The sequence below is a fragment of the Pseudolactococcus raffinolactis NBRC 100932 genome (assembly GCF_001591765.1).
Taxonomy (GTDB): domain Bacteria; phylum Bacillota; class Bacilli; order Lactobacillales; family Streptococcaceae; genus Pseudolactococcus; species Pseudolactococcus raffinolactis.
The window spans coordinates 1-115,343 of record NZ_BCVN01000001.1 but is presented as its reverse complement, the minus strand read 5'-3'; the positions used below and the strand labels follow the sequence as shown (position 1 = coordinate 115,343).

Here is a 115,343-nt window from a genome sequence, read left to right as displayed (position 1 = left end):
TAGGCTGCAAAACTTTCACAATACCCTATTATAGCATTTTTCCATCTACTTTTATATACGTAATGCACCACCAACTTGCTCAAATTTTTTTCAATTTTTGACACTTGGGACAAAAATGCGTCCCTCGACCCGACAGCTTAAATTTCTCAATCGCCCCGCCACATCGCGCACACGGCTGCCCTGTTTTCCCATATACTTGCAAGTGATCCTGCATGGTCCCATCAAGACCCAGCGCATTTTTATAGCTACGAATGGTTGACCCCCCGTACTTAACGCCTTCTGCTAAGATATGGATGACAGCACGTCTAAGCTCTGCTACTTTGTGGGGTGATAAGTGTCTTGCGATTTCAGACGGATGAATCTTGGCCAGCCACAATACCTCATCAACATAGATGTTGCCCAGACCGGCCACCAAAGACTGATCCAATAAGTAAGGTTTGATCTTTTTCTGACTGCCTGAGAGCTGATGCTTAAACCTCTTTAAATCAAAATCCGCCTCTATTGGTTCTGGTCCAATTTTTTTGCGGTTAAAGAAACCACTGAGTTCGGATGTTTTGACGAGCTCTAGCGTGCCGAACTTTCGGACGTCTTGATAGACGAGGGTTTGGCCGTTTGATAGGTCGAAAAAGCCGTGGAAATGTTTGTTATCTGGGATGTCGGTGCTGGGATAACTCAGCCATTTCCCTTCCATACGCAGATGACTGACTAGGGTTTGCTCGCCTAGCTCAAACAGCAAATACTTGCCGCGGCGATTGACTTCTTGAATGGTTTGATTGATTAGATCGGTTTTGAAAGTCGTCAAATCAGACTTGATCATTCGAGTATAGTTAATTCGAAGTGCCGTGATTTTTTGACCACGAACAAGTTTATTAAGGCCGCGTCTGACGGTTTCTACTTCTGGTAATTCTGGCATGGTGTTTCCTTTTCTTGTCATTTAGTGATGATTCTGTGCATCATCATTTAATCTGCGCTCTCCTTAACAATTTTACCAAAAAATTAGTTATAATAGAGTCATGATAACTTTAAAGACTGTGATAGCTATTTTAAAACAAGATCAAAATTTCCGAGACATCATCATTGATGGCGCCTATTTTAATGCGCCTCATCAGGACCTGACATTTCATCAACTCTCTTATGATAGTCGTGAGGTGACAGACAGTACCCTCTTTTTTGCCAAGGGACTCAATTTCAAACGTGAATTTCTGGCGGATCTGGCCATTCCTTTTTATGTGTCTGAAACAGATTATGAGGTTGAGATTCCAGCCATCATCGTCAATGACGTGAAGCACGCCATGAGTTTGATTGCCATGGCTTTCTACGACCAACCACAAGATGCCCTCAAAACACTGGCCTTTACCGGAACCAAAGGGAAAACGACTGCTGCTTACTTTGCTAAAAACATCTTGGATACGCATAATGGTGGTAAAACCGCTATGTTTTCAACCATGGAAACAACACTTGATGGCGAGACTTTTTTCAAATCACAACTGACGACACCTGAAAGTCTTGATCTCTTTCGGATGATGCGTGAGGCTGTTAGTAATGGCATGACGCATTTGGTTATGGAAGTCTCGTCACAGGCTTATAAAACAGCACGTGTTTATGGGCTAACTTTTGATGTCGGGGTTTTCCTTAATATTTCGCCTGACCATATCGGCCCTATCGAGCATCCGACTTTTGAGGACTACTTCTACTGTAAGCGTCAGTTGCTAGCTAATTCACGCTATGCAGTGGTTAATGCAGAGATTGCACATTTTGACTTTGTTAAATCTGAGTTAACAGGCGAGACTGCTTTTTATGGGGCGGGTTCTGAGCACCCGATTTCAAACTCTGAAGCTTTCTCTTTTTCTGCCCTTGATACAAATTTTGAGATTCAGTTAATTGGCCGTTTTAATCAAGAAAATGCCCTTGCTGCAAGTCTAGCTACCATTCACCTGGGGGCGAGCTTGGCTGATGCGCAGGCGGGTGTGGCGGCGACGACTGTGCCTGGGCGCATGGAGGTGCTGACGCAAGCCAATGGTGCTAAGGTTTTTGTCGATTATGCGCATAATGCAGATAGTTTAGAGAAGCTCCTTGATGTGGTGATGCCGCATCAGACAGGGCGCGTGGTGCTTGTGATGGGCACGACTGGAAATAAAGGTGAGAGTCGACGTCAAGGTGTGGGCGAGCTTTTGGAGCAGCTACCTAAGATAGAGGTGATTTTGACTGCGGATGATCCGAATTTTGAGGATCCTGCTGAGATTGCGCGTGAGATTGCGAGTTATATGACCCGTGATGTTCAGATTATCATTGATCGGGAGACGGCGATTCGAACGGCAATGGCTAGCACTTCTGGTGCTGATGATACGGTCATTATCGCTGGTAAAGGTGTTGATGCCTACCAAATCGTCAATGGTGTGCGTGAGCCTTATGCAGGTGACCGCAAGATAGCTGAGAAATATTTGTAAAGAGATTACTTCAGTCACTATAAGAAAAGGCAAACTAATCCAATCAATTTTGATTGTGCGAGTTTGCTTTTTCTATTTCAATTTATAGTCGGTTTTTCACCATTATTTTTCTAAGATTGATCACCATCAAGGCTTAACGAGTAGTCAGTCTACTCGATTTGGTCTATTTTTATAATAGTGATAGCGCTTCTGCTAATTTGGCTTTGCTTTGTAGAAACAATTCCAATTTGGTAAAGAATGAGCGAATTTCTTACCGATTTCGTATTGTTTCCCAGAAACAATTCCAATTTGGTAAAGAATCAACGGATTTCTTACCGATTTCGTATTGTTTCTCAGAAACAATTCCAATTTGGTAGTAAATCATGATGGCATTACTCTCAACTTTGGAGATTAGGCCCACAACAGTACAGATTTTATTTTTCAGAAAAGTGACATAATAACTTTAAAGTAGCTGTATCTTTTTCACCAGCATAAAATTTATCCAGTACTTTTTGGTAGATGTCTTCATGAGGCGCTGCATAATTAAATAGTGTCATACTAGACTTTAATTTGAGAGCATCTATTTTGCCCAACACCTTAACACTATCATCTGTTTCCAACTCAAGCAGGGCAGTCGATATTTCTTTTAATCGAGCACCAAGTATCGGGTGGTGATAATAGGCAACTGCTTCATCCAGCCCAGATATACTATAATATCGAGCTTGAGTGCTTCGTCCCAATCCATCAAGTTGGGGGAAAATATACCATATCCAATGGCTAGACTTGCGACCTTGTTTGATCTCGGACAAGGCAATGGCATAGTCATCTTTTTGTGCTTTGATAAAACGCTCAAGGTTAAATTTCTGCTCATCCATATTTTAAATTCCTCATCTTCTATTATTCCTGTTAATAGCAACTGATTTTATGTCTATTATACTAGATTTGGCATGACATTTCGTTAGGAGATGGCGACTTAACTTGGATTTTCAGCTATTTCATCCGAAGCCATCTCTCAAAATCACTTCCTCTGCAGCTCTACCATATTTATGTTAAAATATAGCTTATGGATAAGATAATCAAGACAATCTCAAATAATGGACATTTTAGAGCCTATGCGCTTGAAGCGACACAAACGGTTAGCGAGGCACAAAAGCGGCATCAAACCTGGTCTAGCTCAACGGTTGCGCTTGGGCGGACTTTGATTGCGGCGCAGATTTTAGGTGCCAATCAAAAAGGTGACGATACGATTACCGTGCGCGTTCAAAGTAATGGCGCCATCACGAGTATCATTGCGGTCGCAGACACACGTGGCAATGTCAAAGGTTATATTAAAGAGCCTAATGTGGACTATAAACGTGGCTCGACTGGCGAAGTCTTAGTCGGCGATTTAGTCGGTCAAGGCTGGTTTTCTGTCGTTAAAGACATGGGCTTGAAAACGCCTTATACGGGGCAAACACCTTTGATTTCTGGTGAGATTGGTGAAGACTTGGCTTACTACCTGACAACTTCTGAGCAAACACCTTCTGCTGTTGGCTTGAATGTTTTGCTCAACGAAGATGAGTCTGTCCATGTTGCCGGCGGTTTTTTAGTCCAAGTCATGCCTGATGCACCTGAGGCTGAAATCGCAGCTTTTGAAACGCGCATCCAGAACATGCCTGCTATTTCAAAACTCTTGCGCTCACATGACCACTCTAAAGCCATTTTAGACGCCATTTACGGGAAAGACCAATACAAAATATTGGCAGAATCGCCTCTGGCTTTCCACTGCGATTGCTCTAAAGAACGGTTTGCTGACGGTATCCAAGGCCTTGGCAAAATAGAAGTTGAAAAATTGATTACTGAAAATCACGGGGCTGAAGTCATTTGTCAGTTCTGTGAAACAGTCTACAATTTTTCAGAAAATGATTTGAAAGAACTGATATAACATGACGAATACATACGATATACCCTGGAAAATCGGGGACATTGACATCAAAAACCGCATCGTGCTCGCCCCGATGGCTGGCATCAATAACAAAGCGTTTCTCAGCCTCGCTAAAGAATTTGGTGCAGGCCTTGTGGTCACTGAAATGATTTCTGATAAGGGAATTGAGCATCGCAATGCCAAAACTCTATCAATGCTTGATTTTGATGGCGTACCAAATCCCTTGTCGATTCAGATTTTTGGTGGCGATGCTGAGACTTTGGTGGAAGCTGCGAAATTTGTCCAAGAGCATACAACCGCTGACATTATCGACATTAACATGGGTTGCCCTGTCCCTAAGGTCACTAAAAACGAATCTGGTTCTCGCCTCCTGCTAGACCCTAATAAAGTGTATGACGTGGTATCTGCCGTTTCATCTGCTATCGACTTACCTTTAACGGTTAAGATGCGTCTAGGCTGGGATAATGATCACCTTTTCGCCGTCGAAAACGCGCTAGCTGCTGAAAAAGCGGGTGCTGCTGCCGTTGCCATGCATGGTCGGACGAAAGCACAGATGTATGAAGGCAAGGCTGACTGGGATTGGCTTGCCAAGGTCGCAAGCAAGATGACCATTCCTTTTATCGGGAACGGCGATGTTAAAACGCCTGAAGATGCCAAGCGCATGCTGGATGAGACGGGTGTCGATGCTGTGATGATCGGGCGTGCAGCACTTGGTAACCCCTGGATGCTGAAACGGACTGCCCATTATCTAGCTACTGGTGAGGAGATGCCTGAGCCAAGCGTTGCTGAGAAAATCGAGACGGCCAAGGTTCACTTAACGCGCCTGACTGAACTCAAAGGTGACGAAAATGGTTCACGTGAGTTCCGCCAACACGCGGCTTACTACCTCAAAGGGGCACCTCGTGCTGCCAAGGTTAAGGTTGCCATCAATCAAGCCAATTCTGCTGCTGAAATTTCTGGCATCTTTGATGATTATATGAAACTTTTTTGATATTAAAAGGACATCTGTCGTTGACAAATGTCCTTTTGTTTTAGCTATGCTTACCTGTACTAGATTTTTCTCTAAACTCAATTTTATAAAAGTGTTATTTTAACTCGTGTTTAAAACATAAGATTTTAATTTGATATGCTATACTGGAATGAGTAGAAAAGTTAAGACGGTGGCTATCTTGAAATGGAGGTGATGCTTATGCAAGTAAGTAATCAAATCTACAGAAGGGAGATGCCTGTTTGTCAGCATTTGAAACAATTCAAGTCCTATTTAGCTTTGGTATGTTTACCATTGCTTTGATTGGCTTAGTTGTGAAACTACATAATCATGACGAAAAAAAATAACCGTCCTATAACTTTAGCCAGTTAAACGGTTATTTTTAACTAATTAACAGCTACCGTCTTAAACGGTTCTACTGGGAGCATGTGTAATCAGCACATGCTCTTTTTATACTTTCATTATAGCAATTGTAAAAATATTTGTCAAAACTTATAAATTCAAGTCTTCTGTATAGGTAAAGCCACTACCAATCACTTCATGAACATTGATGATGGAAACAAAAGCATCGGGGTCTATTTCTGCTAGGATACCCTTGACTGCTTGGACTTGGATAGGACTTAAGACAACATAGATAACTTTGGTGTCTTGGCCTGAGTAGACCCCTTCTGCCTTTAGGTAGGTTGCACCACGACCGATTTCATCCGTGATTTTTTGGCTGATTGCTGCGTACTTGCTACTAATAATCAGCATCCCTCGCACGGTGTACCCACCATTTTGCACGACGGCAACGACTTGACTAAAGACGAAGCTCGCAATGACGGTGTACATCATGTGTTGAATGTCGATGTAGGATAGGGATAAAGTGAGGACGAGAATGTCAAAAACGAAGAGGGTTTGACCGAGGGCGAAACCTTTTTTCTGCTCAAAATAACGGCCAATGATATCGCCGCCACCGGTGGTTCCGCCAAATCGAAAGACGATACCACCGCCAATCCCTGCAAAAATACCTGCGAGAAGCGCTGCGATCAAGGTATCATGCGCGAGGTCGATTGACATGCTCATGCGCTGAAAAAGCCAGATGAAAATGGATAGGCAGACGGTGCCATGAATCGTATAGATCATGCCCCGTTTACCAAAAATTTTCACCCCTAGGATAAACAAGGGGATGTTGAGTAAGATTTGTGTATAGGCTGGATTGATTTTAAATAGGGCATGGAAAATCAAGGTGATCCCGCTGACACCGCCTTCTGCTAGATGGTTGACCATGTTAAAATTAACAAAACCGAAGGCATAAGTTGCCGTCCCCAGTGCAATCATCAAGAAATTTAGGGGGTGAAATTTGACTTCTTTATTCATCTATTTTTTCTTTCTTTCTGCGATTTCACTTCGTGAAATCTTGAAACTTGACTTCCGCTTGCGCTCCTGCCAAGCAGGGTCATTCGCGATCTTCGGCCGCTCAAAGGCTTTCTGCGGTTTCTCTTCCTGAAAGCTTGAAACTTGACTTCCGCTTGCGCTCCTGCCAAGCAGGGTCATTCACGATCTTCTGCCGCTCAAAATTTCTTGTTAGGTTTCAAAAAATAAGACTGTGATGGTGTGTCACAATCTTATCAAAGTGCTGAGCCTTATCTTTTATTTTTTAATTGTCGTCTTCAACGAAACGTCCTAGAACTTTGACGTTTTCAGCAATCGAGACAAAAGCCGTTGGATCAGTTTCTTTCATGATGTATTTGAATTCCTGATATTCGGCTTGCGTAATAATCGTGATCAAAAGTGTCATATTAGCACGTGTATACCCACCCTCGGCTGAGTTCACCACTGTTACGCCACGATGTAGTTTTTGGTGTAAGGCCTGGGTAATTTCTACCGGATGCTTAGTGATAATGGTGGCTTGCATCTTACGTTGCTTGGTGTAGATAGCATCGGTCACACGGCTTGACACAAAAATTGTTAGCAGTGAATAGAACATATATTGCCAACCGAAAAGCACACCTGCGATGATGACAATGACACCATTAAACAAAAGGCTAATGTTACCGACTTGGCGGCCTGTTTTCTTTCGGATATAGAGACTGACGATATCTGTCCCGCCACTAGAAATCCCACTGCGCAAGGCGTAGCCAATCCCAGCACCCATCACAGCACCACCGAAGATCGAATTGATAATCGGATCTGTCGTCATGGTGTACTCAGGGATGGCATGAATGAAGATCGAGCTTAAAGTAACCGTGATCACCGTATAAATGGTGAAGCGTTTACCGATTTTTAACCAGGCCAAAACGAGTAAAGGTAGATTCAGCAAGTACAAGGTGATAGAGACGGGGATATCATGGCCCAACAGTTTATAAGATAGGGTCGTGAAAATCTGCGCTAGACCTGTAATCCCGCTGGAATAAACATGACCAGGCTGAAAGAAGAAATTCAGGGCAACTGCAGAAAGAATCGCGTAGACGACTGATGCCGAAAGCTTATACATCAGTTTTTCAATAGATATATTTTTGATCACGTTAATCATAGGAGGTATTATTTTCCGATTTTTAAATTGAGTTCTGTTAATTGTTGGTCAGAAACCAGGCTAGGGGCTTGCGTCATCGGATCCGTTGCTTTATTATTTTTCGGAAAAGCAATGACTTCACGAATATTGTCTTTACCAGCTAGGAGCATAACGAATCGGTCAAGACCAAGGGCTAAACCACCATGTGGTGGGAAACCATAATCCATGGCTTCGAGTAAGAAACCAAACTGGTCATTGGCAGCTTCTGCTGTGAAACCAAGGGCTTTGAGCATGCGCTCTTGTAAATCTTTATGGTTAATCCGCAAGCTACCGCCACCTAACTCATAACCGTTGAGCACGATATCATAAGCGACCGCACGAACCTTGGATAAATCACCCTCAAGTTCATGCGCGCTTTCTGTTGTCGGCAAAGTAAAAGGATGGTGGGCACTTGTGTAGCGGCCTCCTTCTTCACTCCACTCAAACATTGGCCAGTCGATCACCCAGAGGAAGTTAAATTGATTTTGGTCAATCAAGTCTTGTTCTTTGGCGATTCGGCTACGAAGGGCACCGAGTGTCGCATTTGCCACATCCAACTCATCTGCCACAAAGAGAACCAAATCTTTATCCGTCAAAGCAAGTGTATCTGCCAATTCATCGGCGATTTCTGGCAGAAATTTAGCGATCGGACCTGAAAATTCATGGCCCACAAACTTAACCCAAGCAAGCCCCTTAGCACCAAATTGTTTGGCGTAGTCCGTCAGTTTGTCAATGTCTTTACGCGAGTAAGCATCCGCCGCATTTTTGGCAACAATGGCCTTAACGACTGGTGCTTCTGAGAAAACCTTGAAATCTGCCTTTTTAACAATGGTTGAGACGTCTGTCAACAGCATCTCAAAACGGGTGTCTGGTTTATCAGAACCATATTGATTCATGGCGTCATCATAAGTCATGCGTGGGAAAGGCAAGGTCACGTCGATATTTTTCGTCTCTTTCATGACTTTTGCGATCAGGCCTTCTGTCAGGTCTTGAATCTCCTGCTCATCAAGGAAAGATGTTTCCAAATCGACCTGTGTAAATTCAGGCTGGCGATCCCCCCTCAAGTCTTCATCGCGGAAACACTTGACGATTTGATAATATCGGTCAAAGCCAGCGTTCATTAAGAGCTGTTTGGTGATTTGCGGTGACTGAGGCAAGGCATAAAAATACCCTTCCGAAATCCGACTTGGGACCAAATAATCACGCGCCCCTTCCGGTGTTGACTTGGTCAAAATCGGTGTTTCAACATCAATAAAGTCCAAATCATCCAAATAGTGACGGATAGCCTTGGTCACGTTGTGACGCAATTTAAAGTTTGACAACATTTCTGGACGACGCAAGTCCAAGTAACGATAACGCATACGTGTGTCGTCACTGGCTTCAAGGTCATCTTTTATTTCAAACGGTGTTGTCTTCGCAACATTTAAAACAGTCAAGTCAGTGACTTCAAGCTCGACTTGTCCAGTTGCTAATTTATCATTGGCTTGCGCTCTGGCAAGGACTGTACCTGTCACTTCAATAACAAATTCACTACGCAAACTTTCTGCTGTTGCCAAGACTTCTTTTGAGGCCAATTCAGGGTTGACTACCAACTGCATGATCCCTTCACGGTCGCGCAGGTCAATAAAAATCAAGCCACCAAGGTCACGACGGCGTGCCACCCAGCCTTTAAGCGTGATTGTTTGACCAATATGTTCTGAGCGGACGGCGCCCGCATATCTTGTACATTTCATTTTTACTTCCTTTTTTTGTCTTACTAAATTACTTTTGATAACACCAACATCACAACCTGCAACCCAACCGCTAGAAAGACTAAGACAGTCGTCAAGCGACTTTCTTTGAGAAAAGCGTTGATTTTCTTGACTGCCACCACATAGAGAGCGACAAAGAGCAATAGATTGAGACCATTATAATCGCCTTGTAGCAGTTTGAGCGCACCGATCATGATAATCAAAACTGCGATCGTCCTGATGAACAAGTGGACTTTCTTTTCTGTCATGCCTTACCTCGCGAGAAATGATGTCACGAGTAAAAGCACAAGCGTGATAATCACAACAACCCGTGCGATTTTATCTCGTGTAATCGCCTTATCTCGATTAAAAATCACAATCAAAGCGCAGTAAATGATCAGAAAAGTACGATTAAACTGGTGAGACTGTGTCACAATCTCATATAAACTAACAGCCATTGATAAAGCCGACAACCCCATCAATATCTTGAGTTTATCTGTCATGCGTCAGCCGCCACTTCAGTAAAGACGGTGTCAAACTGGCTTTGAATTTCAGACAAGGTCGTCTTGACTTCTGCACGTGTCGCATTATTTTTAACGACGATCTCGCCGGTCTCAACTTCTGATTCCCCAAGGGTGATAATCACCTTGGCCCCAAATTCTTCTGCCGACTTGAATTGTTGCTTAATCTTGCGATTTAAGACATCACGTTCCACGGCATAGCCTTGATCGCGTAGCGACTGTACTAACTTGAGGGCTGCAACATTGGCGCTTGCACCTAAAACAACCACGTAAACATCGAGCGGCTGTGCAGCTGGTAGTGACGCGCCTTGCTCTTCTAAGACAAGCAAAAGCCGGTCCACACCGATACCAAAACCGAAACCAGGCGTTTCAGGGCCACCAAAATAGCTGACCAGCGAATCATAGCGACCGCCACCACAAATCGTCAGCTCCTTGCCCTTGATTTCTGTCATGAACTCGAAAATTGTGTCATTGTAGTAATCCAGACCACGCACCATGTTTTGGTCGACGGTGTAGACGATATTGAGGCTCTCCAACATAGCCTTGACGTCGGTCAAGTGCTGCTGACTAGCGTCAGTCAAGAAATCCAAGATTGAAGGCGCGTCTTTGACGATGGCGATATCCTGTTTATCCTTGGAATCTAAAACACGCAAGGGATTTTCGTGCAAGCGACGCTTAGAATCATCAGATAGACTGTCTAAATGCTGTTCCAAGTAGCCGATCAAGGCCTCACGGTAATGCTCACGTGTCTCGCTATCCCCCAATGAATTGATAACAAGCTTGATATTTTTGACACCGACTTGGTCGAAAAAGGCTTTAGCCATCGCGATGGTCTCAACATCCGTTGCAGGATTTTTTGAGCCAAAATTTTCAACACCAATCTGGTGAAATTCACGTAGACGACCAGCTTGTGGTCGTTCATAACGGAACATAGAACCTGTATAATAAACTTTAAATGGTTTTTGAACTTCTGGCGCAAATTTTTTGTTTTCGACATAAGAGCGGACAACTGGCGCTGTCCCTTCAGGACGCAAGGTCACATGGCGGTCACCCTTATCGTAAAAATCGTACATTTCCTTAGTCACGATATCTGTCGTGTCCCCAACGGAACGCGAGATTACCTCGTAGTGCTCAAAAAGTGGCGTACGAATTTCACTAAAACGATAAGTCGCAAAAACGCGACGCATAGTTGCTTCGACAAATTGCCATTTTTCACTCTCGCCAGGCAGGATATCAACCGTGCCTTTAGGTCTTTGTAATTTCATATTTGCTATTTACCTCTCTCAATTCCTATAAGAAAACGCCCTTGAGCGTAGACACATACTCAATTAACTCAAGAAAGAAAACAAAATTTTTGAGATATTTTCTGTCAATTCAAGGCGATGAGGTGATGACGTACAGGTGTACATCAAGACTTATCAACGATGAAGTGGCGGAAAATAGCCGAAAATATTTGCTTTATTGGGTTAAGTGAGTATATACGCTCAAGGACGACAATATCGTGGTACCACCTTGGGTTTCTAGGCATTCCTAGCTCTGTAGCTATAAAGTCGCTAACTTTTATTTTTAAATCGTCACTGTCTATTATCTGCGGATTTTCAGCTACCTCCGCTCTCTGATTGCTTATCTTAATTATATATTAGTCCTTGCTGTTTTGCAAGATTTTATTGTTGTGATTGGTCAGCATCTTTAAAGACTGACATATTTTGGGCAAAGTAATCATAACCTGAGTAGATGGTTGCGGCCAGGCAGATGTATAAGAAAATCACGCCAAGTAAGTTCCAACCCAGTAACAAGAAGATGATGGATAACATCTGTGTGAAGGTTTTAATCTTGCCTGGTAGGGCTGCTGCCATAACGACGCCACCTTGTTCAACCAAGAGTAGACGCAAGCCTGTAACGGCTAATTCCCGACAGATGATGATGGCAATCACCCAAGCTGGTGCTAATTTTAAGGGCACTAACATGATGAATGCTGACATCACTAACATTTTATCTGCCAAGGGGTCTGCAAATTTACCGAAATTTGAGACGATGTTCCATTTGCGCGCTAAATAACCGTCCAACCAGTCTGTCGCTGAAGCCACTGCAAATAAGATCGCAGCGATCACTTGCCAGACATGAGAGTGTCCGCCCAATGCTAAAATCAGGATAAAAAGCGGAATCGCAAAGATGCGGGCAATGGTTAAATTATTAGGTAAGTTTTCTTTAGTAAGTTTCATGAATTCTCTATTCTACGGTTATCGTCAAGGTTGCTGGACTACCGGGTGCTGCAATACTCGATAAATTGATGGGCGTATCACCGATTTTTACAGTCAAGCCCGTTGTTTTCCCTAGGGTTAAGACTGTCTGATTACCAGTCAAGGTTGCAGTTGTTGGTGCCGCTTCGGTCAGGGTGATTTGACCGCCTGGCAAATCTGAGTTGGTCATCCCAATCCAAACTTCTGTGCCTGCTACTGTGCTGAGGCTAACTTTCACTGGACTTGCGACATTTTTCACCGTTGCTGAAAGCGCTTGACCATTGCCAGTCACTGTAATTTCAGGTTTAGGTGCCTCTGGTGCTTTTGATTCCGAGGAAGAAGATGAGGTGCTCGGTTCGGTACTACTTACAGATGACTTACTTTTTGAGCTAGTCGACAGGCTATAGAGATGGTCCGAAATACCGCTGCTTTTAGGTTTGTTAAGGATGACCGCAGCTGAAATGCTGATAATGATCAAAGCTGCAACAGTCCCTAGCAAAACGATGGGCAAATAATAGCGCCATTTTTTATTGCCCAGTTCATCTTCGTCGGCTTCAAGACGCTCAGATGGCTTGACAAATCGATAATTTTCCGTTAAATCCGGTGTTTCATGTACGTCGATGGGCTCATTTCTTTCATAAGCCGTGACCAATTGGTCATAATCAAGATCCAGACGCTCTGCATACTGTTTGAGATAGGCCTTGACATAAAAGTCCCCTGGCAAGGCATCATAATCATCATGCTCCAAGGCGACGATATACATTTTTTGAATCTGTGTTAAATCTTCCGCTTCGTTGAGTGTCATATCAAGCTTCGCGCGTTGATCACGTAAAACTTGTCCTACTGTTTTTTTTGCCACGAGAACTCCTTTCTGGTCATTTTAAGCTGATGCTTGCCTGATGGGTGTCAGCATCACTTTTGTCTTTACTTTTTCACTTCGGGTTCATGATAAATTCAGTTGAAACCATCTCTTTAATAAATCGGTCCGCATGCTTTTCGATTTTTTCCAGTGTCAGACTTGATAAAATCATTGGGAAATCGAAGAAAGTCACACCTTCAAAAAGATTAGATGAAAATTGGTTGGCAATAAATTCTAAGGAATTTAAAGACTTATAATAATCGCCTAGCATCTCTTTTTTGATGATCATCAAATGGTCTAAATTGAAATCACTTTCTATTTTATAACTTTTTAGCGTATCACGCAAAATTTTAGCGAGTTTTATGGGATAAATCGTGTCAGACGTCATGCTGGCAAAATGATATTGCGGTGCCACTTCAAAATCAAAACCAAAAGAATCGTCAATCAATCCTTGGTTATATAAGCTTTCATAACGACTGCTAGTATTACCTAAAATCATGGTCAACATGAGTTGGATGGCCAACTTATACTCAAACCTGAGCAAAGGATCTGACGGCAAACGATCATAGCCCCGAAAACCAAGGGCAAGTTTCGGGATAGTGACATCAAAAGCCAGATTATTCGTCGGAATCGGTGCGGCAGCTACAAATGGCGCACGCTGAATCGGTACAATCGGCTCAAACCGTTTCTCAGCTTGATTTTTCGCGACTAAATCAGACATCTCTGATACCTCAAATGGCCCCGTCAAAAAGAGGGTCATATTACCTGGATGATAGAAGGTCCGATAATTTTCATATAAATCTTCTGCTGAAATGCGTCTGATACTTTTAGGTGTCCCTGCAATATCAGCAGCTAAAGGTGACTCTGGATAAAGATTTTGCAGGAGACCAAAAAACAATCGAAAATCTGCATCATCTTGGTACATCTGAATTTCCTGTGTGATGATGCCTTGCTCTTTTTCGACAGAGGCTTGTGTGAAATATGGCTCCTGAACAAAATCTAGCAGTAATTCAACATTAGGCTCAACATTTTCCATGGTTGAAAAGAGATATGATGTCCGCGTAAAACTCGTAAAAGCGTTAGAATTAGCACCTAAGGCACCGAAAAAATTCATGGCATCGCCATCTTTTTTCTCAAATAATTTATGCTCTAAAAAATGGGCAATGCCCTCTGGAAAGGTCTGCATATCTGAGCCACCACGCGGCACAAAGCGCGTATCTAAACTGCCAAAATTTGTCGTAAATAGACCATAAGTCTTGTTAAACTCAGGCTTTGGCAAATAATAGACGAGCAAGCCATTATCTAACACTTCTTTATAGAGTGTCTCGCCGACTTGTGGATATTTTTTAATCTCCAAGGCTTTCTCCCTCCATAAAATACAAGGCTTGTAAATTCAATGTTTTAGCAATTCTAACCACGTCTGATTTGGTTACGGCGTCTAATCTCTGCAACCATTCTGCTTGAGAGAGCTGACGATCTGGTAAAAGTTGTTTAATATAAGCCTGCTCGATCAAATTTGACGGTGAATCCAATGATAAGAAATAAGCATTTCTCAGCATATCCTTGGTCTGACGGAGTTCATTTTCTGAGATATCGCCTTGCGCCAATGCCCGAACCTGCGCCCGAATAATGGTCAAAGCCTTGCTGCGTTGCCCTGCGTCAATACCTGCTGCAATTTTTAAAAAGCCTGTGAAGGTATCAAAACGTGAATTAGCATAATAGGCTAGGCTTTCTTTTTCCCGCACATTTGTGAACAGTTTGGAATGTGAAAAGCCACCTAAAAGACCATTTAAGACTTGCATAGTCAGATAATCCGCATCGCCATATTTAACCGGATGGCTATAAGCCAACTGTAAAATCGACTGATTAACCGCTTCTTTTTCTGTCTTTTCACGCACGACATTCGAGGTCGCTTGTTCATAAAAAACAGTAGTCAAGGGTTCCCGATCAGTGAAAGGCATTTCTGAAAAGTAAGTCCTGATACTGGCTTCCTGAGTAGCTGTTAAGTCCCCCAAAATCCAAATATCAATCGTATCTGTCAGTAACATTTTTTTATAATACTCAAAAACACTCTGACGTGTCTCATGCTCCATCAGCTCAACGGTTGAAATACTTGGTGTTGACAGATTTTTATCTTCAAAAAAGAGCTCTGACAAACGTGTTGACGCCACGTAGGATTTATCCTCACGCGTTGAAGCTAAGTAGTGCAAGAGATTTTTCTTCTCACGCGCAAAAGTATCCTCATCAAACCCAATCTCATCTATCAAGGGCATAAACAAAGCCTGATGCAAAAGCTCAACCGCCTCTGTCACTGTATCGCTCTCAACATACTTAGGGTTAACGACACTCATGCCGATATTCAAAAAATGATTATCACCTTTTTTAGACACACCTGTCGCAAAACTGGCGCCATACATCTCTGACAACTTCCGTTGAAATTGTTGGTTGGTCGTTAAGACTGCATTCGACGTCTCCCAGAGATTAGAAATGATCACACGCTTGGCAACACTTTGTCGCGACATCTTTGTTCTAAAACGCACTAAAAACTGTATCGTCTTAAACTTTGTTTCTTTAATAATATGTAAATTTACGCCATTTTTTATTTTCATGTTTATCCTTTATTTATGTACTTTTCCATTATACCAAAATTTAGAGCATCCCTCATCAAATCAAGCAGAAGATTTTGATAAAATTTCAAGTCCATCAACCACTACAACCGCAAGTTTTTACGGAGTCTATGGCATTTTCTATTAAGTTAAACTTGCGCAATGTATGCTAACATCGTGTCATTTAGCGAAAGATTTTCAATGCGCGCCTATAAGTTCTGAAATTATGTTAAAATGAGGTATGAATACTTATACGATATACGATGAATTTATCACCCTAGGAAAGTTGCTCAAAGAAGCAGCGATTATTGAAACTGGTGGCGCAGCCAAACATTTCTTAGCAACTAACGACGTCTTGTACAATGGTGAATTTGAAAATAGACGCGGTAAAAAACTTTTTGATGGCGATGTCTTGGAATTCCCAGGTTTCGGGCTAAAAATTAATATTGTCGCAGCAACAGCAGAAGAAATTGCTGAGCATCAGGCTGAACTTGATGAAGAGGCACGTGTCAAAGCCATTGTCAAAAAAATCAATGCCGCCAACAAGAAAACTGAAACACGTCAAAAATCAGCTGCCAATAATAAAGAACAGTACTTTAAACGTAAAACCAGCAAACCTAAATTTCCTGGTTCTAAATAAACTCTTATGATCATTTCCGAGTTACAACTCACCAACTTTCGAAATTATAATCATCTCAATCTCACCTTTCATCCCAACTTAAATATCTTTGTCGGACAAAATGCGCAAGGCAAGACCAATATTGCTGAAAGCATTTATTTTCTGGCCTTGACCCGCAGTCATCGGACGCATGCTGATCGGGAATTGATTGCTTGGGAGCAAAAAGAGATGTCAGTCTCCGGTACAATCATCAAAAAAAATACGACTGTTCCCCTTGAGATTACTCTAACACCCAAAGGGCGGATTGCCAAAGTCAATCATCTCAAGGAAAATCGACTGGCTGATTATATCGGACATCTTAATGTCATCATGTTCGCACCTGAGGATTTGGCGATTATCAAAGGCGCGCCTAGTGTTCGGAGGCGTTTTATTGATATGGAAATCGGTCAGATTCGGCCTGTTTACCTATATGATTTGATGCGCTATAATAAAACACTCAAAGAACGCAACAGCTATCTCAAGTTCGATGCGTCAAAAATTGATCCTAATTTTCTGGACGTTTTAGATGACCAGTTGGTCGAATATGGCGAGAAGGTCATGGCCCATCGCAGGCAATTTATCACCAGTCTCACTGAGATTTCGGCTGATTTACATGATCACCTCAGTCATGGTCAAGAAAAATTGAGCATCGTTTACGCCCAAAATGTCAAAACTGACTTTGCGACTGAACTCAAACAGACACGTCAGAAAGACCAATTTCGTGCCCAGACTTCTGTGGGACCTCATCGGGATGATTTACAATTTTTGATTAACGACATTAATGTCTCAAATTTTGGCTCCCAAGGTCAGCAACGCACCACTGCGCTGTCTGTCAAATTAGCTGAAATTGAGCTGATTTATCAGGAAACAGGTGAGTATCCGGTTTTACTCTTGGACGATGTCATGAGTGAGCTTGATAATCAAAGACAGCTCGATTTATTGTCCTTGGTGATCGGTAAAACACAGACTTTTATCACAACGACGACGCTTGATCACCTGCAACATTTACCAGATAAAATGACGGTGTTTGAGGTTGATCATGGTCAGATAAAAGAGCGAGACACGCAGTCATAAACAACTTATCAAAAAAACTCAAATTTCAGGACTGAAATTTGAGTTTTTTTTGACTTATAGCGTGATGATCGTACCACTTTCACCGCTAAAGACCAAGGCTGCATTTTCCAGCGAAGCAATGACTGCTTTTCGGCCTGCTTTAGATGAAGCAACCTCGACAGCCGCCTCAATTTTAGGTAACATACTACCTGGAGCAAATTCACCTTGCGCTGCGTAAGCTTTAGCCTGTTCGACCGTTAAGGTATCCAGATCAAGCTGGTCTGGTTGACCAAAATGGATGGCAACGCGATCAACCGCTGTCAGGATAAAGAAGTAATCAGCCTCAACCAATTCGGCTAGCTTAGCAGATGAAATATCTTTATCAATGACTGCAAGCGCCCCATCGTAATCTCCATCACCACTTTTGACAACTGGAATTCCGCCGACGCCACAGGCAATCACGATAAATTCATTGTCTAAGAGATTGAGAATGGATTTACTTTCTACAATATCAATCGGTTTTGGAGAGGCGACCATCTGGCGATAGCCACGACCTGCATCTTCTCGATAAACCAGAGATGGATTTTCTTGAACCATATTTTCTACATCTTCTTTGGTGTAGAAGCTGCCAATTGGTTTGGTTGGATTTTGAAAGGCTGGATCATCAGCTGCAACCTCAACTTGAGTGACGACTGTCGCAACATTCCATGGCATGCCTTGTTTTCTCAATTCCCTTAGAATGGCGTTTTGCAAATGATAGCCAATGTACCCTTGACTCATGGCCGTACACTCAGGTAATTGAACGTGTGGGATTGAGCTGTCCATATTGGCTGACATGTTGATGGCTTTTTCTAACATGCCAACCTGCGGACCATTGCCGTGGCTGATGATGATTTCATAACCGAGTTTAATCAAGTTAACCATTGCGGGTGCTGCTTGATTGACATGATCAAGCTGTTCTCTGGGATTATTGCCGAGGGCATTACCGCCAAGGGCGATGACGATTCTTTTCATTGTTCTTTCCTTTCTGCTCTGACGCCTAGATCAAGCGGGGCATTTGCGGTTTACAGCCGCTCAAAGTCATTTCCATGCTTCAAACTGAGATAAAAAGCAAGCAGAACAAGCGCAAAACTTGTCGTTTTTAGCTTGTTCTGCCCCTTTTTATTTTTGATTGACCAGTCTCTCAAGACCAAATACTTTAGCCTTGTAACAACTGTTGTGAAGCTCCGCTATTCTTTGGTGAGTTTACCGTATTTTTCTCCCATCAAAACATGGTCATAATATTCACCATCAGTTTTTGGAATTGTAATATCTAGCTTGACACCTTTTTCGAAGATCATCATATAGTCGCTGCCACCGAATAAGAAGTAACCAAGTGGATCTCCTTTTTTAACGGTATCACCAACTTTTAGATTCTTTTCAAAGTTGACTGAACTAATTTGTGACATACCGACAGGAACCAAGGCAATTTTACCGAAAGTTGGATTGTCAATGATTATATATTGTCTCGTCTCGATAGACTCCCAGTTAGGGTTGGTACTTGAAAGCATATAACGTTGGATTTTTGAATCCCAGTAGGTTAAACCGCCAATGGCATCTTGCTCCATCACTGTTTTCATCTCCAATATCTTTCCTGAAATTGGGAAGTGATAACGGTGATAATCCTGAACATTTAAGAAGGTATGGGTAACGATGCCATTTGCAAATGTGTTGGCATATTTACTTTCATGCAAGATTTGAGGAATAGAATTGTAGCCTTTAGATTTAACAACCATCTTGTCGCCATTTTCGGAATCAACTTGATCGCCGCTATTCATAATTTCTGACTTGTCATTGATTTGCCATAGCCCTTGCGCTTCACTATCGGCTGGTGCTGTCAAAATCGAGTCATCATCTGGATTGGAAATAGGTCTCACACTTGGGTCTTTTAATTTTCTGGCAAAGAAATCATTGAATGAATGCCAATTTGACGGGTCTTCATACCAATCATTTTGTAAGCCGAAATTCTCATCATTCTTAGCTCTTTGAAGATATTGATCATTCCAAGAAGCTGGTTTGCTTAAATAAGCACCCCAATTTTTGGTGAATTTAACCATCCATTCAGAATAGGGTGGATAATATTCTAAACAAGCTCTATAATAGCCCTTATTTTCTAGCTGAGGTAATTCAATATCAGCTAGAAAATAGAAGTAATTCAAACTTTGGTCAATACTTCTAAATAAACTCGGTTGTTTATCATCGTTATAATTGATGTTCCAAGGTAAAGCCAGGGTTGCCCAGTCGATAAAACTATAGAATTCATCTAAGGTTTGTGCAGGGTTTTTATCTTTATTAGGGTTGATCTTTTTGCCTTGAGCAATGGCATCATTTAGCATTGTTTTAAGTTCTGGATCTTTTTCAACGATAGCAATCAAAGCGTCTGTATCCGGTTGATGGTAGGAAGTACTTTTAGATTTCTCTTTAGAAACACTTGATTGATCCGTTTTAGCAGCATTTTCTTTATTCGTTGTGCCACAAGCACTTACAGAAAAGATGACGGCGAATGTGACAACAATGATTTTTAATTTCTTCATTATAGACATGTTGCTTCTCCTAACGTTTTCACCTTATTTCTAATGCAGAATAGTCTGCATTACTTTTTAGGCTGTTGTTGCGTCACACAATGGATATTCCCACCACCGTAGACAATTTCGAGCGTATCAACACCAACAATTTCCTTATCAGGAAACATTTCTTGCACTTGAGTCAATGCTAGAGCATCATTCTCATCGCCATATTGTGGCACGATGACACCTCCATTTGTGATGAGGAAGTTCATGTATGAGGTAATACAAATATCACCATCTTCCCGTGGGAGAGTACCTTCTACCGTGTCAATAGCAAAGTAACCCTTGATTGTGATAGCATTTTTAGGGCAGCAGAGTTTGTGAACTTTGAGCGCACGTCCCTTGGCATCTGTCAACTCAGTCAAAGTCTTATAAGCAGCTTGAGCTTCAGCATAGAATGGACTGTTGGTATCATCTGTGTAGATACAAGCCACTTCACCTGGTGCAACAAAACATGCCACATCATCCACGTGACCGTTGGTTTCATCGGGATCAATACCATCTTTTATCCAGAGTACTTTTTCACAATTGAGATGGTCACAGAGCATTTGTTCAATTTCAGTCTTGCTCATATGTGGATTTCTGCCCTCACTCAAAAGGCACATCTCTGTTGTCATGACTGTTCCCTGACCATCAACGTGGAATGACCCACCTTCAAGGACAAATCCTTTTGTTTTATAGGTGTCAATGCCTTCAATTTCAGTTACTTTTCTAGCAATCAATTCATCTTGATCCCATGGGAAGTATAGTCCATCAACTAGGCCACCCCAGGCATTGAAGTCCCAGTCATTGGCACGAATCTCACCCTTATCATTAATGATGAAAGTTGGGCCACAATCACGCACCCAGGCATCATTGCTTGACATTTCGATGACACGAATATCATCTGGTAATTGCTCACGACAGTTCGCATACTGGGCTTGTGAGACTAAAACATTCATTTTGGTGAAGCGACTGATGGCTTTCGCCACATTAGCAAATGATTTTTGTGCAGGTTTAGCACCGTCACGCCAATTATCAGGCCGTTCTGGCCAAATCATCCAAACTTGTTCTTGAGCCTCAAACTCTGCTGGCATTCTAAAACCGTCTGCTTTGGGTGTTGTTCCGACTATTCTTTTAGCCATGATATTATTCTCCTTTACTTTAGAGCATCTACATAGATTTGCGAAATTTTTTTAGTTCGTTTACTTTTTAATTTTTTTAAAGATAATGATTAATTCACCTACAATGATACAAACGATCGATCCAATCGTAATGGGTAAGACTTCACTCAAGGTTTCTGAGCTAAAATCAAACGGTACCGCGATAAAGATGAGTGATGTAACGATTAATAGGATTGGCAAGGTGACTAAGAGATAGTGGAAAGCTTTGCCACCTCCAACTTTGAAGGGTCTTTCTGTATCAGGATCGATTTTCCGAAGTTTCAAAAATGCTGGGAAAATTGGAATGTAAGACAACAAGAACATAACCAAATTCAAGGCGAAGAAACTCCAAAATAAATCTTCATTTGGTAAGAGTGGTGCAATGATGACGATAGCTGATGCTACAACCCCATTCATAATTGCTGCGCCAATTGGCATGTCTGTCTTTGCACTTCTCTTAGCAAAAACAGATGGCATATCGCCATTTTCGGCTGCATAGCAAGCTGTGTTATTAACCCCTAGAGACCATGAGACCATATTACCAAACAAGGTTAACAAGAATAGGAAAGCCACGATTGCAACTAAAGGACCTCCAGATTTACCTAGCATGAGTTGGATACTATCAATCAAGCCACTACTTGTACTAATCTCAGAAGTTGGAATAGCAACGCCTATCCCAAATGCTGAGAAGATATAAATCGCTGCAATCACAAGGCCACCTGTAACAATCGCGAGTGGAATTTGTTTTTTAGGATTCTCCATATCTGGTGCGAATGTACACACGACTTCAAAACCTAAGAAGTTGAACAGGATTACCGAGATAAAGGATAGAGACTTCATATCAAAGCTAGGTAACAGGGAAGCCGCTGTGTATTCATTAGCGACACCATGTGTCACCGCTACGTAAATTCCCAGACAGCCAACAAGTAGGGCTAGAAAAACTTTGATAAAAGCTGCACCATTAAGGATCCATATACTATCACTAACAGAGTAGAAGCTAATGAAGACAATCACCCAGATAAAGATGAGTTCTATCAAAATAGAAACGAAAGTATTAGGCGTTTGCCCCGTCACGATGCGGATAAGCTCAGGACAAATAACGGCAAGTGAAGCCATCCACAAAGGAAAGTTTATCCAGTAATACCAGGCTGTACGGGTTCCCATCCGATGACCAAAGGCTTTGGTTACCCAATCATAGATCCCCCCCTCGCCTTCGTAAGTCGTCCCTAATTCTGAAGCAATTAAGCCATAAGGTAGTAGAAAGGTAATCATTAGGAAAATCCACCAGAAGTATTGCGAGTTGCCAATAGCTGCTACAGGTGCTGCTGCTTCAGCGACAAATACCACACAGATCACTGTGAGTATGGCGGAAAATAATTTAAATTTCTTTTTTGGTTTTAAATCACTCATATCTGTTTCCTCCAGTAAGGTGTTGAGATGCGCGTTGATTCATTTGATTCAGCGGATACTCAACTACCTGTCATTTAGAGTGCTAAACCTAAGAATTTTTCCAAATCAGCTTTAGCAGTCGCTTTTTCTTGTTCGCTTACAATTGTTTTGGCAGCATGTTTGTGATAGAAATAAACGAGCAACCCTCGAATAGATGATAATCTGTTTTCTGCTTCATCAAAGACAATTGAATAATCTGAATCAATGACTTCATCCAAAACTTCTTCACCACGACTAGCAGGTAAACAGTGCATGAATTTTGCCCAAGGATTGGCTTTCTTAACCATGCGATCAGAGACTTGATATTTCGGATAGAAGATGCTCATACGTTCTTCTTCTGACAATTCTGCGTCATATAGACCATACCAAACATCTGTATAGACAAAATCTGCATCAGCTAAACCTTCAGTTTCATCTTCTGTAATGAGATAAGAGCCACCAGAAACTTGACAAATCTCGTCTAACTTAGCTTGACGATCTGCGTTTAATTGATAACCTTTAGGGCCAAATTGGGCAAAACGCATACCTAATTTTGTTGTAATAAGTGCTAGTGAAAAACAAACCTGTGTGGCATCACCGACAAAAACAACTTTACAGTCTTCCAGTTTCTTACCTTCTGGTAAATGCTCTAACATGGTACAAACATCACCCATTTCTTGCGTCGGATGATTGTAATCAGACATCCCGTTAATGACAGGAATCGTTGCATATTTTGCCAAATCAGCTACATCATCATGACGGTCAACACGTGCCATGACGATATCAAGCAGTCTTGAAACAACTTTCGCTGTATCTTCTAATGTTTCATGCCCACCGAGTTGAATTTGACCTGGGGCCAAATACTGGGCATGTCCACCAAGTTGTGTCATTGCTGTTTCAAATGAGATACGTGTGCGAGTTGACGATTGTTGAAAAATCATACCAAGCGATTTATTCTTAAGTAATGGTGGATAAAATCCAGCTTTGATACTTTTTTTAATCGCAAGTGATAGCTGTAAGATCTCCCATAATTCTGCTTTAGTGAAATCTTCAGTCGTGATAAAATCTTTCTTTGACATGTGCGTTTCCTCCATTTTTTAATTTTAATCTTTTGTTTTACAAGCTAAGTTTAAGCTTAATTCGTGGAGTTTACTATCATCTTTTGCTCAACTTTTAGACTTGTTTTTATCTAAACTTTTCTATACCTTTTGGGTTGAAATTGTCTAAACCCCTTTATTGACAGCGCTTTCAAACTTGTCATGTAAGCGCTCTTTTGTTATACTTTAATTAGATTAGGGAATAGTAATCGAGAGGAGTTACCATGGATATCCTACTTATCATTTATAATATCGGACTTTTTATCCTCTTTACTGTTGTTACCACTCTTGGCATCATCACCTATCTACAACAAAAACGACCATTTTTTCTAACGATTGCCTTTTTATTTGTTTTTTTAATTATCAACAATATTTTAATCTACTTGACAGAACAAATTCCTTGGTTTTCAGATGGATTTGATCAAATTTTCATGACAACTCCCTCGCCTAAAACAATTCTCCTTGTAGCACATTCCATCTTTTTAGTCCTTATTTTAGACGCTGCCTTACAAGCTAAAATTCAAACGTGGCAATACCTCTTGATTATCGTGCAAACAACTGTCCTTTTATTTGTACCTATGTTACCCAATCATGCGTTTAAAGTTTGGATTTTCTACTTCACCTCAGAAATTGTAAGGTTTGCGCTTGCTACTTATGGCTTGTATGTTTTAAAAAACATTGAACAAGAAGATCAGGCTAAGCCTAGACCTCATATTGATATTCAAATCAGTCAACTCAATTTATTTAAAAAATTGCTGATTATCACGATTATAATGACAGTCGTCATTACTCTTGAAGATACCATTGTCATATTTTTCCATGATAGTTACGCATTAGATCAGGTGCATATGACAAATCGTAGTATCAGTGAAGATATACTAGCCTTCATTTATGCTGGTATTGCTATCATATATCTTGCTAAGGACTTGATTAAACCAACCTTCGTTGGGACGTTGGTAAAAGAAGAATGTGCAGTCGAAAATACGTCAATCTCCCAAAAACAAGAATTTGGTTATACCTACAACATGACCTCGCGTGAAATAGAAGTTTTGATGCTTCTTTTAGAAAATAAAAGCAATCTAGAGATTAGTAACGAACTCTTTATATCAATGGGGACTGTCAAAAGTCATATCCACAATATTTTTATAAAACTTGATGTTACTAGACGACAAGATGTCCAAAAATTATATTCTGAATATCATATCACATCATAAATCCAAATCATTTCACTAAATCTTTAAAAGTCAAATGACAATAAAAAAAGACTGTAACAAAAGTCTTCAAAAATAGACTATGAATCATCTTCAATATTAATTGAAATTGGTCATAGTCTATTTTTATATAGTTTTTTTGATACATTGTAAAACAGCATCATCAAGTTGTAAGAAACAATACGAAATCGGTTTAAAAATCGTTGATATTTTGATAAACTCGTACGATTTCTGTGAAACTGTACGAAAAAAGAGAAAGGCATACTGGCAGTCTTGATTTCATTACCTAGCTTGCTTTTCTCTTTCAGTGATTGTGGACTTTTGTTCCAGTCTCTTTTTACTGTTATTCTATTTTTCAGTTACCTGATTGTTTTTTCTTATCAGCATCATCGTTATTATTACTAGAATTATTACCAGAATTGTTACCAGAATTATTACCTAATATTTTTGTCCAAGTATTGGCATAATCACTATCGCTACCACCAATTGCAAATTTATATTGCGTAGTTGGTGCCCCCTCTGGTTTGGCCCAGTAAGAGGTCGTCGTTGGTCCCGACAATGTAAAATTAGTATAACTACCACCTGTAAATGCTCCTGGTTTTTCACCCGTTGAGACTAAAACGGTTGATTTCGTCACGGACGGATCGAGTGAGAAACGTTGCTCAACACCAAAGACACCTGGATTGGCTTGGTATATACTATTAGCCATTTGAGCGAGATATTGTGAGTTATTGTTATAACCTGTCATCGCAGCCATTGGCGTATTGTTATCATGACCGACCCAAGAACTAAGGGTCACGGTTGGTGTGCCTACCATGAGCCAAACGTCGACAAAGTCATTAGATGTCCCGGTTTTACCAACCCAATCAGCACCTGCAAGGGTTGGATTGAGGTTAGACAATTGACCATAAAAAGTTGTTGTTTTCTGTGACTTAATCGGTCCCTTTAAAAGCTCTGCCATGATTGATGAAGTTGCTTTTGAGAAAACTTGCACAGGTTGACTTTGATGTTTATAAATTTCTTTGCCGTTACTATCTTTGATACTGTCAACAACATAATACTGCTCGTATTGACCGCCGTTCAGCAAAGCTTGATAGCCATTGGTATGTTGCACAACAGATGGATCAATCCCACCACCTAAAGGTAGGGATTCAATCTGATAATTATCAACCTTGTAACCCATCTTACTCATGTAAGGCTTGACACTCTGGCCGTTTTTAAGGATGGTTTGGTAGGTCCAGTAGGCCGGAATATTCCACGACGTGTCTAACGCATCCTGCAAAGTCATCATCTCCTGCGTCCCAGCAGATGTGTCATGCATGATTGGCTCGCCACCAGAGAATTTGGTTGGGTAATTAGAAAGACGACTTGCACTTCCCATCAACCCCATATCAATCGCTGGACCATAAGCTATAATTGGTTTTATCGATGATCCTGGGCTACGGTGCGTATCAAAAGCATGGTTGTTTTGGTTGCTATTATAATCCAGACCACCAACAAAACCAAGAACAGCACCTGTTTTATTGTCCATTAGAACATTACCAGTCTGATTTTCACCTGTCCCATCTTGCAAGAGGTATCCATAATTTGCAACTGCCGACTGCATGGCTTGATAAATCCCCTGGTCAATGGTTGCTGTAATTGTGAAACCGCCTTGCTGCAGTTTTTGCTCTGCCATTTTTTGGTAGGTTTCTTTGATTACATCGTTGCCTTGATCAGCTTCTGAAACCTTATCAGTTTTGATCAAATAGTCATAAACTTTTTCAAAGGCTTCATTATAGACAACATGATAAAGATAGCCATGGGTCGTTGTTTCTGGGGTAGCAGGGGCGATAAACTCTGTCGAAATATCATAGGCGACATAGGCATCATATTCTTTTTTAGAAATATAACCATTGCGGTAGAGATTAAAAAGGACATCTTTTTGTCTCGACAAGCCATACTGCATGTTTTCCTTAGATTTAAGATTACCATCTGCACCATAAGGCGTGTAGACAATCGGACTCTGAGGTAAGCCTGCGATAAAGGCTGCTTCTGGAATGGTCAAATCCTTAGCAGATTTGCCAAAAATACCTTGGGCTGCGGCTTCAACACCAGCAATATTTTGACCTTTATTATTACGACCAAAGGGTGAAACATTTAGATAATCTGTTAAAATTTCATCTTTGGTAGCATGTTTTTCAAGTTCCAAGGCATAAACCATTTCGGTCGCTTTTCGCTTAAAGGTCGGTGAGTCACCAAGGACTTGTTGCTTGATCAGCTGCTGAGTAAGCGTTGAACCGCCTGAAGATGCTCCACCCATTGATTCTCCCAAGATCGCTCTGAAGAAGGCTTTAGGAACGACACCTTTGTGATGTTTAAAATTCTCGTCCTCTGTTGCGATCAAAGCATCTTTGACTGTTTGCGCAATCTGATCAGCTGAAACCTTTGATCTGTTCAAATCACTCGAAATATCAGAAATTGGCTGTCCATTACTGTAATTCATGACAGATGCTTCATGAATTGTATTAATTTTGTCAGTCAATTCTTTGCTTGATGGTACTTTGACATCAGAAATTAGACTTACGAAATAACCTGTTCCTGTCGCAGCACCAAAAATAATCCCAAGACTCAAAATCGTTACAAAAACAACAGATAGACCTCTGGCAACGATAAAAATCGTTTGCAGAATTGTTTTACCATCTGAAGGACTTTTTTTATTTTTCTTATACTTATTTTTTTCATTACGCTTTACCTTCTTCGCTTGGATGCGATCTTGTATGGCTTCACGTTCTTGATCGGAAAATTCTTTACTCATAGGCTTATTATATCATAACTTTTTTCTTTTACCTACTACTATATAGCCTACAAGCCTTTAGATATATGGCTTTTTCTTTTTTGTATCTACCAATAATCTGCACATGCCTATCAACTTGCAAACAAGAAGCCAACACGATTGGTTAACCTCTGAAAGTCTATATCACTGCTAGACTGATTATAAGAAAATCAAAGTGGATAAGAGATACAACACGATAATGTGAAGCGGATAGAAAATATAAAACAACCATTTTTCTTTTCTACCTTCTTCGCCATTGTATAAATAGATCGGCAGGAGTGAAAAGACCATCATCCATTGATCGTTCTGTGGACTTGAAATGAAAATAAAGAGACTGACAAGTACAAGCGTAAGATAAGTGCCAATTTTTTTATTTCTAAAAATATGAAACATCAACGCAAGCAAGATAAAGATTGGACCACCTTCAACAGTAAGCACAATTGGGATAAAAAATATAAAGATTTGTTTGATGATAAGTGGCATATCTTGACTAGCCATCACAAACATGGTCACGAAAGGTGTTACAATAAGAAACAGCAGCCCTAAAACCGCTTTACCGATGTACTTGACTTTCCCGAAAAAGCCATCATACACCCACATGGCACAAAGACCCAAAAACAAAGTACCAAAGATGGTATTAATCAGCTCCACCTTAGAATTTGGCAGGATAGCTGGGACAGCCATAAATAAAATCTGACAAATCCAAAAACCAATCAATAGGTTCAGCATATACTTTTTACGATTGCGTGTGTAGTAAAAGCCTTCCGCACTTAGAAATAAGAAAATCGGCGCAACTAATCTCCCTAGCATTGTAAACCATAATGGAACGCCTTCGAAATAAAACATTTGGTGGATATGGTCAAAAACCATTAAAATAATTCCGATAAGTTTTAAATCAAATTATGTTAAACCTTTTTTGATAATAGACATGTTATTTTCTCCTACTTATATAATTTCAAGACAACAAAACAAGGTTGTACGACTTGACGATATTGAAATTATACACTAGATTCTGGCAGTTTTGTCTTACACTTTCGTAAGCTCAGTGTAAGGTATTTCAGATATTCACTAGACAATATTTAATCGTCAAATTGACTAGCTGTTACGGCGTAATGTCATATCATCAACGCTATCTGACAAACAGGTGTAAAAATATAGATTCACGCCTTAAAATATCTTGATTTTTTTGATATAATAGATTTAATTTATAAAAATTTAGCGAAATAGGGCGAAATGTCTGCTCTGCTTTCAACATGATACTTTTAATGCTTTATCCTCTTTGGCTATGTCACAATTTGTTGATAAAATAACTCGGATAAAGCGTTATCTGCTACCATGTGCCAGCAGCGAGCATGGATAAGCTCTAAAGTAAGGATGATTGAACATGAATATCTTCGAAGAACTCAAAGCACGTGGTTTGATTTTTCAAACAACGGATGAAGCGGCTCTAATCAAAGCCTTGACAGAAACTTCTGTCAACTTTTATACGGGTTATGACCCGACTGCGGACTCTCTGCATTTGGGTCATTTGGTACCTATCTTGAATATGCGTCGCTTGCAACTTGCTGGCCACCATCCTGTGGCGCTTGTTGGGGGGGCGACAGGGATGATTGGTGATCCGTCGTTTAAGGATACCGAGCGTTCACTCCAAACCACGGATACAGTGGCACAATGGTCTGAATCGATCAAACAACAGCTATCACGTTTCCTAAGTTTTGAAGGTGATAACGCTGCAGTCGTGGTCAATAACTACGACTGGTTTGCTAATATGAACGTTCTCGAATTCTTGCGCGATGTCGGTAAATACTACACTATCAACTACATGATGAGCAAGGAATCTGTCAAAAAACGGATCGAAACTGGGATTTCTTATACCGAATTTGCCTACCAAATTCTCCAAGGCTATGATTTCTACCAACTCAATGAAAACCACGGCGTCAACCTCCAAATCGGTGGTTCTGACCAATGGGGGAACATGGTAGCTGGGACTGATTTAATTCGTAAAAAGTCAGGAAACGAAACCCATGTCATTACAGTACCGTTAATCACTGATTCAACTGGTAAAAAATTCGGCAAGTCTGAAGGTAACGCTGTCTGGCTTGATGCCGATAAAACATCACCCTACGAGTTCTACCAATTCTGGCTCAATATCGCTGATGCGGACGGCGTTAAATTCTTGAAAATCTTTACTTTCTTGTCTCTTGATGAAATTGACGAAATTGCCAAGGCTTTTGAAGCAGCACCACACGAACGCTTGGCTCAAAAAACATTAGCTAAAGAAGTCGTGACACTGGTTCATGGTGAAGCTGCCTACCAACAAGCAGTCAATATCTCAGAACAACTTTTCGCAGGTCATATCAAAACCTTGTCAGTCAAAGATATCAAAGCTGGCTTGAAAGATGTACCGAGCTATACGGTTGCCAGTGATTTCGATGGGAACTTAGTTAACTTACTTGTCAATGCTAAAATTTCACCTAGTCGTCGTCAAGCGCGTGAAGATATCACAAACGGTGCTATTTACCTTAACGGTGAACGCCAAACTGACCTTGACTATTTCTTGAGCGATACGGATAAACTTGAAAATGAATTAACCGTAATTCGCCGTGGTAAGAAAAAATATACGATTGTGAATTACTAATTGGTATAACCTATCGCCATTAAATATAAATAATAAAGTAAAGACAAAAAGCCACAAAAGCTCATTTAAACGGGAGCTCTTGCGGCTTTTTAGATTTTTAAACTTTGAAATTAATTAGGATTATTACATCAGCACAAATGTCCAGAAACTCTTTTTGATACATACTGAAGAACTAACATTTTATAATGTGCAATCAAAACGAATTTCATTTGTTTCAAAATTTCCATATGCTAAAACAGTCTCTTTTTCTAACATATAGTCAAGTATCAGTTTTGAAACCATATATGTACCTAAAAATGAGTTTAAAACTGAGCCACTGTTTGCAATAATCCCATCTTTCTTATTAATAATCAGCGATTTAATCCTATCAATAAACTTTATAGCCGTCTGATGATTTTTAATCAAATATGCCGTTTGAGCTAAAACACCATAACCGCACACAAGAATAGGTCCATTAATTTTATTATCAACTTTGGCTTGAGTTAGACTTAACATTAATTCATGATCATCAGAGGCATTTATGAGGATATCTGTGTCCGTAAGCCCATCAACTAAGCTATTTAATTCTTTGTAGTTAGCTATAAATTTTGTGTGGGGCATTATCTGAAATTTTTCGCCATACCTATCATTTAATGCATCAACTTTATATTTTCCTATCTCATTTACTAAATAATTTTGTGCCTCTAAATTTTTTTTTAACACAGTCACCGTCAATTAAAACAAAATGATTGAATTTCAACTTACCCAGAACTTCAACCAAGTAACTGCCAGCTGTACCTAAACCGATAATAATAATTCTTTGTTCCGAAACTTTTATTTCATAGTCTTGATAGAATTTTTGCGGAAAAGTATTAACAAACATTTCAGTTCTTGTTAATGGCTCCACTGTTCCAGAAATCCAGTATCCATAACCTTTGTTTTCTAAAAACAGAAGAATATCATCTTTTTGCGTTTGTGATATTAATGTGTAGTCATTTATTTCTTCACTAGTTTTTGGTGTGCTAATAAACTGCAAAAATGAAAAAAAGGCTTCATTATCATCAGTATTAATTGATGTATTTAAACAATTATTACCATGATATATCTCGATTCCTGATTCTTTTTTCATCCAAATCAATTCTGATTTCAATCTAAATTGTTTCATTTTTTACTCCTTTGATTAGTTGTTAATATTAAGGTAAGTGCCACTAGAGAGAACATAAAGAAAATACACCATGAAATTTTTACATGCCACAAGGTAAGACTTGTAAATATAACTGTCCCAACTGGAATTGATAACATGAACAGGGTATCAAGAAAAGCACCAGTTTGCGCCAATACTTCAGGCGCTAAAGCGTTCAATAATTGTGATGACAATTTAGGATTAATTTTACCTATCACATACCCGATAAAAGCGATAAATATTGTACTCATTAAAGGCGGAAACTGTAAGATATTTATCATTGAAAAAAATATTAAAATAGTCGATACAAGCGAAATTAATGTAGTGAGTGAGAATTTTGAAAAAACATCATTTGGCAATAGACTACTGATAATCACACCTAAAATATAAGAACTTTGCAAGATTAAAACAGAAGTACCAAATTGAAGATTGAAAATTGGCTTATCCAATAAAAAAATATTAAAAATTGGCAAAATGGCACTACCTAATACATTAATCAGAATAATACAACTTAATATCCTAGCAAAACCAGTTGTCCCTTCTTTACCAAATATTTGCTTCGTGTTTGATAAAATTGCTTTCATTTTTGAAATAAGAGAACTTTTATTATCCTTACTAACAGCAGAGATAAATTCAAAAGACATCTCTTTTCGTATGACAATCAATGCAAAAACTGACAATAAAAAAGTTATAGCATTTACAATAGCAACAAGTGAAAAATTTTGATAACTAGCAGTCAGTAGCCAAACCCCCAAAATTTGACCAAGTAAAGAACTGATATAAGTAATAAATTGCTTAAAAGAAAATGCCGACATCATCCCATCTTCTGAAACATTTTTTTGAATGATAGGCATCTTCAAACCACGCTCAAAATTACTAAATATATCAGATATGATATTAATAAAACACACTGCAGAAAAAGCAAGATAGGATCTATTCCTTTGAAGTAAAGCGACTAAAATAAATAAAAATGCCTGAATAAAGCCAAGACTAATCGTCCACTTCACTTTTTTCTCAGTCTTATCAGCCTTTATCCCCACAGAGATTTGAAAAAATATAGGGATAAGCATAATCGCATTGGCAACAAAAACCATAAATTTTGGATTGGGTAGTGTTGCAGCAAAGATAATAAAAACAATATTATAGATTGAGGCACCCGAATTATTTAAGAAATCAGAAATTGTTAGCCACCTAAAAACTCTATTTTTTAAAAAAAGGTTCATGAATTCTCCATAGTAATTTGAAAAAGCGATGAATATAAATCACTTCATATTCATCGCCGTTTAATTTTATGCAATGATAGAAATCATAATATCTCCATTGCTATCCAATACATGTTTTTCTTCAAACTTCATATTTATTTCCTCCTCCCCAACAATAATCTAGCTGTCACTCTTGTTCAGCTCTTGCAAGTCATTTCTAACTAACTTACAAAATAATTATATCACGCCAAACATCCCTATACGAAAAGTTGCTAACTTGCAACACTTTTTGTTATAAACCGTTGCAAGTTAGCAACATTACGTTTTCGCTTTTTAAATTTGATAAAATATGACTATCATAGTAAAGGAAAGGAATTCTAATCATGATTTTTAAACTACTTAATCTGTTTGGTATTTTAGATTTTTAATTTTAAAAAAACACCAGTATTTTAACGAACTACTGGTATTTTTATTTAGGTATAGTTGACTAGAAGAATCTCAATTTTTTTCGCTAATACTGATGCATCTAATTTTTTTAAAAACTGAATATCCCTTTCAATCTCCGTCAAAATCTCTGATTTTTCTTCTTGACGATAGCAAGATATTTTTTTAAAAATAGAAACAGCAATTCTCTCTACTATATCGTTTGGTTTTAATAGTACTTCAAGTTTCTTTTCAAACACATCTGCATAGCTAAACTTTCGATGAAGAATCATATGAACATATAGATTTACAACTGTTCGCTTAACGATATGAGCATTGTAAGGTAACTTTTTATAAAATTTATCTTTTTTCAATAAATCTAAACCAAGTTGGTACACTAAATTAATATCTAAAGTTTCCAAAACCATCGCAAAAATATTAACATCAAATACTGTCCACTCTTCAATATCTGTTAAATGTTTATCAATAAACAGACATTCCTCATCTGTTAGCAAATTTTTTCCCGACAAATCTTTGATTGCACACTTAGCCAAAATATTGAAAATCTTTTTCTCTTTTGTTCTAGGTTTTGGTAGAATCAGGGATTTCAATCCCTCTATATCTTGAGTAACAATATAAGACTGTAATTTTTCACCAAACCTATGTAAATTACCACCCTCAAAATTTCCGATTGTCAAGAAAAATTCGCTCGCAGTCATATTTAAACCATTAATCGCATGCATAAAACCGTCTAACAATAACATTTGTGTCCCATTTTCAAATCTTGAAACCTGTGATTTATTCAGATGATTACTTGTGACATCTCCCATTGAATATCCTCTAGATTCTCTAACTTTTCGATAGTGAGCACCTAAATCTTTTAAATTTAACATGTATCTTTCCCAATTCCTTTACTTAGTAAGTATAGATAAAGTAGCATGATAGAGCAACTAAGAAAAGTTATAAAGTAAGCTCTTTTCTCGAAAGCACCGTCCACTGTTTTCTGGAATTATACATATTTTTAGAATACATGTCAAATATTAAACAAACACATTTGACTTCTTATTTTAATTATTTTATTGACAAAATTAAAAAACGCATGAAACCTACTTTCTCAAAATAGATTTGACAAAGAGCAGTTTTGATTTCATTATCTAAAATCAATCAAAAAAATACTGACATTTCAGGTTAAATCACTCAAACATTTGATCAATTTTATTGTTAGATAACTAGCGTTCGGTCTTCTTGAACCAACGTTTAATCCAGATGGGATTTGTTCACTCATCCTCTATCCCCCTATTTACTTAATACTTGCCATCTCAAGGTTAAATTAACTGAATTTTAATGCATTTGTTTTGCTATTATCTATGTTAGAATAATTTATGGGGTCGCTACCTTAACACGTCACAACGTGGGAAGGAGGTCTTGCATGTGATTCAATATTTGTTTGAATTAATCGTTATTCCGATTACCGATGGTTTAGTGATTGATATCTTATCACAACTATTTGTGTACGTTGGCTTGACGCGCAAGATGACGATTAAAGCGTATCCTGAACAAGCCCCACGCTAGAAATTTTCACTAGTGAAAAAAAACCACCGAGATCACACTCTCGGTGGTTTTTGGTCTTGCAGTGAAATTTGTTTGAATTTTACTACTTTTATTCTACCACATTAACATACTATGTCAAGAATTTAACCTAAAATAATTTTGAAGGGTTAGGCAGATTTTTTTCGTGTGAGTAAACGATAGCTTGATAATCCCCAGGCAAAGATAACTAGGGCTAGAGCAACGTAGAAAGCCACGTGCATGCCATGCAAGAAGACTTCTGGTTGTGACTTAACGTAACCAGACACGCGGTGTCCGATCTGTCCTGACATGGCGACAAATAAAACCGTTGTCGCTAGAGTTGTCCCTAATACAAAGCCGAGGTTTCGTCCCAAGGCGTTAACTGATCCAGCAATCCCCAGATATTTCGTCTCCACCGTGGACATGACTAAAGCGTTGTTAGGACTTTGGAAAAATCCGACGCTGCCCCCGTGGATGAAGAGAATCAACATCACAACTGGCAATGCTGTAACTGAACCAACCATGAGGTAGCCGAGCTGTACGATCAAAACACCTGAGATGGCAAAAAATGTAATGATTTCCTTGTCAAATTTATCCGATAAGATCCCTGCGATTGGGCTGAAAATGAACATGCCGACTGGATAGGCCATCATGACCATCCCTGCAAAACCTGCAGCAGCTCCACGGTAATCTTGGAGATAGAAAGGCATAAGGATGTTGACAAAGCTACCTGCTGTAAACATGGTCATGCTGGTCAAAACACTCATGCTAAAGAGCTTGCTGCTGAAAATATTGAGGTTGAGCAAAGGTTTTCCAACCGTTTTTTCTGTGTGAATAAACCAGATAAAGAGGGCGACCATGGCCACAAAACTTAAGATAACTGGTACGGTCATGAAACCTTGAGCTTGTCCCAGACTGACTGCGATGAAAAAGGCCACGATTGTCAGAAACATCTGCGTTGCGCCTAACAAATCCGCATCTTTCACACTACCTGAGCCCTCGTCTTCCGGTAGGGCTTTACGACCGACCAAATAAGCAATGATGCCCAGTGGCACATTAATCCAAAAAATATAAGACCAACTTGCAATTTGCAGAATAAAACCACCAATCGCTGGTCCAGCAATTGAGCCCAAGCTGACGAACATTGACATAATACTCATGGCTCTCGCTCGAAGCGCTGGTTCAAAGAGCTGGCTTGTGATTCCAAAACTATTGGACATGGTCATCGACGCACCAATCGCCTGGATAATTCTTGCAAATAGTAGAAAATGCAAGCCCAAATTAATCCCCGCAAGTAGCGAACCAAATGTGAAGAGCAGGCTACCATAATTGAAGATTTTCGTCTTCCCAATCAAATCACCAAGCCGGCCAAACAGCAAAATCAAGCCTGAGATGACGACCAGATAAATGGTTACTGACCAGGTCACTTGCCCCATATCAAGGTGCATTTCTCTTGCCATACTTGGCAGTGCAATGTTAACAATCGACCCATCTAAGGTGGACATAAACGTGAAAATACCAAGCGCTAATAGCCCTGGAAATTTTTCTTTACTAAACATGACTAACTTCCCTTTTTTCTATAACAAATCTTGAATGGCTGCTTCGAGTGCATCCACTTGCATTTCCCCAGTAATTTGACTAACCATGATCCCATCAACTGCTCGTTTTACTAGGTTGTTAATATCCATACGTGCTTCAAATTTTTCAGCATTTTCAAGTTTTGGTTTCGTTTTAGGTTGTGGCGGTGCAAAAATCGTACAACAATCTTCAAAGGGTTGAATAGAAATATTGAAGGTATCAATCTTCTCAGCCAATTCGATAATTTCAAGTTTATCCATGGTTACAACTGGTCGAATGACGGGTGTCGTTGTAACTGCATTGATAGCTGTCATTGAGCCCAGTGTTTGACTAGCTACTTGCCCTAGGCTCTCACCGTTGATGATAACCTGCCCATGACGACGCGCGCGAATTTCATCGACGACACGCATCATGAAACGACGCGTTACCGTCATCAAATATGGCATGGGTACTTTTTCTTTGATTTCTTCTTGAATTTCAGTAAATGGCACTTCGATAAATTGAATATCGCCACCAAAAACAGTTAATTTACTGGCAAGGTCCTTGGCTTTTTGAAGCGCACCAGGACTAGTATAAGGTGGGCTGGCAAAATGGACCGCTTCGATTTCAACGCCACGTTTTAACGCAAGATAACCCGCAACAGGCGAATCAATCCCGCCAGACAGCATCAGCATGCCTTTACCAGCAGTCCCAACAGGCAAGCCACCAGCACCTTTAATCATTTCATAGCTCAGGTAAGCAAAGTCAGGTCGGATTTCAACACGTAGATCAATATCAGGCTTTTTCATCTGTACTTTGGCGTGTGGTACCGCCATAATCACAGTGTGCCCCAACTCACGATTTAACTCTGTACTATCTAACTCGAAGTCATGGTCAGAGCGCTTGGTTGTGATTTTAAAAGTCATGCCTTCTTGATAAACATTTTTCATCAAGGTTGCGACTGCTGCCTCAATCGCTGGCATATTTTTGTCTACTTTAATGGCAGGTGAAAAGTTTTGAATCCCAAAAACCTTGACCAACTTCTCAGCCAAGGGCCCATATTCTGCTCCGTTTAAGAAAATATGTGCCCGATCTCGCTCAGCCTTAACTGAAATCGTCGGAAATTCTGTCAAAACTTCTCGAATATTTTTAGCCAAACGGCCGATAAAGCGCATCCGATTCTTGCCCTTGGTTGATAGCTCGCCATAGCGAACCATAATTTCTGAATAATTTAAATTTGTCATGATCACTTTCTATCTAAAACTCTCTCGCCTGAATGTAGGCGAAAAATATCTCTCATTTTATTGTATTTTTTGAAACTTAGCATGGAGTTGCTTAAAAATCGTCAAAAATTGCTCGATTTCCGCCATATTATTCGACTCGTCTAGGGAAATGCGGACAGCAGATGTCGCAAGTTTAGGTGACACATGCATTGCCGTAAGGGTACTTGATGCTAGTCCCGCCTTAGACGAGCAGGCGCTTGTCGTTGAGATGTAAATCTCATGCGCTTCAAACCCATGCACCAAGACCTCACCACGGACACCTTTGAGTCCGAAGGTGATAATATTAGGGACGGAATCATCGCGTTGACTAAAGACGACAACATCCGAATAATCAGCGAGTGCTGTCAGCAAGACTTCTTTCATGGCTGCTAATTTGACAAGTTTAGCTTCTGAATCACTCAGTACCATCCGCAATGCCTTGGCTGTCGCCGCAATACCTGCGACATTCTCAGTCGTGGAGCGCTGATTTGTTTCCTGACCGCCACCTGTTAACAAAGGTTGCAGTTTCTTGCCTTTTTTGATGTAGACAAAGCCAACACCGCGTGGCCCATGAAACTTGTGAGCTGAAAAGGTCGCAAAGTCGACCCTTTCTGGTAAAAATTCACGGATGTCTAGTTTACCAACAGCTTGAACTGCGTCCACATGAAATGAAATCGTTGGTTTGTCTGCTAGCAACTCACCAATCTGGCGGATTGGCTCAATGGTACCAATCTCATTATTGACAGCCATAACTGAGACCAAAATCGTTTCTTTTTTGATTAAAGCTGCGAGCGCATCTAGTTTGACAAAGCCATTGTGATCAACAGGGGCGAAGTCTACCTCAAAGCCTTGTGTCGCTAACCACTCAGCTGATGCTTTGACCGCAGGATGCTCGACGCTTGAGACAATAATGTGGTTCCCATAGATGCGCTTTTCAAATGCCACGCCTTTTAAAATCCAGTTATCTCCCTCTGTACCACCTGAGGTAAAGTAAATTTCCGATGTTGCTTTGCCGAGTAAGTCGGCGATTTGCTTGCGAGAAGCCTCTAGCATTCGCCCAGCGACTGTTCCCAGATTATGTAGACTAGACGGATTGCCCATGATTTTAGTGGCAACGTCTGTATAGGTTTTCAGGACTGCGGGATCGATTGCCGTTGTCGCTGAATTATCGAAATAGATCATGTTTCTTCCTTTTATTTTGAACTTGAAAATAACTGCGAGTTCGCAGTTTTTATTTAGGTCTATACTCTAGGAAATCATAGAGTAAGTTGGAGTGATTGTCGTTCATGGAATAGTTTTCCAGAGCATTCACATTTTTTCGCATGACTTGGGCTTCTCGTGCTGTAAGTAGGCCCTGTGCTTCATATTCAAAGATGAATTTGCGCTCTAAATAATAGCCTCGCATCATTTCATCCAAATTATTAGGTCGTGCTTTGGTGATGATTCGGGTGATGAAGCCACCACTTGCCACCTGCTCTGACGCGCGCAGGCGTTCTGACTGTAGATAATTAATCAAGTCAGCATTATAGACCCCTTCGAGACTCTCTAAGGCATCCAAAATGAGACTTGTATTATTGAAATAGAGGTCACGAATTTCAGTTTTTGAATCGCCAACCAATTTTTGGATATTTTTTCGATTTCGATTAAAATGAATATTAGTATGTAAAATATTACTCAAGACCAAGCGAATCGCTCGTAGGAAAATAGCGATGGCAAAGGCTAAACTGGAAACAAATCTATGAACAATCGAGCGTTCTAGCTCTTTCAAATACCGTTGGTAAATCCGATACGTTTTAATCGTGATCTCATTATTTCGAAAAGCATTTTCCAAGCCTTCATTTTCAAGTCGAAGAATCAGGAGCTGAAGATCATTAAATTCAGCGGTCATTGTTGCTGATTCTTGATTAATAATCAATTTTCTAATTCTTGCTTGGTAATTATCAATCGTTGCGATATAGCCAAGTTTATTGCGTCCTTTTTCTGATTCTTGCTCAAGCTTTTCAACGACACTTGTCAAAATAGCAATCTTAGCAACATTATCAACTTTTTCTTCTTTTTTAGGTGCAATGATCGGTAAGACCAAAATCCCCGTTAAGAAACTAGTAACTGTTACAGACGCCGCAAGAAAAATCAGCAAAGAATACTTCTGAGCAACTGCTTCTGGCAAGAGTAAAATCGTCGCAACGGAAACAGTTCCTTTAACACCTGAAAAAGTCAGGAGCAAAATATCATCAACATAACGCGAAAACTTCTGACGACGTTTTTTAGCAATGACCGCATAGTAGACACTCAAAATGACATAGCGTAAAATAAACAGGGTTGCCGTTAAAACTAAAACCGTGAATAATAGACGGAAATTATCATAGTAAGCATTGCTGATGATGGGGGTCACGATTTGTTGCAATTCTATCCCCAAGAATAAGAAGACGATGGAATTCAAGATAAAAGTCACAGCATCCCAAACCGTTTTTGAAACACTTTCAACCTGAGCATCAAACAGAGTAATTTTCTTGAAGCCACTCGCCTGCATGACACCTGCGACAACAACAGCAATAATCCCTGAAACATGAAATTCTTCTGCCAGGAAAAAAGCCAGTAAGGGCAGCATAATCTCTAACATGAGATAGCCTGTGACATCCTGTGCAGCAACGTCTTCCATCAGAGTTAGAACAGTTCGATTCAACCAAGCTACTAGAAAACCGACTAGCGCACCACCAATGGCAGACAAAGCCAAACTGCCAACGGCTTTCCCAAGAGAAAACTCCCCTGTGGTCAACGCTAATATGGCAAATTGAAAAGCGATGATACCAGAAGCGTCATTGAAAAGCCCTTCTCCTTTTAAGACGGCAATAATGCGCTTGGGAAAATCGAACCGCTCAGATAAGGAACTAACCGCCACAGCATCCGTAGGTCCCAAACTGGCACCAAGGGCAAAACAGGCTGTCAGAGGAATTGCTGCGTAAAAGTTATGACTGATTATCCCGACGATAAAAGTCGTCAAAAAGACAACCGGAAAGACTAGCAAGGTCACCGTGCGACCGTGTTTAATAATCCCTTTGACATCTGCTTCTTCCCCTTCCCGAAATAAAAGGGGACCAATGATAAAAGCCAGAAAAAGCTCCGAATTAAGTCGCAGGACATCTCCCGCCCCTAGCATACCTAGAATTAAGCCAAAGACAACTTGAATTAAGGGAAGCGGAAGTTTAGGAAAGACCTTATTGATGACATTGGAAACAATTAAAGCCACAAAAAATATGATGACATAAAATACCGTATGAATCACCCGTGTATGCTCTCCTTTCATTCTCTATCTTCACATGAGCGCTCTTGCTCATTTGCTGACCTAAACATCTTATCAATGTTTATAACGACTATAACTCATCTTAATGTATGGCTTTAGCAACACTTTAAAAGATCGCCTTAGTCATCATCTCTCTCGTCCAATAATTTTTTGAACAAGGCCTTTTTCATGGCTAACTTTTGATCAAATTTTTGGGCGGATTTTTTATCCAAAGTCGCCCGACATCGTTTAATTTCTAATTCTGATAATTGTCGCCGCAACCGTGCTTTTTGATTATCCCGACTGCGAAAGCGATCTAAAAATGATAGTTTGGCTGCCATAGCAGTCTTTAATTCACTTTTATCATGATTTTCTAGATAAAGCTCGCGCATATGTTGAATTCTTTGTTCGAATTCATCATCAGACAACTTTTTCATTTCTTCTCTCCATATGATTGATTGATATGGCTTATTATAGCATAAAAGGGAGACACACGCCAACGACAGGACCAGTAGCTAATCAGTTTTCAACGACTAGTTATTCTTTTACTTTTCTATCAAATGAGCATATAATAAAAGTAGAGGGTATGACTAGTCTCTACCCTATTATTAATCTAAAGGGTTAGCACGAACACATTCTCAACTGTGTCCGCACACCTCAGAGCAGAAAAAGTGGAGGAAAAAGTTATGCTACAAGAATATACGAAAATTATGGTGGGGATTGATGGCTCCGTTGAATCTGCTAATGCTTTTGACCGAGCAGTAGCTGTCGCACGACGAAATGACGCAGAACTTCTACTCGTCAACATCATCGACTTACGTGCCTTTCAAAGCATCTCAACCTATGATACTATGGTTGCTGAAGATACTAAAAAAGGGGCTGAACAACTCATCTCCGACTTCGCTGAAGAAGCCAAAAAAGCAGGTATCACTAAAGTTAAAACACGGGTCGAATTTGGCTCTCCTAAAGTCATGATGGCAACGACAGTTCCTAAAGAAGAAAATGTTGATTTGATCATGATCGGTGCGACAGGTCTGAGCTATATCGAACGCCTCTTCATTGGTTCAGTCGCTCAATACATCGTTACCCACGCCAAATGCGACATCCTCGTTGTCCGTTAAAAATGAAATCAGAACTCAAGAAAGAGTTCTGATTTTTTGATATCTTGGCTTAAATGCTCAGGCTTAAGCTTGTGAGCTGTTTAATTTCGCAATCTCAATGATGGTAGCAACAGCTGCTTCCATTGTCTGCACGCTCACGAACTCAAACCGACCGTGCATATTTTCACCACCCGCAAAAATATTCGGCGTTGGAATACCCATGAATGAAATTTTAGAGCCATCTGTCCCACCACGAACAGGTTCGATTTTCGGTGTAATCCCTAGGTTTGTCATCGCTGTTTCAGCAAGTGTCACGATAGACATATCTTTTTCGATCACTTCAGCCATGTTGTAATATTGATTTTTCAAGACAACATTGACACGGTCTTCATCATAAGTCGCATTCATTTTTTCAGCAATTGCTAGAAGGTCTGATTTCATTTGCTCGAAAGTCGTCCGATCATGGTCGCGAATGATGTAAGTCAGCGTCGCAGTTTCTGGCGAACCAGTCAAACTTGCCAAGTGATAGAAACCTTGACGGCCATCAGTCAACTCAGGACGTGCTGATTCTGGCAATTGATTGTGGTAGTCATTGGCCAGTTGAAGGGCGTTAATCATTTGATTTTTCGCTGTTCCTGGGTGAACATTACGACCAGCGATTGTAATCACGGCTGAAGCAGCATTGAAGGTTTCGTATTCTAGTTCGCCTAACGGGCCACCATCAATCGTGTAGGCAAAGTCAACATCGAAATCAGCGACGTCAAATAAATCAGCACCTGTTCCGATTTCTTCATCTGGTCCAAAGCCAACTCTGATTTCACCATGTTCAATCTCAGGATGTTGAATCAAGAAATCAGCCGCTGTCATGATCTCAGCAATACCTGCCTTATCATCAGCCCCAAGCAAGGTTGTACCGTCTGTTGTGATCAAGGTTTGACCTTTGTAGTTAGCTAGATTAGGGAAGTCTTTGGCGTCCAGTGCATAACCGCTTGTCCCAAGTTGGATTGGGTTACCATCATAGTTTTCGATGATTTGTGGATTAATCCCATCTGCGTTAAAGTCAGCTGTGTCCACGTGCGCAATCAAACCCATTTTACGGACTGGCTTAGCCGTCGTCGCTGGAATTGTCCCGATAACATAGCCATTGCTTTCTAAATAGTGGACATTTTCTAAACCGATTTCACGCATTTCATCCGCCAACATGGCTGTAAACGCAACTTGTGATTGTGTCGTTGGAACTGTTGTACTTGTTTCATCAGAGCGCGTATTAATTTTGACGTAACGCAAAAAGCGTGCTACCATCTTATTTTCTGTCATCATTTTCCTCATTTCTTGGGCATTCACACCCTGGTCACATGAAAAAACTTTCAACCCTAAAGTCGAAAGTTTTCATTTTTAAGCTAGATTAAGCTTTTTTAGCAACTGGGTAAACAGATACTTTTTTCTTGTCGCGACCGAAACGTTCGAATTTTACAACGCCTTCGATTTTAGCGAAAAGTGTATCGTCACCACCACGGCCAACGTTTTCGCCTGGATGGATTTTAGTACCGCGTTGACGGTAAAGGATTGATCCGCCAGTCACAGTTTGTCCATCAGCAGCTTTAGAGCCAAGACGTTTAGATTGTGAATCACGACCATTGGAAGTTGAACCACCACCTTTTTTGTGGGCGAACAACGATAGATTCATTTTCAACATAGGGTTTTTCCTCCTTGATTTAATGTAGGATATTGTTTTGATTCGCTTAGATTTTGAACCATAAGCTAGGAAATCGTTTATTAAGTCGTTCGTTTTTTGAACGACCGATTTTCGTACTTATGGTTTCAAAATCTAACCAAAACAATTCACTTGATAGATACCTTTAGGTAACTTTGATGAAACTGCTATATTCTGCTTCTTGGGCAATGGCGTTAACACCATTTTCAAAGTTGCGTAATAATATTTGAGCAATTTCAGCTTGTTTGTCGGATAAATCTGACAAGATTTCACAATCGAGAAAACCACCTTCGACTTCATCCACTTCAACCAAGGGTTGAAAGTGAGCGATTGTCTCTAGGGAATTCACCGTTGTAATCGCAAGACTTGAAACGCCAGCACAAACTATGTCGTGCGCCATTTTGCCATTAAAGGCATGTCCTGTGATCACAAAACGTGTAATCTGGTCATCTTTTCGACTAAACTTGATGTTAATCATCTGATCAAATATCGCGATTAAGCGTTGATTTCTTTGATGATAACTTTTGTATACGGTTGACGGTGACCTTGTTTACGGTGTGAGTGTTTTTTAGGTTTGTATTTGAAAGTAACAACTTTCTTTTGTTTACCTTGTTTCTCAACTTCTGCGACAACAGTTGCACCAGATACGAATGGTGCCCCAATCACAGTTTTTTCACCGCCAACAAGTACAACTTCGTCAAAAGTTACAGTAGCGCCAGCTTCAACGTCCAATTTCTCAACGTAGATTGCTTGTCCCACTTCAACTTTGACTTGTTTCCCGCCAGTTTTTACGATTGCATAAGTCATTTGCGTGTTTCCTCCTTATATAATATGTTAGACTCGCCTTGGTAGGTGGAATGACTTCACTTAAGTATAGCTCTGAAAATTGCTTTTGTTCAGTTTTAGATAAAATTTTCTTAGACAAGGAAATCCGCCAAAGGCTTGCTGGTGCAGGTCAAGAAGGATTGACGACGGCTAAGAAGATTTTAACAAAAGTGGGCAAAACTGAATTTTCAGGGCTATACTTTAACCTAACTTCGTGCGGTTGTACTCTTGAAAGCTATGAAACTCACAAAGACAACGTTATTATTATACCAAAAACAAATGAGTTTGGCAAGTATTTTAATAAAAAAAACAAACAAGGTGAAGACCTCGTTTGTTTGATGTTCCTTGGTAAAGCAATTCGACTTGCTAAAGTGCCGATAGTCACACTGACAAATCGTCTGTTTGCTCATCAGAAACGATACTAACATGTTCTGCAACTTTAGCTAGTTTACCAGTTTCTTGCACTGTCAATGTACCCGCAGCGCGCTGTTCCATCATGTTAGCCAAATCCATACCTGTTGATGATTTGATGAAATCAAATAATCCCGGCAGTTGGCTAGCAGAAGCGCCTGAGATACTTTCAACACCGTCGTAAACTGTCATATTTTGAATTTGTGACAAAGGTTCTGCAAGTTTCGCTGCAATATCTGGCAAGACTTTGACAAGTTCTTGCATGATAATCATTTGACCATTAGATTCAAAAGCCTTGGCTAATTTTTCTTGGCTTTCTGCTTTTGCTAGACCAATTTGGCGAATACTTTCAGCTTCAGCTTCACCACTCTTGCGAATACGATCCGCTTCCGCCTGTGCCTCAGCTGTCACAGCATAGGCTTTGGCATCAGCTTCTTTTTGTTCAGCAATCAGCTTCACTTGCGCAACTGTTTCAGCTTCCACTTTTTTCTGTGCCTGCTCAACCTTAGCGGTTTCAACATTACGCTCAGCGACTAGCTTATCCGCATCAGCTTTCGCCAATTCTTGTTGCCGTCTGGCTTCGATATTTTGAAGCTCTTGTTCGCGTTGTGCTTCGATAATTGCGATTTGTTTTTCACGATCATACTGAGCTGTTTTAATTTGCGTATCTTTCTCAACTTCTGCAATCTTTTGCTCAGATTCTTTCTCTGCCTTAATCGCGATTTGTTGAGACTCCGCTTCCTTACTCCGTGCATTTTTATCAGCTTCTGCTTTTTGAATACGTGAACGGCTTTCATTGTTTTTAATTTCAATGATGGCCAAGTTATTGTAATAGCCCGAATCATCCGAAACACTCTCAACCGACAAAGTGATCAGTTCCAGACCAAACTCTGCGAGTAATGGTTCAACCAAATTCACAACATTTTCTTGGAACTTAGTTCGGTCAGTATTGGCTTCCTCAGGCGTTAATTGCCCGATGATCGAACGTACTTGGTTGCCCAATACATCGGATAGGTCAATCACCAAGGCTTCTAAATCAGTCCCCAAAATACGTTGTGCCGCAGTTCTACGCATGGCGTCAGACTGCCCAATGCGGATTGTTGCAAGAGTTTTAACATTGATTGGGACTTGGTTGACTGTTGGCACCTTTGTAACGGTACTTGCCACTGTAAATGGTTTTTGAGAAATATACGTATACTCTTGAAGTACAGGAATGACGAAAGTCCCACCACCACTTACAATTTTTGTTTTTGATCCCGTTACCGGGTCCGGCTGAATACCACCACCTGAGATGACCATAATTTCATTGGGCGCAACACGTTTGTATTGTGCTAAGAAAATAATCAGCAACAAAAGAACAACTGCTGCAATTGCGATCGCAATAATCATCCCGCCTGTCAAGACAAACCCTTCCGAAAGTAAAAATAAATGATTTTTCATAAAAACTCCTCTGTAACAACGTTCTAGTACTCAAGAGTTTGTTAAATTTTTTCAACAGAATAGGTATTATTGGCAATCAATAGACCAACTTTAACAAAGTCACCAACGCGCAACTCACCATCACGGGATTTCCCATTGATTGTGAAAATACCTTCTAGGGTACTAACTTGGACTTTGACAGTTTGACCAAATACATCAATAACTTTACCTGTCTCATTTAACAATACAAAATCTTGAAGATCCAAAACATCATCTCCTTCTAATTATTTGACATAGATGCCATGCCTTATTTTATCATTTTTTCGTAATATTCTCAATGTAACAAAAGCAACATTTAAAAGGTTTGAACTAATTCCATACCTTATCTTTTCAGTTACAAAAAAAGAGGCTCACTGAGCGCTCTTTTCAGGATGTTAAGGCTTAAATCGTTTCAAACAAAGCCACAACTTTTGCTTTTTGATCGGCTAACAAGGCGATTTTAGCAGCAATTTGTGTTTTAGCCATCTCGATAATGCGTTTGAAGGCTGGTTCATTTTTGAATGGTTCTGTGAAGTCGATAAAGGCTTGCAGTTTTGCTTCTGTGTCAAAGCTATTGCCAATGACTTTGATAAAGTCACCAGAAGCCATATCTCCGCCTAGCTTTTCTTGCACCCAGTCCCAATTTTCTACCAACCAGTCAAAGGCAGCAGCTTGAGAAAACTCACGGCTGACTAGTGATGAGAACCAGAAACGTAAATCTTGTGGTTTTACCAAATCAGTGTTGCGATATTGTGAGATGATAGTTTCAACTGTCGTCATTTTCTTCGTGCTAGACACGGCAACATTCAACTCACGTTGGAAGGTTTGGTCAGTCGTTTTAGCATAAGCATCGAAATAGCTTTGGACTAAAGCGTCTGTTTCATTTTCAGTGATTTCGTTTTTCAAAACAACTTGTCTGATATCAGCAGGAATGCCGTGGATATCAGCAGTATGTTGGGCAAAAACTTCTGAGGACTGTGCAACAGCATCGGCGTTTTCTGCGTAGACTTCCCATGAAATTGGTAAAGCACGTAATTGCTCATCATTGAATGATTCACCGGCAATTTTAGTCCAACCTAAACGGCTGTACTGTTTGTCAAACAAACGGGCAACAAATTTCTTGAAGTTGACTTCTGAATCAGTTGACTCGTCAATGAAGATTTTCAAAGCATTAAGCGCTTGTGACATAGCCAAGTTGACAACGTTTGATGGTTCATTATCAAATGTCGCAAGCAAGTTGACCAAGTCAGCGTAGTCAGACAAGCCACCTTCTGCCAATTTCAAGGCAGATTGGATGAGTTGAACTTTTGTAATCGTATCAAAAGTTGGGACTGCTGCAGTAACTTTTTCAGTCAATTCAGCATCGTATTTGACCAAGTAGTGTGCGGCATTTTGCGCGTTAAAGAGGAGTGGTTTGTCGCCGTTTTCAGCTGATAAGGCCGCAAAACCAGGGATTCTAACTTCTGCTTCTGACAAGACATCAGGCAGACCAGTCCAGTTCGTGTTAAGCGGGATTTGCCATAAACGACCTTGGTCCACGCCCTCACCTGTGAAGAATTGTTGTTGGCGTAAAACGAGCTCATCGTTTTCTACAGACACGCTTAAGACAGGATAACCAGGCTGCTCGATCCACGATGTCATAAAGGCTGAGACATCACGTCCTGATGCTGCTGACAAAGCATCCCATAAATCGCGACCAACGGTATTGCCATACTGATGCACGTCAAAATAGACATGAAGGCCGGCTGAAAAGTCAGTATCGCCGAGCCATTTGCGGAGCATGACCATGAGGCGGGCACCTTTGGCATAGACGATGGCACCGTCAAAGAGCGTGTTGATTTCGTCAGGATGGTTGACAGCAACATGGACTGATTGTACGCCGTAGATGGCATCACGATTGAGGGCCATAGGGGCTTCAGATACTGAGAACTGCTCCCAGATATGCCAGTCAGGCTCGATCGCATCAATGGCAACGTATTCCATCATGTTAGCGAATGATTCATTCAACCAGAGGTCATCCCACCACTCCATCGTTACAAGATCACCAAACCATTGGTGGGCAAGTTCATGCGCGATGACAAGCGCCACGTATTGACGACTAGCAAGGGTAGAATTATCTGGATCAGCAAGCAAGGCAACTTCACGATAAGTGATTGCACCCCAGTTTTCCATCGCGCCGGCTGAAAAGTCAGGTAGACCGATATGCCATGAATGTGGCAATGGATAGGCGACTTTGAAGTAGTCTTCGTAAAATTCAATGACACGAATCGCGATGTCTAAAGGAAAATCAAGTGCTTGGGCTTTATGGGCTTTAGTTGCAAAGACACCAACTTGTGTCCCATTTTTCGTTTTGCCAAGTTTTGACTGCATATCACCAAAGACAAAGGCCAAGAGGTAAGATGACATCTTAACTGTTGTGTCAAAGGTATGCACGCCATTTTCATTTGAAATTTCTGGCATATTTGAAACGATTTCTTCGCCATCTTTTTCGTCATATTTGACTGATAAATCAAAGGTTGCTTTAGCTGCTGGCTCGTCAATAGATGGAAAGGCTTGACGCGCAAAATGTGTTTCAAATTGTGTACCAACCAATTGTTTTTTCTCACCGTCAGCATCGTAGTATGATGGGTAAATACCAGTCATATTATCTGTCAAGGCTGCAGAGTAAGTGAAATCAACTGTCGTTTCACCAGTTGCTGGAAGTTTAAAGGCTACTGTTTCAGATGCTTCATCCAAGGTAAAGTCGACTGCTTGACCATTGACAGTAACAGATGTAATCTTTAAATCTTTTTGGTGAAAAGCAATATCAGTCGTCAGACTTTCACCTGTTACAGTTACTTGACCTTCGAACCGTTTTGTTTCTCGGTTAACGTCCAGAAAAATTTTATAATTTTCTGGTTTAAAATCATTGTACAAATGTTTAAATTCGCTCATGTTCATCTCCACTATCATTCATTATTCTGTTTCATTATATCAAAAAAGGCTGGGCTTGTAAAAATTTGAGATTGATCTCGTGGGTTTTAGTCAACTGTTGACTAGCCAAAGAAAACGCTCTCTAGAGTTGCTCTCTAAAGAACGTTTTTTAAAGCTTAATAATCCATCACATGGCCAATATAACTCTCCAGAAGATACTCATTTTGAGAACCATCCACATTTTTCATCTTGATATCCCATTTGCCGTCTTTTTTAGTCAAGCCGAATTTTTTAGCACCTGAACTTGATTTTATACTAGATTTAAGACTGGAAATTCTTGCCTCTGTTTTATTCGAACGTTTTGCATCTTCAATGATTACTTTATATTTATAAGCAAATTCAGCAACAATCTTTGCATACTTCCCTTTTCTATACTTAGCGGACATCAAAATATTGATAGCTTCTTCTTCTGAAACATGATAAGTTGCTTTTAGGTCATCTATCGTTTCTCTAATTAATTTTGAAAGTCTAATTCCTGCAACAAATATTTCAGGATTTGCCTCAATCGTCGCTTCTTTAATCGTGCCGTCAGGATTGAATTCATACATGCCAAAATCATGACTTGAGTTCTTAGTGTAAAGGGTATTAGTATAAGCTAAATTGGCGGGTAAAAGATAATGCACATTACCAATTTCATCCACGCCTTTTTGATTGCGATTTAACATGCTAACCATATCAAAGGCATTGGTGTGTCGGTCACAAAGTAGGAATTATAACCTGCCTTGGAATCTGTTAGGAGACCTTTTGAACCCTCAGCCGTTGTCTTTAAAGTTGTGTCTGGTTGGAGGTAAACTTTGCCACCTGAACCAAAGTCATATTCTGCATATCTATTTTCTTTTAATGATTTCTTCTGATCAGGAGTAGGTTTTGCTAACATCTCTCCTTCAGGACGTCCAGTATAAGCTCCTTGTGCCAAATCTGCAAATATATCAGAAGTATTACTTAAATTTGTCATAATCCTTGTCCACCTTAATTATTAAATCCAATAACTTCAAAACTATTTAACTTTTTCACATCAGTTTTTATACTTAATATATCAGTCGAATTCTCACCTGTTTTAATTACTTTATAATTAACTAAAATGTTTAAACCGAATGCCTTGCTATCAACTAATCCTACATATTCAACTTTTACTGAATCCCAATCATACTTTATATCCGTTGCCCAAAATTTTCCATCTACTTCAAAAGCTTCTTTCGTCATTTCCTCTTCATGTGCTTGAAGAAACGCAACTTGCTTACCATATTCCGTTAGCTGTACCATTTTATCTCCTTTATTTATCCAGATTATCCCAAACACAACAAAAGTTACAAAGCAAATAACCCCTATAATTACTAGTCTTTTTTTCATTCTACATACCTTACACCCTTTTATTATCTACACTTCGTGCTAAATATTCAAAAATGATGAAGTTGTTCTTAAAATTATTCATAAATCATTCCACCTACTCTGAGTGGTTGGAACATCGACATACTTTCCAAAACTATTTTTCCTTTATCCATGGCAAAACCAAGCATCCAACTTGAATCACTAAATCCATTAAAAGTTCCATAAATTGTTAAAATTTTTCCGCCACCTTGCGGTGTTCCGTTTCCGATATATCCTGTTTCAACAGAATCCCAATCAAATTGCACGCTCTCAATCTTTGGATTTTGTGCTTTAATAAACTGAGTCATATCAGCTTCATGTTCTTTCAAAAAAGTAAGCTGTTTTTCATGGGAACTTATGGTAGGATGTTGATGTCCCCAGATTGCACCAAGCACTATGAAAGTCATAAAGAAAACAGAAATTATGACACCTAACCCTCTTCTATTTTTCATATGTCTTTACCAAAGTTACTAAAAAGTTTATGTCGAATACCATATCTCACTAATACTATAGTTAATAATGAATAAGCCACAGCTGGGAACCAGAATAACCAATACGCATGACCGAAAAGGAAAATGATATTAACAACTAAATATATAATGAATGAATAAATATTTATTTCTCTAATATAATCTATTTTCCACTTATCAAGAAGAAGGAAAGTATGTACAGCTAATACTATAACTGTTATGACAAACATTAGAACAAGAACCCAACCTCCTAGAATTATAAACCAGCCAAACCCTTGTGATTCTAAGTCTATAACTCTAAAAAACCAAGATTGTATTAACAACATTATTATCAATACAATTTCTAAAAGTGTGATATATTTTATTTCTTTTTTCTGTTTAGTCAGATGATTTTTACTATCATTCTCCGCTTGATCCAAAAAATTTACCATGATACATCTCCCTTAATTCCTGCACCAACCCGAGCCTAACTTTATTTTGCGATATTTCTCACTGACCTAACTTCGCTGTCAATCCTTCAATCTGTTTTTTATAATCAGCTAAAAGTTTTTGTTTCTTCGCCCCATCCATCTTATCGTTTAGTTTCGTTGCTTGATAAAGATCAGTATAAGCTAAAAGTGTCAGCTGCTCATCTCCAAGATTTTGTGCCAAATTCAAAGCTTTATCAAAATTCCCGCGACCAATATAAACCCAATAATTAAGCGTATTATTATCAGTTTTGATAGAAATATTATTTAAAATTGTCTGTTTTTGAGTTGCTGTCAAGTCTGACAAATTAACACTTGAAACAGCTAGGATATACTTCGCTGACTTTGTTAAATCCTGTGGCTCATATTTTTCTAAATCACCTTGAGTTTTAGCATAGTTATTCGTCATAAAACTTGTCTGCGCTTCAATAATCGCTGATTGTTTTTCCGCAGACTTAGTCGAACGATAAAGGAAGATAACCGAAACAAGAGCGATAACAATAGCAAAAACACCAGCAAAACGATACATCTGATATCTTTTCTTAGATACTAACTGTTTAGTGGCGCGAACTTTCTCCTGTGTTTCTACAAGCTCATTTCTGACAATCGAAAATAATTCTTCAGGATTTTTCGCGTTAACAATTGATTGTGAAAATTTATCATTTAAAGCTGATCCGCCTTCAAGTAGTTTTTCATAACTTGATTTCTGATTAAAGATTGATAAAATAAGTGCTTTCATATTTTTCAAAAACAAAGTGGCATCATTTTCCTTTGGAGCAAGAATATCCTGTAACCCCGAATAAACGACAAAAAGACGTTCACCGTCTAGGTATAGATTATTAGGATGAATAAAAGGAATTTGATATTTACCGATAAAAGCAGTTAATTGCCTAACTTTATCTGCTAACTGCAGTTTTTCTACTCTAGTTTTACTAATTAAAGTTTGCTCGCTGAAGCTTATCGCTTTCTCTGGTAACTCAAGCGTCACAAGCAATGTATCGTCCGTTTCTTGAGCATCAACATACTTTCGAATAACTGGTAAAGCATCGCTAACATACTGTGTTTTTGAAAGACGAACTTGGATTTTATTCTTTTCTTTCGCTAATTCAATCTTCTCATTTCCATTAAACAACTGCATTTGTTTCTCCTAACACTATTTCCAAACTATCTCCATTTGATATGCCAAAGTCTGAAATTAAATCAAACTCTCCTAACTCAAATGATTTACCTTTTAACACTAATTGAAAGCCAACAGGTAACCTACGACCATTTTCAGCCAAGGCTTCTGCTATCAGTATTTTTAATCGACCAAAAGTCACTTTAGTAGGAATAACTAAATCCTGTTCTTTCCCCTCTAATACGAGGGTTATTTCTATCAATTTCTAACCTTTCTTCTTTGCTTTCTTGTCCACCATCTACCAGAAAATATCCCTACAAACAAAATGACAATCATAACAGGAATACTCAACATTACAAACCAACTAACCTGTTGACTATCTTCCTTATTATCAGAAATAATAACTTGAGATTTATAATTTTGAAAAAGATATTTCTTTACTTCGCTATCTGATTTGGTGCCATCTGTTTTAACTGAAAAATCCACCGTTTTTATATTTTCTACAACTTGTTTAGAATCTAAGCCAAGATTTTTAGATTGTTCTTCCAATTCTTTTGTAAATAAACGACCACGCACTGGAAAATCGCCCACACTACCAGCTTGACTCTGATTCCCCGTGAGAATATCCGTATTCAATTTTAAACTACCATTACTATCGGCTTTTACATTTATAGGAGAAAAAATGGCCAAGAGCAATACGAAAGTAACAAACTTCATAATTAATATATCCCTTTGAAAAAAGCGCCATAATAGGCGCTCAATGTTAGAATCCGAAGCTTTGTGCATCTTGGGCATCACGTTCTGCAATCGTATCTGCATATTTGTTCAACTGTTGATTGATGTCAGCAAGTAACTCTTCAAATTTTTGAACATTTGAATAAAGTTGGTTGTACTGTTCAAGATACGCTTCAAAAGCTGCACCTTTCCATTCTTCTGCAATCGTACTATTCATACTGTTCACATTTTGAATAGCAGCTTCGATTTCTTCTTTCGAACGAGTGTAGACTTGCGCCTGCTCTTTCAGTTCTTCTGGGGTTACACTAATTTGTGCCATAATATTCTCCTAAAATTTTTTATTAGTAACGAAAACGCTTTCTATTACACATCGTTATTTTAACAAAAAACATATTATTTTGCAATATTTTTTGTTAAAAAACAAAATTTTGTTTAAATAAATTCACTTTATATATAATATATAGCAAAAAAAGTTTTTAGATTAAAAATAAAATCATTTTATAAAAGGTTTTTTTGAAAATCCATCCTATTTTATTACGAATAAAATCTTAAATCCTTTATAAAAAGCAATATAAACTATTTTATCAAACCTCTTATTTATTTTTTTATTTATAAAAACCATAAACATTTATTGGGTTTATTTTATAATGTATCAACACTTTATATTTCAATCTCACTTCATTTCACATCCGATATAAAGTATATAGCCTCTAATTAACCAGATATCATTAGAGTATATGAAAATGAATATAAAACAAACTCCATAAAATAACAATCAAAAAAGAGCATGCCATTTAATTCTATTTTTTAACCCTTTAATCCATTTCTCAGCACCAACCCAAATAAAAAAAAGCACCCAGCCTAAGCCAAGCACTCAATTTCTATTCTTATAAAACACCCCAAACACTTTCCAATACGTTCGTCTGATCACGACCAGGACCAACTGAGAAAGTAGAGATTTTCACGCCAACGAGTTCTGACACGCGGCGGACATAATTTTTCGCTGTTTCAGGTAGCTCATCCAAATGACGGACACCTGTAATATCTTCTGACCAACCTGGCAATGTTTCATAGATTGGTGTACAACGTTGTAGTGTTTCAAGACTAGCTGGATAGTAGTCAATGCGCTCACCATCAAGATCGTATGCCACACAGATTTTAACTTCGTCAAGGCCTGTCAAAACATCGATTGAATTGAGTGACAGATTTGTCAAACCAGACACACGACGTGAATGACGCATGACCACTGAGTCAAACCAACCGACACGGCGTGGGCGACCAGTTGTTGTCCCATATTCATGACCAACTTCACGGATTTGATGACCGATTTCATCGTTCAATTCAGTCGGGAATGGACCATCACCAACACGTGATGTATAAGCTTTACATACCCCAACAACTTTAGAAATCTTAGATGGGCCAACACCAGAACCAATCGTCACACCACCAGCGACAGGATTTGAAGACGTCACATAAGGATATGTCCCTTGGTCGATATCAAGCATGACACCTTGTGCGCCCTCAAAGAGAACACGTTTCCCAGCGTCTAAAGCATCATTCAAAATCACAGATGTATCTGTTACATATTTCTTGATCTGTTGACCGTAGTCATAGTATTCTTCGAAAATGTCATCGAAGGCAATCGGATCAACTTCGTACATTTTTGTAAATTCACGATTTTTTTGCTCGAGATTTGTTTTCAAACGTTCAGCAAAAATCTCTTTATCCAACAAATCGGCAATCCGAATCCCAACACGCGCAGCCTTGTCCATATAAGCTGGGCCAATGCCTTTAATCGTTGTCCCGATTTTGTTATCGCCTTTAGCATCTTCTTGAAGCTGATCCAGTTTGATATGGTAAGGCAAAATCACATGCGCGCGATCAGAAATCCGCAGATTATCTGTCGTAATACCCGCATCATGCAAGTAAGCTAATTCTTTAACCAATGATTTAGGGTTTACCACCACACCATTACCGATCACAGAAATTTTTTCAGGATAGAAAATCCCTGACGGAATCAAATGTAATTTGTATTTAGTCCCTTCGATAACAATGGTATGCCCAGCATTATCGCCACCTTGATAGCGCGCGATAACTTCCGCATTTTCACTGAGGAAATCTGTAATTTTCCCCTTACCTTCATCACCCCATTGGGTCCCAACAACTACTACTGATGACATATCTTCTCCTTCAAGATTCAAGCCCTACAGGCATCTCTAAAAACTCAGATCATTTTTGTTAAAATTATCTTAGTCGTCAACTCTCCTGGACTTACACCTGTAAGCCGCCGTCGAATTTCCTAGTCTAAGAAAATTTTATCTAAAAATGACCAAAAGCAGTCTTTAGAGGTACCTGTAACTCGATACTCTTTTAAAACTTGCTCAAATTGCAACACTTTATTATATCAAATCTAAGCAGAGATTGCCACCTTCCTCTTCATTTCCCTTGACCATCTGATGACAAAGTTCGGAAATTACTGAACCTTTCAGCAAGTAAAAGTATTGGATACTCTATTTTGGGAGCAGGCCTATACTTTGAAAAAGGTTCTTCGATAAACTATTGACCATCTTAGAAATAGGAAATATTTTAGCCATCTAACGCAAGTTTTTCTTACTTGTTTTTAAAAATGTGATATAATTATAATCAGGAAAGAGGAATAAATATGAAAAAACAAATCGCAATCTTGCTCTCTGCTACTGCATTACTGACAGGATTATCTGCTTGTAGCAGCAAGCCGTCAACAGACAGTTCAACAGACAAAAAAACTGAAACAGTTAAAAAGTCGTCAAAATCTGAAGAAAAGAAAGCTAGTTCTGAAGTAAAAAAATCAAGCAAACAATCATCTAGTGAAAAAACAGATAATTTTGATTTAATGATTGAAGCTGCGCAATCTCAAATCGAAAATTTAAAACAACAATTCGCAGGAACATACTCTGATATCACGATTACAAAAGGTGAGGGTCATACCATCGTATATACGTATACCTACGCCAAAGACCCTATCGGAAATATTGATTTTGAAGCTTTAAAACCTACTTTAGTTAAAGGTATGAAACCTACAATGGATGGTGTTAAAGCAATTATTCCTGATGCAAAAATACAAGTGATTTACCAAAGACCTGATCATAGTGAATTAGGTAATATCACGATTACCCAAGAGGATACAGATAGCATCAGTTAATTCTGTATGACTCTCATTAGAGTATGGCGAAAACGCCGTGCTCTTTTTATTTTTCGACAAAAAATCAAGCGTCCGATTAGAAAGACACTTGATTTTTGACTAGTCATGACTCATTTTCTCGATTACAGATAGTAGCTAACAAAGTTACAGTGCTGTGATAAACGTCACAAGACCAAAGATAATACCTGGAAAGTTAGCCGTTGCTAAAGCAAGGTCTCTTTGCTTTTTACCTAATCCATAAACAACCCAGAGTGTACAGTTAATTGCTGCCACTAATGGTTGAATGGGATTCCCTTTTATACCCGCTAAATTATCTGCGATTTGAGGGATATACGAGACATACATCATCACTGACATCGTCGTTGCAACCCAGCTTAAATACTTGATCATTTTTTCTTGATCCATGAGTTCCCTTTCTCAAAATTAAATTGCATGCTCAATAACACACTTGTCTTATCTTACCATAGTTAGACATGCATTGCGAAGAATAAGGCAACATTTAAATCAACGTCTGACGCATTGAAGATCTGATCCACCTTTCAACAGCCAGTTTTTATGCATCATCAGCACCAAAAAAGAACCCTTAATTAAGGATTCTCTTTTTGGCTTACATCATGCCGCCCATCATAGATGGATCCATACCGCCAGGCATACCGGCAGGAGCTGCTGGTTCTGGTTTATTGGCGACAACAGCTTCAGTTGTCAAAATTAAGCTCGCAACTGATGCTGCATTTTGAAGTGCTGAACGTGTAACTTTGACTGGATCGATAATCCCTGTTTCAATCATATCTACCCATTCGCCTGTTGCTGCATTAAAGCCTGTTCCTGTTGTTGATTGTTTAAGTTTATCAATTACGACAGAGCCTTCATAGCCTGCATTTTTAGCGATTTGACGAACTGGTTCTTCAAGAGCGCGTAAGACGATGTTACGGCCTGTAAGCTCATCACCTGTCAACTCAATATCAGCAACTTGCGCAATGACATTGACAAGCGCAGTACCACCACCAGCGACAATACCTTCTTCAACTGCTGCGCGTGTGGCATTCAAAGCATCTTCAATACGAAGTTTCATTTCTTTAAGCTCAGTTTCAGTGGCCGCACCAACTTTAATCACTGCCACACCACCTGATAATTTAGCCAGACGTTCTTGCAATTTTTCGCGATCGAAGTCAGACGTTGTTTGTTCAATCTGTGATTTAATGACTGCAGTCCGATTGGCAATGGCGTCTTTGCCTCCAGCACCTTCAACGATTGTTGTTGTGTCTTTGTCAACAGTTACCTTGCTTGCTTGACCGAGTGAATCAACAGTTGCGTCTTTCAAATCAAGACCAAGATCTTCAGTGATGACTGTGCCACCTGTGAGGATAGCGATATCTTCAAGCATGGCTTTACGACGATCGCCAAAGCCAGGTGCTTTGACTGCTACGACGTTGAAAGTCCCACGAATTTTGTTCAAGACAAGTGTTGGTAAAGCTTCTCCATCAACATCATCAGCGATAATCAAGAGCGGACGGTTTTGTTGCAAGATTTGTTCCAACAAAGGTAATACATCTTGGATGTTTGAAATCTTTTTATCTGTAATAAGAATATACGGATTGTCAAGATCAGCAACCATTTTTTCGTTGTCTGTTACCATGTATTGAGACAAGTAACCACGGTCAAACTGCATGCCTTCAACAACATCAAGTTCAGTTTCCATCCCTTTTGATTCTTCAATGGTAATCACGCCGTCATTGCCAACTTTTTCCATGGCTTCAGAAATGTATTCGCCGACTTTTTCTGAGCGAGAAGAAACAGCAGCAACTTGCGCAATAGCTTCTTTGCCTGAAACTGGGATAGCAATATTTTTCAAAGCGTTAACAGCTGTTGCAACAGATGTTTCAATCCCACGACGAATACCGATCGGATTAGCGCCCGCTGTGACATTTTTCAAGCCTTCACGTACAATGGCTTGTGTCAGGACAGTCGCTGTTGTTGTCCCATCTCCTGCGATATCATTGGTTTTTGATGCCACTTCACTGACAAGTTTGGCACCCATATTTTCAAAATGATCTTCTAACTCGATTTCTTTTGCGATAGTTACACCATCGTTAGTAATCAAAGGTGAGCCAAATGATTTTTCCAAGACCACATTGCGCCCCTTTGGTCCAAGCGTTACTTTAACTGTATCTGCTAAAACATCTACACCACGTACCATTGCTGCACGCGCATCTGATGAAAATTTAATCTCTTTTGACACTTCTTTTTACCTCCGTAATTATAATGTGATGAATCTGGTTTTTAGTCTGGTTTATGAATTATGTTTATTATTCTACAATTGCTAAGATATCGCCTTCACGAACAATCAAAAATGTTTCAGAACCGTCTTTAATTTCAGTTCCGGCAAATTTTTCAAAGACAACAACATCGCCGACCTTCACGCCTGGCTCGATGACTTTTCCATGATGTGTATGACGACCTTCGCCAACAGCAATAACTTCTGCTGTTGATGGTTTCTCTTGGGCACTTGTCGTCAAGACAATGCCACCGATAGATTTCTCTTCTTCTTTTTTAACACGTAAAACAATACGATCACCTAATGGTTTTAACATTTGGTAAGCCTCCAATTATTTTTAATTTTTGGCACTCTGTGTGTTTGAGTGCTAACAATTCTATTATACTCACTTGGTCAGGATTAGTCAAGGATTTTTGATTGTGAAGTGTAAAAAATGTAGCTAATAAAAAAACGAAACGAAACGTCTTCCGGACAATTCGTTTCTATTTTACTTAACCAATGAAATCATACCCTTTAAAATCAAGACAACGATTCCAGCCATAAATTTCAAATTGGACACGATACTTCACGCCTTTTTGCGCCCTAAATCTTGCCCATTGTGAATTAAACTGGGTAAACCACTGCCCCGTTTGATAGTTATATAATTTTGCAACATAGGACATGTATGGGTTATTACTGATAGCACCCAGTAAGTAGTCTCCGTTTGATTCTCGTGTGACATTTACTGCATCAATGACACTCTTTGTTGCACCATCAGTACCCATTGTTTTAGACTCAATAACATTATTATTTTGGTCTAAAACATCCACCTTAACCCAATAATTTCCTTTGGGTACTGCTAGACTAGTCCAGTTGGAAGCACCTCTTTGAAGTTCATGCCATTCTTTTTTATCAAGATCATAGTATTGCCATCTTAAGGTATGAGCAGTTGTATAATAATCCCATATCCCTATATTTAGTGTTGACCATGTCTTTTCTGTCACCCAGTCACCAAGTGTATTTGTCTTATTCGAAAAATCCCCTAAATAGATATAGCCTTGGAAACCTGCGCCCATATTGTTCTTATTGATCTTTCTAGTCCTAAAGAAAGATCAACCCCAACTTGATTCGGATATTGTCAGAGTATCTCCATTAACTTCTTCAACGACTGCCACATGGCCATAGCCGCCACCTGCTGGGCTCCCCCAACATACAACTGATCCGACCCGAGGTGTCTTACCTGAAGCATACTTACCAGCATTATACCCCCACCATTGATTAGCATTACCTAGGGAAAGGTCTGGTTTTGATCCTAAAATTTCATAGGCTCTCCCCCAAGCATAAGCCGTACAGTTAGGCATCCCATATCCAAAAAGATAAAAAGGATTATAACTAAAATAGTAGGCATCATTTGTCGTTGGTGCGCTTAAACGTGGATTAAATATACTGCTACGCGCTGCAGCTGGCAAAGCATCTGGTATTTGAGCCAAATATGTTTCTTGCAAATCCTCTGGGATTCCGTTTCCTGTTCTTTCTTCGGAAGTCTCGACTGGATTATCTTGGGGTGTTTCAGCCTTAACTATTCCACCAGATATTAAATATGGGGTCAATGCTCCCACTACGACAGTAGAAGCATAGGCAAATTTTATCACCTTTTTATTGAGTTTCATCTAGGTCTCCATTTTCTACATTTATGACCGATACTAAAACGGCAAATCTTCATCCTCTAGCATGACATCGGTCACCGTCTCAACCTGATTCTCTCTAAGCGCAACTGCTGCTCTACTTTCTAACAGATTGAACTGATGACATAGGACTTCTGTCACATAGTGAGTTACACCAGCTTTGTCCTCGTAACGATGCGTTCGGAGTTCTCCCTCAATCGAAACTAGACTGCCTTTTTTACCGTAGGATGCAAATAGCTCTGCGGGTTTGCCCCAAATGATAATGGTCAAAAAATCTGCATCCCGTTGCCCATCAGCGTTTTTAAATTGTCGGCTAACAGCTAAGGTCACGCGCAAGACAGATTTATCCGTTGGTGTTTTCTTCACTTCCGGCTGTGCGGTCAAACGACCAATTAGTAAACTTTTATTTAACATATAAAAAAATCCTCCTACTTACTTATACGTAAACAGGAGGATTTTGTTTTGATTTTGTTTTGATTATTTTTTTATTTTTGCCAATGTTTGGCTGGATCAAAGGCGGTTCCTGGGATTTCACTTGCTGCGAGTTCTATAATTCCACGTTTTTGAGGAGCATTTGGCAAGGCTAATTCACGTGGACTTGCCATCATACCAAAGCTATCTTCTCCACGAAGTTGGCCTGCAAAGATCAAAGCACCGCTCGGCATCATGGCACCAGGTAGGGCAACGATTGTTTTCAGTCCCAGACGTGCGTTAGGGGCACCTGCTACGATTTGAATCGTTTCATCTTCTGAGATCTTAACTTGTGCGATATTGAGATGGTCAGAATCTGGATGTGGCACAAGATCTACAATCTCACCAACCACAAATTTAGGCGCGTGATCTGGAACTAAGACATCTTCAAATCCAGCGGTTTTAATGGCCTCGTTGAGTGTGGCAACATCTGCATCTGAAAGGTCAACTTGACCATTTCCCGTAATGGCAAACAAAGTTGATGCGTCAAAAAAGTTCCAAGCCACAACTTGACCATTATCTTCAAGCATGACTTTGGTCACATTATTGTTGCGTGTTGCTGTTAATTTCTCACCTTGATTGTCCCCTGTAATCAACATCAAGACATCATTTAGGTGGGTGTTATAAATCGCGATCATTTTATTTTCTACTCCTTTAGGAAAGCTTCTTAACTTTTGACACTGGTTAAGAACGCATTCACTTCTTCTTTTGTTTTCCGTAATTTATTGACCAGACGGCCTGTTTCTTTGCCGTCTTCAATCACGACAAAGCTAGGAATCCCCATAATCCCCCATTCAATGGCAACGTCGATATAAACATCTCGGTCAACTTCGATAAAGGTATATTCTGGATGCGTTGCTTCAATTTCTGGCATGGCTGGTTTAATAAAAGAACAGTCCCCGCACCAATCTGCTGTGAAAAAGAAAACATTGCGGCCTTTTTCGACATATGTCGCTAACTCTTCTACACTATTCGGAATAATCATTTTTATCTCTCCTCAATCTACTGCAGTCACTTCTGACTCGTGTGTTTCTACAATCCGCAAACTATCGGCATCGATTTCAAACGTTATAACTGTGCCATCCTGACGAATGATGCCACCTTCATGGACATGAAAAAGAATTGGCTCCATCACGATCCAACTGGTTAAAATATCATCAAACATAAAATGCTGTTTAGCTAAAGCCAAGAGTTTGCGCAGATTTTTATCTTTGCGTTTTTGGTAGAGCGTGCTGACACTGACGACCAGACTTGCACTAACAAGTGCGCCCACACCCATTTTCAAAATTTTCTTCATGCTTATATTTTAGCACAAATTTCATTTCCTCGCTAACCAACCGCGTTTTTTACCCCATCTCAGCATATTTTTGGTATCATGGAACTATCATGAATAAAAAGTTGGCTTAAGTCAACTGATATTAAGGAGAGTCTCAACATGTCGATCACCTTTGACAAAATTAAATCTATTACTGAAATTCAAGCAACATCTGGTTTCGAACGTCCCATGCAGGACTTCATGCGCCAAAACATCACCCCTCACGTCGATGAGGTCCAAACCGACGGCCTGGGCGGGATTTTCGGCATCAAACACGCCGCAGATGCAAATGCCCCACGGATTATGGTAGCCGGCCATATGGATGAAGTTGGCTTCATGGTCAGCAAGATCAAGCCCGACGGCACCCTACGTGTCGTTTCGCTCGGTGGCTGGAATCCACTCGTCATCTCGGCCCAACGCTTCATTTTATTTGCCAGAAATGGTGCTGCAATTCCGGTCATCACGGGTGGTGTACCGCCACATTTGATGAGAGGAGCAGGCGGTGCACCTGCTATGCCACAAGTTGAAGATATTATTTTCGACGCAGGATTTGCAGATAGAGCAGAGGCGGAACGTTATGGCGTCCATCCCGGTGCTGTCATCGTGCCTCAGACTGAAGCCATCCTGACTGCCAATCAAAAAAACGTCATCAGTAAAGCCTGGGATAACCGCTACGGCTGCCTCATGGTGACGGAACTTTTAGCGCATCTGAGCGATAACAAAATTCAACTTCCAAACACCCTCATTGCAGGTGCCAATGTTCAAGAAGAAGTCGGTCTCCGTGGCGCACATGTTTCAACGACCAAGTTCAATCCAGACCTATTCTTCGCCGTCGACTGCTCACCCGCCCAAGATACTTTTGACGCTAGCGCTGATGGCCGTATTGGCGATGGGACACTGATGAGAATCTTCGATACTGGTCATATTCTTTTACCAACCATGCGTGATTTCTTACTGGATACGGCTGAGTCAGCGGGTGTAAAATATCAGTACTATGTCTCAAAGGGTGGGACAGATGCCGGTGCTGCTCATTTGAAACACAGTGGTATTCCATCGACAACGATCGGTGTCTGTGCCCGCTATATCCACAGCCATCAAACTCTCTTCTCACTGGAAGATTTCGATACCGCGCAAGCTTTCTTGCAAGCTATTGTGAAAGGTCTCGATCGGTCAACGGTTGACCTGATTCGGGGAACTGGGGTGTAACATATAAAAAATTCTATGATTTTGGCAATCATAGAATTTTTTTAGTCTATCGATTAATCTAGTGTATCTAATCTGTATTTGACAATTCGATCAATCAAATTTTTTGGATAGTCTGGATCTGTCGCATAGCCGCCATCTTTCAAGGCTTGTGCTGCATTTTGATAGGTTCTAGCATTGCTGCGCCAGACGCCTTGATAACGGTAAGCTGAGCCATTCATCGTTGTTCTGATTTTCGTTACATAGTCTGTCAGAGATTCTGCCTGACTGTTGTATTTCCTAAAATCCGCCTGAACTTTAATGGTCTGACCGTTGACAACTTCAGTGGTCCATGCTTTATATTTATACCCCTTCCAGCTGGCATCCGCCTTAACGCCGAACAGATTGTTTGCATTTGTTGCCAACTCGCTTTGACCCCAAGCACTTTCTGCAATAGCCTGACTCACCATGATCGATGGGAATAAATCATTTTCTTTTGCTAATTTTTGGGCACTCGGATAAATTGAACCCAACCAAGCTTTTTGAGTGTCGTTTACTCCCTGTAAGTTAAAGGATGGTGCAGGGAGTGTAGGTGTAGGTGTTGGGGTAGGTTTATCATCTGAAACAACAAATGCCGTTCCTCCTACATCAAATCCTATTCCTTTCTTAACCAGCTTAATTTGGATAGCTTCCAATCGAAGACTCAGGCCTTGACTACCTGCTGATGCACCATTTTGCGCCCAACCTAACCAACCTCTATCCTGAACATGGACACGATAATAAACATCATAATTTTGTGACAAGGTACCGGTTAAGTTGATTCGAAGCGCTTCAAGTCGTAGACCTTGACCGGTAGTCCCTGATAAGGCATTATCTGACACTGTATTTTGCCAACCAATTTTCTGAACATGCGTCTGATATTGAATGCCTCCAGTCATCTTATGAAAAGCAACGTTAGCAACATCAATTTTGATACCTTCTAATCTTAAACTTTTGCCAGATGTACCACTATCAGCACCATTCTTAACCGCAGCTTGCCACCCAAGATTTTGAACATGGGTTTGATAGTTAACCGCTAACTCCGAATCAAAGAAAGCCTCGCCACCAACATCAAAGGGTGTACCTTTTTTAATCAATTTAACTTGCATTGCTTCAAGTCGTAAAGCAAAACCTTGAGTTCCTGCAGATGCACCATTTTTAGCCCAACCTAACCAGCCTTTATCTTGAACATTAACTCTATAATAGACATCATAGTTTTGCGCCAATGTACCAGTTAAGTTGATTCTGATTGCTTCTACACGCAGGCTCTTGCCAGTTGTACCGGATAAGGTATTATCTGAAACAGGATTTTGCCAACCAATACTCTGAACATGAGTTTGATATTGAACACCACCAGTCATCTTGTTAAAGGCAACATTATCAACATTGATTTTAACACTTTCTAACCTCAAGCTTTTTCCTATAGTCCCACTTACTGCACCATCTTTAACAGATGTCTGCCAACCAACATCTTGTATGTGCGTTTGATATCTGACAGCCAAATCTGATGTCAGAAAGGCGTCACCACCTACATCAAATGCTGCACCCTTTTTGACTAGTTTAACTTGCATCGTTTCAAGTCGCTGTCTAAAGCCTTGGGTACCAGCAGATCCACCGTTTTTTGCCCAACCTAGCCAACCTCTATCTTGTGACTGCACGCGATAATAAATATCAAATTGTGACTTAAGATCACCCGTTAAATCAATCCGAACAGCCTCAACACGTAATAATTTCCCCGTTGTCCCTGATAAGGCATTATTAGCAACACTATTTTGCCAACCAACACTCTGCACATGCGTTTGATACTGAATGCCGCCTGAAACATTCCCAGTTACTGCTAATTTTATCGCCTCAACTCGAAGAGACTTACCTACCGTACCACTCGTTATACCATCTACTACTGATTGTTGCCAACCGATACTTTCTACATGTGTCTGATAATGAACAATAGGTGTCGTCGGATAGTTGACTTGTAAACTATTATTTACAGCCGAAGATGTCTGTTTACTGGAATTATAAGCATAGGCATGTATAGCATAGAGGCCACTTTCATAATTATGGTTTACGCCATCGAATGTTGCTAAATACTCGCCATCTTTGACTTTAGTCGCCTGATACCAAAACAAATCATCCTGTCCATTCGCATGAGACCAGATTGGTACTGAAACCTTTGTTACAGCACCACTTGTCTTAACACGTACTTTAAAATCTCCAGTTGCTGGATTACCTTCCACTGAAGTACTAGTAATTTTCGGTGCCTCCAATTGATTATAGTAGTACTCAACTAAATCTCGGAACTGATTCATATCATAGCCAAATCTTGCCCAATACTCATCAGGATCAACATGGCTTGTCGTTTGATTAAATTTATAAGCAATCATTTTATGACTAGCTAAATTACCGTCAGGTTTGATTGATAAATCATTTCTTTGAGGACTACTAGGACTTGACATTAACTTTGGTGCACCCATGTCATATATAATCATCTGATCAGCAGTCCATTTTGCCAATGTCACAATTTGCTTGTAAAATGCTACACTCGTGGTAACACGCATTTGCTCAATTTGGATACCATACTGGTTCCCCCAACCACCTGAGCCCCAAGATTTTTTACCTTTATCCGCTATGGTAATAAGCTGTGAGCCATCCACAAATGAGTGAACAAAAGCAGAATCTTGTGTTCTAACCATATAGTCAATAGAACCGTTAATTGTTCCACCATCAACACCAACTTCATGAATAATCACCATTCTCGGTTTTCCACCAGTATAGTCCATATTGATTCCACCATTTTTATTGGTATTTTGATTATAAATTCTACCAATTGATAAAGTTTCACTTACAGGCTTAATATTATTTTTAATGATATAATTATTGACTGCACTTGCCGCCTCGACTTTCGTCCCAAGCAAACAACTGGATACTACGATGATTGCTAATAAAATCCATTTTTTATTTATCATATACTTCCACTCTTAATTTTCTCAATACCAGTTACATTCTACCCTTACTAAATAATAATATCAAACTTTAGCCTCTATTCCAAGTTTTATTACATATTCTGAAATATCAAAAAATCGAATTAGAGCAATTCATAGTAAACAAAAAAATTGAAGCAATGGTAGCCTCAATTTTTCTACTTTTTTGATTTTTGTATCATTTCGCTTTAAAAGCTGTTGATAACGTTGGAGATAGACCTGAATTTTTGGGTAGAATTCTAATTTGATAGACTTCCATTTGTAAATTATAGCCTTTTGTTCCTGCATCTGCACCATTTTTCGTCCAACCAAGCCAGCCTTGTGATGCAGAATGGGCTCGATAATAAACATCAAATTTATCTATGTATTGTGGTTTCAAGCGAATAGAAAGTGCTTGTGCTGATCGTGATTGTCCAGTGGTACCACTTACTTGATTATTTTTAGAAGTCCAAGATGTCCAACCAATTTCAGCAAGATGCGTGCGATATTCTAACATAGGATTATTAATTTGAATAGCCTCTATTCTACGACTCTGACCTGTTGTACCACTTACCCCTAAATTAACAACAGATGGCATCCAACCGATACCTTGAACATGAGAAGTGTAAGAATACGCAGGAACAGGCTCACCTTTTACAAAAGATGATTGATTAGTTCCTGCTGGGGCATCTCCCCCTTTTTCTACTACTCTTATTTCATAGGCTTCTATTCTTAACGAGAGACCTTGGGTTCCAGCATTTTCACCATTTTTTGCCCAACCTAACCAGCCATAATTTTGTGAATGAACACGATAATAAATATCGTATTGCTCTGATATTTTCCCTGTTAATTGAACACGAATTGCTTCAATAGCTTTAGATTGACCTGTTGTACCACTTTGCTGACCATTTGTTTTCCACCCTTGTTCCCAACCTACTCCTGCAATATGAGATTGAATTGAAATATTGCCCTCAACAGGAGTAGCTTTTGTAAACCCTAGCTTTATCGCTTCAACGGCTTTAGATTGGCCTGTTGTACCGCTTTGCATCGCATCAAAAACTTTGGGTTGCCAGCCAAATGTTGAAACATGTGATTCCTCGGTTATCATGATTTTTGTGCGATCAACATACGCATTTAATGTAGCACCAGGTGCAATACTGCCCTTTGGTACTATATGTACTTGATAAGCTTCTATTTTTGTATCGGAATTACCTGTTCCTGCAGCTTCTCCATTTTTTGCCCAACCTAGCCAGCCAATATTGGAAGAATGGACTCGATAATAAATATCATATTTATTTGCAACAGCTCCTGTCAAACGAATTTTCAAAGCTTCTAAGGGTTTTGACTGTCCGATAGTCCCACTGATATTGCCAGTCGTAACCTCATTTTGCCATCCTTGTCCTTTTACAGATGAAGCATACGAGATACCACCACTACCAAGCGAACTGTCATAACTAATCCGAAATGCTTCGAGACGTTTTCCTGATCCTGTCGTACCACCAATTGTGTTATCTGTTGTATAACCTTGCCAACCAATTCCCTCGACGTGTGAGTCATATGTCATGGCTGTATTAGCAATAGCTCCAGTAAACCTGCCTTTATAGTCAATAGAAACATCCAAGAACTCTGATTTCGACCCTCCTGCTAAAATCATGTTAGAACTATATTGCCATGCACCGCCCTTATCTCGCCACTTTAAGTTGGATGAACTTGGTTTAGCATAATCATATTGTGCTATCCAAAAGTTATTAATTCCACCCATTTTATCATATTCTAGTGGAACATTACCAACTCCTACCCAAGAAGCACTAGCGTAGTGTAAAACATTTTTAAAACCATTGTTTTTAAGTTGTTCCGCAAAAGTGTTACAAGTAATCGTTAAATCTACTTTTTTAGGTTGCATATCACCATCTTCTGCATCATTAACCATGAGTGTTCCTTTGGATAAACCAAGTTCATTTGCTGTTTTAGCAAAGAAGTTAGCCTCAGATATTGCTCCAGCATTACTTGAAAAGCGAGAGTAATGATATACTGAGACGATTAAACCTGCATTTTTAGCCATTTTAATTTGATTAGCAGCATAAGGATTTTTATAACTAGTTCCTTCAGTAATTTTTACACAAATAGCTTTGATGCCTTGTTGTTTTAATAAATTAAAATCATTTTGAGTCATCCAACTTTGCCAACTCGCAATATCTACAACGTCACGACTTGGTAAAGATTTATCGTTTGAGTAAATTGTTGGCACACCTTCTGCTCGTAGCATCGGTCTTCCCGAAACATCACTTAATCCGTACCCTTTTGCATATGTCCCCATTTTATGGTTCATTTGTTCATCGTTTTCATCTATTTCTATATTAGATTTCTCTTGATGGTCAGAACTTACTGTCTGGTCAGTCTTATTTTGTTTTGTCCCACCTTCATCTCCATCACTTTCCGGTGATTCATTCTGTTCAGATGGTGTTACTGTATCTTTTGATGACTCACTCGTCTTATCAGAAACATTCTCCTCGCTTTGTAATTCTTCTAAGTTACTTATTTTAGATTTCGGATTACTTGTTTCCAAAGCTGAAACAGTATTCACGAATGTCCCTAAAATTGCAGAACAAAGTAATACAACTGCATATTTTTTCTTTTTCAATTTTAAGTTATTCTCCTTACTATGAACGACTTTTACAAAAATATACTTTTTGATAGCATCCAATATCTCATGTTATAATTATATAGTTAGTGATATATATAATTATAACATGGAACCAAACTGACTCATAATAATACAAAAAACAGATTTACAAAAATCTGCTTTTATTTAATTAGTCTAAGTTATACTATTTAGTAATTACTACCACTTAAAATCAGAAAGAACTTCAAGATTACACCATTCTATGTTTAAAGTTTATCTTGAACATATTTAACAAAATCTACCTTTTCTTTCTTGGCTTCATCCCAATACTTTAAAAGTTGTTCATCCGAAATACTTGAAGAATCAATACCTGCTTGATAGAGTTTCAACCTTGCCTGAGTTAAATTAGAACCTTGAACATCTTCTGTTTTAACTGTCTCACTGGAAGAAACTATTGATTCAGATGGTATCGGTTCCTCAGAAGATTTTGGAGTACTTGGCTTTTCAATTGTACTCGTTGATTTTGGAGAAGATTTGGTAGGAGTTGTCTTCTCTTTTTTGGCGCCACAAGCTACCAAGGTGCCGCTTGCCAAAATTACTAATACTACTAATATTTTCTTCATCTTACATATCCTCTATTTAATGACAAAGACTGGTCTCCCAGCATCCCAATCCATTGGGTCTGCAGAGGGTTTACTCCATATATATGAAATATCATACCACCCATTAAAGAATTGTCGATTATATGGATCTAGTACTTCAGTTTTTCCACCACTATTACCAAAAGAGACGACCGCATGTCCAATTCCGACATTTTCCAACCAGATGAGTGGATAGCCTTCTATCAATCGCTGCTCAGCAACACCCTGAGATGTGACAACCTCTACTGAATGACCATAAGAATTTGCTGTCGCGATAATATCTTTACCCGATGCACCAACTGCCCAGCCACTATAATAATCCATACGCGCCGCAACATCCGCAGGTGTCAAATTCATACCATAGCTACCTTTTAAAATCATAGCAAGACTCGTCGGCACACATCCTGATGGTCCAATGGTAGATGAGTTAAATCTATTGCCAGACCATCGTCCGTCCCATTGTGAATAATAATAAGGCTTACCGATCTTCGGTTTAAAATCACTTGCTGATAAAAAGGCTTTACCTGTTGCAGGAGCGGCAGCTCCTTTAGGAATCAATTGAATTTGAATTGCTTCAAGTCGTTTGGAAGCGCCACTAGAGCCTGCATTCCCTCCGTTTTTCGTCCACGCTATCCATCCTTTATCTTGAACGTGAACTCGATAATAGACATCATAAAAGCTAGCTAATTCACCTGTTAAACTAATATTAAGCGCCTCAAGTCGCTTGCTTTGACCGGTTGTACCAGAGATAGAACCATTAGAAACTTTAGACTGCCAGCCAATATTTTGAATATGTGTCTGGTAAACGATAGAGCCAGTGAGTCCTGTCTGAGCAGTAGATATTTTCAAAGCCTCTAAACGTTTTCCCTGACCTGTTGTACCAGAAACTTGATTATTACCTTTAGAAGTTTGCCAACCGATACTTTGAATGTGTGTCTGATAAGAAAGAGTCGTCCCCGAAACAAAAGCACGCGACTGTTCAAAAGTACCCGTTCCTTTAGGAACAAGTTTAATCTCAATTCCTTCTAATCGGGCGGAAAGTCCTTGGCTCCCCGCTGGTGCCCCATTTTTCGCCCAAGACAACCAGCCAACATTTTGAGCGTGGACACGATAGTAGATATCATAATGGCTGCTCAATTCATCTGTTAGCGATATTTTGATAGCTTCTAAACGTTTAGATTGACCTGTTGTCCCTGCAAGTGCGCCATCAGAAACATAATTTTTACCATTCGCAACTTGCCAACCTATATTTTGAATGTGTACCTGATAATCAATACGTCCAGAATATGTTGAATTATCTAGCTTAATTTTTATTCCCTCAAGACGCAAGGCTTTCCCTTGCGTACCTGACATCGCGCCATCTGTCTTAGCATTTTCCCAACCAATACTTTGAATATGTGATTGATAAACAACTGATGTTTTAACGACAGTAATCGCTACTTTTTCTGATTTCGTACCATCTTCTGACGTCACTGTGATTTCTGTTTCACCTGTTGATAAACCAGTCACTTTACCTTCACTGTCGACGCTAGCTACCGCTGAATTTGAAGTGGTATATTGAACTGTTTGGTTTGCGGTAGTTAGTAAAACAGCAACTGAGACTTGAATCGTTTCACCAATTGCAATCTTAGACTTAGGCACGCTAGTTTCTATGCCAGTAATAACTTCTGGCGTTTCAGATGTTGTCGTTGTCAGGTTAGATGAATGCTGTGTTGTTGAAGACTCAATCTTCGCATCATTTTCTGTTGAGCTTTCTTGTGAGTCAGGAGCTGACTGCCCAGAAAACTGTTCACTTGCTGTATTAGGCTGGCGTGTATCATCATTCTGAGTTTGACTGTCACTTGTTGTTTCGACCGCTTGTATGACAATTGGCCCATTGACTAATGAGACTATCAGTACACCTATGGACATTAGCGCTACCACTTTATTTTTCTTCATCATTTATCTCCTAGCCATTGTTGCTAAATTTAACCGCTTTCATTTCTCTTTAATCAATTATAACATAAAAATATTTCAATTAATAAGATTATAATAATTTAAATAAATAAAAAAACATGGCTTTACCACATTTCTATTTCTAAAAAACAAATCAACTATTACTTTTTATTTCAATTTCTTTATTACCCTCAATAATTTCATCCAAAGTCAGTTTAACAAAATATATAGTGATTATGAACCCACAAAATATCATAGGAACAAAGGTTCTTATACCTGATATATAAACTGTTGGACTTAAAGCCAAAATCATTTTGGTTGCCGTACCACTTATTAACAAAGTAAAGACGATTACCCTATCGCGATAGAATGTTAAAACAGTCCAGATAATAACTAGAATAAAAACTAACATCAAAATCATTACTATATCCGGATATACTGATATAGCTGTATTCCCGGTAATAGATAGTATATCTCCATGCAATCCTTTAGGGAAAGAATCGTATATGATCTTCATTTTTGATACAGGCGTCCACATGTGAAGATAAGGCAATATAATCATTGTAAGTATTGCCGCCAATCCTATACTTTGGTTAATCTTTTTTTTGAGTATAGCATAAATTAAGATACTAACTAACATTAAAATTAAAAAAAGAGTAACCTCTCCATTAAATAACAAATCATAGGTCATCCGAATAAAACCAACATCGAGTTTTCTAAGAAGACTGATATTAGCAAATTCCGGAAAATGTTCTTTAATTTCTATTATAGTTCGTTTAGTATTGCCAGGTGATAATTTAACAGAAAGGATACCCATCACTGATAAAAATAAAAAGGGCATATATTTTTTAACTGATATTTTTTGAGTCAACTGATAAACAATCGCTGTAAAAAAAATAATGAAACTTAACAGAGCAAATTGCTCTTGCTGCACGACAAAAATAAATGTCAACAGTTTAAATACATATCCATATGACCTGGTTTCTTTTTTAAAAATAAGCAAACTGTAAGCCATTAAGCACATCGGAACATAATAGTTAGTCATTGTTGCGATAACTCCCGCGCTGTCAAACAGACGATTAATTGGAAAGAAAAAAATAGCAAGAATTGGAACAATTAGTTTGTATTTCAAATATTTATTTTCATCAAATCCTATCAAGCGAACAAATGAGACCATTGATAAAAAACTAAGCAAAAATATTAGAACAAAAAATTGAATATAATGAACACTAAAATAAGCGGTAATCGCTTCAATAAGAAAACGACTACTCCACGAAATATAACGTGATATTGCAAAAGATAGATAATGATAATTATACTCTCTTGCATAGCTTTTAAATGCTTCCGTATCCCCCAACGTAATAGATGACCCTAGCGTATATATAACCATTAGCAAACTAAAAACTAAAGGTATCATATTTTTTTTAATAAATTTTTTCATTCTTATATATTTTCCCCATGAGTAAATTACTTTATAAAATTGAACATCTATCTTACCAAATAAATGTTAATCTTCGCTTTTGATGTGACTCTCTTTTATAATATAATTTGGTCGTTTCTTAACTTCTGTAAAAATTTTACCAATGTATTTTCCGACTATTCCCAGACAAAAAAGTTGTAAGCCTCCCAAAAATAAGATAATACAAACAAGCGATGGCCAACCCGGAACTGGGTTTTGCTTCACCAAATTATCTAAAAAGAAGTAAAGCATAGCTAATATAGAAATCACACAGCTACCAATTCCCACAAACGTTGCAAAAGTTAAAGGTGCTTCTGAAAAATTGACAATTCCTTCAAGGGAATACCTAAAAAGTGACCAAAAACTCCAAGTTGTTTTCCCTGCTGAACGTTCTCTATTCACGTAGGATATGTAGTAGGTATCGAAACCGACCCAACTAAAAAGTCCTTTAGAGAAACGATTCACTTCATTTAATTCTAATACTGCATCAACTACTTGACGCGTCATCAAACGAAAATCTCGTGCACCATCCACCATCTCTGTATCAGAGATGTGATTGATAACTTGATAAAACTTCTTAGCAAAAAAAGAGCGTAACACCGGCTCCCCAACGCGATTAGAGCGTCTCGTACCAACTATATCATAACCTTCTTGTATTTTTTGGTACATTTCTGGCAATAGTTCAGGTGGATCTTGTAAATCAACATCCATGACCGTAATTAAATCACCCGTTGAAGCTTCTAAACCAGCCATAAGAGCTGCTTCTTTGCCGAAATTTCTAGAAAAAGAAATATAATTCACATTCGTGTATTGATTAGCAGCTTCTCTTAAGAAAAGTAACGTTTTATCTTTTGATCCATCATTAATAAATAAATACTCAAACTCAAGTGACATCTCTGTCTCAACTCGTTTCATTTCTTTTAAATAAATAGCAATGGTTTCTTCTTCGTTGTAACAAGGCACAATGATTGATAATTTTTTCATAATATTTCTTCCTGATATATTAACTTTGATTTTTTAATCCATAAAAATTTGCATGACAGTAACTTATAGAGTTTTTATGCCTTTACAATAGCATCATAATTCCCTCTTCTTCACTCAGAGAATTGATACCATCTACTATCAACAAACCATTAATAAAAATTGTTTAACTATCTATTAATTATAAAGCATTCCAACCGTGAGTACAAGCCTTGACTAACTTAATTCTAAACTTGTAAACTATAATTTCCTTCTTTATTCAAATCAAAAGGTTTTGTTCTTAGGAATAAAACCTTTTGATTTAATATTATTTATGTAGTAATTAATTATCATGAAATAAGTCACGTGTATAAATTTTTGGGGTGACATCCATTAAATCTGATTCCATACGATTAGCAACAATAACGTCACTCAATACCTTGAATTTAGATAAATCAGTAATCACACGAGAATTGAAAAACATCGGCACTTTAAGTGTTGGTTCATAGATGATAACCTCGATCCCTTTGGCTTTCAAGCGCTTCATAATACCTTGGATCGAGCTATGTCTGAAATTATCAGAGTTTGTTTTCATCGTCAAACGGTAAACGCCGACAACTTTCGGCTTGCGTGCTAAAATTTGTTCTGCAACAAAATCCTTACGCGTTGTGTTTGATGCCACAATAGCAGAAATAAGGTTCTCAGGAACATCTGAATAGTTAGCTTTTAATTGCTTGGTATCTTTTGGCAAGCAGTATCCACCATATCCAAAACTCGGATTATTATAGTGTCCTCCAATACGCGGATCAAGCCCAACTCCCTCAATAATTTGCTGCGTATTAAGATCTTTAACTTCAGCATAAGTATCTAACTCATTAAAATAAGCAACGCGCAAACCTAGATAAGTGTTTGAAAATAGCTTAATCGCTTCAGCCTCAGTCGAATTTGTCAACAACACTGGAACGTCAGCTTTTAAAGCACCACGCTTGAATAGTTCTGCAATTTCTTGGCCACGCGGTGAATCTTCACCAATAATAATCCGTGACGGATAGAGATTATCATATAAAGCCTTTCCTTCACGTAAAAATTCTGGTGAAAAGATAATATTTTCTGTTTGATATTTTGCTTTGACTTGTTGTACATACCCCACTGGAACAGTTGATTTGATAATAAATGTCGCATCTGGTTTAATAGTCAACGCTTTTTCAATAACATATTCAATCGTTGATGTATCAAAAAAGTTATTCACATCATCATAATCCGTCGGTGTCGCAATTAATAAATAATCTCCATGATTAACAGCTTTTTCAAAAATCGTCGTAAAATCAACCTTGCTTTTATCATGCGTCAAAAAGTCAATAATATCTATATCAACTAATGGACTCTGCTTATCTTGCAACATTTTGATTTTTTCATCTACAATATCATAGGCTATAACGTCTTCATGTTGACCTAATAGCAACGCATTGGCTAGGCCGACATAACCTAGACCGAAAATTGAAATTTTCATTAATATTTTCCTTCTTTCATACTGGCCATTATTATAGATAAAATACACTTTTAATGCAACGTTTTAAGAATTTTACCTCCAAAACAATCAAGAGAATATTGGTACATAATCTCATCTGGTATTTTCTGATATGGCATATTATACCATTCTTTAATTAAATTAACATCATCAAACCCTATAATAAAAATATTGTTAGGCATATAAAAATTTGTATTTTTTATTTCTAAATTGTTAGTAATTATTTTTTTCTGCAAAAATAATGCTTCTAGTACCCTAAGTGAAAATGAATTTTGACGAATTTCTGTTATTTCTAAAATAGCTTTAGATTGACTAGTTCTATCAAAAATTTCCTGATAAGTTTGGAATTGTGATTCGTTTTCAACAATCGTAAAATCTACTGAAATACCTTGTTGCTCAAGTACATTTTTTATTTCATTAATTTGTGTTTTACGACCTTTGTCACGCCCAAAAAAATAAACAGATTCATTTTGATTTTTAGAACGAGTAACTTCATATGTAAACGGCATTCTAGCATATTCGATTAAATAGTGTTGACTATCTCCATAATCAAATGTAAATATATACTTAGTTATCCCTTTAGCAAACTCTAAATATTGTTTTTGTGATGAATCCCTAATAATATTACCAAAATAAACAATTATTTTTTTGTCCGGCCATCTCTTATGAATTGAATTTACAATGTAAGTAGGCATACCATCTCTGACGATAATTGCATCATACATATCAATTTCATTTTTCCAACTTCCCCAAAAAAGCCAATCTATTTTTATATAACTAAACAAAATAAAAATAATTGTTTTGATTTTGAGATTAATATCAAAACATTGCTTATACACGTAACGAACATCAATCAACGAGCTCTCAGCATTTTCAGAAACATATGAAAATGCTGGAACTGTTAACCATAAAATTTTTTTAAAACTAGGAAAATTTTGTTTTTCCTTACCCATTAAGCTCTCCCAATAATACGATTGAGTATTTTTAATATAATATGTCGATAAATAAATATCTCAAAAACAGCGGTCACTAACACTAAAATAGAATTGATAATAACATTTTCAAATTGTATTAATAAACCTAACATAATGAATATCACAGCTAGAACTACAATAAAACGCCATTTTAAATTATAATTTTGAATTTTCTGTCCCATCTTATATCGGAACAAAAATAACAAAAAGCTCGCAAATAGATATGCAATACAAACACCTGTTAAACCTAGAAAGTGGTACCCTACAAAACAGAAGATTGCATTAAATATACCAACCAATAAACTAGCAACTGCAATCGCCTTGGTCTTTTGATGAACAATCATAATATTACCAACATTTGTCGCCATTGCCTGAAAAATCGAAGCCATTAATAAGAATGGCACAATTATCAGCGTATTTTGATAAGCAGAATTACCAAGTGTGAAATAGTACATACCAATTACAGGCAATAGAAGTATACCAACATTCAAAAACATCTTAAACATTTCAGTATTTTTTTTCGCAAATGATTCAATAAAATTATCATTTTCACTCGTAATAATGGTATCTTCTATCGTTGCCATACCTAAAACTGATCCAAACATAGCAACAATGCTTGCAAATTTATTAGCAAATGAGAAAAAACCTGTTTCATCAGAACCTACAAAACTACCTAAATAAAACATGACATAGCCGCCGAGAAACCAAACAAATACAAGATTAAAAATCAAAGGCCATGAGAATTTCAATAATTTTTTTAATAGATTTTTATCGATTGCTTTAAACGAAATATATTTTAATAGGCTGGAACCAAATAAAAGATATAAAACATTAACCAGATTACCAATTAAAAAGCTTAATAGCAAACCAAGTAATCCTAATCGTAAGAAAACAACTAAGAAAATTAACAAGCCAACATTGACAAACGTTGAGATAATACCGCTTATAACATAATTCTTACTCTCCTTAATCCCTCGCACAGCAATTTGTAAAGTGCTTAAAATCGGTTGCAAAAGTAATGAAATAATGAATAAGTGGACATATGGTAAAGTATTAAAGATTCTCAAATAAGGAAACGGTAAAATAATCGCCCAAAATATAGTCGCTCCAAGCCCAAAAAATACTGTTGTTGAAATAAGTGAAGTTAATTTTTCTCGATTATTTTCATTTAAACCGAATCTTAAAATACCTTCCCATACTGCCAAAAACATAATGGGAGCCAGAAAAGAAGCAATTGTGTTTTGATAATCAAAACGTCCTAAATCCGTAGGTAAAATATACCCTGCGTAGATAGGTAATATTAGTACCTTTAATAAATTACTTGATAAGGTACCAACTGCATATATCGCTGTCTTTTTAACTATTGAATGTTCTTTATTTTTTCCCAATATTTTCCCCTATCGCATAATAGGCTTTATACCATTCTACAAATTTTTTAATACCTTCATCTAAATCAGTTGTTGGTTGGTAGCCAGTTTCTTTTGATAAATCAGAAATATCCGCAAATGTTTGAACAACATCGCCATCTTGCATCGGTAAATATTCTTTCTTAGCCTCAATCCCCAAATGTTTTTCGATAATTTCAATAAATTTCCCAAGTTGCACTGGGTTATTATTACCAATATTATAAATCTTATAAGGTGCCCAAGAATCTGATACCTGATAATCAATCTGACCTTTAGGTATATGATTTAACAAACGGATAATGCCATCACAAATGTCATCAATATAGGTGAAATCACGCATCATCTTACCATGGTTAAATACTTGAATCGCTTCCCCACGAACAATTTTATCAGTAAAGCCATAATAGGCCATATCCGGACGTCCCATTGGTCCATAGACTGTAAAGAAACGTAACCCAGTTACTGGAATTTGGTATAAATTAGCATAAGCATGAGCCATTAATTCATTTGACTTTTTAGTTGCAGCATACAATGAAACTGGATGGTCAACATTATCCTCAGTTGAAAATGGAATTTTTTTATTACCTCCATAAACTGATGAACTTGAGGCAAATAATAAATGTTTTACAGGATACTTACGACAAGCCTCAAGTATGTTTAAAAAACCAACAACATTTGATTGGATATAAGCATCTGGGTTTTCAATAGAATAGCGCACCCCTGCTTGAGCTGCTAAATTTATCACAATATCAAAAGATTCTTGTTTAAACAACTCCTCTAAAGTTTGCTTTTCACACAAATCCATTTGAACAAATTTGATTTTTTTCCCTAATAGCCGCAAACGCTCTTGCTTTAAAGTCACATCATAGTAGTCGTTCAAATTATCAATCCCTACTATATCATGAGTCTCTGGCAATAATGTCGCCAATCTGGCACCTATAAATCCTGCAACGCCTGTAATTAATACTTTCATCTGTATACCTCTAATCTACCTGGATTAAGCTGAATTCCGGTTTTAATAAATTTGAATAAACACCATAGCCTTTTGTTGGTCTTTTCCAAATGCTTGGCGCGATTACAATTTTATTTTGAGCTTGACCTAAATACATCGCCCAATAAGAAAATGTTGAATTACTTATGATAAAGTGTTGGCACATACTCATCATTCTGATCTTTTCAGCAATATCATCTGTTCCATCTTCAAAAAGAATACTATCTTGATTTTCAAAAAAACCTTTTGCATAATCAATATCATCGCTAAATATTAAGAACACCGGTTTTTCAACTCGTGCCTTTATTTCTGAAATGGCCTTCAAATAGTAGTCTTCATCTGTCACAAAATGGCGACTTTTAAAACGCTCATTTAAGAAATCTCCTCGACGTATTGAGACACAGATACTGCTTTCTTTCCGGGCATTTTCGTAAATCTGATTATTCTTAGACAACATAGGCGCTTTGGAAACGTATTCTTTTAACAAAATATCTCTAATCAAATCATTCAAACGATAATCTTCGAATAACCCCTCAACAATCACATTGTTTTTAAAACTCATTTGTGGTAATTCTGCTATAAAATGAGTTATATTTTCAATATTATAAATTGAAATAATACCTAATCTAAGAAAGAAACGCCAAGTATGTTTTTCGACTTGTGGTAATTTAAAAAAACCCTGTACTTTGAATAACTTCACACAAATCAAATCAATCAAACGTCTAACAAACCAAAATATCTTAGTTTTTAAAGGTAAAATATTCTTATTAGAAACCAGATAATCTGTATTAAATAGTCGTAAATCATCTTGAAATAAAAAAGAATCAGAAGAAGACTTTTTTTCATTTTCTTGCTTTAGTGAATTGAAAATGATATATATCGATTCAAAATTGAGTTTGTCCTTTAAAAGTCTCGCAAAAGCATACTGAGACAGTTGATTACCTGCACGACCTTTAATATGTAAATAAATATCTGCCATGTTAAGCTCCCTCTACGAACCTTTCAATTTCATCCAACCACTTTTTAGCAATAATATCTGGAGCAAACTCTTGATTCACGTATTTTCCGAGCTCTCCTATTTTTAATGCTTCATCATAATGATGCAATGAGTGATACAAACTATTTCTCAAAGCCTGAACATCATTAAATGGGACAACCGGTCCACCAACAGTTCCATTCTTAGTTAAGAATCTAGCACCACCTGGCTCACAATCAGTCGCAACAACAGGTGTTCCTGTAGATAATGCTTCTAACAAAGTATTAGGTATACCTTCATATTGAGATGATAACACAAAAATTTTAGCCTGATTGTAAAAATCTGGCGTAATTTTTATTTTCCCTGGCAACTTAATGTAGTTTTGAGCATTAGCATCGGCAATCATTTTTTCAAGCAAATCACGCTGGGGACCATCTCCATAAATCACTAATCGTTCGTCTGGAAAATCATCATGTAACTCGATAAAACTTTGAATCAAATTATCAAATTTTTTCACTGGATCAAATCTACCAACTGAAATAACATCTTGACGTTTAAAAATTTTATCTTGTCCACTCTGATCAAAAAAAACAGGGTTTGGAATTACAAAAGTTTTAGATTTACTAAGTTGGGTATAATAATCTTGAGCCATTGATGTTTGGAAGCCTACCAATTTTGATTTTGAAAACATATATTTCATAACCATCTTTCCTATAAAAGGATACATTGATGGTGCACCACGCTCACTCGTTAATAAGGGTATTTTATTTCCTAATAAAGCCAAAAATGAAGTTTGAGAAATCGGGAAATTAATAATACAATCAAATTTTGTGGAACTTAAAATTTTTCTAAAAAAACGAACCTTTTCAAAAATCGCTATTTTTTTATTATCAGTTAAGATTGATGGTGTAATAACTTTGATATTAGAATCAATTTTAAATATGTTGGTATCAGGTTGCATTGCCATTAGCGTGACATCATATCCTGCTTGAATAGCTTGATTAGCTACAAAAACTATGATTTTTTGTGCACCACCTATCCCTAGAGACTCTGTCATAAATAAAATTCGTTTTTTCATTGTTTGCTCCATATCCCCCACAAACTTCTAGCCTTTAACTCTTTTGGATAATGTATTTCAATAACTTAAATCGACATAATAAAATAAAAGCTAACATTGACGCATATAGCCTAAAAGTGATACCTTTTACTCCAAAATAAATTCGTTTATTATTATACCACTTGGGAAATCTTTCGGAAATAACCTCATTCAACTCTTGCCAAGCATTGATAAACTCATTTCTCTTACTTGATTTCATTGTTAGATGCAAGTAACCGATAATTCGCAAGATAATAAAATATTCTTCAGTTTTTGAATAGCTACGCTTTAAAGCCGTACAGTAATTAAACAGCTTAATGATTGCTGGTAATATGTCTACTATATTTTTTTGAATCGTATTTGAAACTGACTTTGAGTTATCAAACCAATTATACCCGACATATTCTGAACAATAAATTTTTTCAGACTGAAATATTTCTTCAAAACTAAAAGCAATATCTTCTCCAACTGTATTATCAAATACTCTAATATTATACCTTTTCAAAAAACTGGTCTTATGAAGTTTAGCCCATAATGCCACATTTGAAAATTTTGCACCTTCACCTTTGCTCAAACGTGTTTGATATAAGACTTTATTGGTTATATTGACACGTCGATACCCACTAATCAAAACATCCGCATCTTTTTTTTCTGCTTCTGTTACCAATACTTCTAAGTAATCACTTTCAAAAAAATCATCTTGATCAATGAAAGTCAGCCACTTTGTCTGACACTGTTCTATTCCTAAATTACGAGAAAATGCAACACCTTGATTAGCTTGTACGATATAGTTAATTTGATCTGGAAATTTTTTATGAAATTGCTTAATAATAGCTTCACTATCATCCGTTGACCCATCATTTATAATGTAAATATTGATAGCCTCTATCCCAATTGATTGCTCTAATATACTACTGATAGCACGAGATAAATATTTTTCACCATTATAAACAGGAAGAATGACCGTAACTTTTGTTTCTTGATTACTCATCTTTTAATTACCAACTTATAAACTTTATAAAGTAGTTTTAAATAGGCTTGATATAGCCATTTATTGGAGAAAACAATTTTTTTTAATAAAATATAATTTCCCGAATGTTGATAAAATGCTACTGCTTTATTAACAATTTCGCTTTTATACTCAGAATTTTCAAAAACAGCATTCATAGCTACAAAATCTATCCCTTTGGCCGCATCTGAATACACAAAGCCCAATAGTTCTGGATGTTTATCTTTAACAAAATCTATTTTGATTTGATTAGTCGTGAAAATATCTAAATTATTTCTAGAAATTTTGCTAGTTGTAGTACTTGACAAATTGGTTCGATAATAGTAATTAACATTTGAAACTAACACTATACTTTCAGCATTATCTATAACTTGTAAAAAAATAGCCCCATCTTCATAAATAACACCCTCAGGAAATCTCAATTCATTGAAAATTGAATAGTGGTAAAGTTTTCCTATTGCTGAAACATATAAATAGTTTGGTTGTCTTATTTTAGTAACAATATTTTTCAATGTTCCTTGAATAAATTCAGTACTAATTTCTTTAGTTTTAGTTAGTTGAGTAAACTCTTTTGTATACTGACTCATTGATAATTTAGAATTAAATTTTTGACAGGCTTCATATAGGTTTTCAATCATATAAGGACTAATCACATCATCCGAATCTACAAAATGCAAATACTCACCTTTTGATTTTTCAATACCAAAATTTCTAGCAGAACTTAATCCTCCATTTTTTTTATGATAAACGATCACCCTATCATCTTCTTCCGCATAAGTTTGAGCAATATTCGCTGATTTGTCCAAACTACCATCGTTTACAACAATTATTTCAATTTTTTGATAAGTTTGATTCACTACCGATTCCAAGCATTCATGTATATATTTTTCAACATTATATACTGGAATAATTATAGAAATTAAATCGTTCATTTTCCTACCTTACTTCTCTATAATAACTGCTTTTTACTGACTTAAATCAGCAGAGTCATTTTCTGCTTCTCTCACTTTTTGTTTTAACAAAGACAATTCTTGTGTCAAAATTTTATTTTGTTTTTCAATATTAATCAAAGAAATCTGGGCTTTTAAAGAGAAAAATAACAATACACCTGTCAAACCAAATAAAACTAAAGAAGTCAAATTAACAATCCCTAAAAAATGGGCAATCCCTGTTCCTAAATCAGGGAAAAGAGCACCTAATAAAATAATTGTTGCTAAAAGCAACCATTTACGCATATGGCGTACTTCAGCTCGATCTTTTCTAACCAAATGGACTGTCAGTGTAAAAAAACTAAAACCAAGAATCATCGCCAAAATTCGCAATTGTAACGGCATAACTATTTCTCCTTTTCAATAAAAGCTGCAATTAATATTGATAACGAAACATCAACCATGTATCCAATAGCTTTTCTCAAATTAATACTTGAAGCTCCTGTAACACGCTCATGCATATTAACACCTACTTCTTTTACACGAATATTGTTAGCAAATAAATGCATATAACTTTCTGGTTCAGGATATTTACTTGGATATCTTTTAGCAAACTGTTTAATAACTTTTAGATTTGCTGCCCTATATCCACTCGTCACATCATGAATATTGATTCTTGATGTCCATCTTATTAGCACAGATAAAATTTTTATTCCTATTTGCCTAGCACTTGAGGACTTAAATTTAGAGGTGCTATCCGAAATAAACCGTGAGCCAACTGTAAAATCCACTTCACCGTTAAGTATGGGTATTACCAAGTTTGGTAAAGACTCTATATCATGCTGGCCATCTCCATCAAATTGAACTGCAATATCATAATTATTCTCCAAAGCATATAGATAACCCGTTTGAACTGCACCACCAATACCAAGATTTTGAACTAGTTCAACATGCTTAATCCGGTGTTTCAGTAGAATTTCCTCCTCATTATCCGATGATCCATCATTTATTACAAGATAATCTAAGGAATAGTTGCTTTTTTTTTGGTAATTAGTCACTTTGTCTAGCACTTTTAAAATACTTTCCGACTCATTATAAGCGGGAATAATTAGTAAGATTTTTGACTGCCCCATTATTCATCTAAACCTTTCTTATTGTTACATTACTATTTTTAAAATTTCTAATCTATTCTTACTCCATTGTATCACAAAATATAAAAAGCGTTTACAACCTTATAGTATGGACTTTTGATAGATTGTTATTATTATAATCCATCTAGAGAGTTTACATAAACTGATAACCCTTCATTAAGAGTATAATTAGGAGTAAAACCTAGTGATCTTAGTTTTTTATTATCAGCTAAAGATTTCTCAATGTCACCTTTACGCGCTGCTACTCTTTCTACTGGTAAATTCTTTTGGAAAATCGTATCCAAAATACCAATTAATTCATTGAGTGTTGTCATATTTCCCGTTCCGAAGTTAAATATATTTCCCACAGCTGAATTTGATTGAGCAAGCAAAAGTAAGCCTTGAACAACATCATCAATATAAATAAAATCTCTTGATTGGTTTCCATCTCCAAATAGAGTAAATTTAGCTGATTTTTCTTGTAAAATAGCTTGATACTTATCTAGTAAAATAGAGATGACACCTGAATACGGTGAATTGGGATTTTGGTTAACACCGTAAACATTAAAAAATCGCGCTACAGCGGTTGGAATATTATAAAGTTTATAAGCATTAATCAAATAGCATTCACTTGCAAACTTATCCACTGCATAGGGGGTCTGTGGAAGTATTTGAGATAACTCAGTTTTTGGAATCGTAGGCTCATTACCATATACACTAGCAGAAGATGAGAATACTAATCGTTTTAAATTAGGTTGATAATTTTTAACTAGCTCTAATAAATGGATTGTTGCTTCAAAATTGACTCTATTAGTTTCTAAAGGATGCTCTACAGAATCAGCAACACTAGCAATTGCGGCTAAATGAAAGATATAATCAAACGAGTATGTGGAGAGTAATTCTTCTAGTTTAGAATAATCACAAATATTCCCTTCTATAAATTTTACATTTTCGTTAATTTGAAGATTTTCTATTCTGCCCATAGATAAATCATCTATTATAGTTACTTTCATTGACTTAGACAAATGATTGGCTAGATTTGAACCTATAAATCCTGAACCACCTGTTATCAAAACACTTTCCATACTATGGTTACCTCATGAATTCCCTTTTTGATTCTTGACATAAAATCTCATCAATAAATTTGATATAAAACTAGGCCAATATCTCCTATACATCATCAACTCTTCATTCTCTCGATTTTTATCCACAGTATTAGCCGTTGTCTCTGAATCTTCATGAATCCGATGGTACATTAGCTCTTGTGGGATAAATTTAACTTTACCTGGACGTTTCATAATACGCTCCCAAGCATCCCAGTCCAAAACCATTTTCAAATTTTCGTCAAATTGAAAATCTACCAAGCGTTCCAAATTATAGGAAACAGCTGGACAACAAATAAAATTTCCAAAAGCATATACACGTCTTTGATAGATTTTATTCTGAAAAAGAGACATGATTTTTAAACCCACCGTTTTAATTTTTAAATTCAAATTTCGTAACCGAATTTGATTTTGTGCATCATTTTCACTATAATCTGTAAACACAAGATTCACATTTTCAGATTTTTTGAAATCGGATAAAATTGCCATACCATAATCAGGAAGATAGATATCATCTTGATGTGCAATCGTTGCATATTTAGTTACCACAAATGATAAAGCATTATTCCAGTCACGCCCAATCCCGCCACCTGTCTTGCTATACATCTCTATATCATACTCTTGACACAGTAACTTTATATCTTCATTGGGGGTACTAGTATATAGGATTACTTTGGATTGCCTAGCTTTAACAGAATTTTGATTGACACAAGACTTGATACAGTCTTCTAAAAATGGCGATTGCCCATAAGCGCATATCACAAAAGTATGTTGCAACATCTCTACTCACTTTCAATTTAAAACATTTTTTCAATATTATCTAAATACCTCTCAACCATTCTCCAATTTGTAACATGAAATTATAACCTCCATCTTTTGTATAGTTAAATAAAATTGTCAATAATACGAAGAACATTAAATTAAAAATAGAAAATCCAAGATACATTTTTTTCTTAGTAACTTCTGTTATCTCTACTTTAATATATTTTTGTAAAAAGATACAAATTGGAGCCAAACATACTAAGAAAGGAGTATAATATCTCCCTTGATTTCCCATAACTACCAAGGAATCATAATATTTCAAGAATCCAATTGTCCATGCAAAATACATAGTTAAACTCACTAATACAATATTCAAGAAATAAATTAAACTGCTCGCAACGACTGTTCTTTTTTTCAACTCAATATGTTTTTCGCTTATTCCGATAAGGAAAAGAAATATAAAATCAATAATGATGACCCATTCAGGTAAACGATATTTCAAATAACCAAAACTACCAATGATACCTGTTGTCATTGTAGAGTCTAAATCAGTAGCAAAATCTGATCTTGCAAAAGTGTTAAACAGGATCTGAACCCCCTTTAACAAGCCACCTTGATTCGAAAATTCATATTTCAAAAAGAGGATAAATAGTAAGGTACATAAAACCATTACTGTTTTTTTGTATTTATCACAAAAACTCCAAAATTTTTCAATTATCACAGTCAAGTGATTATGTCCAAACAATGCCATTGGTAGCGTTATAAAATATAATCCCATTACTAGTGCTGATGTCTTGGCTAAGAAAAGTAAAATGATCGAAGATAATATATAGCCATACCATTTCAATGTCAAAGGTTCTCTTCTTGTCAATAAATTAGTTATTAACGAAAAAGTTATAAAAATAGCAACAAAGAAAAATGCATCATAAGACACCGAAGCAGCTTGCTGAATACTTATCGGAAATAATGCGATAATTGCCATAAACCATTGGGCAAATTTAGCTTTTTTGATTGCAAAATACATAGCAGCAATATAAAAAATTAGATTAAACAGTCTGCCAAAAATCATAACTACACCTAAACTGGGATAAACTCTCTCGCCAATCAGCACCCCTAGAGCTTGGGGTAGATATTGAATTTTTTTATAATTCAGATTAAAGCTTAGTGGATTATCTTTATAATCTCTTTTGCTTACAATATATTTATCAACAAAGGAACCATCACGATAACTATCAACATCTTCTAAATCACTAAAACTGTTAAAATTTCTCTTCTGAGCATCATCATGAAACACAGCGTAAGCGTTCTTAAAATGTACACCTTCATCTGGGGCTGATAATAATGGCTGAACAAACATAGTGATCACACCAAAAATGCTAGCTAATATTAGAAAAATCTTTTCAATCTCAATACGATTATTTTCTAAAACATTTGAAACTTCCATAAAAACTCTCCCTTATATAGTTAAACTTTTCTTGTCATATTCATAAATTGAAACTAGAGTTATTTAATAATTCTAGTTTTTATCAAAGATTTTTTGATCAAATATTTCAATGCCCTTCTACCACCAAGTGCATCCCAGTTAATTGGGCCATTTTGGTTATGATTCATCGTTTTGACATCAATAAATGGCGTTAAAATAGTCTGATTTTGTGATATTTTAAAATCATAAAAATTATTCCATGAAATATAAATCAATGCCCGTTCAATAGCATGTAAAATACTATTTTGCGGTAAGGGTTCTTTAGGAATATCAGCCTCAGTTAAGTTCAAATCAAATAATTGGTGGAGGGCATCATATCTAAACCAACCAAATGTTCCATAACTCATCACAAAAGTCTCCATTTGCGTGAAATCAATTGCCTTAGTTAAAGACATACGTTGCCATAAATCATTCATGTGAGGTGCGATTTTTGCTTCATTAACAGCATTAACAATCTCATTATATCTGAAGAACGTCGGTATATCTGCAATAACCAGTCCTAATTTTTGATTTGAAAACTGCGATACGATTTGATTTGCTGGTTTCACTAACATCTCAATCAAATCCTTACGCCATGATTCACCCACTAAAAAATCAGCTTCTTTTGATTTTTTAGTATGGAAATGACCTATAACTCCATAATTTGCCAATTTATCTTTCAGTTTCAACATAGGCAGTACATCACGCCCAACATTACCCGTGACAAAAATTTGAGCTTTTAATTTAAACTCAGATAACTTTTGATCAATTTCAGCTTTTTTTTCAAATACATCTGTCGTAATAAACAAGTCAAAATGAAATTGATAAGTAATAAACTGCTCAAAAAATTCAGGCAATATATCTGTATAAAAGGCATGTAGATGAATTGCAACTGGCTGTTCAAATTGTGCCGTCACTTCTGTCAAGTTTAGATAGCTATTTGCTAGCAGATATTTCTCGTCTGGTCGCTCGACGTAACGAGACATGTGAGAATAGATTTGTTTGACAGGGTAGTTACTCTGTCTAGAAAGTTCATTCAAAACAAGTGGTGTCATATCTTTAAAAGCCTGGACAGCTTTTATTTTTAAAAAGGGCACTTTTTCTTGAACAATCACTGATGGATTCCAATAAGAAAAATCCGGATGTAGCATACCACTTGTTGAACGATCAATTGTCTCTAAAATCGTTTTATATTGGTACCCTACCTTAACCAGTTCGGATGTCAATGATGTCTCATAATTATCAATTACTTCTTGAACATCATCCAATACCTCAACATTTTCCCAAAAAGATTGAAACGTTTTAGATCGAAGGATTTTCTGATGATAAACTACGAAATAACTCTGGATATGCTCTGCGACTTCTTTGCTCTTACGGTGATTCGTAATGCCCCAAAAATCAATAGCTTCGTCCTCATAGTTTTCATAGTATGGCATCATATCGTATAATGGACCAAAACATGTATCATTCATAAAAGTTGCTGAATCATACTGTGCTAATTCAGCCATTCCGATAGTCTCGATACCATCTGCCCATGCCGCAAAATCAAAGCCAGAATTTTCTCGTTGAATAAATATATCATGAGGAAGCCTTGCCAAGTCCTCTTGAGATAATAAACTATTTGAAACTAGTACTATTTTTTCAAATATGGGTTTCATTTCATTGAGTTGAAAAACCACATGTTCACTCAATTGATTATATTTATTAAAATGAACATAAAATAATATTCGACGCATCATTTTCTTAATCCTCTTCTGAAAAACCTCTGTAATCTGCCAAGTTTCGACTGTTCTAAATTTTGAATATGCGTTTCTTTTTGAGTGATTACAGCCATCAAATCGTTTTTCTGTTGCTCTAGTTGTGCCACTTCTTCCGTCAAATACGTATTACTTTGACTTAACAAGCTGAGGTTCTCTTCAGAAATACGGAGTCGCTCCTGAATTGCGGCTCTGTCTACCTCAAGTTCAGCCGTTCTCTTTTGAGCGATATAACCTTGCTCGATCACTTGAGTTGTAAATTCTTCTCTGAATTCATCCAATATCGCTTCAAATGCAAAGGTATCCTCTGTGTAGCTATTTCTGGATGTCCGACTGTTTGCCTTAACTTGATAATTAATATAGCTCGTTTTAGCAAGTTTAAAGGTTTTACCCAAAAACGCTAAATGTAAGAAAAATTGCCAATCTTCGGCAATAAATTCTGATTGAAATTCAACATTTTCAACTGCAGCTGTTTTAACTAGGGATTCAGGAGTAATATGCACCTGCTGTCTTTGTAATCCCTCAAGAGAGAACTCAGGAAAATCAGTGTGATAATCTTTACCTGTATCTAACTCGATGACATGCCAATTGGGATAGACAACATCAACGCCTGTCTCAGCGGCAATTTGATATAAACTATCAACAAAATCAGAATCAAAATAATCATCCGCATCAAGAAAGATATAATAGTCACCTGTTAACTCTTTTAAGGCTCTATTTCTTGTTTTAACGATACCTTGATTTTCTTGTTGTATAAATTTTACCTTTGATACTGTAACCGAAGGCAATATTTTTTCAATCAATTCAACTGAATGATCATTGGAACCATCATCATAAATCAATAACTCAATATTGGCATATGTCTGATCAGATACACTCTGAATTGCTTTTTCAATATATTGACCATAATTGTAATTCGTGATAATAACAGAAATAAGTGGTTTCATCTTACAATTCCTTTAATAGACCGTAGGTATATTTGTCCTCTACATTAAAATATTTAAAGTAAATATCGTCATCCCCACTTGTATAGGCAACAGGTTCTGTATCAAAATGCTCTTCATTTTTAATTTTAGGATCTTTTCTCAAACTTACTGTCAATCTGAAGTTTGTGTTGTGAAAATTCGCCATTGGAATGCTGGCATGTAAGACATTTTGACCCTTCACATTGATTGAACCACTATCGAAGATAATACCGCCTCTACCAACATCATGGAGCGCATATGCGAGATATAAATTAGGCTCTTGTTTGATGCTCTCATCGTTAATTTTATAGACTACATCAAATTCAAAATTTTGGCTTGGTTTATCTAGAACAAGTGGACTTTTAGGAATCATACTAAGTTCAACAGCTTTATTTTTATCTGAGCTACCAGATTTATCACGGTTGACTGCAAGGTTATCTTCTGAATAATGTGTGGTTACATCTTGTATGGTCTCCGCATGATCTAGATAACCATCCTTGATATATACTACTTTATTACAATAGCGCTGAACAGCATTCATGTCATGTGTGACCAGGATAACGGTTTTATCTTTATCTTGGCGAATTTCATCAAAAAATTCTTGAGATTTTCTTTGAAAAGCTTCATCCCCTACCGCCAAGATTTCATCTAAAACCAAAATATCTGACTTAGCCTGAATTGCAACTGAAAAGGCCAATCGAACTTGCATGCCTGAAGAATAGTTTTTTAATTTTTGATTCATGAACTGATGAAGTTCAGCAAAGTCAACAATTTCTTGATACATGTCATCAACTTCGCTCTCAGAAAATCCAAGCATCGCACCATTTAAATAAACATTCTCACGCCCAGTTAATTCAGGATTAAAGCCAACACCAAGTTCAATAAACGAGACTAATTTGCCATTTACATCAACATGACCTTTTTCTGGCACATAAATTTGAGAAATAATTTTGAGCAAAGTTGATTTTCCTGAGCCATTTCGACCAACAATACCAAAAAAGTCTCCTTTTTCAACATCAAAAGAAATGTCTTTTAAAACTTTTTGCTCTTTATAGCCTTTGATACCTTTCATTCGATTGACAAGCGTTGTTCGTAAGCTATTTGAGCTTTCAGTTGGTAACCTAAATGATTTACTAACATTTTTTATTGAAACAGCAACTTCTTTTTCTTCTATATTCTTAGTCATTTAAATAATCTCCGCAAATCTATCCGCATGTTTTTTAAAAATAATGTAACCAACAAATAAGACAACAAATGGCAATACATATGGAATTGCAATAATCCATTTAGTATTAATAAAATCGCCTACTGTTTGGTTGCCTGAATAGATAAGAAGATGTCTCAAATCTTGGATAATGGTTGCCAAAGGATTCAACATCATAATTGCTTTTACCGTTTGATTATTAATCATCGAAAGTGAATAAATAATCGGTGTCGCATACATACCAGCCTGCATCACAACTTCCCAAACTGGTGCGATATCTCTAAAGTAGACAAACATTGTTGCTAAAATAAAGGCAATACCTAGTGAAAAAGCAAATAAAGGGATGATGTACAAAGGAGCAATTACCGCATATTTAGATACTTCCACATGGTTTAATATACAGAAAAACAACACAACGAGTAAGTTAATCAAAAAATTGATAAAAGCACTAACTGCTACGGATAAGACAATAATTTCTTTTGGAAAACTTAGCTTGCGAAGCAAATCTCCACGTCCGACAATAGATGTTAAGCCCATTGAAGTTGTCTCCGCAAAGAAATTCCAGATGACCATACCGAGCAAAAGCGCCACAGCAAAATGCGGCATATCACGTCCAAAACCTAAGAATTGGATAAATACGACATACATAACACTAAACAGCATCAATGGTTTTAAAATTGACCATAAATGGCCCATCATGCTCCCCTGATAACGCAATTTAAAATCGGTCTTAACCAATTCTTTTAATAAAATCCAGTTTTTCGAATTCATTTTTTTCTATACCCCATCTTCGTCACAATCAGCGTCCAAAAAACGGCTGTGTGAAATGCTTTATTTTTCTTAAAGTGATACTTTTTAATCATTTTAATGCGGTTGCTAAAGGTTTGATCCAAGAGACCAGCGTATTTTTCAATTAATTCTCTCTTGTCATCAGATAAATCTAGCTGATTTAATAAAAGTCTCGCCTGATTTTGGCTATTGATAATCAAATCCCAATATTTATAAACAGCTTGCATCGGATTCAACCACTTTTGAAGTCGTTTTCTAAGTGTCCTTGCACCCAAAACATTATTCTCATGTTGCCGATAAAGCTCTCCCGGCTGATCAATATAGACGAGTTCTCCTGTTGCTGTCGCAAGTAATGCCAAGTACCAGTCATGCATGATAATTTGCTCTGTACTGTGCCATCTGCTCGCCAAAGCTTGGTTGATCATCGATACTCCACCGGTTACTGTGTTTTCAGTTAACTCTGGTCGTAAAGTCGTATTAGCATGATGACTTTGACTCTGAATCATTGACGGCTGCGTTACAACTAAATTTTGATCCACGACTGATAGATCCATGTAAACCATTAAGGGGTTAGCTTGATCATGCTTTTGCGCCTCATCTAACATCGTTGCCATTTTGTTTGGCAACCAAACATCGTCCTGGTCACTGAAAAAATAATAATCAGCCAGTTCAAACTTAACAAGCGTGAAAAAATTTTTGATAACTCCAAAATTTTCTCGATTATCTGCGTTGATAAACTTGATGCGCTTATCTGTTGTCGCAAATTGCTCAATGATTTGTGGCGTCTCATCTGATGAGCCATCATCGCGTATCAGCAACTGCCAGTCTGTAAAGGTCTGTTTTTGAATACTCTCAATCTGCTCAGCAAGGAATTTAGCCCCGTTGTAAGTCGAGAGAACAATATTAACTTTCATTCAAAAATAACCTCTCATACTGTGCTACAATCCGTTCCCAAGTATATTTTTCAGCAATAATCGCACGCGCCTGTTCTGCTAACCGAGTAATTTCCAACGTCTCAAGTTTTTCAGCTTGAGCTATTAACGCCGTCAAATTATCCAATTGCCAAAATAAGGCTGAGTCCAAAGCCACATTTCGATTAAAGCTTACATCATATACCAAATTCAAATCCGTTGCACCCATTGCCTCAAGTAAACCTGGATTTGTTCCACCGACCGCATGACCATGGATATAGGCAAACGCCTGCTGTCGAATCGCAGTTAGTGTCTCTTTATCGTAAACCGTCCCGACGAATTTGACGCGCTTATCTTGCTCAAAACCAGTGATTTCACGTAGCTTATCAAAGTAAGGATTACCTTGATGATTGGTAATAATCACCAAATCACGTGTCGTATCAGACGCCATGAAATTTTGAATGATTGCCTCGTAATTGTTTTCCGGTACAAAACGTCCAACTACCAAATAATAGTCTTTTAGTTTGACTTCTTGCGCATCAAACCACGTCATATCTATCACCATATCACGCGCGGCAGGATTCGTCCCATAAGCAATCACCGTTGATGTCACATCACCATACTCGGCCTTCAAATAATCCTCAATCCCCTGATTATCCGAAATAATCAAATCAGCTATCTTAGCCATCTTCTGCTCAGAAAATTTGAGATACATCTGAATCGGCTTGACCCACTTGCTTCGTTTCCATTCAAGACCATCTGGATTTACCAGTAACTTCCCGCCAATCTTGTGAATCTTCTTGGCATAATGCCCTATAAAAGCACCCAAAGTATTCCCTAAAACATAGAATATTGGGTTCATAATCTTATTTTCTTTAATATAGCTTAACGCATAGTTTATTGCATCTCGATCATAAAAAATGACATTTGCTGGACCAAAATGTCTAGCCTTAATATCAAAAACATCCGCAGTCTTATAATCAGAATGTTTACCACTTGCACCTTTTGAAAGATTCGCAACATGATATTTAATTTGATCTGATTGTTGATGACTCACCAATTCATCAACAAATGTTTCAAAGCCACCATACTGAGCCGGCAAGCCGCGCGACCCAATTATAAACACGTGTTGCATTTTTCACCTAATTTCTCACGATATTCTTCATTATTATACCACAAATGACTATGCTTGTCATTTTACTAGGAGATTACAAGCATGACAACTCGTCGTTTTTTTGTATGGAATTGACACTTTTATGACGGATTTATACTTGTTTTCCAGAAACATGTATTTTTTCGTTAGTAATCTGTCTATTTTAAATAATCGACGAAAAACCTTGTTACTCCCTCTCAAAGTTAAAGAAAGGATTTTATAGTCCAATACATCAAAAAAATGTCACTCCTTATGAATGACAGTTTTTAATTATTCAGGTTTTTCCTGATGGTAGAATTCTTTCAAAGCATCTTGCCAAGTCGGAATGACAAAACCTGTTGCTTTAGCTTTCGTCAAACTCATAGTTGAGTTCAACGGCCGTTTTGCTTTAGCTGGAAATTGACTTGAATCTACTGGCTTAACTGACACGTCAGTATCTTTTAAGATTTCAACAGCAAAATCATACCAAGTCACATCTTCTGTCGCGTCATTTGACAAATGATAGTAACCAAAATCCTTACGGTTATCCGTTAAATGCGCCATGAACTCAGCCAAAGTCCGTGTCCATGTTGGACGTCCGTGTTGGTCATTGACAACAGTCAAGCTGTCATGTGATTCAGCTAATTTTTGCATGGTAAAGACGAAATTCGCGCCATAATTACCAAATACCCAAGCTGTCCGAATGATATAGAATTTTTTAGCATATTTTTCAACAAGCTCTTCACCAAGACGTTTTGTGCGACCATACTCTGTTTGCGGGTCTGGCACATCGTCCACTTCCCACTCTTCACCAACTGGTTTTTGACCGTCAAAAACATAGTCAGTTGAGATATAAACAAGCGTTGCATCATGCGCTGCTGCTGCCTTAGCGATATTTTCTGTCCCTGTGACATTAATCGCATAGTCAAGCTCTTTGCCTTCGTCTTCTGCCTTGTCAACAGCTGTATACGCGGCACAATGATAGACCAATGTCGGTTTGACTTCTGCGAAAACTTTGTTTACCTGCTCAGTATTTGTAATATCAAGCTGCGCCACATCCGTTGCGACATAGTCCACATCACGTTCATCTAATAAATAACGTAACTCAGTACCCAGTTGACCATTTGCCCCAGTAATTAAAATCATTTTAATACCTCTTGTGATTTAGCATAGTTGGCTTCGACCGCTGCTTTTTCAGCTTCCCACCAGTCTTTATTGTCTGTGTACCATTTAATCGTATCTTTTAAACCAGATTCAAAGTCAGTATGCTTAGGCGCCCAACCAAGCTCTGTGCGAAGTTTCGTATTGTCGATCGCATAGCGCAAGTCATGTCCTGCACGGTCTGTCACGCGGTCATAAGCTGTCGCTTCTTGACCCATTTCAGTCAAGATTTCTTCCAAGACTTCTTTGTTGTTTTTCTCGCCATCAGCACCGATTAGGTAAGTTTCACCGATCACACCTTTAGTAAGAATTGTCCAAACACCTGAAGAATGATCTTCTGTGTGGATCCAGTCACGGACATTTTTACCATCTCCATAAAGTTTTGGACGGATACCCGCTAAAATATTGGTAATTTGACGCGGGATAAATTTCTCGATATGTTGGTATGGACCATAGTTGTTTGAACAGTTAGAGATCGTTGCTTTAAGACCAAATGAGCGGACCCAGGCGCGAACGATTAAGTCACTCGCTGCTTTTGTCGAAGAGTAAGGTGAGCTAGGGTTGTAAGGCGTACGGTCTGTAAACTTCTCCCCCTCACCTTCGCCATGACCTGGTAAATCTTCACGGTAAGGCAAATCGCCATAGACTTCATCCGTTGAGACATGGTGGAAACGCAAATCATATTTACGTGCCGCTTGAATTAACGTATAAGTCCCGATAAAGTTGGTGTGGATGAACTCGTCTTGAGATTTGAGTGAGTTGTCATTATGTGACTCAGCTGCATAGTGGACGATAGCATCGACTTGGCCTGCCAATTTATCAACCAAATCAGCATCCGCAATGTCCCCAACGACAAGCTCAACACGATCACCAAGAATCTCAGCAATGTTGGCTTTGTTGCCAGCATAAGTCAATTTGTCTAAAACGATAATTTTTTCAATTTCAGGGTGGTTATTATACACATAGTGTACAAAGTTCGAGCCAATAAAACCCGCGCCACCTGTTACGATTATTTTTTTTAATTCAGTCATTTTTTTACTTCCTTATTTGAACTTGGAGCTAACTTTCTCTACAAAAGTTGACAACTGCGGCCAACACGCTCATAGTAACTTATTTTTCTTTATCACTTTGTCTTTTCGAGAAATGCTTACAGCAAATCAGCAGTCAAAGCCGTTACATCTTTAAGCAAGGGATGATTTTTATCTGCATCACTCACTTCAGCATTGGTAACGTCTTCCCATTTGATGCCAAGCGTTGGATCAGCATAGTTGACAAAGGCATACTTAGGTTTGAGTTCAAGTGCCCAGTAGTCGTTCACAAGATAGCTATAGGCCACAACATCACTCAAAACTTGGAAACCATTGGCAACACCACGCGGAACGAAGATACCTTTGCTGGCATCAATTTCTGTTTGATAGACGTTACCAAAGCTTTCGCCTTCGCGTAAATCAACCCATGCGCCAAGTACACGACCATTGTCCGCAACCGAAATGTACTTATCCCAAGGCTCAGCGTGTAAACCGCGTAAAACATTTTTACGCGAAAAAGATACATTATTTTGCAGTTTATCTTCAGAGAAAAAACTGTTTGGAAAACCGAGTGGTAACATTTTTTCTTTTTGGAAATTTTCTTTAAACCAACCACGATTATCGCCGTGAACAGGAATATCAAATTCTAGCATGCCCGGAATTTCAGCAATTTCTCTCGCCACTAATGTTTTTTCAAAAAAGTTTTCAGTCATGGATTAGTCAGCCTCCACAAGTCGTAATAAATATTGACCGTATTCATTTTTCTTCAATGGTTGTGCCAATTCAATTACTTGCTCACGTGTGATGTAACCCATGCGATAAGCAATCTCTTCCAGATTAGCTACTTGAACATTTTGCATACGTTGTACAGTTTCGATGTATTGCGCCGCTTCAAGAAGTGACTCATGTGTCCCAGTATCCAACCAAGCAAAACCACGGCCCATGATTTCAACATCCAAATCGCCACGTTTGAGGTAGGCATCATTCACATCTGTGATTTCAAGTTCACCACGAGGTGATGGTTGAATATTTTTAGCAATTTCTACAACATCATTGTCGTAGAAATAGAGACCTGTAATAGCGTAGTTTGATTTGGGATTTTCAGGTTTTTCTTCTACAGAAATAGCACGCATATTCTCGTCAAATTCAACGACACCAAAACGTTCTGGGTCCTTCACTTGGTAGCCAAAGACTGTTGCGCCTTTTTCTTTGGCGGCAGCACGGGCTAACATTTTTGACATACCTGGTCCATAGTAGATATTATCGCCAAGGATCAAGGCAACATTGTCATCGCCAATAAAGTCAGCACCAATAATGAAGGCTTGCGCCAAACCATCAGGACTAGGTTGTACGGCATAGCTCAAAGAAATACCAAACTCGCTACCGTCACCTAGCAGTTCTTCAAACCGTGGCAAATCTTGTGGTGTCGAAATAATCAAGATTTCTTTGATGCCCGCAAGCATTAACGTTGAAAGTGGGTAATAAATCATCGGTTTGTCATAGATGGGCATCAATTGTTTACTTGCTGCACGCGTCAAAGGATACAAACGCGTTCCTGAACCACCTGCTAAAATAATACCTTTTGTCATGAAAAGCCTCTTTTCTTTTTCTCTTTAACTTTAAGCTCAAACATAAATGTTCTTTATTTTCTCAGCCGCTACGATGGGCGATTGCCCCTCTCACGTCATATTACATTTGCGCTTGAATTTCATTCCCTATAATTATATCATAATTAACATTAGATGTGCCAATTCCTCATTTAATTCATGGCAAGACAAGCAAAAAACTCGCCATTTTAGCGAGTTCTTTTCGACTTATCGATAATCCGGTGTCATTTTTGTATTGTGGTAAACATTTGAAATACGTTCACTAGCACCTGGTTCTACCGCGTCCAATGCGACTGAAATTTCTTCATAGGATGCAGCATAATTACGATCACGCTCAAATAATTGATATGCTCGTGCAATGCTTTTAGCAACAGTTTCATTCGTTGTTTTGTAGCGATTGGCATACTGCATCAAATCTTCCGCCAAGCGTGCCTTGTCAACCATTTCATCCGTCGCATCTTTCAGATTCGATAGATCTTCTGTTGTCACATCAACCAAATGATTGACGCCATCAATATTTACTTTCACCTTATTCAATTCTTTAAACAAAGTCTGAACACGTTCTGATGTCGCAAAAAATTTATCCAAATAGACTTGTGGCAAACCTGGTAAATTACGTTTCTCAACATAACGTTTTAAAATTCTAATTTCACGGTCAAATGTATCAGCCGCATCTTGTGCTGCCTTTTCTTGTTTCCGTAAATCTTGCAAGTCGTTGCTGATTTTTAATTGATTTTTCTCAATATCATCAAGCGTTGAGATGATTGTATCAACTTCCTTACCAAGTAAGCTATAGGGTTGTGCATTTTCGGCAATCACATCTAGCAATTCATTTGCACCAGCCTCTAATTGCTCCAACTGTTCCTGGTAACCACGAATCATGCCCATCTCATTGCCTGTTAAAACATAGGCTTGAGAAACATGGTCAATTTCCAAGAGAAGATTTTTATTATTCGCTCGTGTATGTGAGATATAATCCTTGATAATGCTAGCATTTTTAGCCACATCACGACGTGCCTTGTACTCAGCCTCAAAAATTTCATAGAGACCATCTAAGTTCAAACGAATTTGTTCCAATTGGTTATCCGCACGGTCTAATTCAAAGCCCTCAACAAACTTAGTCGTTTGTTTCAAATCATCCCGAACTTCTTGCAAGCGTTCTTCGACCTTCACAGACTCAGGTAATTTGAAATCTTGCGCTAAAAACTCTTGATAACCTTGTGCTAATTCTTCCAGTTGTTTCGGATATTTGACCGTCAAATCTTCAACAACAGCTGGAATCCGTTCTGCAATTGCACCAAGAGCAATTGTATGTTCTTCAGCCGTCTCCAAAACTTCAGATGCCTCAATCGGGTCACCTGTTGAATTCAAGTCAACAAATTGGTTAAACTCAGTTTCGATATTATCTAATTGAGCTTCAAGTTCACCGAGTGCGACCCCATATTTGCCCGCATTATCCGTAATCTCTGCCCGCAAAGCATCATATAAGTCCAAAGAGTCTTGGATTTTAGACGAATTAATCGTTTCTTGCTTCGTTAATTCAGAAATCCCCTCACGAATTGACTGTACGTCTTCCTCCATGAGCTCGATTTGACTTTCTGAAGCATCAACAGAGGCACGTGCACGAACGAATCTAAAAGAATCATTCAATTGCTCTGCTTCGAAAATATGATTTTCTAAATCCGCAAAAGAGTTTGACGATAAATCAATCCATTTTTGATTCCATTCACGAAAAATCGTCTGACTTTGTCCAACCAGATGCAATTTTTTGACGGCATCAATCTCTTCTTGTACTGGCAAATCAAATAAATCTTCTTTGCGCTCTTCAAGCGCAATAATCCGATCCTCTGTTTTTTTGCGTAGCACCATCGACGCTACATAAAAAATAACGACGATTGCAAGTAAGACGACGATTGCGATTATGATACTGTTTGGCATTCTTTTTTACTCTCCATCACGGGTCTATTAATACATTTAAATCTTGTGTTCGAATTTATAAATTCCGTGTTTCATTATACCACATTTAAACAAAAAAATACACCGTAAGTTAATTTTCGGTGCATTTTTTAAATCATCTAATTGATGTTTTGAAAAATCAGTTAAGCCTTACTTCAAGTTTGAAACCAAAGTTTTAAGTAAGACAGCGACTCATCACCACATCAATCAATTCGTATCATCTTAATGACAGATTTATGAGTCTTAGTTTTCAAGCGCAGCAGCCATTGTTGCTTGCACTTCAGCTTCAAAGTTGTTAGCAGCTTTTTCGATACCTTCGCCAACTTCGAAACGTGCAAATGTAACAGCTTTAGCTTCTTTAGATTCAAGGAATTTAGCAACAGTTTTGCTGTCGTCCATCACGTAAAGTTGTGACAAAAGGGCATTTTCTTGGTCGATTTGTGTATTGTCAACAAAGAATTTAGCCATTTTACCTGGCAAGATTTTATCCCAGATTTGTTCTGGTTTGCCTTCAGCTTTAAGTTCTTCCTTGAATTCTGCTTCAACTTTAGCCAAAACGTCATCAGTCAATTGTGCAGCTGAACCGAATCGTGGTACGTGCAAGAATGCTTTACCAGTACGTTTACGGTCTTCGTTTTCGATTTCAATACGTGAAATCAAAGCAGTCGTTTCGCTTACGATGAAGTCATGATCAAGTTCTTCAGCAGACAAAACGCTTGGGCTCATCGCTGCAACGTGCATGGCAACTGCTTTAGGAAGCGCTTCGTCGCCACCTTCGATAACTGTGATAACACCGATACGACCACCATTATGTTGGTAAGCACCAAAGTTTTGGTCATCAGTTTTCTCAACAAGTTGGAAACGACGGAAAGCAATTTTTTCACCGATTGTTGAAGTTGCTTCAACGTAGGCTTCACCCAAAGTTTTACCAGATGAAGTTTGGATGGCAAGTGCTGCATCGTTGTCAGCTGGTTTGTTTTTAGCAATCAATTCTGCTGTTTCGTTAACCAAAGCAACGAATTGATCATTTTTTGCAACAAAGTCAGTTTCTGAATTGACTTCAACAAGTACTGCAACGTTACCGTCAACATAAACACCAGTCAAACCTTCGGCAGCGACACGGTCAGCTTTTTTAGCTGCTTTTGCAATCCCTTTTTCGCGGAGCAAGTCAATTGCTTTGTCCATATCTCCATCAACTTCAACGAGTGCTTTTTTAGCATCCATGATGCCGGCACCAGTTTTTTCACGCAATTCTTTTACTTGAGCTGCAGTAATTGCCATTTTTGATTTCTCCTTTTAGATGTTGAGTTAGTTACTTCGATTTTAGAGCATAACAGCTTTAAAGTCAAGTAGGCGGACTCAATTATTAGATATATAAAGAGGGCTGAGGCGTAGGCCCCGCCCTCTTTCAATTTTTTTGTTAAATGCTTGAGAAGTTTGATATAACCAATTCATTGCAAAGAAGCTTAAGCTTCTTTGCTGAAGAAACGCTACGTGTTTCCTCATTGGTTAATTCAAAAGAAACTTAAGCTTCTTTGTTGAAGAAATGCTACGCGTTTCCTCATTGGTTAATTCTAAAGAAGCTTAAGCTTCTTTAGAACCTTCCACAACTTCTACCAATTCTTCGATTGATTCAGCTGATGCTGGTTCTGATACGTTTGCATCTTCAGCTTCAACTGCATCTTCGCCTTGACGACCTTCGATGATTGCGTCAGCCATTTTACCAGTGATCAATTTAACCGCACGAATGGCATCGTCATTGGCAGGGATGATTACGTCAATTGGATCAGGATCCGCATTTGTATCAACCATGGCAACGATTGGAATGTTCAATTTAGTTGCTTCTTGAACAGCGATTTGCTCTTTATGTGGATCCACGATGTAGATAAGATCAGGAATACGTGGCATATCAGCGATACCGCCCAAGAATTTTTCTAAGCGATCGCGTTGTTTGTTAAGCAAAACAACTTCTTTTTTAGGAAGAACTGAGAAAGTACCATCTTCTTCCATTTGGTTGATTTCTTTCAAACGTGCGATACGTTTTTGAATTGTACCCCAGTTAGTCAAAGTACCACCCAACCAACGGTGGTTGATGTAGTATTGACCAGCACGAGTCGCTTCTTCTTTAACAGCTTCAGCAGCTTGTTTTTTAGTTCCTACGAAGAGAACAACAGCACCGTTTGCTGCAGCTTCGCGTACGTAGTTGTAAGCGTCGTCAGCAAGTTTAACTGTTTTTTGTAAGTCGATAACGTGAATACCGTTACGTTCTGTAAAGATGAACGGTTTCATTTTTGGGTTCCAACGGCGTGTTTGGTGACCGAAGTGAACACCCGCTTCGAGTAGTTGTTTCATTGAAATGACTGCCATGAGCTAGTCTCCTTTTAAAATAGTTTTTTCCTCTTCTGACCGTCAACTCGCCCCGCTACTGGCTTAAGCGCTAGCACTACGGAACGATTATGTCAAAATGTGGTTTAAGTTCCCGCATATTTTTACGGCAACCATTTAATTATACACGGTTTTAGGACATTTGACAAGACTTATTTGTTATATTTGTCAAACAAATCGCCAATTGTCCCAGTAAAATCAACTTGTTCATCCTCAACGTAAAGCTCATCTACTTGATAATGATCCTGAATCGCTGGAATCTCACGATTTTGTAACATTAAAAATTCTTCAACATCTTTAAAGGTTTTAGTTTCTGGCGCATTGCCTGCATTGTGATAAGTAATTTTCATTTGATTTTCCTCCTCCTTTATTATACATCTATTTCTCAGAAATGGCGTTTCTTAAGTGTTTATCACTTTTTATGTAGATAGTGCATGACCCATCTTGCAATAGGTTGGGCAATCAACATTTCTGTCAATAACGCAATTGTAAAGTTTCTTGGCCATTTATAAAAGAACTGTTGGAAAGGTGTTAAGCTAATCGTTTGCATTGCAATCATTGCACCTACAATGGTCATCAACACTGACATTATGGCAACATTTATCAAAATCGTTATCGTGATTTTGGCATTAAAGCTATCCGTTTCTTCTGTTAATATAGCTGCTACCTTTTCTGCAGGCATGTGCGTCAGCAAAACAAAAATAACGACCGCTACTAACATCACTGGCAAAATCGTGAGTGTCTGGCGCCAGGTTGCTAGGCTAAAGCCAACCTCAAATCCTGAAATCACTGGTGCAATAATATTGACCGAAATGACTGCAACAATCCCGAGAAATAGGGCAAACTCCTTGCTATTGCGCGGGAGCTTCATGTAAAAATCCATTGGTAATTAACCTCTTCTTTTCTATATTTACTGAAAAAAAACAGCGCAAAGGTTGCTACCCGATAGAGAACCGGATAGCAATCTTTACGCTGAACCATTATACGCAGTAAATTATATTTAGTATATCACAAAATTTTTTTCTTCGTAAGTCAAAAATCACGAAAAACGATACATAGACTTCTTACCATCTAACTGATACACGCGCCTTATGGTAGTTATCACTTGTCGCAATATCGACCAAGGCTGTCGCATAATCAGCATAAGAGATTTGACTCACGCCATTGTCATCCGTACTAAAAACCTCACCCTCAATCACATAATGACCTTTTTTCTCCCCATCTGCGACAAAATCAGCCGCTGGCGAGATATAAGTCCAATCAACATCAAGTGTCCGCAAATGCGCTAGGCCTCACCCATTGCGCTCGCAAGTGGTTTAAAAGCATCTGGAAAACCGTCGCTGTCTTTTAATGCCACCGTGTGACTTGCATCCAAGTAAAGAGACCCCGCACCCCCAACGACAACCAAGCGTGCATTCGGTGCCAGAATAGCAGCCAAATGTTCTAAAGATGTGGTATGTTGTGGCAGCGATTCTGGCGCCCAAGCGCCAAATGCGTCAATCACAATATCAAAGTTTTTCACATCAGAAGCGTTTAAATCAAATAAGTCTTTAATGATGACTTGACTGGCTTGTGTTTTGTTTGCTTGACGGACAGCCACTGTCACATCTAAATCACGCGCGATCAGCTCGTTCACGATCTTTTGACCCGCTTTACCATTTGCCGCAACAACTAAAAATTTGTTCATTCTATTTACCCCTTATTTTCTATACTAACTTGCTATATCTTGACTACAAGTATATAATAACTTATAAGATAAAAAAATGTAAGTAGGCACTATTTTATTACCTAGGTATCATTTAGTAACTAACGGAGGTTATGCCCATCGAAAACGAAAAATTACTCCCTGCATGTCCTGTCGAATTAACCCTTTCTCTTATCGGAAACAAATGGAAATTCTTAATCGTCCGTGACTTATTAATTGAAACAAAACGTTTTAGCGTCTTAAAACGTTCCATTGGTAGTATTTCTCAAAAAGTATTAACCGATAATCTGAGACAACTCGAAGCATCTGGTATTGTGAAGCGCCAAGTTTACGCAGAAGTGCCACCACGCGTTGAATATTCTCTAACGCCTCTTGGCCAATCTTTAGATAGCGTCCTCGACGCCATGATGACATGGGGAGATCACTATAAAAGCCAGTACGGACAATAAAATATATCAAAAAGCCGCTTGATTTGAAGTCAAGCGGCTTTTTGAGTATCTCACTAAATCATCCAATCACATCAATTTTTATCGGACAAGTTTAGCTTCCTGGTTCACAAGGTGTAAAATCCGACCACTCTTATCCTTAATAACATCGGATAAAACCTTTGGACGCAAACTAGCATGCTCACTAGTCGACAACCATAAAATCTCTTGATCCTCAAAATCCTGAGCGGTTTGATTCAGTTCAAAGGAAGACGTTTCAACATCGTAAACATATAAAAATTCATGAAAAAAATGATCACGATGCGTAAAAAAGTTTTCGATTATCGCATGTAACTGAGCTGACTTAACTGCTAATCCGGTCTCTTCAGTTACCTCACGACTAATCGCTGCTTGCGCTGTCTCCCCATAAGCCACACGACCACCTACTAATGAAATCGTGCCATCCGGCCATTTTGAAACCAAAATTTTGTCCTGATCTCGAATAATCGCAGCAACTCGAATATTTAATCGACCGCCTGTTAGCGCTACTGTCAAATCTTGCATCTCTCAACCTTCCATCATTTCAATCGTTGACTCAAAGTATTGCTCCATGAATTGAATTGTCGCCATAATTTCTTCAGCGGAATATGGCTTGTCAGAATCAGTCACGATCCATTTGGTTTCAACATCATCTGCACGGTGCACGACTGCGATGAGCTGACCCGTAAAGGTCTTCAGAGGCTGATCACCTTCCGTCAAGATATAAGCATCCTGTTCCTCCCCATCTCCACCCATGATACCCGCGACATAGCCGTAATTAATCGGATAAATCGTGCCATCATGATCATACCCAATCGGTCGATCAATGATCACTGTTAGATTTTTTTTCGCCATCCTTAAAACGCTTTTCTAAAATTGACCTGTGATTTCACTCGCTCATAACCAGCTGCCTCATAGAAAAGATGCGCACCGTGCCGACCTTCCCCAGAATTTAGGCGAATACCTGCAGCCCCATCAGCTCGTGCAAAATCTTCTGCTGCTTCTATCAAAACTTTGCCAACACCCTGCCTTTGAAACTGGTCAAAAACAGCTAAGCCCAAAATGTTTTTATAAGGGATGGCATAGGTCACATCATAATCTTTAACATGGATATATCCAGCTGGCTCACCATCCACGAAAGCGACGAAGATTTGATTGGCTGGTTTTGACAAAACAGCCGCCAAGCGAGATTGGCTAAACTCTTGGTCTATTTCATAGCCTAGCGCCTCTTGACCTAGCCGGTAGATCATGGCATGGTCTTCAAGCCTTGCTTTTCTGACGTCAATCATTTCTTATCTCCCTTCTTCAAAAAAACTAAAAATCAAATCAAGCATCGGTTCTTGGTAGGGGAAGAAAATGCCCTGATCCACCATTACCATCACCTCATCATAGCTCGCCCATTTGACTGCCTGCACTTCCGCTGTCTGCAAGTTTAGTACTGTCAAATCAACATCCTGATGGACAATATACTCATCGGCAAAACCGTTTGGAAACTTAACCATAAAATATGGCGCTACTTCAGATAGATCTATGGCTAGACCTAATTCTTCAAAAGTCTCACGCGCCGCAGCCGCTTGACTCGTTTCACCTGCCAGCGCACCACCGCCAACGCTAATATCCCAAAATCCAGGCCAGGCTGGCTTGTGCGGTTGACGTTTCTGAATCAAGAGTTGATTTTGATTATTCATGATACTCACATGCACAATCAACCGATACTCATCTGCCTCAAGTTCTTGACCGCGTTCTGCTGTACGGCCAGTTAACCTTCTATTCTTATCATAAATATCAAATCTTTCCATCATCAAACCTCATTTGCCAATAGTATACCATATTGACAACAATCAAGCACAAAAAAACTTACAAACAAGTGTCTGTAAGTTTTTAAGTTCATATCACTTAGGCTTTATAGTCGTAAGCAATTTCGATGATACCTTTCAATTCAGAGATTAAAGGTTCTTTTGGATTTGCAGTTGTACATTGGTCTTCATAAGCTTTTTCAGCCAAGTGATCAATTTCTGCATCCATTTGTTTCTTAGTCAAGCCTTGTGCTTGCCAGTTCATTTCGATACCTGTTGCTGTACCAAGATTATAAACGGCAGTTGCAAGTGCTTCAACCAATTCAGCTGTTGTATCGCCTTTAAGACCTAAGAAGCGCGCAATGTCAGCATAGTCTTCATCCGCACGGAAGAAGTCATATTTAGGGAACATAGCATGTTTTTGAGGGTCTTTTGCATTGTAACGGATGATGTGTGGTAACAGAATCGCATTTGTACGGCCGTGAGGAATGTTCCAAGCACCACCAACTTTGTGGGCGATTGAGTGACAAATACCGAGGAAGGCATTGGCGAAGGCCATACCAGCCATTGTAGAAGCATTGTGCATTTTTTCGCGAGATTCTGCATCACCAGTCTTAACTGATTTTTCAAGATATTCGAAGACAATCTTGATTGCTTGCAATGACAGACCACGTGTATAGTCAGATGCCATAACTGAAACATATGATTCAATCGCGTGAGTTAAAACGTCCATCCCTGTATCAGCAGTCACACTAGCTGGTACTGACATGACGAGTTGTGGGTCAATGATTGCCACATCTGGTGTCAAAGCGTAGTCAGCTAATGGGTATTTTGTATGGTCATCTGAATCAGTGATAACCGCAAATGGTGTCACTTCTGAACCAGTACCTGATGTCGTTGGGATACAGATGAAGGTTGCTTTTTCAGCATATTCAATCTTATAAGCACGTTTACGAATATCAAGGAATTTTTGTTTTGCGCCGAAGAATGATGTGTCTGGGTGTTCGAAGAACATCCACATACCTTTCGCTGCATCCATTGCTGAACCACCACCAAGGGCGATAACCACATCTGGTTGGAAGCTATTAAACATTTCAAGACCTTTATAAACTGTGTTTGTAGACGGGTTAGGTTCTACGTCAGAGAAAACTTCAACACGTGGGTCATGAGGGTTCTTTTCAAGTTGTTTACGGACAAGGTCAGCATAGCCAAATTGAACCATACCTGGGTCACAAACAAGCATCACACGCTCAGCTTTAATTTGTTGCAAGTAAGTGATTGAATTTTTTTCAAAGTAAACTTTTGGCGGCAATTTGAACCATTGCATATTATTTCTCCGTTTAGCAAGCGTTTTAACGTTAATCAAGTCAACTGCTGATACGTTATGTGAGACTGAGTTATGACCGTAAGATCCACAACCAAGTGTCAATGATGGCAACATTTCGTTGTAAATGTTACCAATACCACCTTCAGCTGCTGGCGTATTCACAAGGATACGACAAGCTTTCATACGGATACCAAACTGGATTTGCAAGTCTTCATCTTCTGTATGGATAACAGCCGTATGACCAAGACCACCAAGATCAAGCATCGCTTCACAAAGGTCAAGTCCTTCTTCAGTTGAGTTAGCTTTAACCATTGCCAAGACTGGAGATAATTTTTCACGTGACAATGGGAAGTCAGCTCCAACACCAGCAATTTCAGCGATGAGTAATTTTGTTTCTTCTGGTACTTTAATGCCTGCTAATTCAGCGATATACTTAGCTGAGAAACCAACGATTTTAGGATTAACTGCATGACCATCAGGCAACATCACAGCTGCTTGAAGTTTCGCTAATTCAGCTTTAGATGATACGATATAAGCGTTGTGTGCTAAGAATTCTGCTTTTACGTCGTTGTAAACTTCGTTATCAACGATGATCGCTTGCTCAGATGCACAAATCATCCCATTGTCAAATGTTTTTGAAAGGAATAAATCATTAACAGCACGTTTGATTTTAGCATCTTTTGTAATGTAAGCAGGTGTGTTACCAGGACCTACACCAAGTGCTGGTTTACCAGTTGAGTAAGCAGATTTAACCATGCCCGCACCACCAGTTGCCAAAACTGTTGCAATCGTTGGGTGGTTCATCAAAAGGCCAGTTGCTTCGATTGATGGCGTTGTGACCCATTGGATACAGTTTTCAGGCGCTCCAGCTGCAACTGCTGCATCTAGCACGATTTGTGCTGCTGCTGCAGATGATTGTTGTGCTGATGGATGGAAAGCAAAGATGATTGGATTACGTGTTTTAATCGCAATCATTGATTTGAAAATTGTTGTTGATGTTGGGTTAGTTGTTGGTGTCACACCACAGATAACGCCGACTGGTTCAGCAATTTCAACGATGCCAGCTTCTTTATCTTCGTTGATCACACCAACTGTTTTGTTATCTTTGATAGCATTCCAGATATATTCAGAGGCATACATATTTTTGATGGCTTTATCTTCATAGATACCGCGGCCAGTTTCTTCCACTGCTAATTTCGCCAATGGCATATGTTTGTCAAGTGCTGCCATACTCATTTCATGAACGATGTGGTCAATTTGCTCTTGATTTAATTTCTCAAGACCTTTGAGTGCTTCTGCCCCTTTAGCAGCAAGCTCGTCAATCATGCCAGCAACGTCAAATGTTTCAGTTTTCTCTACAGTTTTTGTAGCCATCTTTTTTCTCCTTAAATGTGAACTTCAGCATTACCTTCTAGGAAAAAAGTTGTTTTGTCCGCACAAGCAACGCTTGATAACGACAACCCCCTTGTTTTTCTACAAAAGTTTGTAACACCTTCAGTATCATGCCTAAAATAGTAGTTCCGATTAGGTTTAGATAAGTTAGTGAAATAATTAACTTATCTTTATGTCCTTATTATATCATACTGGAAGCGTTTGTAAAGTCATATTTAGAAATTTATCACTTGTGAATCAAACGACTTTGTGAATTAATTCATTTATTTGTTATTAGTCTTGTTAAATCAAGTCTTTTTCTTCACAAAGTAATCAAAAAAACTTTAAAAGAAATTGAATTCACAATCTTTTGTCCACCTTTCACATCAACACTATCAACTGTATAAATGGGGAGGCTTACTAAAAGTCGTTTTGATACTTATTGCAGTTAAACTTCCTTATATTCGAGACCGAAATTAACTCTAAACAAAACACCTCCAAAATTGCTTTTGAAGATGCCGATAAGTAATTTACTGAAAAATATTGACAGGCAAACAATAAGAATGGCTATCAAAGCTAACCTTGAATGAAAAACTTAGCTAAGGGAAGGGGGAAGCTAAGAAAAATTTTATAATCAGCCGATTTCAGTAAACTACTTGTGAAAACACTTGACTAACCTTGTTTATCATCTCTATCCCTATACTCTACGTGAATACTAGGGTCTGAACAGAAATGAGGGATTTGTTCAAGATAATGAGGTGAAACTTATAAGGGGGGGAATTGGCTAGTCAAGTGCTCTCACAAGTAGATAGATGATAATCATCTATCTACTGCAATAGGTAGAGAATATTTTAGACCTCACTAGTATACTATACTAAAATCACTGAATTTTTTTTAGAAATTTTACCTACCGCCCATTTTTTTCGACCAAACGTTCAATTTCATACCAATATTTGAACCAAATGCCTCTAAAGTAACTCACAAATTTTAAAATAATACCAGTATCTGTTACTCTGACATCTTTCTCATAATATAGGCTTCAAACTGAGCGATGACTTTCTTACGTTTTCTAATCGCAATCGGTACTTTTTGACCATTACTCATATGGCAATAACTAGCATCTACTCTCTTAACTTTAGCAAAGTTAACAATATAACTTCGATGTACTTGATAGAAAGCCAAGGAGAGATCAAGTTCATTGAGCCACCACTTCATATTACCCCTGTGTTCATAAAGCTCATTTTTTGCGGAAATACTGACTTTTTTATCGAACGCTTCAACATACTCGATATCTTCGTATTTCAGTCTAAGTCTAGCATCCAGAAAAGCGTTGTAGACAAGTACAAAGGCTTTTTCAAGTTCTGCATCATAGCTCGTTAGAACCTCTGCAATCTTTTGCGCTTCGATCGGTTTAGGAATAAATCGAAAGACGTTGTATTTAAAAGCATCAAACACCTTACTTCTATGATTTGTCACCAAAACAACTTTCGCCTGTTCATTTTTCATAAGTTTTTCAGCGATATAGAAACCTGTGACATCTGGCATATCAATATCAAGAAAAAAAAGTTGATGCTTTTTTTGATGTTTCAGTAACTCCAAGCCATGCGAATATTGCGTCACCATCACAACCAAACGCAGTTCCTTGGCTACAAAACGAATGGTTTTTTCTAACTGTTCCAGAAAAATCCGTTCGTCATCACAAATCGCTATATTTATCATCATTCTTTTCTTCCTACTTTTCCTTCATGTAAATTGGATGACGATTTGGTCATTAAAAAAAGGAATGAAAATATGAGTTAACGATTCCCTTAATAATTTTGAAACAAGATCCCCAAAACACAACCCTTTATAAATATACAATATTAACATAAAAAAATTCAAGACTTTATACTGTGCGTCCAATATAATTACCGAACGTTCGTCATTCTAACTTAGTGATTAAGAATCAGTGACTGAATTCCGCAAATGAGAAGCATCAAAGGACTATCTAAGATATCAAAAAATAATTGTTAACCGATTAAGTTCCCTCTATTTATGGGGTAAAAGTAAACAGACTGAAAAAATATCTGCTTTCATTTCGTAAATCATTTTTCCACCATATTTTTCGACAATAGCTTGGCAATTTTTCTGTCTGAAACCACTTGACGCAGTAACTCCCCTAGAATTTTTGGAATGATGGGAGCTGTCCAGAGGACTGTTTATCTTGATTAGTAAGCCTTGTGTAATCTCTTCAACATAAAAGTTGATGTAGCGCTCAGTTATAGAGGATGGCATTATCTCTAAGGCCTCTTTAAATAGATTGCTAAACAAGATCACATTATCAATATCAGTAAATTTAAAAGCAACTGGAAATTGTCCTTCAAAGTGGAGCAGGTTTAAAGGAAGGTTGTATTTGTCAAATAAATCTTTTAGAATGATATTCAATAAAGGCATGTTTGTGACAGCTGCATGTTGATCAAAAAGTTGCTGCTCACCTTCACTCATATAAGCCTTTACACGAGCGTACTCTTCAACCTGAATCAGGTAATTTATCGCGATAATGTGGTTACGTAAATCATGCCTTAACTTCTGGGCATACTTTTCGCGTAATAATAATGTTTCATAATAAATTTCTTGTCTCTCTAATAACTCCCTATTCATATGGGCATATTCCCGCCACTGAATTCTTCGCTCAACTAGTCTTTTGAAACAAGACCAACAGAGGAGTACAAAGAAGGTCGATTTCATTCCCAAAATAAATATTTCTTGCATTGACATCGTACTCGTATCAACTCCGAAATGATAAGAAGGCACCAAAATGACAAGACTGGTCATATAAACAAGCAAAATATATAATTCTATCCGCTTAATTTTCATCATGTCTTGCTGAATATTAGTAACTTTCATTGAGGCTAGAATGATAAGCAAAGACATAAACTGTAAAAGTTCAATTTCAAAATTAATATTCTCAGATACTTGAATTGATGACAGGAAAAATAGAGAGAATTTAAACCTATCCATTAAAGACAGAATGGTGAAGAAAAAAATACTCGCACTTAATATCACGAAGAGGTCACGTCGATTATTTTTTTTGAAACATGCACCCACTATCAAAAGTAAAGCAATCGGCATAACATCTGTGACATCAAATACAAGTAACCCAACTGTTAATGCTAGAATACGAGCCAAAGTATATTTTAATTCTTTTTTGTTTTGATCATAATACAAACATATATCTGTTACTAATAACAATTTACTTACGGTCAAGATAATTCCCGTCATGATTTCCAATTCTTCCTAATTTCCCTTACTTTATAAGCCATAACTTGTTGATCTCTCAGTAGCTCAATAACTGAATAAAAGTTTTTTTTGCAATCCCTATAATGATAGACTATAAAACTTAAACAAAAATTAATTTCTATTGTTATACTATATTCAAATACACAGAGTTTTAGATTACTACAAGCAATCACTTCAACTCAACCACCTTAAAAAACAAAAAAACTGCTCAAACTCAAGCAGATTTTTTAAGTATTCATACTAGGCATAAGCGCAAAATCACGAGCTATTCTTTCAAATAGTCAATTGCATCCTGCACTGTTTTCACTGGGACAATTTTCATCTTTGTATTCAGTTTTTTAGCTGCAGCCAATGCTTCTTGATAGTTTGACTTAACACCAGGCTCGACTTTCTTCATCTCTGGGGTTATCTCATCATCAGGCGCTAGAAAAATTTGAGCACCATTGCGACTGGCAGTGGCGATTTTTTTATCAATACCGCCAATTCGACCGATTTTCCCATCTTTTTCAATCGTACCTGTACCCGCAATCTCCCGACCTTTCGTTAAATCTTGGCCCGTCAATTGGGAATAGATTTCAAGCGTAAACATCATCCCTGCAGATGGGCCACCAATCGCCCCCGCATCAATTGTCACAGATGGCGTACTCTTAACCTCCGTATGATCCACCAAGGTAATCCCAATTCCAGCTTTACCATCTGCGATCTTAATCGTTTTGCCGTCTGCCGATTTTGCCTTACCCGCTTCATCTGTATACTGAACTGAAATCTTAGCCCCAATCTTTTGGGACTTGATGTAGGTCATCAGCTCCTCAGATGATTTAAAACTTTGCCCATTGACACCTGTCACTGTATCCGCGATATGCAAAACATCTTTAAACGTCGATTTCTTCAGCACATCCAGGACATAAACACCTTTATAATCTAACTCAAAGGGTTTCCCCGCCAACTTAAATGCCTCGTAGGTTGCAGCATTCTGAGCACTTGCCATGTAAAAAGCATTCATCCGATTGTAATCAGCATCCGTCTGGTTACCCATCATGTCTTTTTTACTGTAAACATCGGTAAAATCCGTCAATGCAGCATAAATCAAGCTCGCACCCGTTGCCCGCATCATCGAAACAGTCGTCAAATTCAAAGCCCCTTCTTCTGATTTTTGGTGCAATGGTGTCTGATTGACTTTTATCATCTCACCAACATTTTCAGTCGTGCCAGGCATCTCAACATAGTAGGGTAGGGGGAGCAAAACACCAAGAAAAACTAGGATACCAACAAGACTAGCAATAGCCCAGCGTTTTTTTATAAATGACTTTTTACTTTTGATCAAATTTTTTCTCCAATTCAAGCGCTACAAACTTCGGTACCCATTTTGATACATCAATACCAAAGTGTACTAATTCTTTCATTCTCGAGCTGCTCACGTACTGTAACTCTGGTCTGGCCGCAAGTAGAATGGTTTCAATCCCTGTCATCTCATGGTTAAAATAAATCATGGCTGACTCATAATCTAAGTCTTGCGCATTTCTCACGCTTCGAACCAGCGCCGTCACACCCAATTTCTGAGCGACATTGACCGTCAAATCCGACTCATGAACGATAACCTCAATGTGATCAAAATCAGCCAATAGCTGGTTCATTATATCTGCTCGCTCTGTCGATGTAAAGAGAGGATTTTTTTTGTCGTTATTGAAAATGCCGACATAGAGCTTGTCGAAAAGTTTCGCAGCGCGATGGATAATGTCCAGATGACCATTGGTAATTGGGTCAAATGTACCTGTATATAATCCGATTTTCATTGGTAAACTACCTCAAATTCTTCGTATAATAACGCAAGTTTATCTTCATCATAGACTAGATTTTCTTTGGTAAACGCTGCTTTAAAAAATGCACGATGTGCAGCCTGCCAGTAGGCGATTGATAAATCGCCTTCACCTTCTAGACGTGCCATCTCTTCTGTTACTTCATTAAACATAAAGCGCTTAATTTTTTTAGTCTGCAGGATCGCAATCGGTTCATTTGAACCATTTAACAAAATATCATAAACTTTGTTTTCTGTTGGAAAGGCAACGCCTTCAAGTTCATAGAAAACAACCGCAGAACTTGTCCCAGTTTTCTTGCCTTCAAGGACAAGTTGACCTAAGTCATCCGCCATTTCAACTGTGGCACCAAATGACCAACTAGAGCCAAATAATGGTGATTCAATGTCAGTAGCCACTTCAAACTTCTGCCAATATGCTTGCTCTATTGCGTTCATATAAACTCACTTTCGATATGCCATAATTTTTTTGTTTGATGAGATTAAAATTCGCAATGCTCTCAGGTAGATCAACAGATCTATCTGTTTCACAGATAATCGTTACATCTGGCGATAAAAGGCCTCTATCATTAAGATTTTCAATATCTTTGACAATCTGTTCTTTAGCATATGGTGGATCTAAAAAAACTAAATCAAAGGACTCATTCAACACAAACATAGCTTTATCAGATGTCATTTTCATCAGTGAAAAACGCCCACCATCCTTTGTCATCTCAATATTGGCTTGTATAACTTGCTGAGCATGCCTATCTTTCTCAACCATAATAGCTCTATCACATCCACGAGATACTGCCTCAATCGCAAGACCTCCTGAACCTGAGTACAGATCTAAAACAAGTCCACCATCGAAATATTGTCCCAACATAGAAAATATAGCAGCTCTGACTTTATCACCAGTTGGTCGTGTATTTTTTCCCTCTAAAGTTTTTAGGGTTCTTCCCCCATATTCACCAGCTACAACTCTCATATTCCCACCTCAAACTATCTCTTAACATTATAACAAATTTAGTTCAATAATCGTAAATACAAAAAAACGACTGAAATCAGTCGTCAATTA

The 115,343-nt window shown here is 38.2% G+C and carries 113 protein-coding genes and 1 pseudogene; 14 read left to right on the top strand and 100 right to left on the bottom strand.

What is annotated here, in order from left to right; translation table 11 throughout:
• Positions 1–79: 79 nt before the first annotated feature.
• On the bottom strand, positions 80–913 hold the full coding sequence (mutM, locus tag LRA01S_RS00555; protein WP_061773708.1) for a DNA-formamidopyrimidine glycosylase: 834 nt from the start codon (positions 911–913) through the stop codon (positions 80–82).
• A gap of 100 nt (positions 914–1,013) precedes the next feature.
• Here mutM and LRA01S_RS00550 point away from each other — a divergent pair, with 100 nt between their 5' ends.
• A complete protein-coding gene (locus LRA01S_RS00550) occupies positions 1,014–2,447 on the top strand; it encodes a UDP-N-acetylmuramoyl-L-alanyl-D-glutamate--L-lysine ligase (RefSeq protein WP_061773707.1) in 1,434 nt (477 codons plus the stop codon).
• Between the two features lie 413 nt (positions 2,448–2,860).
• On the opposite strand, the gene LRA01S_RS00545 is transcribed toward LRA01S_RS00550, so the two are convergent.
• Positions 2,861–3,301, bottom strand: a complete 441-nt coding sequence (locus LRA01S_RS00545; protein WP_061773706.1) for a DUF1810 domain-containing protein — start codon at positions 3,299–3,301, stop codon at positions 2,861–2,863.
• A gap of 188 nt (positions 3,302–3,489) precedes the next feature.
• Here LRA01S_RS00545 and hslO point away from each other — a divergent pair, with 188 nt between their 5' ends.
• The 3 genes from hslO to LRA01S_RS10700 all read left to right on the top strand — a co-directional run bounded on the left by hslO (position 3,490) and on the right by LRA01S_RS10700 (position 5,685).
• Positions 3,490–4,350 carry an Hsp33 family molecular chaperone HslO gene (gene hslO, locus LRA01S_RS00540; RefSeq protein WP_061773705.1) on the top strand — a complete coding sequence of 287 codons (861 nt, stop codon included), beginning with the start codon at positions 3,490–3,492 and terminating at the stop codon, positions 4,348–4,350.
• Position 4,351: 1 nt separating this feature from the next.
• Positions 4,352–5,341 (top strand): tRNA dihydrouridine synthase DusB, encoded by a 990-nt coding sequence (gene dusB, locus LRA01S_RS00535; protein ID WP_061773704.1) that lies wholly within the window; start codon positions 4,352–4,354, stop codon positions 5,339–5,341.
• A 239-nt stretch (positions 5,342–5,580) separates the two neighbouring features.
• Positions 5,581–5,685 (top strand): putative holin-like toxin, encoded by a 105-nt coding sequence (locus LRA01S_RS10700; protein ID WP_082785331.1) that lies wholly within the window; start codon positions 5,581–5,583, stop codon positions 5,683–5,685.
• Between the two features lie 145 nt (positions 5,686–5,830).
• Here LRA01S_RS10700 and LRA01S_RS00530 read toward each other — a convergent pair whose 3' ends face one another.
• From LRA01S_RS00530 to yfmF, 10 genes are all read right to left on the bottom strand, one after another.
• Positions 5,831–6,697, bottom strand: a complete 867-nt coding sequence (locus tag LRA01S_RS00530; RefSeq protein ID WP_061773703.1) for a YitT family protein — start codon at positions 6,695–6,697, stop codon at positions 5,831–5,833.
• Positions 6,698–6,977: 280 nt separating this feature from the next.
• Positions 6,978–7,853 carry a YitT family protein gene (locus tag LRA01S_RS00525; RefSeq protein ID WP_096824014.1) on the bottom strand — a complete coding sequence of 292 codons (876 nt, stop codon included), beginning with the start codon at positions 7,851–7,853 and terminating at the stop codon, positions 6,978–6,980.
• 8 nt (positions 7,854–7,861) lie between these two features.
• Positions 7,862–9,604, bottom strand: coding sequence for an aspartate--tRNA ligase (gene aspS, locus LRA01S_RS00520; protein WP_061773701.1), 1,743 nt, complete (start codon positions 9,602–9,604; stop codon positions 7,862–7,864).
• A gap of 23 nt (positions 9,605–9,627) precedes the next feature.
• Entirely contained in the window at positions 9,628–9,870 is a 243-nt protein-coding gene (locus tag LRA01S_RS00515; protein ID WP_061773700.1) for a hypothetical protein, read from the bottom strand.
• Between the two features lie 3 nt (positions 9,871–9,873).
• On the bottom strand, positions 9,874–10,104 hold the full coding sequence (locus LRA01S_RS00510; RefSeq protein WP_061773699.1) for a hypothetical protein: 231 nt from the start codon (positions 10,102–10,104) through the stop codon (positions 9,874–9,876).
• Positions 10,101–11,387 carry a histidine--tRNA ligase gene (gene hisS / locus LRA01S_RS00505; protein WP_061773698.1) on the bottom strand — a complete coding sequence of 429 codons (1,287 nt, stop codon included), beginning with the start codon at positions 11,385–11,387 and terminating at the stop codon, positions 10,101–10,103. Before hisS ends, LRA01S_RS00510 begins: the two co-directional genes overlap by 4 nt.
• Before the next feature lie 399 nt (positions 11,388–11,786).
• Positions 11,787–12,344 carry a CDP-diacylglycerol--glycerol-3-phosphate 3-phosphatidyltransferase gene (gene pgsA, locus LRA01S_RS00500; protein ID WP_061773697.1) on the bottom strand — a complete coding sequence of 186 codons (558 nt, stop codon included), beginning with the start codon at positions 12,342–12,344 and terminating at the stop codon, positions 11,787–11,789.
• Between the two features lie 7 nt (positions 12,345–12,351).
• The gene (locus tag LRA01S_RS00495; RefSeq protein ID WP_061773696.1) at positions 12,352–13,221 is read right to left on the bottom strand and encodes a helix-turn-helix domain-containing protein; all 870 of its coding nucleotides are present in this window, start codon (positions 13,219–13,221) and stop codon (positions 12,352–12,354) included.
• 73 nt (positions 13,222–13,294) lie between these two features.
• Positions 13,295–14,578, bottom strand: a complete 1,284-nt coding sequence (gene yfmH / locus LRA01S_RS00490) for an EF-P 5-aminopentanol modification-associated protein YfmH (RefSeq protein ID WP_061773695.1) — start codon at positions 14,576–14,578, stop codon at positions 13,295–13,297.
• Positions 14,568–15,830: an EF-P 5-aminopentanol modification-associated protein YfmF gene (gene yfmF, locus LRA01S_RS00485; protein ID WP_061773694.1), complete on the bottom strand. Its 1,263-nt coding sequence runs from the start codon at positions 15,828–15,830 to the stop codon at positions 14,568–14,570. Before yfmF ends, yfmH begins: the two co-directional genes overlap by 11 nt.
• Before the next feature lie 238 nt (positions 15,831–16,068).
• Here yfmF and yaaA point away from each other — a divergent pair, with 238 nt between their 5' ends.
• Both yaaA and recF read left to right on the top strand, forming a co-directional pair.
• Positions 16,069–16,467, top strand: a complete 399-nt coding sequence (yaaA, locus tag LRA01S_RS00480; protein ID WP_061773693.1) for a S4 domain-containing protein YaaA — start codon at positions 16,069–16,071, stop codon at positions 16,465–16,467.
• Positions 16,468–16,473: 6 nt separating this feature from the next.
• Positions 16,474–17,559 (top strand): DNA replication/repair protein RecF, encoded by a 1,086-nt coding sequence (recF, locus tag LRA01S_RS00475; protein ID WP_061773692.1) that lies wholly within the window; start codon positions 16,474–16,476, stop codon positions 17,557–17,559.
• 54 nt (positions 17,560–17,613) lie between these two features.
• Here recF and arcC read toward each other — a convergent pair whose 3' ends face one another.
• The 5 genes from arcC to ptcA all read right to left on the bottom strand — a co-directional run bounded on the left by arcC (position 17,614) and on the right by ptcA (position 23,793).
• Positions 17,614–18,552: a carbamate kinase gene (gene arcC / locus LRA01S_RS00470; RefSeq protein ID WP_061773691.1), complete on the bottom strand. Its 939-nt coding sequence runs from the start codon at positions 18,550–18,552 to the stop codon at positions 17,614–17,616.
• 215 nt (positions 18,553–18,767) lie between these two features.
• A complete protein-coding gene (locus LRA01S_RS00465) occupies positions 18,768–20,120 on the bottom strand; it encodes a phosphatidylserine decarboxylase (RefSeq protein WP_239519095.1) in 1,353 nt (450 codons plus the stop codon).
• Between the two features lie 50 nt (positions 20,121–20,170).
• Entirely contained in the window at positions 20,171–21,268 is a 1,098-nt protein-coding gene (gene aguA, locus LRA01S_RS00460) for an agmatine deiminase (RefSeq protein ID WP_061773689.1), read from the bottom strand.
• Positions 21,269–21,328: 60 nt separating this feature from the next.
• Positions 21,329–22,696: an APC family permease gene (locus LRA01S_RS00455; RefSeq protein ID WP_061773688.1), complete on the bottom strand. Its 1,368-nt coding sequence runs from the start codon at positions 22,694–22,696 to the stop codon at positions 21,329–21,331.
• Positions 22,697–22,770: 74 nt separating this feature from the next.
• On the bottom strand, positions 22,771–23,793 hold the full coding sequence (gene ptcA, locus LRA01S_RS00450; RefSeq protein WP_061773687.1) for a putrescine carbamoyltransferase: 1,023 nt from the start codon (positions 23,791–23,793) through the stop codon (positions 22,771–22,773).
• Positions 23,794–24,035: 242 nt separating this feature from the next.
• On the opposite strand from ptcA, the gene LRA01S_RS00445 reads away from it, so the two are divergent.
• Positions 24,036–25,025 carry a helix-turn-helix domain-containing protein gene (locus LRA01S_RS00445; RefSeq protein ID WP_061773686.1) on the top strand — a complete coding sequence of 330 codons (990 nt, stop codon included), beginning with the start codon at positions 24,036–24,038 and terminating at the stop codon, positions 25,023–25,025.
• 352 nt (positions 25,026–25,377) lie between these two features.
• Here LRA01S_RS00445 and LRA01S_RS00440 read toward each other — a convergent pair whose 3' ends face one another.
• A complete protein-coding gene (locus tag LRA01S_RS00440) occupies positions 25,378–27,819 on the bottom strand; it encodes a transglycosylase domain-containing protein (RefSeq protein ID WP_061773685.1) in 2,442 nt (813 codons plus the stop codon).
• Between the two features lie 177 nt (positions 27,820–27,996).
• A complete protein-coding gene (locus LRA01S_RS00435; protein WP_255211708.1) occupies positions 27,997–28,722 on the bottom strand; it encodes a TraX family protein in 726 nt (241 codons plus the stop codon).
• Positions 28,723–29,221: 499 nt separating this feature from the next.
• On the opposite strand from LRA01S_RS00435, the gene tyrS reads away from it, so the two are divergent.
• The gene (gene tyrS, locus LRA01S_RS00430; protein ID WP_061773684.1) at positions 29,222–30,475 is read left to right on the top strand and encodes a tyrosine--tRNA ligase; all 1,254 of its coding nucleotides are present in this window, start codon (positions 29,222–29,224) and stop codon (positions 30,473–30,475) included.
• Between the two features lie 180 nt (positions 30,476–30,655).
• Here the strand turns inward: tyrS and LRA01S_RS00425 are convergent, their stop codons facing one another.
• From LRA01S_RS00425 to LRA01S_RS00410, 4 genes are all read right to left on the bottom strand, one after another.
• The gene (locus LRA01S_RS00425; protein WP_061773683.1) at positions 30,656–31,177 is read right to left on the bottom strand and encodes a ubiquitin-activating E1 family protein; all 522 of its coding nucleotides are present in this window, start codon (positions 31,175–31,177) and stop codon (positions 30,656–30,658) included.
• Positions 31,134–31,619: a ubiquitin-activating E1 family protein gene (locus LRA01S_RS00420; protein ID WP_061773682.1), complete on the bottom strand. Its 486-nt coding sequence runs from the start codon at positions 31,617–31,619 to the stop codon at positions 31,134–31,136. The genes LRA01S_RS00425 and LRA01S_RS00420 overlap by 44 nt, the downstream gene beginning before the upstream one ends.
• The gene (locus LRA01S_RS00415; RefSeq protein WP_061773681.1) at positions 31,616–32,860 is read right to left on the bottom strand and encodes an MFS transporter; all 1,245 of its coding nucleotides are present in this window, start codon (positions 32,858–32,860) and stop codon (positions 31,616–31,618) included. The genes LRA01S_RS00420 and LRA01S_RS00415 overlap by 4 nt, the downstream gene beginning before the upstream one ends.
• A 452-nt stretch (positions 32,861–33,312) precedes the next feature.
• Positions 33,313–34,155: an Rgg family transcriptional regulator gene (locus LRA01S_RS00410; RefSeq protein ID WP_082785330.1), complete on the bottom strand. Its 843-nt coding sequence runs from the start codon at positions 34,153–34,155 to the stop codon at positions 33,313–33,315.
• A gap of 538 nt (positions 34,156–34,693) precedes the next feature.
• Between LRA01S_RS00410 and LRA01S_RS10880 the strand changes: the two genes are divergently transcribed.
• Complete coding sequence (locus tag LRA01S_RS10880; RefSeq protein ID WP_156470214.1) at positions 34,694–34,834, top strand: hypothetical protein; 141 nt, start codon at positions 34,694–34,696, stop codon at positions 34,832–34,834.
• Between the two features lie 146 nt (positions 34,835–34,980).
• Here LRA01S_RS10880 and LRA01S_RS00405 read toward each other — a convergent pair whose 3' ends face one another.
• The 5 genes from LRA01S_RS00405 to LRA01S_RS00385 all read right to left on the bottom strand — a co-directional run bounded on the left by LRA01S_RS00405 (position 34,981) and on the right by LRA01S_RS00385 (position 41,367).
• On the bottom strand, positions 34,981–36,390 hold the full coding sequence (locus LRA01S_RS00405) for an MFS transporter (protein ID WP_061773679.1): 1,410 nt from the start codon (positions 36,388–36,390) through the stop codon (positions 34,981–34,983).
• 18 nt (positions 36,391–36,408) lie between these two features.
• Positions 36,409–37,632, bottom strand: a complete 1,224-nt coding sequence (gene thiI, locus LRA01S_RS00400; RefSeq protein ID WP_061773678.1) for a tRNA uracil 4-sulfurtransferase ThiI — start codon at positions 37,630–37,632, stop codon at positions 36,409–36,411.
• Positions 37,633–37,689: 57 nt separating this feature from the next.
• Positions 37,690–38,832 carry a cysteine desulfurase family protein gene (locus tag LRA01S_RS00395; protein WP_061773677.1) on the bottom strand — a complete coding sequence of 381 codons (1,143 nt, stop codon included), beginning with the start codon at positions 38,830–38,832 and terminating at the stop codon, positions 37,690–37,692.
• Between the two features lie 49 nt (positions 38,833–38,881).
• Positions 38,882–40,933 carry a cation:proton antiporter gene (locus tag LRA01S_RS00390; protein ID WP_061773797.1) on the bottom strand — a complete coding sequence of 684 codons (2,052 nt, stop codon included), beginning with the start codon at positions 40,931–40,933 and terminating at the stop codon, positions 38,882–38,884.
• Between the two features lie 137 nt (positions 40,934–41,070).
• Positions 41,071–41,367: a hypothetical protein gene (locus tag LRA01S_RS00385; RefSeq protein ID WP_061773676.1), complete on the bottom strand. Its 297-nt coding sequence runs from the start codon at positions 41,365–41,367 to the stop codon at positions 41,071–41,073.
• A 249-nt stretch (positions 41,368–41,616) separates the two neighbouring features.
• On the opposite strand from LRA01S_RS00385, the gene LRA01S_RS00380 reads away from it, so the two are divergent.
• A complete protein-coding gene (locus LRA01S_RS00380; RefSeq protein ID WP_061773675.1) occupies positions 41,617–42,051 on the top strand; it encodes a universal stress protein in 435 nt (144 codons plus the stop codon).
• Positions 42,052–42,114: 63 nt separating this feature from the next.
• On the opposite strand, the gene pepT is transcribed toward LRA01S_RS00380, so the two are convergent.
• The 4 genes from pepT to rplU form a co-directional block, all read right to left on the bottom strand.
• Positions 42,115–43,347, bottom strand: coding sequence for a peptidase T (pepT, locus tag LRA01S_RS00375; RefSeq protein WP_061773796.1), 1,233 nt, complete (start codon positions 43,345–43,347; stop codon positions 42,115–42,117).
• Positions 43,348–43,435: 88 nt separating this feature from the next.
• A complete protein-coding gene (rpmA, locus tag LRA01S_RS00370; protein ID WP_003137946.1) occupies positions 43,436–43,726 on the bottom strand; it encodes a 50S ribosomal protein L27 in 291 nt (96 codons plus the stop codon).
• A 163-nt stretch (positions 43,727–43,889) separates the two neighbouring features.
• Positions 43,890–44,222, bottom strand: coding sequence for a ribosomal-processing cysteine protease Prp (locus tag LRA01S_RS00365; protein WP_061773674.1), 333 nt, complete (start codon positions 44,220–44,222; stop codon positions 43,890–43,892).
• A gap of 17 nt (positions 44,223–44,239) precedes the next feature.
• The gene (gene rplU, locus LRA01S_RS00360) at positions 44,240–44,551 is read right to left on the bottom strand and encodes a 50S ribosomal protein L21 (protein WP_061773673.1); all 312 of its coding nucleotides are present in this window, start codon (positions 44,549–44,551) and stop codon (positions 44,240–44,242) included.
• Positions 44,552–44,601: 50 nt separating this feature from the next.
• Here rplU and LRA01S_RS10875 point away from each other — a divergent pair, with 50 nt between their 5' ends.
• Positions 44,602–44,994, top strand: coding sequence for a hypothetical protein (locus LRA01S_RS10875; protein WP_096824016.1), 393 nt, complete (start codon positions 44,602–44,604; stop codon positions 44,992–44,994).
• Here the strand turns inward: LRA01S_RS10875 and LRA01S_RS00355 are convergent.
• The 13 genes from LRA01S_RS00355 to LRA01S_RS00295 all read right to left on the bottom strand — a co-directional run bounded on the left by LRA01S_RS00355 (position 44,951) and on the right by LRA01S_RS00295 (position 55,748).
• Complete coding sequence (locus tag LRA01S_RS00355; protein WP_061773672.1) at positions 44,951–46,420, bottom strand: flotillin family protein; 1,470 nt, start codon at positions 46,418–46,420, stop codon at positions 44,951–44,953. The genes LRA01S_RS10875 and LRA01S_RS00355 overlap by 44 nt on opposite strands.
• 41 nt (positions 46,421–46,461) lie before the next feature.
• A complete protein-coding gene (locus LRA01S_RS00350) occupies positions 46,462–46,665 on the bottom strand; it encodes a hypothetical protein (RefSeq protein WP_061773671.1) in 204 nt (67 codons plus the stop codon).
• A gap of 175 nt (positions 46,666–46,840) precedes the next feature.
• Positions 46,841–49,372: a M1 family metallopeptidase gene (locus LRA01S_RS00345; RefSeq protein WP_061773670.1), complete on the bottom strand. Its 2,532-nt coding sequence runs from the start codon at positions 49,370–49,372 to the stop codon at positions 46,841–46,843.
• Between the two features lie 155 nt (positions 49,373–49,527).
• Complete coding sequence (locus LRA01S_RS00340) at positions 49,528–50,076, bottom strand: hypothetical protein (protein WP_061773669.1); 549 nt, start codon at positions 50,074–50,076, stop codon at positions 49,528–49,530.
• Positions 50,070–50,366 (bottom strand): hypothetical protein, encoded by a 297-nt coding sequence (locus LRA01S_RS00335; RefSeq protein ID WP_061773668.1) that lies wholly within the window; start codon positions 50,364–50,366, stop codon positions 50,070–50,072. The genes LRA01S_RS00340 and LRA01S_RS00335 overlap by 7 nt, the downstream gene beginning before the upstream one ends.
• A 14-nt stretch (positions 50,367–50,380) precedes the next feature.
• Positions 50,381–50,761, bottom strand: a complete 381-nt coding sequence (locus LRA01S_RS00330) for a hypothetical protein (RefSeq protein WP_061773667.1) — start codon at positions 50,759–50,761, stop codon at positions 50,381–50,383.
• A gap of 74 nt (positions 50,762–50,835) precedes the next feature.
• Positions 50,836–51,231 (bottom strand): hypothetical protein, encoded by a 396-nt coding sequence (locus LRA01S_RS00325; protein ID WP_061773666.1) that lies wholly within the window; start codon positions 51,229–51,231, stop codon positions 50,836–50,838.
• Positions 51,228–51,680, bottom strand: a complete 453-nt coding sequence (locus LRA01S_RS00320) for a hypothetical protein (protein ID WP_061773665.1) — start codon at positions 51,678–51,680, stop codon at positions 51,228–51,230. The genes LRA01S_RS00325 and LRA01S_RS00320 overlap by 4 nt, the downstream gene beginning before the upstream one ends.
• Positions 51,681–51,738: 58 nt before the next feature.
• Positions 51,739–52,854 (bottom strand): type VII secretion protein EssB, encoded by a 1,116-nt coding sequence (gene essB, locus LRA01S_RS00315; RefSeq protein WP_061773664.1) that lies wholly within the window; start codon positions 52,852–52,854, stop codon positions 51,739–51,741.
• Positions 52,841–53,095, bottom strand: coding sequence for an EsaB/YukD family protein (locus LRA01S_RS00310; RefSeq protein ID WP_061773663.1), 255 nt, complete (start codon positions 53,093–53,095; stop codon positions 52,841–52,843). Before LRA01S_RS00310 ends, essB begins: the two co-directional genes overlap by 14 nt.
• Positions 53,092–53,550 (bottom strand): type VII secretion protein EssA, encoded by a 459-nt coding sequence (gene essA / locus LRA01S_RS00305; RefSeq protein WP_061773662.1) that lies wholly within the window; start codon positions 53,548–53,550, stop codon positions 53,092–53,094. Before essA ends, LRA01S_RS00310 begins: the two co-directional genes overlap by 4 nt.
• Before the next feature lie 46 nt (positions 53,551–53,596).
• Entirely contained in the window at positions 53,597–53,887 is a 291-nt protein-coding gene (locus LRA01S_RS00300) for a WXG100 family type VII secretion target (RefSeq protein ID WP_061773661.1), read from the bottom strand.
• Between the two features lie 568 nt (positions 53,888–54,455).
• On the bottom strand, positions 54,456–55,748 hold the full coding sequence (locus tag LRA01S_RS00295; protein WP_061773660.1) for an adenylosuccinate synthase: 1,293 nt from the start codon (positions 55,746–55,748) through the stop codon (positions 54,456–54,458).
• A 482-nt stretch (positions 55,749–56,230) separates the two neighbouring features.
• On the opposite strand from LRA01S_RS00295, the gene LRA01S_RS00290 reads away from it, so the two are divergent.
• Positions 56,231–56,749, top strand: coding sequence for a hypothetical protein (locus tag LRA01S_RS00290; RefSeq protein WP_061773659.1), 519 nt, complete (start codon positions 56,231–56,233; stop codon positions 56,747–56,749).
• Positions 56,750–56,893: 144 nt separating this feature from the next.
• Here LRA01S_RS00290 and LRA01S_RS00285 read toward each other — a convergent pair whose 3' ends face one another.
• The 9 genes from LRA01S_RS00285 to LRA01S_RS00245 form a co-directional block, all read right to left on the bottom strand.
• Positions 56,894–57,154, bottom strand: a complete 261-nt coding sequence (locus LRA01S_RS00285; protein ID WP_061773658.1) for a SemiSWEET family transporter — start codon at positions 57,152–57,154, stop codon at positions 56,894–56,896.
• Positions 57,155–57,356: 202 nt separating this feature from the next.
• Complete coding sequence (gene groL / locus LRA01S_RS00280) at positions 57,357–58,988, bottom strand: chaperonin GroEL (protein ID WP_061773657.1); 1,632 nt, start codon at positions 58,986–58,988, stop codon at positions 57,357–57,359.
• Between the two features lie 67 nt (positions 58,989–59,055).
• Positions 59,056–59,340 carry a co-chaperone GroES gene (gene groES, locus LRA01S_RS00275; RefSeq protein ID WP_061773656.1) on the bottom strand — a complete coding sequence of 95 codons (285 nt, stop codon included), beginning with the start codon at positions 59,338–59,340 and terminating at the stop codon, positions 59,056–59,058.
• Positions 59,341–59,515: 175 nt separating this feature from the next.
• Positions 59,516–60,079, bottom strand: a complete 564-nt coding sequence (locus LRA01S_RS11190; protein WP_061773655.1) for a hypothetical protein — start codon at positions 60,077–60,079, stop codon at positions 59,516–59,518.
• Positions 60,080–60,115: 36 nt separating this feature from the next.
• Entirely contained in the window at positions 60,116–60,673 is a 558-nt protein-coding gene (locus tag LRA01S_RS11185) for a CHAP domain-containing protein (protein ID WP_061773654.1), read from the bottom strand.
• Positions 60,674–60,706: 33 nt separating this feature from the next.
• Positions 60,707–61,102 carry a single-stranded DNA-binding protein gene (locus tag LRA01S_RS00260; protein ID WP_061773653.1) on the bottom strand — a complete coding sequence of 132 codons (396 nt, stop codon included), beginning with the start codon at positions 61,100–61,102 and terminating at the stop codon, positions 60,707–60,709.
• 71 nt (positions 61,103–61,173) lie between these two features.
• On the bottom strand, positions 61,174–61,797 hold the full coding sequence (gene ytpR / locus LRA01S_RS00255; RefSeq protein ID WP_061773652.1) for a YtpR family tRNA-binding protein: 624 nt from the start codon (positions 61,795–61,797) through the stop codon (positions 61,174–61,176).
• 29 nt (positions 61,798–61,826) lie between these two features.
• Complete coding sequence (locus LRA01S_RS00250) at positions 61,827–62,144, bottom strand: thioredoxin family protein (RefSeq protein ID WP_061773651.1); 318 nt, start codon at positions 62,142–62,144, stop codon at positions 61,827–61,829.
• Between the two features lie 12 nt (positions 62,145–62,156).
• Positions 62,157–62,456, bottom strand: coding sequence for a hypothetical protein (locus LRA01S_RS00245; protein WP_061773650.1), 300 nt, complete (start codon positions 62,454–62,456; stop codon positions 62,157–62,159).
• A gap of 138 nt (positions 62,457–62,594) precedes the next feature.
• Between LRA01S_RS00245 and pepA the strand changes: the two genes are divergently transcribed.
• Positions 62,595–63,680 carry a glutamyl aminopeptidase gene (gene pepA / locus LRA01S_RS00240; protein ID WP_061773649.1) on the top strand — a complete coding sequence of 362 codons (1,086 nt, stop codon included), beginning with the start codon at positions 62,595–62,597 and terminating at the stop codon, positions 63,678–63,680.
• Positions 63,681–63,733: 53 nt separating this feature from the next.
• Here the strand turns inward: pepA and LRA01S_RS00235 are convergent, their stop codons facing one another.
• The 35 genes and pseudogenes from LRA01S_RS00235 to LRA01S_RS11170 form a co-directional block, all read right to left on the bottom strand.
• On the bottom strand, positions 63,734–66,658 hold the full coding sequence (locus LRA01S_RS00235; protein WP_061773648.1) for a glucosaminidase domain-containing protein: 2,925 nt from the start codon (positions 66,656–66,658) through the stop codon (positions 63,734–63,736).
• Between the two features lie 193 nt (positions 66,659–66,851).
• On the bottom strand, positions 66,852–69,356 hold the full coding sequence (locus LRA01S_RS00230) for a GH25 family lysozyme (RefSeq protein ID WP_144259867.1): 2,505 nt from the start codon (positions 69,354–69,356) through the stop codon (positions 66,852–66,854).
• A gap of 185 nt (positions 69,357–69,541) precedes the next feature.
• Positions 69,542–69,898: a hypothetical protein gene (locus LRA01S_RS00225; RefSeq protein ID WP_061773646.1), complete on the bottom strand. Its 357-nt coding sequence runs from the start codon at positions 69,896–69,898 to the stop codon at positions 69,542–69,544.
• 12 nt (positions 69,899–69,910) lie between these two features.
• Complete coding sequence (locus tag LRA01S_RS00220; RefSeq protein WP_061773645.1) at positions 69,911–71,854, bottom strand: Ig-like domain-containing protein; 1,944 nt, start codon at positions 71,852–71,854, stop codon at positions 69,911–69,913.
• Between the two features lie 151 nt (positions 71,855–72,005).
• The gene (locus tag LRA01S_RS00215; RefSeq protein ID WP_061773644.1) at positions 72,006–73,292 is read right to left on the bottom strand and encodes a hypothetical protein; all 1,287 of its coding nucleotides are present in this window, start codon (positions 73,290–73,292) and stop codon (positions 72,006–72,008) included.
• Between the two features lie 66 nt (positions 73,293–73,358).
• On the bottom strand, positions 73,359–74,294 hold the full coding sequence (locus LRA01S_RS00210; protein WP_061773643.1) for a glycosyltransferase family 2 protein: 936 nt from the start codon (positions 74,292–74,294) through the stop codon (positions 73,359–73,361).
• Positions 74,295–74,613: 319 nt separating this feature from the next.
• The gene (locus tag LRA01S_RS00205) at positions 74,614–75,780 is read right to left on the bottom strand and encodes a nucleotide sugar dehydrogenase (RefSeq protein ID WP_061773642.1); all 1,167 of its coding nucleotides are present in this window, start codon (positions 75,778–75,780) and stop codon (positions 74,614–74,616) included.
• Between the two features lie 50 nt (positions 75,781–75,830).
• Positions 75,831–76,751 (bottom strand): WaaS/CpsH family glycosyltransferase, encoded by a 921-nt coding sequence (locus tag LRA01S_RS00200; protein WP_061773641.1) that lies wholly within the window; start codon positions 76,749–76,751, stop codon positions 75,831–75,833.
• Positions 76,751–78,160, bottom strand: coding sequence for a lipopolysaccharide biosynthesis protein (locus LRA01S_RS00195; protein ID WP_061773640.1), 1,410 nt, complete (start codon positions 78,158–78,160; stop codon positions 76,751–76,753). Before LRA01S_RS00195 ends, LRA01S_RS00200 begins: the two co-directional genes overlap by 1 nt.
• Positions 78,147–79,151, bottom strand: coding sequence for an NAD-dependent epimerase (locus LRA01S_RS00190; protein ID WP_061773639.1), 1,005 nt, complete (start codon positions 79,149–79,151; stop codon positions 78,147–78,149). The genes LRA01S_RS00195 and LRA01S_RS00190 overlap by 14 nt, the downstream gene beginning before the upstream one ends.
• Positions 79,152–79,161: 10 nt before the next feature.
• Positions 79,162–80,148 carry an alpha-1,2-fucosyltransferase gene (locus tag LRA01S_RS00185; RefSeq protein WP_061773638.1) on the bottom strand — a complete coding sequence of 329 codons (987 nt, stop codon included), beginning with the start codon at positions 80,146–80,148 and terminating at the stop codon, positions 79,162–79,164.
• 1 nt (position 80,149) lies between these two features.
• Positions 80,150–81,223, bottom strand: coding sequence for a glycosyltransferase (locus tag LRA01S_RS00180; RefSeq protein ID WP_163604802.1), 1,074 nt, complete (start codon positions 81,221–81,223; stop codon positions 80,150–80,152).
• 34 nt (positions 81,224–81,257) lie between these two features.
• Positions 81,258–82,232, bottom strand: coding sequence for a glycosyltransferase family 2 protein (locus LRA01S_RS00175; protein WP_061773636.1), 975 nt, complete (start codon positions 82,230–82,232; stop codon positions 81,258–81,260).
• Complete coding sequence (locus LRA01S_RS00170) at positions 82,229–83,182, bottom strand: glycosyltransferase family 2 protein (protein ID WP_082785326.1); 954 nt, start codon at positions 83,180–83,182, stop codon at positions 82,229–82,231. The genes LRA01S_RS00175 and LRA01S_RS00170 overlap by 4 nt, the downstream gene beginning before the upstream one ends.
• A 33-nt stretch (positions 83,183–83,215) precedes the next feature.
• Positions 83,216–83,584, bottom strand: coding sequence for a DUF2304 domain-containing protein (locus tag LRA01S_RS00165; protein WP_061773634.1), 369 nt, complete (start codon positions 83,582–83,584; stop codon positions 83,216–83,218).
• 2 nt (positions 83,585–83,586) lie between these two features.
• On the bottom strand, positions 83,587–84,312 hold the full coding sequence (locus LRA01S_RS00160; RefSeq protein WP_061773633.1) for a glycosyltransferase family 2 protein: 726 nt from the start codon (positions 84,310–84,312) through the stop codon (positions 83,587–83,589).
• A gap of 131 nt (positions 84,313–84,443) precedes the next feature.
• A complete protein-coding gene (locus LRA01S_RS00155; RefSeq protein ID WP_061773632.1) occupies positions 84,444–85,394 on the bottom strand; it encodes an NAD-dependent epimerase/dehydratase family protein in 951 nt (316 codons plus the stop codon).
• Between the two features lie 12 nt (positions 85,395–85,406).
• Positions 85,407–86,192 (bottom strand): glycosyltransferase family 2 protein, encoded by a 786-nt coding sequence (locus LRA01S_RS00150; RefSeq protein WP_061773631.1) that lies wholly within the window; start codon positions 86,190–86,192, stop codon positions 85,407–85,409.
• 40 nt (positions 86,193–86,232) lie between these two features.
• Positions 86,233–87,618, bottom strand: coding sequence for a DUF2142 domain-containing protein (locus tag LRA01S_RS00145; protein ID WP_061773630.1), 1,386 nt, complete (start codon positions 87,616–87,618; stop codon positions 86,233–86,235).
• A gap of 59 nt (positions 87,619–87,677) precedes the next feature.
• A complete protein-coding gene (locus tag LRA01S_RS00140) occupies positions 87,678–89,372 on the bottom strand; it encodes a rhamnan synthesis F family protein (protein WP_061773795.1) in 1,695 nt (564 codons plus the stop codon).
• Positions 89,372–90,340, bottom strand: a complete 969-nt coding sequence (locus LRA01S_RS00135; protein ID WP_061773629.1) for a glycosyltransferase family 2 protein — start codon at positions 90,338–90,340, stop codon at positions 89,372–89,374. Before LRA01S_RS00135 ends, LRA01S_RS00140 begins: the two co-directional genes overlap by 1 nt.
• 1 nt (position 90,341) lies before the next feature.
• Entirely contained in the window at positions 90,342–91,544 is a 1,203-nt protein-coding gene (locus LRA01S_RS00130; RefSeq protein WP_061773628.1) for an ABC transporter ATP-binding protein, read from the bottom strand.
• A complete protein-coding gene (locus LRA01S_RS00125; protein ID WP_061773627.1) occupies positions 91,545–92,333 on the bottom strand; it encodes an ABC transporter permease in 789 nt (262 codons plus the stop codon).
• The gene (locus LRA01S_RS00120; protein WP_061773626.1) at positions 92,330–93,265 is read right to left on the bottom strand and encodes a glycosyltransferase family 2 protein; all 936 of its coding nucleotides are present in this window, start codon (positions 93,263–93,265) and stop codon (positions 92,330–92,332) included. The genes LRA01S_RS00125 and LRA01S_RS00120 overlap by 4 nt, the downstream gene beginning before the upstream one ends.
• On the bottom strand, positions 93,255–94,397 hold the full coding sequence (gene cps2T / locus LRA01S_RS00115) for a beta 1-4 rhamnosyltransferase Cps2T (RefSeq protein ID WP_061773625.1): 1,143 nt from the start codon (positions 94,395–94,397) through the stop codon (positions 93,255–93,257). The genes LRA01S_RS00120 and cps2T overlap by 11 nt, the downstream gene beginning before the upstream one ends.
• Before the next feature lie 288 nt (positions 94,398–94,685).
• Complete coding sequence (gene rfbD, locus LRA01S_RS00110) at positions 94,686–95,540, bottom strand: dTDP-4-dehydrorhamnose reductase (protein WP_061773624.1); 855 nt, start codon at positions 95,538–95,540, stop codon at positions 94,686–94,688.
• On the bottom strand, positions 95,537–96,586 hold the full coding sequence (gene rfbB, locus LRA01S_RS00105) for a dTDP-glucose 4,6-dehydratase (RefSeq protein WP_061773623.1): 1,050 nt from the start codon (positions 96,584–96,586) through the stop codon (positions 95,537–95,539). The genes rfbD and rfbB overlap by 4 nt, the downstream gene beginning before the upstream one ends.
• A gap of 116 nt (positions 96,587–96,702) precedes the next feature.
• Positions 96,703–97,296 carry a dTDP-4-dehydrorhamnose 3,5-epimerase family protein gene (locus LRA01S_RS00100; RefSeq protein WP_061773622.1) on the bottom strand — a complete coding sequence of 198 codons (594 nt, stop codon included), beginning with the start codon at positions 97,294–97,296 and terminating at the stop codon, positions 96,703–96,705.
• Positions 97,297–97,299: 3 nt separating this feature from the next.
• Positions 97,300–98,172 (bottom strand): glucose-1-phosphate thymidylyltransferase RfbA, encoded by an 873-nt coding sequence (gene rfbA / locus LRA01S_RS00095; RefSeq protein ID WP_061773621.1) that lies wholly within the window; start codon positions 98,170–98,172, stop codon positions 97,300–97,302.
• 225 nt (positions 98,173–98,397) lie between these two features.
• Positions 98,398–100,128: a septation ring formation regulator EzrA gene (gene ezrA / locus LRA01S_RS00090; protein ID WP_061773620.1), complete on the bottom strand. Its 1,731-nt coding sequence runs from the start codon at positions 100,126–100,128 to the stop codon at positions 98,398–98,400.
• 261 nt (positions 100,129–100,389) lie between these two features.
• A complete protein-coding gene (tsf, locus tag LRA01S_RS00085) occupies positions 100,390–101,427 on the bottom strand; it encodes a translation elongation factor Ts (RefSeq protein ID WP_061773619.1) in 1,038 nt (345 codons plus the stop codon).
• A gap of 303 nt (positions 101,428–101,730) precedes the next feature.
• Complete coding sequence (gene rpsB, locus LRA01S_RS00080) at positions 101,731–102,513, bottom strand: 30S ribosomal protein S2 (RefSeq protein WP_061773618.1); 783 nt, start codon at positions 102,511–102,513, stop codon at positions 101,731–101,733.
• A 170-nt stretch (positions 102,514–102,683) separates the two neighbouring features.
• Positions 102,684–102,881, bottom strand: a complete 198-nt coding sequence (locus LRA01S_RS00075; protein ID WP_061773617.1) for a DUF4649 family protein — start codon at positions 102,879–102,881, stop codon at positions 102,684–102,686.
• Between the two features lie 62 nt (positions 102,882–102,943).
• Positions 102,944–103,414, bottom strand: coding sequence for a DUF2798 domain-containing protein (locus tag LRA01S_RS00070; RefSeq protein ID WP_061773616.1), 471 nt, complete (start codon positions 103,412–103,414; stop codon positions 102,944–102,946).
• Between the two features lie 181 nt (positions 103,415–103,595).
• Positions 103,596–104,218, bottom strand: a pseudogene (locus tag LRA01S_RS11170) (NAD(P)-dependent oxidoreductase).
• Positions 104,219–104,349: 131 nt separating this feature from the next.
• On the opposite strand from LRA01S_RS11170, the gene LRA01S_RS00060 reads away from it, so the two are divergent.
• Positions 104,350–104,685: a winged helix-turn-helix transcriptional regulator gene (locus tag LRA01S_RS00060; protein WP_061773615.1), complete on the top strand. Its 336-nt coding sequence runs from the start codon at positions 104,350–104,352 to the stop codon at positions 104,683–104,685.
• Between the two features lie 78 nt (positions 104,686–104,763).
• Here LRA01S_RS00060 and LRA01S_RS00055 read toward each other — a convergent pair whose 3' ends face one another.
• From LRA01S_RS00055 to rsmD, 11 genes are all read right to left on the bottom strand, one after another.
• The gene (locus LRA01S_RS00055) at positions 104,764–105,225 is read right to left on the bottom strand and encodes an NUDIX hydrolase (protein WP_061773614.1); all 462 of its coding nucleotides are present in this window, start codon (positions 105,223–105,225) and stop codon (positions 104,764–104,766) included.
• A gap of 3 nt (positions 105,226–105,228) precedes the next feature.
• On the bottom strand, positions 105,229–105,555 hold the full coding sequence (locus LRA01S_RS00050) for an inorganic pyrophosphatase (RefSeq protein ID WP_061773613.1): 327 nt from the start codon (positions 105,553–105,555) through the stop codon (positions 105,229–105,231).
• Between the two features lie 2 nt (positions 105,556–105,557).
• Positions 105,558–105,989: a GNAT family N-acetyltransferase gene (locus tag LRA01S_RS00045; protein ID WP_061773612.1), complete on the bottom strand. Its 432-nt coding sequence runs from the start codon at positions 105,987–105,989 to the stop codon at positions 105,558–105,560.
• A 3-nt stretch (positions 105,990–105,992) separates the two neighbouring features.
• Entirely contained in the window at positions 105,993–106,502 is a 510-nt protein-coding gene (locus tag LRA01S_RS00040) for an NUDIX hydrolase (RefSeq protein WP_061773611.1), read from the bottom strand.
• Between the two features lie 94 nt (positions 106,503–106,596).
• Entirely contained in the window at positions 106,597–109,197 is a 2,601-nt protein-coding gene (gene adhE / locus LRA01S_RS00035) for a bifunctional acetaldehyde-CoA/alcohol dehydrogenase (protein WP_061773610.1), read from the bottom strand.
• Between the two features lie 1,005 nt (positions 109,198–110,202).
• Positions 110,203–110,916, bottom strand: coding sequence for a LytR/AlgR family response regulator transcription factor (locus LRA01S_RS00030; protein WP_061773609.1), 714 nt, complete (start codon positions 110,914–110,916; stop codon positions 110,203–110,205).
• 306 nt (positions 110,917–111,222) lie between these two features.
• Positions 111,223–112,455 carry a GHKL domain-containing protein gene (locus tag LRA01S_RS00025; RefSeq protein WP_061773608.1) on the bottom strand — a complete coding sequence of 411 codons (1,233 nt, stop codon included), beginning with the start codon at positions 112,453–112,455 and terminating at the stop codon, positions 111,223–111,225.
• Between the two features lie 283 nt (positions 112,456–112,738).
• Positions 112,739–113,797: a SepM family pheromone-processing serine protease gene (locus LRA01S_RS00020; protein WP_061773607.1), complete on the bottom strand. Its 1,059-nt coding sequence runs from the start codon at positions 113,795–113,797 to the stop codon at positions 112,739–112,741.
• The gene (coaD, locus tag LRA01S_RS00015) at positions 113,784–114,266 is read right to left on the bottom strand and encodes a pantetheine-phosphate adenylyltransferase (protein WP_061773606.1); all 483 of its coding nucleotides are present in this window, start codon (positions 114,264–114,266) and stop codon (positions 113,784–113,786) included. The genes LRA01S_RS00020 and coaD overlap by 14 nt, the downstream gene beginning before the upstream one ends.
• On the bottom strand, positions 114,263–114,724 hold the full coding sequence (locus LRA01S_RS00010) for an ASCH domain-containing protein (protein ID WP_061773605.1): 462 nt from the start codon (positions 114,722–114,724) through the stop codon (positions 114,263–114,265). The genes coaD and LRA01S_RS00010 overlap by 4 nt, the downstream gene beginning before the upstream one ends.
• Positions 114,687–115,253, bottom strand: coding sequence for a 16S rRNA (guanine(966)-N(2))-methyltransferase RsmD (rsmD, locus tag LRA01S_RS00005; RefSeq protein WP_061773604.1), 567 nt, complete (start codon positions 115,251–115,253; stop codon positions 114,687–114,689). The genes LRA01S_RS00010 and rsmD overlap by 38 nt, the downstream gene beginning before the upstream one ends.
• Positions 115,254–115,343: the final 90 nt, after the last annotated feature.

Coding starts and splice junctions, on each gene's coding strand:
- mutM (WP_061773708.1), bottom strand. CDS start 913: ATGCCAGAATTACCAGAAGTAGAAACCGTCAGACGCGGCCTTAATAAA.
- LRA01S_RS00550 (WP_061773707.1), top strand. CDS start 1,014: ATGATAACTTTAAAGACTGTGATAGCTATTTTAAAACAAGATCAAAAT.
- LRA01S_RS00545 (WP_061773706.1), bottom strand. CDS start 3,301: ATGGATGAGCAGAAATTTAACCTTGAGCGTTTTATCAAAGCACAAAAA.
- hslO (WP_061773705.1), top strand. CDS start 3,490: ATGGATAAGATAATCAAGACAATCTCAAATAATGGACATTTTAGAGCC.
- dusB (WP_061773704.1), top strand. CDS start 4,352: ATGACGAATACATACGATATACCCTGGAAAATCGGGGACATTGACATC.
- LRA01S_RS00530 (WP_061773703.1), bottom strand. CDS start 6,697: ATGAATAAAGAAGTCAAATTTCACCCCCTAAATTTCTTGATGATTGCA.
- LRA01S_RS00525 (WP_096824014.1), bottom strand. CDS start 7,853: ATGATTAACGTGATCAAAAATATATCTATTGAAAAACTGATGTATAAG.
- aspS (WP_061773701.1), bottom strand. CDS start 9,604: ATGAAATGTACAAGATATGCGGGCGCCGTCCGCTCAGAACATATTGGT.
- LRA01S_RS00515 (WP_061773700.1), bottom strand. CDS start 9,870: ATGACAGAAAAGAAAGTCCACTTGTTCATCAGGACGATCGCAGTTTTG.
- LRA01S_RS00510 (WP_061773699.1), bottom strand. CDS start 10,104: ATGACAGATAAACTCAAGATATTGATGGGGTTGTCGGCTTTATCAATG.
- hisS (WP_061773698.1), bottom strand. CDS start 11,387: ATGAAATTACAAAGACCTAAAGGCACGGTTGATATCCTGCCTGGCGAG.
- pgsA (WP_061773697.1), bottom strand. CDS start 12,344: ATGAAACTTACTAAAGAAAACTTACCTAATAATTTAACCATTGCCCGC.
- yfmF (WP_061773694.1), bottom strand. CDS start 15,830: ATGAAAATAAAAAATGGCGTAAATTTACATATTATTAAAGAAACAAAG.
- yaaA (WP_061773693.1), top strand. CDS start 16,069: ATGAATACTTATACGATATACGATGAATTTATCACCCTAGGAAAGTTG.
- recF (WP_061773692.1), top strand. CDS start 16,474: ATGATCATTTCCGAGTTACAACTCACCAACTTTCGAAATTATAATCAT.
- arcC (WP_061773691.1), bottom strand. CDS start 18,552: ATGAAAAGAATCGTCATCGCCCTTGGCGGTAATGCCCTCGGCAATAAT.
- LRA01S_RS00465 (WP_239519095.1), bottom strand. CDS start 20,120: ATGTCTATAATGAAGAAATTAAAAATCATTGTTGTCACATTCGCCGTC.
- aguA (WP_061773689.1), bottom strand. CDS start 21,268: ATGGCTAAAAGAATAGTCGGAACAACACCCAAAGCAGACGGTTTTAGA.
- LRA01S_RS00455 (WP_061773688.1), bottom strand. CDS start 22,696: ATGAGTGATTTAAAACCAAAAAAGAAATTTAAATTATTTTCCGCCATA.
- ptcA (WP_061773687.1), bottom strand. CDS start 23,793: ATGTCAAAGAAAGATTTTATCACGACTGAAGATTTCACTAAAGCAGAA.
- LRA01S_RS00445 (WP_061773686.1), top strand. CDS start 24,036: ATGGATATCCTACTTATCATTTATAATATCGGACTTTTTATCCTCTTT.
- LRA01S_RS00440 (WP_061773685.1), bottom strand. CDS start 27,819: ATGAGTAAAGAATTTTCCGATCAAGAACGTGAAGCCATACAAGATCGC.
- tyrS (WP_061773684.1), top strand. CDS start 29,222: ATGAATATCTTCGAAGAACTCAAAGCACGTGGTTTGATTTTTCAAACA.
- LRA01S_RS00420 (WP_061773682.1), bottom strand. CDS start 31,619: ATGAAACAATTTAGATTGAAATCAGAATTGATTTGGATGAAAAAAGAA.
- LRA01S_RS00415 (WP_061773681.1), bottom strand. CDS start 32,860: ATGAACCTTTTTTTAAAAAATAGAGTTTTTAGGTGGCTAACAATTTCT.
- LRA01S_RS00410 (WP_082785330.1), bottom strand. CDS start 34,155: ATGTTAAATTTAAAAGATTTAGGTGCTCACTATCGAAAAGTTAGAGAA.
- LRA01S_RS00405 (WP_061773679.1), bottom strand. CDS start 36,390: ATGTTTAGTAAAGAAAAATTTCCAGGGCTATTAGCGCTTGGTATTTTC.
- thiI (WP_061773678.1), bottom strand. CDS start 37,632: ATGACAAATTTAAATTATTCAGAAATTATGGTTCGCTATGGCGAGCTA.
- LRA01S_RS00395 (WP_061773677.1), bottom strand. CDS start 38,832: ATGATCTATTTCGATAATTCAGCGACAACGGCAATCGATCCCGCAGTC.
- LRA01S_RS00385 (WP_061773676.1), bottom strand. CDS start 41,367: ATGAAAAAGTTGTCTGATGATGAATTCGAACAAAGAATTCAACATATG.
- LRA01S_RS00380 (WP_061773675.1), top strand. CDS start 41,617: ATGCTACAAGAATATACGAAAATTATGGTGGGGATTGATGGCTCCGTT.
- pepT (WP_061773796.1), bottom strand. CDS start 43,347: ATGACAGAAAATAAGATGGTAGCACGCTTTTTGCGTTACGTCAAAATT.
- rpmA (WP_003137946.1), bottom strand. CDS start 43,726: ATGTTGAAAATGAATCTATCGTTGTTCGCCCACAAAAAAGGTGGTGGT.
- LRA01S_RS00365 (WP_061773674.1), bottom strand. CDS start 44,222: ATGATTAACATCAAGTTTAGTCGAAAAGATGACCAGATTACACGTTTT.
- rplU (WP_061773673.1), bottom strand. CDS start 44,551: ATGACTTATGCAATCGTAAAAACTGGCGGGAAACAAGTCAAAGTTGAA.
- LRA01S_RS10875 (WP_096824016.1), top strand. CDS start 44,602: ATGACTTCACTTAAGTATAGCTCTGAAAATTGCTTTTGTTCAGTTTTA.
- LRA01S_RS00355 (WP_061773672.1), bottom strand. CDS start 46,420: ATGAAAAATCATTTATTTTTACTTTCGGAAGGGTTTGTCTTGACAGGC.
- LRA01S_RS00345 (WP_061773670.1), bottom strand. CDS start 49,372: ATGAGCGAATTTAAACATTTGTACAATGATTTTAAACCAGAAAATTAT.
- LRA01S_RS00340 (WP_061773669.1), bottom strand. CDS start 50,076: ATGTTAAATCGCAATCAAAAAGGCGTGGATGAAATTGGTAATGTGCAT.
- LRA01S_RS00335 (WP_061773668.1), bottom strand. CDS start 50,366: ATGACAAATTTAAGTAATACTTCTGATATATTTGCAGATTTGGCACAA.
- LRA01S_RS00330 (WP_061773667.1), bottom strand. CDS start 50,761: ATGAAAAAAAGACTAGTAATTATAGGGGTTATTTGCTTTGTAACTTTT.
- LRA01S_RS00325 (WP_061773666.1), bottom strand. CDS start 51,231: ATGAAAAATAGAAGAGGGTTAGGTGTCATAATTTCTGTTTTCTTTATG.
- LRA01S_RS00320 (WP_061773665.1), bottom strand. CDS start 51,680: ATGGTAAATTTTTTGGATCAAGCGGAGAATGATAGTAAAAATCATCTG.
- essB (WP_061773664.1), bottom strand. CDS start 52,854: ATGCAGTTGTTTAATGGAAATGAGAAGATTGAATTAGCGAAAGAAAAG.
- essA (WP_061773662.1), bottom strand. CDS start 53,550: ATGAAGTTTGTTACTTTCGTATTGCTCTTGGCCATTTTTTCTCCTATA.
- LRA01S_RS00300 (WP_061773661.1), bottom strand. CDS start 53,887: ATGGCACAAATTAGTGTAACCCCAGAAGAACTGAAAGAGCAGGCGCAA.
- LRA01S_RS00295 (WP_061773660.1), bottom strand. CDS start 55,748: ATGTCATCAGTAGTAGTTGTTGGGACCCAATGGGGTGATGAAGGTAAG.
- LRA01S_RS00290 (WP_061773659.1), top strand. CDS start 56,231: ATGAAAAAACAAATCGCAATCTTGCTCTCTGCTACTGCATTACTGACA.
- LRA01S_RS00285 (WP_061773658.1), bottom strand. CDS start 57,154: ATGGATCAAGAAAAAATGATCAAGTATTTAAGCTGGGTTGCAACGACG.
- groES (WP_061773656.1), bottom strand. CDS start 59,340: ATGTTAAAACCATTAGGTGATCGTATTGTTTTACGTGTTAAAAAAGAA.
- LRA01S_RS11190 (WP_061773655.1), bottom strand. CDS start 60,079: ATGGGCGCAGGTTTCCAAGGCTATATCTATTTAGGGGATTTTTCGAAT.
- LRA01S_RS11185 (WP_061773654.1), bottom strand. CDS start 60,673: ATGAAACTCAATAAAAAGGTGATAAAATTTGCCTATGCTTCTACTGTC.
- LRA01S_RS00260 (WP_061773653.1), bottom strand. CDS start 61,102: ATGTTAAATAAAAGTTTACTAATTGGTCGTTTGACCGCACAGCCGGAA.
- ytpR (WP_061773652.1), bottom strand. CDS start 61,797: ATGATCGCGATTTATAACACCCACCTAAATGATGTCTTGATGTTGATT.
- LRA01S_RS00250 (WP_061773651.1), bottom strand. CDS start 62,144: ATGATTATTCCGAATAGTGTAGAAGAGTTAGCGACATATGTCGAAAAA.
- LRA01S_RS00245 (WP_061773650.1), bottom strand. CDS start 62,456: ATGAAGAAAATTTTGAAAATGGGTGTGGGCGCACTTGTTAGTGCAAGT.
- pepA (WP_061773649.1), top strand. CDS start 62,595: ATGTCGATCACCTTTGACAAAATTAAATCTATTACTGAAATTCAAGCA.
- LRA01S_RS00235 (WP_061773648.1), bottom strand. CDS start 66,658: ATGATAAATAAAAAATGGATTTTATTAGCAATCATCGTAGTATCCAGT.
- LRA01S_RS00225 (WP_061773646.1), bottom strand. CDS start 69,898: ATGAAGAAAATATTAGTAGTATTAGTAATTTTGGCAAGCGGCACCTTG.
- LRA01S_RS00220 (WP_061773645.1), bottom strand. CDS start 71,854: ATGAAGAAAAATAAAGTGGTAGCGCTAATGTCCATAGGTGTACTGATA.
- LRA01S_RS00215 (WP_061773644.1), bottom strand. CDS start 73,292: ATGAAAAAATTTATTAAAAAAAATATGATACCTTTAGTTTTTAGTTTG.
- LRA01S_RS00210 (WP_061773643.1), bottom strand. CDS start 74,294: ATGAAAAAATTATCAATCATTGTGCCTTGTTACAACGAAGAAGAAACC.
- LRA01S_RS00205 (WP_061773642.1), bottom strand. CDS start 75,780: ATGAAAATTTCAATTTTCGGTCTAGGTTATGTCGGCCTAGCCAATGCG.
- LRA01S_RS00200 (WP_061773641.1), bottom strand. CDS start 76,751: ATGGGTAAGGAAAAACAAAATTTTCCTAGTTTTAAAAAAATTTTATGG.
- LRA01S_RS00190 (WP_061773639.1), bottom strand. CDS start 79,151: ATGAAAGTATTAATTACAGGCGTTGCAGGATTTATAGGTGCCAGATTG.
- LRA01S_RS00185 (WP_061773638.1), bottom strand. CDS start 80,148: ATGGCAGATATTTATTTACATATTAAAGGTCGTGCAGGTAATCAACTG.
- LRA01S_RS00180 (WP_163604802.1), bottom strand. CDS start 81,223: ATGAAAAAACGAATTTTATTTATGACAGAGTCTCTAGGGATAGGTGGT.
- LRA01S_RS00175 (WP_061773636.1), bottom strand. CDS start 82,232: ATGAGTAATCAAGAAACAAAAGTTACGGTCATTCTTCCTGTTTATAAT.
- LRA01S_RS00170 (WP_082785326.1), bottom strand. CDS start 83,182: ATGAACGATTTAATTTCTATAATTATTCCAGTATATAATGTTGAAAAA.
- LRA01S_RS00165 (WP_061773634.1), bottom strand. CDS start 83,584: ATGCCGTTACAATTGCGAATTTTGGCGATGATTCTTGGTTTTAGTTTT.
- LRA01S_RS00160 (WP_061773633.1), bottom strand. CDS start 84,312: ATGGGGCAGTCAAAAATCTTACTAATTATTCCCGCTTATAATGAGTCG.
- LRA01S_RS00155 (WP_061773632.1), bottom strand. CDS start 85,394: ATGGAAAGTGTTTTGATAACAGGTGGTTCAGGATTTATAGGTTCAAAT.
- LRA01S_RS00150 (WP_061773631.1), bottom strand. CDS start 86,192: ATGTTGCAACATACTTTTGTGATATGCGCTTATGGGCAATCGCCATTT.
- LRA01S_RS00145 (WP_061773630.1), bottom strand. CDS start 87,618: ATGGAAGTTTCAAATGTTTTAGAAAATAATCGTATTGAGATTGAAAAG.
- LRA01S_RS00140 (WP_061773795.1), bottom strand. CDS start 89,372: ATGCGTCGAATATTATTTTATGTTCATTTTAATAAATATAATCAATTG.
- LRA01S_RS00135 (WP_061773629.1), bottom strand. CDS start 90,340: ATGAAACCACTTATTTCTGTTATTATCACGAATTACAATTATGGTCAA.
- LRA01S_RS00130 (WP_061773628.1), bottom strand. CDS start 91,544: ATGACTAAGAATATAGAAGAAAAAGAAGTTGCTGTTTCAATAAAAAAT.
- LRA01S_RS00125 (WP_061773627.1), bottom strand. CDS start 92,333: ATGAATTCGAAAAACTGGATTTTATTAAAAGAATTGGTTAAGACCGAT.
- LRA01S_RS00120 (WP_061773626.1), bottom strand. CDS start 93,265: ATGAAAGTTAATATTGTTCTCTCGACTTACAACGGGGCTAAATTCCTT.
- cps2T (WP_061773625.1), bottom strand. CDS start 94,397: ATGCAACACGTGTTTATAATTGGGTCGCGCGGCTTGCCGGCTCAGTAT.
- rfbD (WP_061773624.1), bottom strand. CDS start 95,540: ATGATTTTAATTACTGGGGCAAATGGTCAACTGGGTACTGAGTTACGT.
- rfbB (WP_061773623.1), bottom strand. CDS start 96,586: ATGACTGAATTAAAAAAAATAATCGTAACAGGTGGCGCGGGTTTTATT.
- LRA01S_RS00100 (WP_061773622.1), bottom strand. CDS start 97,296: ATGACTGAAAACTTTTTTGAAAAAACATTAGTGGCGAGAGAAATTGCT.
- rfbA (WP_061773621.1), bottom strand. CDS start 98,172: ATGACAAAAGGTATTATTTTAGCAGGTGGTTCAGGAACGCGTTTGTAT.
- ezrA (WP_061773620.1), bottom strand. CDS start 100,128: ATGCCAAACAGTATCATAATCGCAATCGTCGTCTTACTTGCAATCGTC.
- tsf (WP_061773619.1), bottom strand. CDS start 101,427: ATGGCAATTACTGCAGCTCAAGTAAAAGAATTGCGTGAAAAAACTGGT.
- rpsB (WP_061773618.1), bottom strand. CDS start 102,513: ATGGCAGTCATTTCAATGAAACAACTACTCGAAGCGGGTGTTCACTTC.
- LRA01S_RS00075 (WP_061773617.1), bottom strand. CDS start 102,881: ATGAAAATTACTTATCACAATGCAGGCAATGCGCCAGAAACTAAAACC.
- LRA01S_RS00070 (WP_061773616.1), bottom strand. CDS start 103,414: ATGGATTTTTACATGAAGCTCCCGCGCAATAGCAAGGAGTTTGCCCTA.
- LRA01S_RS00060 (WP_061773615.1), top strand. CDS start 104,350: ATGCCCATCGAAAACGAAAAATTACTCCCTGCATGTCCTGTCGAATTA.
- LRA01S_RS00055 (WP_061773614.1), bottom strand. CDS start 105,225: ATGCAAGATTTGACAGTAGCGCTAACAGGCGGTCGATTAAATATTCGA.
- LRA01S_RS00050 (WP_061773613.1), bottom strand. CDS start 105,555: ATGGCGAAAAAAAATCTAACAGTGATCATTGATCGACCGATTGGGTAT.
- LRA01S_RS00045 (WP_061773612.1), bottom strand. CDS start 105,989: ATGATTGACGTCAGAAAAGCAAGGCTTGAAGACCATGCCATGATCTAC.
- LRA01S_RS00040 (WP_061773611.1), bottom strand. CDS start 106,502: ATGATGGAAAGATTTGATATTTATGATAAGAATAGAAGGTTAACTGGC.
- adhE (WP_061773610.1), bottom strand. CDS start 109,197: ATGGCTACAAAAACTGTAGAGAAAACTGAAACATTTGACGTTGCTGGC.
- LRA01S_RS00030 (WP_061773609.1), bottom strand. CDS start 110,916: ATGATGATAAATATAGCGATTTGTGATGACGAACGGATTTTTCTGGAA.
- LRA01S_RS00025 (WP_061773608.1), bottom strand. CDS start 112,455: ATGACGGGAATTATCTTGACCGTAAGTAAATTGTTATTAGTAACAGAT.
- coaD (WP_061773606.1), bottom strand. CDS start 114,266: ATGAAAATCGGATTATATACAGGTACATTTGACCCAATTACCAATGGT.
- LRA01S_RS00010 (WP_061773605.1), bottom strand. CDS start 114,724: ATGAACGCAATAGAGCAAGCATATTGGCAGAAGTTTGAAGTGGCTACT.
- rsmD (WP_061773604.1), bottom strand. CDS start 115,253: ATGAGAGTTGTAGCTGGTGAATATGGGGGAAGAACCCTAAAAACTTTA.